General features: G+C 65.4%; 107 protein-coding genes and 2 pseudogenes (1 of these 109 cut by a window edge). 58 read left to right on the top strand and 51 right to left on the bottom strand.

The genetic code is table 11. The annotated features are described in order from the left end of the window. Together ACIBTM_RS35930 and ACIBTM_RS35925 are read left to right on the top strand one after the other, a co-directional pair. Window positions 1–2,272, top strand: the 3' portion of a protein-coding gene (locus ACIBTM_RS35930) for a BTAD domain-containing putative transcriptional regulator (RefSeq protein ID WP_395881596.1). 551 nt of this gene lie to the left of the window's left edge; only the last 2,272 of its 2,823 coding nucleotides appear in the window; its start codon lies beyond the left edge, outside the window; the stop codon is at window positions 2,270–2,272. A 479-nt stretch (window positions 2,273–2,751) separates the two neighbouring features. Further along, on the top strand, window positions 2,752–2,991 hold the full coding sequence (locus ACIBTM_RS35925) for a hypothetical protein (protein ID WP_395881595.1): 240 nt from the start codon (window positions 2,752–2,754) through the stop codon (window positions 2,989–2,991). Window positions 2,992–3,146: 155 nt separating this feature from the next. On the opposite strand, the gene ACIBTM_RS35920 is transcribed toward ACIBTM_RS35925, so the two are convergent. The 4 genes and pseudogenes from ACIBTM_RS35920 to ACIBTM_RS35905 form a co-directional block, all read right to left on the bottom strand. Beyond that, window positions 3,147–3,353 carry a hypothetical protein gene (locus ACIBTM_RS35920; RefSeq protein WP_395881594.1) on the bottom strand — a complete coding sequence of 69 codons (207 nt, stop codon included), beginning with the start codon at window positions 3,351–3,353 and terminating at the stop codon, window positions 3,147–3,149. Between the two features lie 280 nt (window positions 3,354–3,633). Then, window positions 3,634–4,662, bottom strand: coding sequence for a DUF4365 domain-containing protein (locus ACIBTM_RS35915; protein WP_395881593.1), 1,029 nt, complete (start codon window positions 4,660–4,662; stop codon window positions 3,634–3,636). A gap of 799 nt (window positions 4,663–5,461) precedes the next feature. After that, window positions 5,462–5,817 (bottom strand): annotated as a pseudogene (locus ACIBTM_RS35910) (Lsr2 family protein). Window positions 5,818–6,047: 230 nt separating this feature from the next. Continuing rightward, a complete protein-coding gene (locus ACIBTM_RS35905) occupies window positions 6,048–6,530 on the bottom strand; it encodes an NUDIX domain-containing protein (protein WP_395881592.1) in 483 nt (160 codons plus the stop codon). A gap of 297 nt (window positions 6,531–6,827) precedes the next feature. Between ACIBTM_RS35905 and ACIBTM_RS35900 the strand changes: the two genes are divergently transcribed. Further along, window positions 6,828–8,045, top strand: coding sequence for a UDP-N-acetylglucosamine--N-acetylmuramyl-(pentapeptide) pyrophosphoryl-undecaprenol N-acetylglucosamine transferase (locus tag ACIBTM_RS35900; protein ID WP_395881591.1), 1,218 nt, complete (start codon window positions 6,828–6,830; stop codon window positions 8,043–8,045). Between the two features lie 22 nt (window positions 8,046–8,067). On the opposite strand, the gene ACIBTM_RS35895 is transcribed toward ACIBTM_RS35900, so the two are convergent. From ACIBTM_RS35895 to ACIBTM_RS35875, 5 genes are all read right to left on the bottom strand, one after another. Beyond that, a complete protein-coding gene (locus ACIBTM_RS35895) occupies window positions 8,068–8,718 on the bottom strand; it encodes a formyltransferase family protein (RefSeq protein ID WP_395881590.1) in 651 nt (216 codons plus the stop codon). After that, window positions 8,715–9,914: a DegT/DnrJ/EryC1/StrS family aminotransferase gene (locus ACIBTM_RS35890; RefSeq protein WP_395881589.1), complete on the bottom strand. Its 1,200-nt coding sequence runs from the start codon at window positions 9,912–9,914 to the stop codon at window positions 8,715–8,717. Before ACIBTM_RS35890 ends, ACIBTM_RS35895 begins: the two co-directional genes overlap by 4 nt. Next, window positions 9,911–10,912 (bottom strand): dTDP-glucose 4,6-dehydratase, encoded by a 1,002-nt coding sequence (locus ACIBTM_RS35885; RefSeq protein WP_395881588.1) that lies wholly within the window; start codon window positions 10,910–10,912, stop codon window positions 9,911–9,913. Before ACIBTM_RS35885 ends, ACIBTM_RS35890 begins: the two co-directional genes overlap by 4 nt. Window positions 10,913–10,979: 67 nt before the next feature. Beyond that, entirely contained in the window at window positions 10,980–11,555 is a 576-nt protein-coding gene (locus ACIBTM_RS35880; RefSeq protein WP_395881587.1) for a dTDP-4-dehydrorhamnose 3,5-epimerase family protein, read from the bottom strand. 36 nt (window positions 11,556–11,591) lie between these two features. Then, the gene (locus ACIBTM_RS35875) at window positions 11,592–11,957 is read right to left on the bottom strand and encodes a hypothetical protein (protein ID WP_395881586.1); all 366 of its coding nucleotides are present in this window, start codon (window positions 11,955–11,957) and stop codon (window positions 11,592–11,594) included. A 109-nt stretch (window positions 11,958–12,066) separates the two neighbouring features. Between ACIBTM_RS35875 and ACIBTM_RS35870 the strand changes: the two genes are divergently transcribed. The 7 genes from ACIBTM_RS35870 to ACIBTM_RS35840 all read left to right on the top strand — a co-directional run bounded on the left by ACIBTM_RS35870 (window position 12,067) and on the right by ACIBTM_RS35840 (window position 20,368). Then, entirely contained in the window at window positions 12,067–13,590 is a 1,524-nt protein-coding gene (locus tag ACIBTM_RS35870) for a peptide deformylase (RefSeq protein WP_395881585.1), read from the top strand. Window positions 13,591–13,744: 154 nt separating this feature from the next. Beyond that, window positions 13,745–15,196 (top strand): hypothetical protein, encoded by a 1,452-nt coding sequence (locus ACIBTM_RS35865; RefSeq protein ID WP_395881584.1) that lies wholly within the window; start codon window positions 13,745–13,747, stop codon window positions 15,194–15,196. Window positions 15,197–15,455: 259 nt separating this feature from the next. Further along, the gene (locus tag ACIBTM_RS35860) at window positions 15,456–16,484 is read left to right on the top strand and encodes a hypothetical protein (RefSeq protein WP_395881583.1); all 1,029 of its coding nucleotides are present in this window, start codon (window positions 15,456–15,458) and stop codon (window positions 16,482–16,484) included. A gap of 8 nt (window positions 16,485–16,492) precedes the next feature. Further along, window positions 16,493–17,716 carry a hypothetical protein gene (locus ACIBTM_RS35855; protein ID WP_395881582.1) on the top strand — a complete coding sequence of 408 codons (1,224 nt, stop codon included), beginning with the start codon at window positions 16,493–16,495 and terminating at the stop codon, window positions 17,714–17,716. 391 nt (window positions 17,717–18,107) lie between these two features. Continuing rightward, window positions 18,108–18,584, top strand: a complete 477-nt coding sequence (locus ACIBTM_RS35850) for an orotidine 5'-phosphate decarboxylase / HUMPS family protein (RefSeq protein WP_395881612.1) — start codon at window positions 18,108–18,110, stop codon at window positions 18,582–18,584. Between the two features lie 278 nt (window positions 18,585–18,862). After that, entirely contained in the window at window positions 18,863–19,336 is a 474-nt protein-coding gene (locus ACIBTM_RS35845; RefSeq protein WP_395881581.1) for a GNAT family N-acetyltransferase, read from the top strand. 273 nt (window positions 19,337–19,609) lie between these two features. Then, window positions 19,610–20,368: a hypothetical protein gene (locus ACIBTM_RS35840; protein WP_395881580.1), complete on the top strand. Its 759-nt coding sequence runs from the start codon at window positions 19,610–19,612 to the stop codon at window positions 20,366–20,368. 311 nt (window positions 20,369–20,679) lie between these two features. On the opposite strand, the gene ACIBTM_RS35835 is transcribed toward ACIBTM_RS35840, so the two are convergent. Further along, window positions 20,680–23,619 (bottom strand): helix-turn-helix domain-containing protein, encoded by a 2,940-nt coding sequence (locus ACIBTM_RS35835; RefSeq protein WP_395881579.1) that lies wholly within the window; start codon window positions 23,617–23,619, stop codon window positions 20,680–20,682. Between the two features lie 150 nt (window positions 23,620–23,769). Between ACIBTM_RS35835 and ACIBTM_RS35830 the strand changes: the two genes are divergently transcribed. The 7 genes from ACIBTM_RS35830 (at window position 23,770) to ACIBTM_RS35800 (ending at window position 28,594) form a co-directional block, all read left to right on the top strand. Next, the gene (locus ACIBTM_RS35830; protein ID WP_395881578.1) at window positions 23,770–24,027 is read left to right on the top strand and encodes a hypothetical protein; all 258 of its coding nucleotides are present in this window, start codon (window positions 23,770–23,772) and stop codon (window positions 24,025–24,027) included. 171 nt (window positions 24,028–24,198) lie between these two features. Beyond that, the gene (locus tag ACIBTM_RS35825; protein ID WP_395881577.1) at window positions 24,199–24,597 is read left to right on the top strand and encodes an SAV_915 family protein; all 399 of its coding nucleotides are present in this window, start codon (window positions 24,199–24,201) and stop codon (window positions 24,595–24,597) included. Further along, window positions 24,594–24,899, top strand: a complete 306-nt coding sequence (locus ACIBTM_RS35820) for a hypothetical protein (RefSeq protein ID WP_395881576.1) — start codon at window positions 24,594–24,596, stop codon at window positions 24,897–24,899. Before ACIBTM_RS35825 ends, ACIBTM_RS35820 begins: the two co-directional genes overlap by 4 nt. Window positions 24,900–24,910: 11 nt before the next feature. Next, window positions 24,911–26,002, top strand: a complete 1,092-nt coding sequence (locus ACIBTM_RS35815) for a hypothetical protein (RefSeq protein WP_395881575.1) — start codon at window positions 24,911–24,913, stop codon at window positions 26,000–26,002. 284 nt (window positions 26,003–26,286) lie between these two features. After that, the gene (locus ACIBTM_RS35810; RefSeq protein WP_395881574.1) at window positions 26,287–26,916 is read left to right on the top strand and encodes an SAV_915 family protein; all 630 of its coding nucleotides are present in this window, start codon (window positions 26,287–26,289) and stop codon (window positions 26,914–26,916) included. A 20-nt stretch (window positions 26,917–26,936) separates the two neighbouring features. After that, complete coding sequence (locus ACIBTM_RS35805; RefSeq protein WP_395881573.1) at window positions 26,937–27,305, top strand: hypothetical protein; 369 nt, start codon at window positions 26,937–26,939, stop codon at window positions 27,303–27,305. Window positions 27,306–27,331: 26 nt separating this feature from the next. Continuing rightward, window positions 27,332–28,594 (top strand): hypothetical protein, encoded by a 1,263-nt coding sequence (locus ACIBTM_RS35800; protein ID WP_395881572.1) that lies wholly within the window; start codon window positions 27,332–27,334, stop codon window positions 28,592–28,594. Window positions 28,595–28,666: 72 nt separating this feature from the next. Here ACIBTM_RS35800 and ACIBTM_RS35795 read toward each other — a convergent pair whose 3' ends face one another. From ACIBTM_RS35795 to ACIBTM_RS35770, 6 genes are all read right to left on the bottom strand, one after another. Next, window positions 28,667–28,885, bottom strand: a complete 219-nt coding sequence (locus ACIBTM_RS35795) for a hypothetical protein (RefSeq protein ID WP_395881571.1) — start codon at window positions 28,883–28,885, stop codon at window positions 28,667–28,669. A gap of 234 nt (window positions 28,886–29,119) precedes the next feature. Continuing rightward, the gene (locus tag ACIBTM_RS35790; protein ID WP_395881570.1) at window positions 29,120–29,656 is read right to left on the bottom strand and encodes a suppressor of fused domain protein; all 537 of its coding nucleotides are present in this window, start codon (window positions 29,654–29,656) and stop codon (window positions 29,120–29,122) included. After that, window positions 29,653–30,060, bottom strand: a complete 408-nt coding sequence (locus tag ACIBTM_RS35785) for an ankyrin repeat domain-containing protein (RefSeq protein WP_395881569.1) — start codon at window positions 30,058–30,060, stop codon at window positions 29,653–29,655. The genes ACIBTM_RS35790 and ACIBTM_RS35785 overlap by 4 nt, the downstream gene beginning before the upstream one ends. A 49-nt stretch (window positions 30,061–30,109) precedes the next feature. Then, complete coding sequence (locus ACIBTM_RS35780; protein ID WP_395881611.1) at window positions 30,110–31,423, bottom strand: putative T7SS-secreted protein; 1,314 nt, start codon at window positions 31,421–31,423, stop codon at window positions 30,110–30,112. Then, on the bottom strand, window positions 31,423–31,743 hold the full coding sequence (locus ACIBTM_RS35775) for a hypothetical protein (RefSeq protein ID WP_395881568.1): 321 nt from the start codon (window positions 31,741–31,743) through the stop codon (window positions 31,423–31,425). Before ACIBTM_RS35775 ends, ACIBTM_RS35780 begins: the two co-directional genes overlap by 1 nt. 73 nt (window positions 31,744–31,816) lie before the next feature. Further along, window positions 31,817–32,167: an SseB family protein gene (locus tag ACIBTM_RS35770; RefSeq protein WP_395881567.1), complete on the bottom strand. Its 351-nt coding sequence runs from the start codon at window positions 32,165–32,167 to the stop codon at window positions 31,817–31,819. Window positions 32,168–32,495: 328 nt separating this feature from the next. Between ACIBTM_RS35770 and ACIBTM_RS35765 the strand changes: the two genes are divergently transcribed. The 4 genes from ACIBTM_RS35765 (at window position 32,496) to ACIBTM_RS35750 (ending at window position 35,112) form a co-directional block, all read left to right on the top strand. Further along, complete coding sequence (locus ACIBTM_RS35765) at window positions 32,496–33,206, top strand: GIY-YIG nuclease family protein (protein ID WP_395881566.1); 711 nt, start codon at window positions 32,496–32,498, stop codon at window positions 33,204–33,206. A 224-nt stretch (window positions 33,207–33,430) separates the two neighbouring features. Next, window positions 33,431–33,766 carry a hypothetical protein gene (locus tag ACIBTM_RS35760; RefSeq protein WP_395881565.1) on the top strand — a complete coding sequence of 112 codons (336 nt, stop codon included), beginning with the start codon at window positions 33,431–33,433 and terminating at the stop codon, window positions 33,764–33,766. Between the two features lie 64 nt (window positions 33,767–33,830). After that, a complete protein-coding gene (locus ACIBTM_RS35755) occupies window positions 33,831–34,319 on the top strand; it encodes an NUDIX hydrolase (protein ID WP_395881564.1) in 489 nt (162 codons plus the stop codon). A gap of 154 nt (window positions 34,320–34,473) precedes the next feature. After that, the gene (locus ACIBTM_RS35750) at window positions 34,474–35,112 is read left to right on the top strand and encodes an RICIN domain-containing protein (RefSeq protein ID WP_395881563.1); all 639 of its coding nucleotides are present in this window, start codon (window positions 34,474–34,476) and stop codon (window positions 35,110–35,112) included. Window positions 35,113–35,731: 619 nt separating this feature from the next. Here ACIBTM_RS35750 and ACIBTM_RS35745 read toward each other — a convergent pair. Both ACIBTM_RS35745 and ACIBTM_RS35740 read right to left on the bottom strand, forming a co-directional pair. Beyond that, window positions 35,732–36,565, bottom strand: a complete 834-nt coding sequence (locus ACIBTM_RS35745) for an alpha/beta fold hydrolase (protein ID WP_395881562.1) — start codon at window positions 36,563–36,565, stop codon at window positions 35,732–35,734. After that, window positions 36,562–40,908 carry a hypothetical protein gene (locus tag ACIBTM_RS35740; protein ID WP_395881561.1) on the bottom strand — a complete coding sequence of 1,449 codons (4,347 nt, stop codon included), beginning with the start codon at window positions 40,906–40,908 and terminating at the stop codon, window positions 36,562–36,564. The genes ACIBTM_RS35745 and ACIBTM_RS35740 overlap by 4 nt, the downstream gene beginning before the upstream one ends. 376 nt (window positions 40,909–41,284) lie before the next feature. Here ACIBTM_RS35740 and ACIBTM_RS35735 point away from each other — a divergent pair, with 376 nt between their 5' ends. After that, window positions 41,285–41,851: a hypothetical protein gene (locus tag ACIBTM_RS35735; RefSeq protein ID WP_395881560.1), complete on the top strand. Its 567-nt coding sequence runs from the start codon at window positions 41,285–41,287 to the stop codon at window positions 41,849–41,851. Here the strand turns inward: ACIBTM_RS35735 and ACIBTM_RS35730 are convergent. From ACIBTM_RS35730 to ACIBTM_RS35715, 4 genes are read right to left on the bottom strand one after another with little or no spacing between them, the layout of a single operon-like run. Further along, a complete protein-coding gene (locus tag ACIBTM_RS35730) occupies window positions 41,835–42,125 on the bottom strand; it encodes a hypothetical protein (RefSeq protein ID WP_395881559.1) in 291 nt (96 codons plus the stop codon). The genes ACIBTM_RS35735 and ACIBTM_RS35730 overlap by 17 nt on opposite strands. Window positions 42,126–42,151: 26 nt before the next feature. Continuing rightward, a complete protein-coding gene (locus tag ACIBTM_RS35725) occupies window positions 42,152–42,403 on the bottom strand; it encodes a hypothetical protein (RefSeq protein WP_395881558.1) in 252 nt (83 codons plus the stop codon). 13 nt (window positions 42,404–42,416) lie between these two features. Continuing rightward, entirely contained in the window at window positions 42,417–43,295 is an 879-nt protein-coding gene (locus tag ACIBTM_RS35720) for a phosphotransferase (RefSeq protein WP_395881557.1), read from the bottom strand. Further along, entirely contained in the window at window positions 43,288–44,550 is a 1,263-nt protein-coding gene (locus tag ACIBTM_RS35715; protein WP_395881556.1) for a hypothetical protein, read from the bottom strand. The genes ACIBTM_RS35720 and ACIBTM_RS35715 overlap by 8 nt, the downstream gene beginning before the upstream one ends. Before the next feature lie 955 nt (window positions 44,551–45,505). Between ACIBTM_RS35715 and ACIBTM_RS35710 the strand changes: the two genes are divergently transcribed. The 4 genes from ACIBTM_RS35710 to ACIBTM_RS35695 all read left to right on the top strand — a co-directional run bounded on the left by ACIBTM_RS35710 (window position 45,506) and on the right by ACIBTM_RS35695 (window position 47,744). Continuing rightward, window positions 45,506–45,706, top strand: coding sequence for a hypothetical protein (locus tag ACIBTM_RS35710; protein ID WP_395881555.1), 201 nt, complete (start codon window positions 45,506–45,508; stop codon window positions 45,704–45,706). 124 nt (window positions 45,707–45,830) lie between these two features. Continuing rightward, the gene (locus ACIBTM_RS35705) at window positions 45,831–46,334 is read left to right on the top strand and encodes a hypothetical protein (protein ID WP_395881554.1); all 504 of its coding nucleotides are present in this window, start codon (window positions 45,831–45,833) and stop codon (window positions 46,332–46,334) included. Window positions 46,335–46,732: 398 nt separating this feature from the next. Next, window positions 46,733–47,047: a hypothetical protein gene (locus ACIBTM_RS35700; RefSeq protein ID WP_395881553.1), complete on the top strand. Its 315-nt coding sequence runs from the start codon at window positions 46,733–46,735 to the stop codon at window positions 47,045–47,047. Between the two features lie 247 nt (window positions 47,048–47,294). Continuing rightward, the gene (locus ACIBTM_RS35695) at window positions 47,295–47,744 is read left to right on the top strand and encodes an SUKH-3 domain-containing protein (RefSeq protein WP_395881552.1); all 450 of its coding nucleotides are present in this window, start codon (window positions 47,295–47,297) and stop codon (window positions 47,742–47,744) included. Between the two features lie 157 nt (window positions 47,745–47,901). Here the strand turns inward: ACIBTM_RS35695 and ACIBTM_RS35690 are convergent, their stop codons facing one another. The 7 genes from ACIBTM_RS35690 to ACIBTM_RS35660 form a co-directional block, all read right to left on the bottom strand. After that, window positions 47,902–48,225 (bottom strand): helix-turn-helix domain-containing protein, encoded by a 324-nt coding sequence (locus ACIBTM_RS35690; protein WP_395881551.1) that lies wholly within the window; start codon window positions 48,223–48,225, stop codon window positions 47,902–47,904. A gap of 76 nt (window positions 48,226–48,301) precedes the next feature. Continuing rightward, window positions 48,302–49,036 carry a Scr1 family TA system antitoxin-like transcriptional regulator gene (locus tag ACIBTM_RS35685; protein ID WP_395881550.1) on the bottom strand — a complete coding sequence of 245 codons (735 nt, stop codon included), beginning with the start codon at window positions 49,034–49,036 and terminating at the stop codon, window positions 48,302–48,304. A gap of 74 nt (window positions 49,037–49,110) precedes the next feature. Further along, on the bottom strand, window positions 49,111–49,830 hold the full coding sequence (locus ACIBTM_RS35680; protein ID WP_395881549.1) for a hypothetical protein: 720 nt from the start codon (window positions 49,828–49,830) through the stop codon (window positions 49,111–49,113). A gap of 138 nt (window positions 49,831–49,968) precedes the next feature. After that, window positions 49,969–50,592 carry a DUF3558 domain-containing protein gene (locus tag ACIBTM_RS35675; RefSeq protein ID WP_395881548.1) on the bottom strand — a complete coding sequence of 208 codons (624 nt, stop codon included), beginning with the start codon at window positions 50,590–50,592 and terminating at the stop codon, window positions 49,969–49,971. Continuing rightward, window positions 50,589–51,500, bottom strand: a complete 912-nt coding sequence (locus ACIBTM_RS35670; protein WP_395881547.1) for a hypothetical protein — start codon at window positions 51,498–51,500, stop codon at window positions 50,589–50,591. The genes ACIBTM_RS35675 and ACIBTM_RS35670 overlap by 4 nt, the downstream gene beginning before the upstream one ends. Next, entirely contained in the window at window positions 51,497–51,877 is a 381-nt protein-coding gene (locus tag ACIBTM_RS35665; protein ID WP_395881546.1) for a hypothetical protein, read from the bottom strand. Before ACIBTM_RS35665 ends, ACIBTM_RS35670 begins: the two co-directional genes overlap by 4 nt. Window positions 51,878–51,913: 36 nt before the next feature. Next, on the bottom strand, window positions 51,914–52,984 hold the full coding sequence (locus tag ACIBTM_RS35660; RefSeq protein ID WP_395881545.1) for a hypothetical protein: 1,071 nt from the start codon (window positions 52,982–52,984) through the stop codon (window positions 51,914–51,916). Between the two features lie 855 nt (window positions 52,985–53,839). Here ACIBTM_RS35660 and ACIBTM_RS35655 point away from each other — a divergent pair. Beyond that, window positions 53,840–55,084 carry a helix-turn-helix domain-containing protein gene (locus ACIBTM_RS35655; RefSeq protein WP_395881544.1) on the top strand — a complete coding sequence of 415 codons (1,245 nt, stop codon included), beginning with the start codon at window positions 53,840–53,842 and terminating at the stop codon, window positions 55,082–55,084. Here ACIBTM_RS35655 and ACIBTM_RS35650 read toward each other — a convergent pair whose 3' ends face one another. Further along, complete coding sequence (locus ACIBTM_RS35650; protein ID WP_395881543.1) at window positions 55,085–55,726, bottom strand: HAD family hydrolase; 642 nt, start codon at window positions 55,724–55,726, stop codon at window positions 55,085–55,087. A gap of 269 nt (window positions 55,727–55,995) precedes the next feature. Here ACIBTM_RS35650 and ACIBTM_RS35645 point away from each other — a divergent pair, with 269 nt between their 5' ends. The 21 genes and pseudogenes from ACIBTM_RS35645 to ACIBTM_RS35545 all read left to right on the top strand — a co-directional run. Then, window positions 55,996–57,228: a helix-turn-helix transcriptional regulator gene (locus ACIBTM_RS35645; protein ID WP_395881542.1), complete on the top strand. Its 1,233-nt coding sequence runs from the start codon at window positions 55,996–55,998 to the stop codon at window positions 57,226–57,228. Between the two features lie 20 nt (window positions 57,229–57,248). Then, complete coding sequence (locus ACIBTM_RS35640) at window positions 57,249–58,139, top strand: phosphotransferase (protein ID WP_395881541.1); 891 nt, start codon at window positions 57,249–57,251, stop codon at window positions 58,137–58,139. 236 nt (window positions 58,140–58,375) lie between these two features. Further along, on the top strand, window positions 58,376–59,293 hold the full coding sequence (locus ACIBTM_RS35635) for an SAM-dependent methyltransferase (protein ID WP_395881540.1): 918 nt from the start codon (window positions 58,376–58,378) through the stop codon (window positions 59,291–59,293). An 89-nt stretch (window positions 59,294–59,382) separates the two neighbouring features. Further along, window positions 59,383–59,994, top strand: coding sequence for a hypothetical protein (locus ACIBTM_RS35630; RefSeq protein ID WP_395881539.1), 612 nt, complete (start codon window positions 59,383–59,385; stop codon window positions 59,992–59,994). 82 nt (window positions 59,995–60,076) lie between these two features. Beyond that, on the top strand, window positions 60,077–61,081 hold the full coding sequence (locus ACIBTM_RS35625; protein ID WP_395881538.1) for an ABC transporter substrate-binding protein: 1,005 nt from the start codon (window positions 60,077–60,079) through the stop codon (window positions 61,079–61,081). Window positions 61,082–61,167: 86 nt separating this feature from the next. After that, window positions 61,168–62,058, top strand: a complete 891-nt coding sequence (locus ACIBTM_RS35620) for an SAM-dependent methyltransferase (protein WP_395881537.1) — start codon at window positions 61,168–61,170, stop codon at window positions 62,056–62,058. Next, window positions 62,055–62,948, top strand: coding sequence for an SAM-dependent methyltransferase (locus tag ACIBTM_RS35615; RefSeq protein WP_395881536.1), 894 nt, complete (start codon window positions 62,055–62,057; stop codon window positions 62,946–62,948). The genes ACIBTM_RS35620 and ACIBTM_RS35615 overlap by 4 nt, the downstream gene beginning before the upstream one ends. Continuing rightward, window positions 62,945–63,331 carry a hypothetical protein gene (locus ACIBTM_RS35610; RefSeq protein WP_395881535.1) on the top strand — a complete coding sequence of 129 codons (387 nt, stop codon included), beginning with the start codon at window positions 62,945–62,947 and terminating at the stop codon, window positions 63,329–63,331. The genes ACIBTM_RS35615 and ACIBTM_RS35610 overlap by 4 nt, the downstream gene beginning before the upstream one ends. A 209-nt stretch (window positions 63,332–63,540) precedes the next feature. Next, window positions 63,541–64,611, top strand: a complete 1,071-nt coding sequence (locus ACIBTM_RS35605) for a S1 family peptidase (protein ID WP_395881534.1) — start codon at window positions 63,541–63,543, stop codon at window positions 64,609–64,611. 159 nt (window positions 64,612–64,770) lie between these two features. Beyond that, entirely contained in the window at window positions 64,771–65,052 is a 282-nt protein-coding gene (locus ACIBTM_RS35600; protein ID WP_395881533.1) for a hypothetical protein, read from the top strand. Continuing rightward, a complete protein-coding gene (locus ACIBTM_RS35595; RefSeq protein WP_395881532.1) occupies window positions 65,049–66,035 on the top strand; it encodes an SAM-dependent methyltransferase in 987 nt (328 codons plus the stop codon). The genes ACIBTM_RS35600 and ACIBTM_RS35595 overlap by 4 nt, the downstream gene beginning before the upstream one ends. Window positions 66,036–66,138: 103 nt before the next feature. After that, on the top strand, window positions 66,139–67,716 hold the full coding sequence (locus ACIBTM_RS35590; protein WP_395881531.1) for an SAM-dependent methyltransferase: 1,578 nt from the start codon (window positions 66,139–66,141) through the stop codon (window positions 67,714–67,716). Between the two features lie 69 nt (window positions 67,717–67,785). Beyond that, on the top strand, window positions 67,786–68,412 hold the full coding sequence (locus tag ACIBTM_RS35585) for a hypothetical protein (protein WP_395881530.1): 627 nt from the start codon (window positions 67,786–67,788) through the stop codon (window positions 68,410–68,412). A 155-nt stretch (window positions 68,413–68,567) separates the two neighbouring features. After that, on the top strand, window positions 68,568–69,137 hold the full coding sequence (locus tag ACIBTM_RS35580; protein ID WP_395881529.1) for a hypothetical protein: 570 nt from the start codon (window positions 68,568–68,570) through the stop codon (window positions 69,135–69,137). A 110-nt stretch (window positions 69,138–69,247) separates the two neighbouring features. Then, window positions 69,248–69,688 carry a hypothetical protein gene (locus ACIBTM_RS35575; protein ID WP_395881528.1) on the top strand — a complete coding sequence of 147 codons (441 nt, stop codon included), beginning with the start codon at window positions 69,248–69,250 and terminating at the stop codon, window positions 69,686–69,688. Between the two features lie 83 nt (window positions 69,689–69,771). Beyond that, window positions 69,772–70,620: a hypothetical protein gene (locus tag ACIBTM_RS35570; protein WP_395881527.1), complete on the top strand. Its 849-nt coding sequence runs from the start codon at window positions 69,772–69,774 to the stop codon at window positions 70,618–70,620. A 4-nt stretch (window positions 70,621–70,624) separates the two neighbouring features. Beyond that, entirely contained in the window at window positions 70,625–70,909 is a 285-nt protein-coding gene (locus ACIBTM_RS35565) for a hypothetical protein (protein ID WP_395881526.1), read from the top strand. Between the two features lie 2 nt (window positions 70,910–70,911). Next, window positions 70,912–71,892, top strand: coding sequence for an ABC transporter substrate-binding protein (locus tag ACIBTM_RS35560; RefSeq protein WP_395881525.1), 981 nt, complete (start codon window positions 70,912–70,914; stop codon window positions 71,890–71,892). Window positions 71,893–71,966: 74 nt separating this feature from the next. Beyond that, window positions 71,967–72,488 carry a hypothetical protein gene (locus ACIBTM_RS35555; protein WP_395881524.1) on the top strand — a complete coding sequence of 174 codons (522 nt, stop codon included), beginning with the start codon at window positions 71,967–71,969 and terminating at the stop codon, window positions 72,486–72,488. A gap of 302 nt (window positions 72,489–72,790) precedes the next feature. Beyond that, window positions 72,791–73,312 carry a hypothetical protein gene (locus ACIBTM_RS35550; RefSeq protein ID WP_395881523.1) on the top strand — a complete coding sequence of 174 codons (522 nt, stop codon included), beginning with the start codon at window positions 72,791–72,793 and terminating at the stop codon, window positions 73,310–73,312. Window positions 73,313–73,862: 550 nt separating this feature from the next. After that, window positions 73,863–74,353, top strand: a pseudogene (locus tag ACIBTM_RS35545) ((d)CMP kinase); the annotation flags it as partial. 65 nt (window positions 74,354–74,418) lie between these two features. On the opposite strand, the gene ACIBTM_RS35540 reads toward ACIBTM_RS35545, so the two are convergent. Further along, entirely contained in the window at window positions 74,419–77,355 is a 2,937-nt protein-coding gene (locus ACIBTM_RS35540) for a helix-turn-helix domain-containing protein (protein WP_395881522.1), read from the bottom strand. A gap of 247 nt (window positions 77,356–77,602) precedes the next feature. On the opposite strand from ACIBTM_RS35540, the gene ACIBTM_RS35535 reads away from it, so the two are divergent. The 3 genes from ACIBTM_RS35535 (at window position 77,603) to ACIBTM_RS35525 (ending at window position 82,862) form a co-directional block, all read left to right on the top strand. Beyond that, window positions 77,603–78,019: a hypothetical protein gene (locus tag ACIBTM_RS35535; protein ID WP_395881521.1), complete on the top strand. Its 417-nt coding sequence runs from the start codon at window positions 77,603–77,605 to the stop codon at window positions 78,017–78,019. Between the two features lie 302 nt (window positions 78,020–78,321). Continuing rightward, window positions 78,322–81,123 (top strand): hypothetical protein, encoded by a 2,802-nt coding sequence (locus ACIBTM_RS35530; protein WP_395881520.1) that lies wholly within the window; start codon window positions 78,322–78,324, stop codon window positions 81,121–81,123. A gap of 1,295 nt (window positions 81,124–82,418) precedes the next feature. Then, window positions 82,419–82,862 (top strand): hypothetical protein, encoded by a 444-nt coding sequence (locus tag ACIBTM_RS35525; RefSeq protein WP_395881519.1) that lies wholly within the window; start codon window positions 82,419–82,421, stop codon window positions 82,860–82,862. Between the two features lie 273 nt (window positions 82,863–83,135). On the opposite strand, the gene ACIBTM_RS35520 is transcribed toward ACIBTM_RS35525, so the two are convergent. Beyond that, the gene (locus ACIBTM_RS35520) at window positions 83,136–83,291 is read right to left on the bottom strand and encodes a hypothetical protein (RefSeq protein ID WP_395881518.1); all 156 of its coding nucleotides are present in this window, start codon (window positions 83,289–83,291) and stop codon (window positions 83,136–83,138) included. 869 nt (window positions 83,292–84,160) lie between these two features. Here ACIBTM_RS35520 and ACIBTM_RS35515 point away from each other — a divergent pair. Continuing rightward, a complete protein-coding gene (locus ACIBTM_RS35515; protein ID WP_395881517.1) occupies window positions 84,161–84,319 on the top strand; it encodes a hypothetical protein in 159 nt (52 codons plus the stop codon). A gap of 99 nt (window positions 84,320–84,418) precedes the next feature. After that, complete coding sequence (locus tag ACIBTM_RS35510; protein WP_395881516.1) at window positions 84,419–85,168, top strand: hypothetical protein; 750 nt, start codon at window positions 84,419–84,421, stop codon at window positions 85,166–85,168. On the opposite strand, the gene ACIBTM_RS35505 is transcribed toward ACIBTM_RS35510, so the two are convergent. The 3 genes from ACIBTM_RS35505 to ACIBTM_RS35495 all read right to left on the bottom strand — a co-directional run bounded on the left by ACIBTM_RS35505 (window position 85,073) and on the right by ACIBTM_RS35495 (window position 89,717). Then, window positions 85,073–87,316: an alpha-N-acetylglucosaminidase TIM-barrel domain-containing protein gene (locus tag ACIBTM_RS35505; protein ID WP_395881515.1), complete on the bottom strand. Its 2,244-nt coding sequence runs from the start codon at window positions 87,314–87,316 to the stop codon at window positions 85,073–85,075. The two genes, ACIBTM_RS35510 and ACIBTM_RS35505, sit on opposite strands and share 96 nt — an antisense overlap. Before the next feature lie 506 nt (window positions 87,317–87,822). Further along, window positions 87,823–89,052, bottom strand: coding sequence for a nucleotide sugar dehydrogenase (locus tag ACIBTM_RS35500; RefSeq protein ID WP_395881514.1), 1,230 nt, complete (start codon window positions 89,050–89,052; stop codon window positions 87,823–87,825). A 44-nt stretch (window positions 89,053–89,096) separates the two neighbouring features. Beyond that, the gene (locus ACIBTM_RS35495) at window positions 89,097–89,717 is read right to left on the bottom strand and encodes a PIG-L deacetylase family protein (RefSeq protein WP_395881513.1); all 621 of its coding nucleotides are present in this window, start codon (window positions 89,715–89,717) and stop codon (window positions 89,097–89,099) included. 373 nt (window positions 89,718–90,090) lie between these two features. Here ACIBTM_RS35495 and ACIBTM_RS35490 point away from each other — a divergent pair, with 373 nt between their 5' ends. Further along, window positions 90,091–90,606, top strand: a complete 516-nt coding sequence (locus ACIBTM_RS35490) for a hypothetical protein (RefSeq protein ID WP_395881512.1) — start codon at window positions 90,091–90,093, stop codon at window positions 90,604–90,606. Here ACIBTM_RS35490 and ACIBTM_RS35485 read toward each other — a convergent pair. The 12 genes from ACIBTM_RS35485 to ACIBTM_RS35430 all read right to left on the bottom strand — a co-directional run bounded on the left by ACIBTM_RS35485 (window position 90,603) and on the right by ACIBTM_RS35430 (window position 103,391). Then, window positions 90,603–91,286, bottom strand: a complete 684-nt coding sequence (locus ACIBTM_RS35485; protein ID WP_395881511.1) for an HD domain-containing protein — start codon at window positions 91,284–91,286, stop codon at window positions 90,603–90,605. The two genes, ACIBTM_RS35490 and ACIBTM_RS35485, sit on opposite strands and share 4 nt — an antisense overlap. After that, window positions 91,283–92,323, bottom strand: a complete 1,041-nt coding sequence (locus ACIBTM_RS35480; RefSeq protein WP_395881510.1) for a glycosyltransferase family 4 protein — start codon at window positions 92,321–92,323, stop codon at window positions 91,283–91,285. The genes ACIBTM_RS35485 and ACIBTM_RS35480 overlap by 4 nt, the downstream gene beginning before the upstream one ends. Next, window positions 92,320–93,423: a PfkB family carbohydrate kinase gene (locus ACIBTM_RS35475; RefSeq protein WP_395881509.1), complete on the bottom strand. Its 1,104-nt coding sequence runs from the start codon at window positions 93,421–93,423 to the stop codon at window positions 92,320–92,322. The genes ACIBTM_RS35480 and ACIBTM_RS35475 overlap by 4 nt, the downstream gene beginning before the upstream one ends. Beyond that, window positions 93,420–94,355 (bottom strand): phosphoglycerate dehydrogenase, encoded by a 936-nt coding sequence (locus tag ACIBTM_RS35470; protein ID WP_395881508.1) that lies wholly within the window; start codon window positions 94,353–94,355, stop codon window positions 93,420–93,422. Before ACIBTM_RS35470 ends, ACIBTM_RS35475 begins: the two co-directional genes overlap by 4 nt. Further along, window positions 94,352–95,302, bottom strand: a complete 951-nt coding sequence (locus ACIBTM_RS35465; protein WP_395881507.1) for an NAD-dependent epimerase/dehydratase family protein — start codon at window positions 95,300–95,302, stop codon at window positions 94,352–94,354. The genes ACIBTM_RS35470 and ACIBTM_RS35465 overlap by 4 nt, the downstream gene beginning before the upstream one ends. A gap of 60 nt (window positions 95,303–95,362) precedes the next feature. Next, entirely contained in the window at window positions 95,363–96,559 is a 1,197-nt protein-coding gene (locus tag ACIBTM_RS35460) for an NAD(P)-dependent oxidoreductase (protein WP_395881506.1), read from the bottom strand. Then, window positions 96,537–97,559, bottom strand: a complete 1,023-nt coding sequence (locus tag ACIBTM_RS35455) for an ATP-grasp domain-containing protein (RefSeq protein ID WP_395881610.1) — start codon at window positions 97,557–97,559, stop codon at window positions 96,537–96,539. The genes ACIBTM_RS35460 and ACIBTM_RS35455 overlap by 23 nt, the downstream gene beginning before the upstream one ends. Window positions 97,560–97,600: 41 nt before the next feature. Beyond that, window positions 97,601–98,257, bottom strand: coding sequence for a cytidylyltransferase domain-containing protein (locus tag ACIBTM_RS35450; RefSeq protein ID WP_395881505.1), 657 nt, complete (start codon window positions 98,255–98,257; stop codon window positions 97,601–97,603). Beyond that, complete coding sequence (locus ACIBTM_RS35445; RefSeq protein WP_395881504.1) at window positions 98,254–99,432, bottom strand: polysialyltransferase family glycosyltransferase; 1,179 nt, start codon at window positions 99,430–99,432, stop codon at window positions 98,254–98,256. The genes ACIBTM_RS35450 and ACIBTM_RS35445 overlap by 4 nt, the downstream gene beginning before the upstream one ends. Next, entirely contained in the window at window positions 99,429–101,321 is a 1,893-nt protein-coding gene (locus ACIBTM_RS35440) for a carbamoyltransferase (protein ID WP_395881503.1), read from the bottom strand. The genes ACIBTM_RS35445 and ACIBTM_RS35440 overlap by 4 nt, the downstream gene beginning before the upstream one ends. Window positions 101,322–101,623: 302 nt before the next feature. Next, the gene (locus ACIBTM_RS35435; protein WP_395881502.1) at window positions 101,624–102,568 is read right to left on the bottom strand and encodes an SGNH/GDSL hydrolase family protein; all 945 of its coding nucleotides are present in this window, start codon (window positions 102,566–102,568) and stop codon (window positions 101,624–101,626) included. Continuing rightward, window positions 102,561–103,391, bottom strand: coding sequence for a glycosyltransferase family 2 protein (locus tag ACIBTM_RS35430; RefSeq protein WP_395881501.1), 831 nt, complete (start codon window positions 103,389–103,391; stop codon window positions 102,561–102,563). Before ACIBTM_RS35430 ends, ACIBTM_RS35435 begins: the two co-directional genes overlap by 8 nt. Window positions 103,392–103,878: 487 nt before the next feature. Here ACIBTM_RS35430 and ACIBTM_RS35425 point away from each other — a divergent pair, with 487 nt between their 5' ends. From ACIBTM_RS35425 to ACIBTM_RS35415, 3 genes are all read left to right on the top strand, one after another. After that, window positions 103,879–104,874, top strand: a complete 996-nt coding sequence (locus ACIBTM_RS35425; RefSeq protein WP_395881500.1) for an ATP-binding cassette domain-containing protein — start codon at window positions 103,879–103,881, stop codon at window positions 104,872–104,874. Window positions 104,875–104,965: 91 nt separating this feature from the next. After that, entirely contained in the window at window positions 104,966–105,679 is a 714-nt protein-coding gene (locus tag ACIBTM_RS35420) for an ABC transporter permease (protein WP_395881499.1), read from the top strand. Then, a complete protein-coding gene (locus ACIBTM_RS35415) occupies window positions 105,672–106,514 on the top strand; it encodes an ABC transporter permease (protein ID WP_395881498.1) in 843 nt (280 codons plus the stop codon). The genes ACIBTM_RS35420 and ACIBTM_RS35415 overlap by 8 nt, the downstream gene beginning before the upstream one ends. 909 nt (window positions 106,515–107,423) lie before the next feature. Here ACIBTM_RS35415 and ACIBTM_RS35410 read toward each other — a convergent pair. Both ACIBTM_RS35410 and dnaE read right to left on the bottom strand, forming a co-directional pair. Next, window positions 107,424–107,768 (bottom strand): DUF6300 family protein, encoded by a 345-nt coding sequence (locus ACIBTM_RS35410; protein ID WP_395881609.1) that lies wholly within the window; start codon window positions 107,766–107,768, stop codon window positions 107,424–107,426. 8 nt (window positions 107,769–107,776) lie between these two features. Then, entirely contained in the window at window positions 107,777–111,304 is a 3,528-nt protein-coding gene (dnaE, locus tag ACIBTM_RS35405) for a DNA polymerase III subunit alpha (RefSeq protein ID WP_395881608.1), read from the bottom strand. 566 nt (window positions 111,305–111,870) lie between these two features. On the opposite strand from dnaE, the gene ACIBTM_RS35400 reads away from it, so the two are divergent. Then, window positions 111,871–112,803 carry a LysR family transcriptional regulator gene (locus ACIBTM_RS35400; RefSeq protein WP_395881497.1) on the top strand — a complete coding sequence of 311 codons (933 nt, stop codon included), beginning with the start codon at window positions 111,871–111,873 and terminating at the stop codon, window positions 112,801–112,803. Window positions 112,804–113,319: 516 nt separating this feature from the next. Here the strand turns inward: ACIBTM_RS35400 and ACIBTM_RS35395 are convergent. Then, a complete protein-coding gene (locus ACIBTM_RS35395) occupies window positions 113,320–113,937 on the bottom strand; it encodes a histone deacetylase (RefSeq protein ID WP_395881496.1) in 618 nt (205 codons plus the stop codon). 177 nt (window positions 113,938–114,114) lie between these two features. Further along, a complete protein-coding gene (locus ACIBTM_RS35390; RefSeq protein ID WP_395881495.1) occupies window positions 114,115–114,708 on the bottom strand; it encodes a hypothetical protein in 594 nt (197 codons plus the stop codon). Between the last annotated feature and the right edge of the window lie 635 nt (window positions 114,709–115,343).

Here is a 115,343-nt window from a genome sequence, read left to right as displayed (position 1 = left end):
GGTGACGTACCCGCTGCAGGAACCGCTGTGGGCGCTGCTCATGCGCGCGCTCTACCGCACTGGACGCCAGGTCGACGCGCTCGCCGCCTACGACCAGGCCAGGGACCGGCTTGCCGAGGACCTCGGGATCGACGCTGGCACCGAACTACGAACACTGCGCCAGCAGATCCTCACCAGCGACCCGGCCCTCCTCGACGAAGGTGGCCAGGACCGCGTGGAGATCACCGCGAGCGGGTCGCCGTCCCCGTCCATCGCGCCCGGTCGTCCGCTGTCGTCGTTTCTCGGCAGGGAAGCCGAGCTGCGGACACTGACGCTGCTGTTGGACGAGCGGCGCCTGGTGACCGTGGTCGGCCCGGCCGGGGTCGGCAAGACCCGACTCGTGGTCGAGTACCTCACCGGACGGGCCTCCTGGCTGGTCCGGCTCGCCGATGTCGGTCAGGAGGCGGTGGTGTCGCAGGCCGTCGCCGACGCCGTCGGGCTCATCGAGGTGGCGGGGGATCCGCGGCAGACGCTGGTTCGCGCGTTGGCAGCCCAGCATGGCCTGCTGGTGCTCGACAACTGCGAACATCTCACCGACGCTGTCGCCGAGCTCGTCGCGGCGCTGCTCACCGGGTGCCCTCAGCTGCGCATCCTCACCACCAGCCGGGAGCCGCTGAACATCGACGGCGAGACAACGCTGCCAGTAGCTCCGCTGCCCACGGAGACCGGCGTGGCGCTGCTGATCGACCGCGTGCGCACGATCCGTCCCAGCTGGACACCCACGCCCGGTGAACTGCGCCACGCGACGCGGGTGTGCGAGGCACTGGACGGCCTCCCCCTCGCGATCGAGCTCGCCGCTGCCCGCGCCAGAGTCCTGGGTCTCGACGAGATCGCCGAGGTGCTGGCAGATCGCTTCGCCGCGCTCGCGCCGGTGCCACGCGGATCGCTGACACCACACGCGACGCTGCACGAAGCCATCGCCTGGAGCATCGAGCCGCTCTCCACCGCCGACCGCGCGCTCCTGCTGCGGTTGTGGCCGTTCGAGGGCGGTTTCTCCCTGACCGCGGCCCAAGCCGTCGGCACATGCGACCCAGGGGCGGTGTTCACGTCGCTGTCGTCGCTGATCTCCCGCTCGGTGATCATGGCCGACACAACGACCACACCAACTCGCTATCGCATGCTGGAAACCATTCGCGCATACCTCCGGTCGACGGATCCGGAGCCAGCGGCGACCTGCGGCGCGCACGCCGCCTGGGTGCGCGCATTCGCCGCCGAATGCGTCGCGGAACTCGGCAGTAGGCACTCGGGTCGGGCTGTCGCCGCGCTGCAGCATGAGTGGCCGAACCTCCGTGCCGGCATAAACCATGACCTCGCGCACCAACCAGTCGCGGCGTTGCGCACAGCCGGGCTGCTCGACTGGTTCTGGGCACGCAGTGGCCACATCACAGAGAGTCGCAACTTGCTTGGCGCCGCCCTACGCGCCGCGACCGGCGCGTCCACAGTAGACCGCGCACGCGCGCTCACCGCGGTGGCCGGTCTCGCACAGCACGCCGGTCACGAGGCGCAAGGACGCCGGCACAGCGACGAAGCCTTCGCCGTGATCGGCGACCGGGTCGACGACGAGCACCAGACGCTGCGCGGCCGCGCTCTGTACTACCGGGCGTTGGCGAGGTTACACACCGGAGAGATCAACGAGGCACGAGCCGCCGCCGAGGAGGCGATCACCATCGGGCAGCAGGTGCCATCGGACTGGTTCCTACTCGGCGCCCGCATGACCCTCGGCGCCGCACTCGCCGCGCAGGGACACCTCCGCTCTGGCGAGGAGATCCTGGCAGAGGCCGTCCGACTGGCTCGGCAATCTGACATGTACTGGTTCGCTGGCTGGTCGGAACTCGAACTCGGCAGATCACTGCTACGGCACGCGACAACCGAGGATCAGGTCAGCAACGCCGCCGACACTGTGCAACGGGCCATAGCCTGTTTCCAACGTGAAGCCGCCGTCGACCGACTCGTCATCGCTATGCATGTCTGCGTGGACATACTGCTGCGCACCGGCCAACCGACCGACGCGGCCACCCTGCAAGCCGCGATCCTCAACCACGCAGACCAACTGGGCATGCGCCGAGACAGCGTCGTCCGGGCCGGCTCAGGCTCCCATGAGACCGAGCTGGCCAAGGCACTCACCCCGACCCAGCGCATGGCAGCGGAGGCTCACGGCGCGTCCCTGAGCTGGACAGACATGACAGAACTCGCCGCAGCAGCGTCACCAGACGACCACACCTGCGCTCCGTAAGTGGGTCAGCCCAGAGAAAATCATTCGATTTTCGTTGTGAACCAGGTGGTCGTCGAACCAGGGAGTCACCGCCGACGCCGCGCCCTCGCGTGACCGGCAGCACAACCGACGCATCCAACAGCCCCAAACCATGTACAGAAGTCCCATTTCGGCTGGAAAATCCACTCGCGGCGGGGATGAGATACCGGGATTTCCCGCGTCGGCAACGCCTGTGGCAGCGGCACCGGTGGCCGGAGCACGGCCATCACGTCACCGTCCCTTGAGCACGCATCCCGGACCTCCCACGCGCCAATCCGGTGCCCTGTTCCCAGCGGCTTCGCTTGTCCATTCACATTAACCCAGATGGCGCATTGACGCCGGATTTCGTAACCACACAGGGGTGAAACCACGGCTTCCATGCAAGGAACCACGTCAGCGTGTTACATGCGCGGGTTGGGATGCGACATACCCGGAACGACAAGCACGGGAGGTGTGGCTGGATGGGGCATGACCGTAGGGTGCAGCTGCGCTGGGCGATCAAGACGGTGACGAACGGCGACTTCGACGAACAGCCGGAGACGCTGTCCTATCCCGGTATCGCCCTGGTCCGACACCACGGCGACAACGTCGTCGGTGAGGTGTGGCTGCCCGTGGGAAACGACGAGCCCACCTTCGCCGACGACGAAGCCCTGATCATCGCGTTGCACGCGGCCTGGTCCTGGGCTAACGCAGCAGCTTGAGCGTGGCGATCTGGTGCAGGGCTCCCCCTGCTCAGGAGGCCGAACCGGGCCGGACGACGCCACATCACCGCTGAGGACACCGTTCGACCACGGTCCCCGGTCTATGTCGATGCAGGAGCTTCCGCCACGGTGGCTGGCTGACAGCCTGGTCTTCCTCAGTCGACGTTGTCCCACGGCCGCCGCCGGATGGGTGCGGGATCCACGTCGGTGCCGATTCTCTCGGCGTGACGCCGTTCATCGGCCCGGCCCCACCACCAGGGGTGTCCGCCGTAACGGTTCCGCGGGCAGGGCACGAGCTGACCGCTCAGGATCGTGCGCACGATCCTGTCGAGTGCGACGGGCCGGTCAACGTCGTTCCACATTCCTCGTTCAGCCCCGTTCGCGACGACGTCGAGGAAGCCTCGTACACGAGCTGTCCAACGCTCAAGCCCCATACCTGGCCCAGTGCGCTGGCAGCTCGGCGGTGAAGCGCGAGATCGCGGCCCAGCGCTCGACCGGGTCGGCGATCCTGCCAGCCGGACGTCGTGCACGTAGTCCAAGGCGACCTGCACGGGGTCGCCATCCTCCGTCAGTGCCGCGATGCCCGCGCCGAGGTCATCGATCCGATAAGCCGCGTGCAGGCGTTCACGTCGCCATTTTCCTTCAGGACTTGGTGATCAATTGAGGATCCCCATGGGTGGCGAAGTCGTGAACGCACAGGAATGCCGTGCCCAGGGCGTTCAGACTCAGCTCGAGTCGCCAGTAGGCAATTTCTCCGTCGTCGGTGTAGGGCCTCAGGCCGGGCGCCATCACCCGGCCCTGCTGCCATTCGCTGAAGCTCTCGCCGGCGTACCGGTCGCCTTCGTTGTCGTAGCGGACGCACTCATGTTCGTAAAGGTCGTAGTCCGCGTTGTCGTAGGTGTACTCGTGCAAGGAGACATCAGCCCAGGCAAAGAGCCGGGGCACCACTTCGTCGTAGCCTCGCCTGCCGAGGAGGACTTCCCAGTCCGCCAGCCACATGGGGTCGTCGCCGTCGTCGACGATGGAACTGAGGGTGATCGAACCACGTCCCGACGACTTGTGCATCCACTCGTCGATGCTCACAAGCAGTCGTTGTCCGGATTTCAGCAACTGCATCCACGGCTGGGCGAGCTGCAGTTCACGCACACGCAGTACGTACGGGTCGCCGTCGGCAAGTACCCGCAGCTGATGCCGAGCCGTGGAGTCCAGAAGGTTGTCCTCCGGGACCCGCAGCTTCCAACCGCCTCGCGTGCTCTTCTGCAAGGTGTCGCTCGTGACGATCTGCCAGTGGATCCGTTCGGTCTCGGGATTCACCAGCACGACCACGACGGGGAGGACGTGGTTGGTCCAGTACTTCACATGCACGTCGCTGGGCCGGAACCACCATCCGTTCCCGTCAGCAACAGGCTGATCGAAGAAGCTCACACCCGACTTGATCTGCACCGCGAGAAGTCTCGGGATGACTTCGCTGTTCTCGACGATCTCGACGTGAGCATCGATGCCGACGTCGTTCACCGGCTGCTCACGGAACATCCAGCCGAGGCCCTTACTCACCGCCAGGGCGACGAGGTCGACACCGATGCGTTCCGTCGCGGCTGATTGCGGTCGCTGCATTCGTTCCACCTCACGCTGAACTGCGGGAGCCCATCGTAGAGCGACGATCCCGGCCAAGGCCGGGCAGGCGTCAACGGCCGCTCGCGGCGGCTTCGAATTCCAGCAACGAATCAGTGCCGCCGTTGCGCGCCGCCCATCGTCGCCTGCTACTGGCCCGTCCCTGCCACCCGTGCCTACATCGCGGCAGATCGATACGGCAAGGCCTCGGGCCAAGCGTCCTCGCGCTTGAGGAGATACGGGACTCACACGGCGGCCCTTGATGCCGAGCGAGCCATCTCCGCGATCCGACCTACAGCCCCGACATTGACCTCAGCGACCCAAGTACGCTGACCGCGCTGTGTGCCGCTGCGACAGTCCACTAATGGTCGTAGTGGCCTTACTGCAAGCCGTAACCCCGCAGCCACAGGTCCCTGGCCCATCTCTCGGCAGCCACGCGTTGACTTTCTCGCTTCGCTTCCCAACCGACGACCAGTGGAGCCATGCCGACACACGCTCGATGGCACTCGATCAACCAGCGCTCGAGCTCCAGGGCTTCCTCGTGACTCGACGTGGAGATCCACTGCACGCTCGCTTGGTGGACCTTGAGCATGTGGACGACCGTCACTTCCCAGGACGAGTCCGGGTCATAGCCCGAGATCCACCGCTGATAGTCGCCCAGCCGCCTGGACCGCCAAAGGCTAGTGCTGGCGAGCGGCGTCGGCTTCGCGGGCCACTTGGATGGCTTCCCGCTCGTCACGAGCGCCGCTGCCCTGCGAGTTGCCGCCCTGCGTCACAGCCATCGAGGATAGGCGGCGGGCGGTCATCACCGGTAACGTCGGAGGGGCATCCATCAATGCGCCCCTCCGACGCTCCACGGCTAGTTCTTCTTGTGGTATGCCTCGACGACCTCGGACGGGATCCGTCCACGATCGGACACGTCGTACCCGTTCTTGCGGGCCCAGGCGCGAATGGCCTGGTTCTGCTCACGGTCGGCTGCCGTCGGCGCCTTGGATACCGGCGACAGCGCAGCCGTGCTTACAACAGCCCGACGCTTGCGCCCCCGGCCCGGCGAGCGTGTTCGACGTACTGTGCCAGCGCGTCACGAAGTTCTTCCGCGTTCTCCGCAGACAGATCAATCTGGTACGACACGCCGTCGAGACCGAACTCGACGGTCTCCTCCGCTTCCGTGCCATCAATGTCGTCGACGATACTTACCAAAACTTGCTGAGCCACGCCACGTCCCTCCAGAACGAGATATCGATCCACAGAATAGTACGCGCGAACCGCAACCGTCTATCACACGCCTCGTGAAATGTGGCGGTGACAAAAACGAACTCCTCACACGGAATTCTCCCGCATGCGAGCGACGCCCGCAGAAATTGAGCTGGGTATCGGCACGCGCACACCAATCACGACCTGCTTATTCCTGCCCCGTCTGCGGCGATACCCCGGCGTCGGGAGGCTCAGTTGATGTCGCGTTCCGCGTGCCGCTGCAGGATCGCGAGGATCTCCATTCCCTGGATCCGCGAGTCTTCCGAAACGCCGTCTGCGTGCGCGAGATCCTCCGCGGTGAACCACTGCACTTCGGACTCGGCGTCGTCGGAGTAGTCGCCGTCAGGTTCGGCGACGAACACGTGGTCACGATGGACGTGGGGCGCACCGGTGTGGTTGTCGGGCCCGGCTGGGACGTCGGCGATCCACCACGGGACCCCGATCAGGCGTTGAGGAAACCGGCTCGGCAAGGGCAGCGGCAGGAGCCTGCACCGCACGCCTGCCTCTTCGAGGACCTCGCGTACCGCCGTCTCAGCGATCGTCTCCCCCGGTTCCTGATGGCCACCGGCCGGCAACGTGATCTCCAGGCGGTGGTGCCAGGCAAGCCCGATCAGCCACCGCATCTCCTTGCGCTGCACCAGAAACGTCGACGCTGTCTGCTCGATGATCGTCACGAACCGCGTTTCCCCTCTCCCCGGATCGTCCACACCAGCCTGTCACACCCTTGCCAACAACAGGCATGCATGAGCCAGCGACACCCGCACCGATGACCCGCACCCGCAGCGGCGCCTCACCCTCCAACCCCCGCGGTTGGGTCCATAATGGACGCTATGCGGCGCAGCTGCCCCGCATAGCGTGACTGGCACCCACCTGCCATCCGCACTTGTGGGAGGATCTGGTTCGGAAGCTGGCGTTCACGCCGGGTCACGGTCGAGCCTTCCCCACAGAGTGAGAAACAGCGGGTTTTGACGATGAACAAGCACAAGGCCGCGCAGCTCGGCGCCCAACACCGCCAGCAGCCCGACCAGCGGCCGTTCCGGTTGCTGGTCACGGGCGGCGGGACGGGCGGGCATACCTATCCGGCGTTGACGGCCATTCGTACGCTGCAGGCCCGGCTGGCGGATCAAGGCAGGACCGTGGACGTGCTATGGGTCGGCAACGCGGCCGGGTTGGAAGCTCGCGTCACCACCGATCAGGGAATTCCGTTCCAGGCCGTCGCCACCGGAAAAATCCGTCGTGCCCGCAACCCGTTGAAGATGCTGTCCCGGGCCAATATCACCGATATGGCCCGGGTCCCGCTCGGCGTGGCGCAGGCGCGGTCGGCCGTGGCGCGGTTCCAGCCTGATGTCGTGCTGGCGACCGGCGGGTACGTCGCCGTGCCGGTGGGGGTGGCGGCCCGGGTGTGTGGCCGTCCACTGGTCATCCACGAGCAGACGTTGCGGCTGGGCCTCGCGAACCGGGTGCTGGCCCGGTTCGCGGCCCGGGTGGCGGTGTCATCGGAATCGACCCTGCCGCTCCTGTCGCCCGCCACGCGGAAGCGCGCTGTCGCGACGGGGAATCCGGTGCGCGCGGAGGTGCTCGCGGGTGACGCTGATCGGGCGGTGAAGGCGCTGGGTGTGCGGGGTTTCGATCGGGCGCTGCCCACGGTGTATGTCACCGGCGGCGCGCAGGGCGCCACGCAGATCAACGAGCTGGTCTCGGCGATCCTGCCGTGGCTGCTGGAGCGGGCCAACGTCGTGCACCAGTGTGGAACGGCCGCCCTGCAGACGCAGCAGGAGCGCGCGGCCGGGTTGCCTGCGGATCTCGCTGCCCGGTATCTGCCGGTCGGGTTCGTCGGTTCGGAGTTGCCTGATGTGTTCGCGCTGGCCGATGTGGTGGTGTCGCGCAGCGGGGCGGGGACCATCGCCGAGGTGACCGCGCTGGGGACGGCGGCGGTGTTCATTCCGCTGGCGTCCTCGGCGGGTGGCGAGCAGGCCCACAACGCGCGGCATCTCGCCGAGCAGGGTGCCGCGGCCGCGCTGCTCGGCGCCGAGGTCACCGCGGCGGATCTGCGGGACGCGGTGGCGCCGCTGCTGGCCGATCCGCAGCGGCGCCACGCGATGGCTGATCGGGCACGCGCACTGGGGCGGCCGGACGCCGCTGACCGGCTCGTCGACGTTGTGCTGGAGGCCGCGGGCGAGTGTCGGTGATCGTGGTGGCTGGACGTGGTTCTCAATGGCGTGAGCGTGTTGTGGTCCGGGTCCAGCCGTCGCGGTCGCCGAGCAGGTGGCTGTCTCGCCGGTAGTGCGTGGTCGCCCTGGTCTCGTCTTGGGGTGTGGGGGTGATGGCGTCGAGTCGGGGCAGGGTGTCGGTGATGAGGCGGCGCCCGTGGTCCATGGCGCGGGACCAGACGTCGGCGACCTCGTCGACGTCCGGCCAGATGGAGAACAGCGTTTCGGCGAGGATGGGGCCGGAGTCGATGCCGGAGTCGATGACGTGGATCGTGATGCCGGCGAGGGTGTCGCGGTTGTGCAGTGCCCAGTTGACTGGACGGGCGCCGCGGTAGGCGGGTAGGCGTCCGGGGTGGCAGTTGAGGATGTGCGGGGTTTCCTCGATCAGGCTGCGGCCGATGATTTTGTCGTAGAGCACGCTGAACACGAGATCACAGCGGCCGGGTTCGAGGTCGCGCCAGTCTCCGGAGCGCAGCACGCGTGTGTGCGGCCAGTTCTGTTCGACGGCTCCGGAGAGGCTGATATCCCAGTCAGGCTCGGGCATGTTGGGGATGACCGTGTCCAGGACGGTGCCGGGCAGCGCGCTGATGACCTCGCAGGCGTGCACGGCGAGGCTTCCTTTCCCGAGCACGGCGGCGCGGCGCAGAGTCACCGTGGCGCCTCCAGCTGATCCGGAACCTGCGCGGGTGCGGTCGCCTCGGCGTCGATCGTGCTGGTGGCGAGGCGGAGTGTTCTGCGCAGGGCCGCCGCGACGGTGTGCACGTCGTTCGCGGTCATGGCGGGATGGAACGGCAGGCTGAGGATCTGCCGCCACAGCGACTCCGACCGTGGAAGCGGGCTGGCCCACCGGTGGAACGCGGGCTGGAGATGGTTGAGCGGGTAGTGCACGCCGACGGCGATCCCGGCGGCGCGCAGCCGCGTGTGAACCTCGTCCCGCAGCGGCGCGGGAACGAGGACCGTGCAGGTGAACGGCACGGTGTTGGTGACGTCGAGGTCGACCACGGTGACGTTCTCGATCTCGCACAGCGCGGTCTCGTAGGTGGTCCAAAGGATCTTGCGGCGGGTTTCCATCTCGGGGAAGCGGGCGAGCTGGACCCGGCCGATCGCGGCGTGCAGCGTCGAGAGATGGTAGCGGAACCCGGTGTCCTCCACGGTGTAGGACACCGCGGCGCCCCGTTCCGCGCGGGTCTGGGGGATGCCCAGCGCCCGAGCCCGGCGCAAGGCCGCGGCCTCCCCTGCGGTCCGGGGGACGACGGCCCCGCCGTCACCGCAGGTGAGTGCTTTGATCGCGTCGAAACTGAAGCAGGTCAGGTCCCCGGTGGCGCCGACACGCAGCGGACCGAGGCGCGAGCCGAAGGCGTGTGCGGCGTCCTCGACGATCGCGATGTCCTGAGCGGCGAGATGCTCGCGCACGCTGGTGAGGTCGACCGCGCGGCCGCCGTAGAGGACCGGCATGACCGCGCGGGTGTCCGGAGTGAGGGCGGCGCAGAGGTGGTCGGCGGAGGTGCACAAGGTGGCCGGGTCGACATCGACGAATCGGGGCCGGGCGCCGCAGGCGAGGATGGCCTGCACACTGGCGCAGAAGGTCAGCGACGGCACGACCACCTCATCCCCCGGCCTGACCCCGGCGGCCAGGAGCGCCAGGTGCAGCGCGGCGGTGCCGGTCGCGACCGCCACCACGTCCGGCACGTCGAGGTAGGCGGCCAGCTCGCGTTCGAAGGCCTCGGTTTCCGCGCCGTGCCCGTACTGGCCGCTCTCGAGCGCGCGGGCGACGGCGGTGATCTCGTCGCCGTAGAGGAAGGGCCGGGCGTTCGCCTGGGGGCCGCCCGGTGCCGTCACGACGGTCATCCGCCGACCGCCGCCAGCTCCGCGGCGGCCGGCTTTCCCGGGGCGTCGGCCGCGGGCCAGCGATCGACGTTGCCGCGATACCAGTGGACGGTCTCGGCCAGACCGGACACCAGGTCACGCTGGGGCCGGAAGCCGAGTTCGGCGATCTTGCTCCAGTCCATCGCGTAGCGGATGTCGTTGGCGGTGCGATCCGCCACGGTGGTGACCGCCTCCCAGCCGGCGCCGACGATCCGCAGCAGGTGCCCGGTGAGTTCCAGGGTGGTGAGGTCGGTTCCGCCGGCGATGTTGTAGATCTCGCCGGGGACACCGCGGCGCAGGACCAGCTCGATCGCCCGGCAGTGGTCCTCGACGTGGAGCCAGTTCCGCTGGTGCTGCCCGTGACCGTGCACGGTGACGGGCTCGCCGGTGAGGAGCTTGCGCAGGAACAGCGGGATCAGTTTCTCCGGGTACTGGCGGGGGCCGTAGTTGTTGGAGCTGCGGGTGATGCAGACCGGTACGCCGAAGCTGACGAAGTACGACATGGCCATCAGGTCGCTGGCCGCCTTGCTGGCCGCATACGGGACCGTGGGTCGCAAGGGGGCGTCTTCACCGGCTGCGCCGGTCGGCATCGGCCCGTAGACCTCGTCGGTGGACACGTGCACGAACTTCTGGATACCGCAGCGCATCGCTGCGTCCAGCAGTGTCTGAGTGCCCATCACGTTCGTGCCGACGCTGTTGCCGACATCGCGCAAGGAACGGTCCACATGGGACTCTGCGGCGAGGTGCACGACCGCGGAGTGGCCGGGCAGGAGATCGCCGACCAGGCCGGCGTCGCGGATGTCGCCTTCGACGAACCGCAGTTTCGGGGAGTCCATGGCGGCGGCGAGATTCCGCCGGTCGCCGGCATAGGTGAGACTGTCCAGAACGGTCACCTGGTCGATCTGGTCTGTCTGGATGAGACGGTCGACCAGGTGAGAGCCGATGAATCCGGCGCCGCCCGTCACGAGCACTCTGTGCATGATCAGTCCAATCTGTCTCGACGTCGTCGATGGAGTAATCGTTGGTGCTGAACTGAATTCCGGTTCGTCACTGCGTGTATGCGGGGAGAATCCCGGCCCGTTCGGCGTCGGCCAGCCGGGGCGCGCTGCGATCCTTGGCCGACTGGTTCACGGGGACCTCAGGTGGCCAGGTGATACCGAGGTCCGGGTCGAGCGCCTGGACACGGACCTCGCTGGCTGGATCGTGCGGCTGGGACAGCAGGTACATCACCGTCGAGTTCTCGGCGAGGGACAGGAACGCGTGACCGAGACCCTCTGCCAGGTACAGCGAGACGTCGTGGTCGTCGTCCAGCTGCTCCCTGTGCCAGTGCCCGAACGTCGGGGAACCGACGCGCACGTCGACCACGAGGTCCAGCACCGCTCCTCGAGCGCAGGTGACGTACTTTGCCTGTCCGGGTGTCCCGGTGACGACGCTGATCCCGCGCAGCACTCCCCTGCTCGACACCGACATGCTGGCCTGCCGAGGCTGCCACGTACCGCCGGTGGCGGCGTTCACGACGTCGGCCCGGTAGCACTCCCGGAAACTCCCCCGTCCATCCTCATGGCGCGGATTTTCGATCTTCCATGCGCCGGGGATCGGCAGCGACGTGACGTGGGTTCCCATGCCGGGCGGGCCTCCTTCGATCAGAGCTCGTTCGAGTCACGCGGCGGCGATGACGCCTAGGCCCGATGTCAGGCGGTCACGCTCTGAAAAAGGCAGTCCCGATAGGTCCAGCGTCCCGTGCATCGCGACGATCTCGTTGTCCACCAGCACCTCGTGCGGCTGGTCACGCAACCACCGCGTGCACGCGTCGCAGACCTCGAAACGATTACCGAGATCGCGGAAACTCACCGAACCGATCAGCTCAGCCAGGTGCGCGAGCCGGTACCCGAACACCAGGTTGCACACCGGGTGGACCTGGAAGTAGCCCTCCTGCGCCAGATCGATCGCGAGGTAGGCGTGACGCCGGCCGTCTCCGGCGTAAAGGCGGAACACCACCCACTCGCGCTTCCCGCTGCCCGTCATCCCATCCCCGTTCCGTCGTGTCACTACGGGAAGGACACCGCGGAGATCGGGTGTGCCTCTAGGCTGAGCGACGACTCACGGTGCGTTCACGCACACTCACGGTCCCCAGATGGCGGAGGCGACGATGACGACGGGCACGACCAGCGGCAGCACCCCGGATGCCGAGATGAACGTCTTCGCCGTCGAACTCGAACGCTGGCGCGATGTCCGCGGGTTCTCCCGCACCGCCCTGGCCAAGGCCATGGGCTACGACCGCTCCTACGTTTCCAAGGTGCTCTCCGGCTCCGAACGGCCCTCCGAAGCATTCGCCGGACACGCCGAGGCCGCACTCCGTGCCGGCGGCGCCCTGCACGCCGCCTTCCGCGACTACGAGGCCCATCGCCCCGCACGGACGCGCCCTCCTCTCCCGCCCGCGACGGAGACCCCGGCCGGAACCGGGAGCCTGGTGGTCGACCACGACGACGCCACCCTCCGCTACGACGACGGCGTCTACCGGCTCACCCAGCACCGCCACCTGGTCAACCACGGCACCGAGCCGATCACCCGCTACCTGATCCGCATCTCCGTCGACCGCTTCCCCGGTGACCCCGAACGGTCCAACCAGCTCTACTCCGAGAACCCCTTGACCTGGGACGAGATCGACCTGCACGCCTGGCACGGCCGCGGCCGCGCGAACCCGATGGCTTGGACCGCCCACCACGACCGTGACGCGTTCAAGGAAGTGTGGCTGCTCTTCGCCGGGCAGCACGGGCACTTCCCCCTGTATCCCGGCGAATCCTGCTGGATCGAATACGAGTACACCGTCAGCGAAGAACACTGGGGCAACTGGTTCCAACGCGCCGTCCGGCTACCCACCCGCACCCTGTCGGTCTGCCTGGACTTCCCCGCCGACCTCGCTGCCTCGGTCTGGGGCCTGCGCACTTCCATGACCGCGCAGGCCATGCCTTTCGCCACCGCGATCGGCCGCGACGACACCGGCGACCGGCACGTCTTCTCCTGGTCCTGCGAAGACCCGCCACTGCACGCCCGCTACCGCCTCGAATGGGACTTCCGCGGCCACGCCACACAGACCGACGGCCCACCGCCGAAACCGAGCGAAGTCATGGCATCCCTCGGCATCGTGCAAGACACCGACCCAGCACTCCGCCGCATCGCCCGCCGCTTCGACCTCCCGGCCGAAGCCGAGGACGCCCGCCGCGTCGTGACCGCACTGAACTCCGCCTGCGAACGCGTCGCCCAAGCCCACACCTTCGGCAAAGGCATGGGCATCGCAGCACCACAGATCGGCATCGACCGCGCCGCCGCCATCGTCCGCACACCCGACGGTGAGGCGATCACCCTGTTCAACCCCACCATCATCGAAGCAGGCGGAGACATCGACGACCAGTACGAAGGCTGTCTGTCCTTCTTCGACGTCCGCGGGCAGGTCCCACGTGCGCACATCGTCCACGTCGAACACACCACCATCGACGGCCAGACGAAAATCACCATGTTCGAGCGCGGCGTCGCCCGCCTCGTCGCCCACGAGATCGACCACCTGCACGGCACCCTCTACACCGACCACATGCGGGCCGGAGTCAATCCCATTCCTGTCGAGCAATACCGCGGCACCGGCACCACGTGGAAATACTGACGACCACATCGCCGACCAGAAGTAAGAAAGGCCTCGGCCTCACCGGACCCACGCTCACGAACATGCCAACCACCACCCAAGGTCGACAGGTTCCCGGGACCACCAATGACGTAACGTCACCGCCGACGCGATTACCGGGATACCCAAACCGATCGTGCTGGACTGGGCCGACCGGAACGCCGACGACTATGTCCCCGGCCGCCGAATCCGTGGCGAAGCCATGACCCTCGTGTCAGGAACCGCGATCAGCGACGACGGACTGCTGCGCACCGAACCACAGCTACCCGACCAGCGGTGGTCCGACCTGCACAGCGCACTGACAGCCCTGTCCTGGCACGCCGTACCTGATCACGACATCCTCGCAAGCCTCACCGCACGTCCACGATCACCTCGGCGCCGAGCTGGACTCAACGATCTTCTACACATTCTTCTGGACCACCGCACATACCGACCGGCAACTGGGCGAACCTCACCGGCCGTCACTGACGAAGCGGGTACCTCGGAAGGCGAGCACTGGGGCAACCTATCCGGCCGCATCTGCGTGAATCTCACAGGTCGGGGAAGAATGGGGAGATTCATGAGTATTCGGGCAACACTGCGAGCGGGTGTCCTGGCCACGGTCGCGGTCATGACCACAACGCTCGGGATGGTCTCGGCGGAGGCAGTACCGGGTTGGCAGGCGACGATACTGCCATTGCCTGCAGGGCACCCGGGGGCAACGGGTTTCGTGTTCGGCACCGACGGGAAGGGCGGCTACGCGGGAGAACTCGCCATCGACGATCACATCCAGTTGGTCACCTGGCGGGATGGAAAGGTGTCGGTACGCGGCGTTCCGTCCGGCTACCAGGACGCGCACGTCATCGACCAGAACGGCGCTGGGACCGTGCTCCTGGAGGCTAATGGAGCCGTCGGATCACGCACCTTTGTGCTGGACGAACGAGGTTTTCACGAGGTCCCAGTGCCCGCCGGGTACACGAAAACGTGGGCCGTGGCACTCAACGATCGCGGCGACATCCTCGGCACGGCTTCGACGGAGAAGCCGGACGACCACGTGACCGTGGTGTGGCCGGCGCTAGGCGTCGGTCCAATCGTGATCCCGACCGACAAAGACTCCCGCCCTGCGGATCTTGATACCGACGGGACCGTGCTGTTCAACTCATCCGGACGGCCCTACACCTGGAGGAACGGGACGGTGGAGAACCTGGCCGTCCCGGCCGGGTACACCGTCGCTTCGGTCCGTTCGATCAAGAACGGGACCGTTGTCGGCAGCGCCGACGCAGAGGGAGTCAACGGTTCGACGGGCTTTCGCTGGACATCCGCCACCTCTCCTGAACGACTGACCGATTCCAGTGTCGGGTCGCTAATCAACGGATCGGGACTGATCTCCGGGGCATTGACCTCCGAGCCGGGAGTGTCCTATGGCCACCCCGCGGTCTGGCAAGGCCCCGGCTCGGTAGCCAAACTCCCGCTGCCCGACGGTTTCGGGGTGGGAGCGGCCTACGCCATCGGCGACGATGGCGCGATCGGCGGGATCGCGGCGAACGGGCCGCTCGACGAAGGCGGCGCGCCCGTCGTGTGGCACCGGACCGAGATCGGCCACGGCTGACCTGATGACGGAAACCGCCGTGGGGAGATAGAGGCACCCCACGGCGGTTTAGCGGACGAGACCTGGTTTCGCTGTTGCCCCACAATCGGCGTACGGCATTGGAGTGAACCCGCTCGGCCAGACCAACCTGCCGCCCCTACGACGGCGTGCTGGTCAAGGAGCCGGGACGAGCCCGGCTCGGTCTCTCTGAAGGGAACTCGATGTCTTTCAGACAATTCGTGGTGCGTGGCCGTATGGCCGGTACGTGCTGGAGCCTGACATGATCAGGCGTTCACGGTGGTCGAGAACGCTCGCGGTCACGATCGCGATGATCGCCGTCGTGCTGCCCGTGACAGCGACCTCCGTCACCGCCACGCCATCCGGGCCCTGGACCTCCGAGATAAGCCCGTACGCGGCCGGAGACCGGGTACAGCGCTCGGGCACTCTGTCCCATGACCTGACCGGGGACGGGATCCCGGATCTGCTGGCGCGCCAACCGGATCTGAACAACGGGTCGATGTGGGTCTATCCGTCCACCGGCAAGCTGCAGGGCCTGTCGACCTTAGGCGCCAGGGCACTGGTCAGCACTGGCTGGAACATCTACAACTGGGTCGGAACCGCCGAGATCACCGGCGACATCGACGAGTACGAGACCGTCCCGGAATCACCGGCCGACGTGCTCGTACGGCGGACGTCCGACGGCGCACTCCTCGTCTACCCGCACAGCGGGAAGCTCAACGGCACCAGCACCCTCGCCGCGTCGCCGATCGTGGTGGGCCGCTCAGGCTGGAACAGTATGTACTCGATCAGGCTCGCGGACGTGACCACCGACGGCTTCGACGACATCGTCGCCATCGACAACCAAGACAACATGTGGGTCTACCCGCACAGCGGCACCTTCGACGGCCTCAACACCTTCAAAGCCCGCGTCCAAGTCCGCAAAGGACGCCCGCTCTGGGACCTCAACACCAACTGGAGCCGCGAAAACCCAGACATGATCGCCGCCTCCATCGCCACCGGAGCGCTCATAGCCTGCAAACACACCAACACGTTCAACGGCTTGAACACCTTCGCCACCGACGCCGCGAACTGCCCCGAACTGGCGCCCGCCGGCACCTTCGCGGGAAACACGACGACGTGGATCTCCCTCATCGACGCCAACGGTGACGGCCGCGACGACGTCCTCAAACGCACCACCGACGGCGCGCTGATGCTGTATCCCTTCCAAGGCTGGACTGCCAACCCCGCCCTCGGAACCCCTGTTCAAATCGGCCGCTCAGGCTGGAACAGCATGGACCTGATCACGTGAGGACAGTAATGAGAAACCGTTCGGTGAGACTGGCCGGCGTACTCGCCGTCGCCACCGCCCTGCTCGTCTCCCCCCAGACAGTGTCCGCCGACACCGGCACGATAGCCCCAGCGCAAGCGACCACTGCGTCCTACACCACGGAGTCTCGGATCGCCGACGCCGAACTGCCGACCGATCCGGTCACCTTCGACGAGTGCGACCGTCAGCACACCAGTGACGCCGCGTACTGGTTCAAGAACCGGTACAACATCTGCCGCAGCTACACCACCACGATCATCCACCGCGAACTACAGGAAGGAGTCATCGTCCCGGTTGGCACGAGCACCTACGGCTACACCTTCATCGGCGTCGCCACGGACAAAGCCAGCCAGATCGTCTTCCATATGCGGGTCAAGTACCTGCGCAGCACGGGCCGGATCAAGCCCGAAGACCGAATGGCGTTCGCGATGCACTGCCTCAACAACGACCCGGCGCGCACCAGCACATGCGACTACACCCAGGCCCCGATCGACAAGACCGTCGCACAATGGATGGCCCCCGGAGGCGACGAACCCTTCAGCTGGACTGTCACGACAGCGACCACAGCTGTCCCGGCCGACAAGTACCATGACGAGTACAGAGGTTCATTTACCTTCACCGTCGCCCAAATCTTGATCGGCACCGGCGGCGTACCGAATACGTCATATCCGATACCCACCGAGGCCTTCAGGTGCGACTCGGCGAGCTACGCCAGCCGCGGCAGCCGCTGCGTCTTCACCTCGGTGATACCGACGATGGTATTCGACCTCAACGACCCGGAGTACAAAGAGTCTTCTCTGTTCATCAAGGCCGCCCAGGAGCTCCAACCCGACATCCTCAACATCAACCCACAGCTCCGAGGCAAGAAGGTGCCTGGCCGTTTCAACGAGAGCAGGCTCAGCTACCTATACTCCGGATACGACGTGGACAACTCAAAGAAAGGTTCACGAGCGAAAATCCGACGCGTCTGCAAAGCAAGCGTGACAACGGGCCCATACACCAAAGATGCGAACGGCAACCCTCGACAATGCGACGAATACCCCTTCGCCAGCACATACCAAAATGCGGCGAAAGTCGCCGAGAACAGTAACTGGAGTTTTGCAGCCAAACCAATCGCGAAGGACGCCAACGAGAAAGGCGGCGGCATGATATCGAGCTGGTACGGCCGGGAACACATGCTCGACGGTGACGAGTTCTTCGTCGTCGTACGCTGAGACCCGCGCAGTGAAACACGAGCAGGGCCTGATCACGCCTAACTGAGCTCCACAACGACTAACCACCTTCACCTTCTCCACCTTGAGCGCACCGACAGGCGGTCTGCGTGGTCGAGTTCAACCTCGGGCGGCATCATTCAAGGTGGGACGCCGCCACCCATCGAGGATCGGAGCGCCAGAACCTGGGTTCGCGCACAGACCCGAAATCCGACCCACCCCGAAAAACGGGTCGTCATCCCAACCAGCCCGCACAAGAAGCGGCAGCCATGAGCGTGGTGCGCCGAGGACGGCCGCCCCCGGCGCACCACACACTGCTTGCCGTGAAGTCCGAGCTTGGCGTCGCGCATCGCGACATCAAGCCCAAGCAGACCCCCGACGCTCGTCTTGAGCACTGCTCAGCGATCACTGGCTGGTTCGCCGCGAGGCGAAACACCTCACCGCCGAGGACGCCGGGGCAGGAGCGGACCCGCGCGTTGCCCACGAACGTTACCGTCGACTCCGCAGCTCGCAAGCCGTCCAGGTCGCCCTCGACATGCACGACATCACCGACGCCGTCCGAGTCGCCCAGGCCGCGGCCGACGCCGGAGCCGACCTCATCGAGATCGGCGACCCGCTCATCGAAGCTGCCGGACTCCGCGCGATCGAACAGGTCAAGACCGCAGTCAATGACACACCCGTCGTCGCCGAGATGATGTCCGCCGACTGGGGCCGAGACCAAGTCGTCCTCGCCGCACAGGCCGGCGCCGATATTGTCCAGCTCATCGGCCCAGCGACCGCAGCCAGCGTCCGCGCGGCCGTCGACGCAGGCCGCCGGCTCGCGTTCCCATCCTCCTTGACACCCCTGCCCACCGCAGCCACCGATGGGTGAGCGAGATGGAGAACGCTGGAATCGACGGCCTCACCACCAACATCCAACATCGACAACGGCAGCGGCAGCGGCACACCGCTCGACGCAGCACGTGAACTGCGCGCCTGGACCAAACTGCCCGTCGCCGTCAGCGGCGGCTTCAGCACCGCCGACTCGCCGGTGTTCGCCAGCCCGGACTGGGACATCCTCATCGTCGGCCGCAGCGTCGTCGACGCACTCGACCCCACGACCGCGGCCAGAAACCTCATCGACCCGATCCGCCACACCGAAAGGCACCGATGAACATCACCCCACTGACCCAGAACGACATTCCCGACGTCATCTCCCTCATGCAGCTCGGCGCCCCCTACATCAGCCCGCGAACACCATCCGACTACTGGCTCTACGCCACCCTCTTCTCCTCCACCTGCCCCCTGGCCTGGGCCGGAGAACAACTCGCCGGCGCGATCATGGCCTTCCGCAGCCAAGACAACCCCGACGACCTCTACCTCCAAGACGTCATCACCCACCCCGACCACCGACGCGCCGGCGTCACCACCACACTGCTGAACCACGTCCGCGACCGTGGCCGCGTCCTCGGAGCACGCCGCCTCTACCTCACTTCCGAACCCGACAACACCGCCGCGCACGCCACCTGGACCCGACGCGGTTTCACCAATATCCGCGGAGACCACACCATCAACGGCGTATCACTGATCTCCAACTACAAAGGCCCAGGCAAACACCGCGCCGTCTACGAACAAGTGATCTGAGCGACCGGGGGACCACAGGCTCGATTCATCATTCCTCGCACTCCTATCGCTCAGAACCACGTCCTGCGCACCACGCGGGCGGCCGGAGGCGACGCAGTGGCCACCACGGCCGGGAACGTGCACACACGCGGTCGACGATGGCCACAACCACGACGGCTTCAGCTGGACCGCGGTCACCAAGCCGATCTACCTCAAGCTCCAGAAGAACACCGACCAGCACGCGTCGAGCAGCCTCACCGATGCAGCCGACGCAGAAGCGGAGCAACCCAACCGATGGACGACGCAGACGTCGACGCGGCCGTCGACGAACGCCGCCGGTGGCTGACCACCCAGCTTGAGACCGCCGCCGACAGATTCCACCTCACCCCCTTCGGGGACATCGTCAACACCTACGACATGCGCTCGGCCGGAAGCCCGGCCCGCACCACCGACCTTGATTCTGTGTGGTTACGGGTAGTACTGGAGGACCCCGACTACCAGCCCCGCTGCCGGTGGGATAGCAACGTCACCGCCAACGCGATCACCGAGGTGCCCAAACCGGTCGTGCTGGACTGGGCCGACTGGAACGCCGGTGACTACGCTCCCGGCCGCCGGGTCCGCGGCGAAGTCATGACTCTCGTGTCAGGAACCGCGATCAGCGACGACGGCTTGCTGCGTACCGACCCCCAGCTACCCGACCAGTGGTGGTCCGATCTGGACACCGCACTGACAGCCCTGTCCCGGCATCCCCTACCAGACCACGACGAACACGATGCTGTCGCAAGCCTCATCGGACACGTCCGCGATCACCTCGGCGCCGAGCTGGACCCGGCGATCTTCGACACAATCGTGTGGACCACCGCACATGGCGACCTGCATTGGGCGAACCTCACCGGGCCACAACTGTCCATCGCGGACGACTGGCGCTCGAACCAGCCACGACAGAGAGGCCGCGCCCGAGGTGGCTTGGAACGGCCTATTGAGTCACCGCGAGAACTGCGACAGCGTCGACTACCACCGCACCCTGCCGTGCACTGTAAACCCCCTCCCTAACAACGAATAGCGCTACCGGTCCAGGTCTACTCGTACGTGACTGGCCTTTAGCTCGAACACGCTGCTCACATCCGCCAGGTAGAGAAGAAGCTCTCCGAGCTTCTCGGCGAGCACGCCTGGCGGGAGCCCTGGCTCGGCGTCCCCGCCTACGTCGACGCGGTCTGGAACTTACCCCACAGCAGGTATCAGGCGATTCGATACGAACTTGAGCTCGCCCGATACCAGTCCGGACAGAGTATGACTTTCGGGGCAGCACCGCCCCCGGCTTCCAGGCCTCGCCGGTCGACCATCTCGCCTGGCGTGACATAGTCTTACTTGCACGGAGGTCGATAGTCGACCCCGGGAAAATATTCACTCCATTCGCTCTCGGTAATAATTTTCACCGAGCGACTGCAGGCATCCTTCGCAGCCAATACGGGGTCCAGTCGCCATCGCCAGTAGAAGGATTCCCCGGTCGACTCCATCGTGCCGATACCAACAATAACCTGGTCCCCTTGCGCAAATTTCACACTATCATACCTGGCGCGCATTTTCGGAGCGTCAAGTAACCGCCGCGGGTTCTTCACGTCGGAAATCTCCCAAGCCTGCATGGTTGCCATTCCGGCAGACGCCAGCTTAGTCCCCGTCGAACCTAGTGCCGTAGTCGTGAATTCACTCGCAGCAGACGGTATCGATCCCGTCAGCTTTGGGTTCATGAAATCTTTCATGTCCCACAAAAGAATATCTTTGCCGATCCTGGCATCCGCCACGCCAGCGAGAATAGCGCCATCGTTTGATATAATCGGCTGGAACATTTGCCTCCCGACGACACCGAAGGTTCGACTCGGCCCAATTATCCCCGCCGCGAGCGGGTAGACTCTATTCTCAGTACCGTCGTCTTTCGGGCGCGCCTCGCAGCTATTTCCGACAATATATCTCTCATTGAAGTCGAAGGTGAATCCGCAGCCATTCAGTGTCGCTTTGTCATCGATCATAGGCTTGCCCGGGCGCTCAATATTCCATAGGTGGGCGATCAGTGACGGGCTAACGCTGATCGGAGGCGCATCGACTCCTTCCGGCACATCATTCGACACCGCGCCTGCAACGATCAGTTTTTTGCCCCCTGGACTTATCGTGCCGCCAGCAGCCAGCCCTGGCAATGAAGCTGTCAAGCGCGGATTGTTCAGGTCTGACGTATCCCAAAGACGCATCTGCCCGCCGCCGTCTACCGTGACCATAAGACGACCGTTAGCGCTGATTTCGGCACCCATGTAGGCGCCATAAAGCTTTCCGCGCAACGTGATTCTGTCGTTCTCCACAGACCAGATAGATGCTTCCCCTGAGCGATTTATCCTAAGTATAAGGTCGCCGTTCGGAGACAGTAATACCCGGCCGGCTTCCTTTCCCAAAGGACTCCGCGTTGCTTCAGCTGCCGCAGCGATCAGGCCATCTTGCGCTTCTTGCGACGGGTGCATCTGGAACGCGGCTAGGCTGATCTGAGCTGCGAGCGAAGGGTTGCCTGCCCTGATTTCCGCCGCTGCCCTCGTTGCACCCAAAGCCAGCGCGATATTGCGCTGTTGCGTTGCCGTTCTCCGGGAGTCGACGGCGTAGATCGTGGCGGCGACACTGAGGACGAGGAGCGTGGCGAGCAACGCGATGAGTTGCTGCTGACGCCGCGATCGTCGACGCGCCACCTGCTTCTCGTGCTCGCTGGCGGCGACGGATGCGTCGAGAAATTCTCGTTCCCGCATCGAAAGTCCGATGCTGCGAACGGTCTGGTTCGACACCATGGCAAGGCGCGCGCCTCTGAGGAGGCTTCCGGATTCCTTATTGTGCGCGGTCCATGTCGCGGCGGCGTCGGAGAGCATGCGGTGCAGGCGCTGACCGTCGCGGTCTTCTTGCAGCCAATCGGCGAGCCGAGGCCAGGCTTTGATGAGTGCTTCGTGGGTGATTTCCACGGTGTCCTGGGACAGCATGATGAGTCGTGCGGACACGAGTGCCGCGAGGACGCTGCGGGTGTCCTGGTTGTCGTCCAGTTCGTCGAGGTTGATGCGGCGTTTGGTGTCGTCGGTGCCTTCTCCTACGGCGGTGAGTCGGCGGAACAGCTGGGCGGCGACGGCCTGCTGCGAGTCGGTGAAGTCTGTGAATACGCTTTCGGCGGTGTTCGCGAGTGCTCCGGCGATGCCGCCGGCGTTGTGGAAGCCGGCGAGGGTCAGTGTGTGTCCCTTGCGGTGGCGCCAAGTTTCGAGCAGGGCATGGGAGAGCAGAGGCAGTACACCTGCTTGGCCTTGGGCTTGGGCTATTAGGGTCGCGAGCAGGGCTGTCTCGATGGTGCAGTTGGCGTTCACGGCTGGTTTGGTGATGGCGTGCCGTAGCTCGTCGACGGTCATCGGTCCGACGGTGACCAGGGTGTCCTGTAGAGCGGCCGCGAGCTGGGGGTTCTGGGCGCAGTGGTTATAGAAGTCGGCCCGCACCCCCAGCACCACCCGCAGAGGGCCGTCACCCTGTGCGGCGTCGGCCAGCAGAGTGACGAACAGGCCGCGCTCGTCCTGGTTATCACAAAGCGTGAATACTTCCTCGAACTGGTCAATAACGAGCACAATCTCGCGCGCGCCCGGACGGTCCCGCAGAATCCTGTCGCTGACGGACCGCAACGCCTCCGGGCCGCCGGATCCCAGTTCGCTTGCCACGGCCCCGGCGTCTATGTCGAGATGATCACTCAAGTGGACGGCGAGTTCCTCGAGCGGGCGGGCACCGGGATGGAACGCGACGACCAGTCCCGTGTTGGCGTTGACAAGACGTGGGACGAGGCCTGCGCGCAGCACCGATGACTTGCCTGATCCGGAGGGGCCGAACACCGCGAGGAAGCGCTGCCGGGTGATCCGGTGGTCCAGATCGGCGATGAGCCGTTCCCTGCCGAAGAACCGTGCCGCGTCCGCTTCGCTGTAGGCGGCAAGCCCGACATAGGGGGCCTCCGCATCGTCGTCGCGCGCAGGCCGCTGAGTGGTCAGCTCGGCGGCGACGGCATGCCAGCGCTTCTCCCACTGATCGGCGTCACCGCCGCACGCCCGGACGTAGGCGAGGGTGACCGCGAGACTGGGCAACTGACGTCCGCCGGCGGCATCGGACAACGTGGTCGACGAGAAATGTGCCTGCCTTGCCAGGTCTCGGTAGGTCAGGCTGCCTGCGCGTCGCCGCAGAGCCCTCAGGTCGGATGCGAATTCCGACAAGACGGATCCGTCGTCGTCAAGCGGCCGCTCAGCGCGCGGCATTCGCCCCACCTCCCCTTTGTTTCGTGGCGTCTCATTGTCCGGAAGTTGATGTCCGGTGTCCACGCGTGGGCGCCGGACAACCCCGCCTCGATACACCTGTGAGCAGCGATCAACACCGTTTGGCGATGCCCAGAAAGACGAGGTGGATTCGTGTCCGCAGAAACCCATCGAGACGCCTGTCACCAGTGCTGCGGTCCCTCGACGTCCGCAACCTGTGTCACCGCCCGCTCCCAGGGTGTGCTGATGTCCGTGCTGCGGGAGCCGGAACTGGCACGCCGCGCCACGAGCTGGCTGATGCTCGTCGCGATGGCAGCGGTGTCCCTGGCGATCGCCGTCGCGGCCGCGGTCACGCCACGGACGGCGGACCCCACCCCCGCACCGGTCACTATGACCGCCAGCCGCCCGTAGCACCAGTGGCCATGCGGTTCACGGCTATCCGGTCTACGACACCGCCAGGTACCCGTGCGCGAGGCGAAGAATCTGTCTCTGGCCCTGGCCCTGGCCATGCAGCAGGCGCTGGCCGCCCCGCCGATCTTCACTCGCACGACCCTCTGCGAGTTGACGTTGAAGGAGTAAGTGATGAGCGACGTCTCCTGGTTCCACGCCTATGGAGCCGAGCCGGCTGGAAGCGGACCGGTCACCACGTTCGAACCAGACTGGCGGCCCGCGCAGCCGCCTCCGACGGGCCCGGAGGCAGTTCCTGTCGGTGCGCCGCCGCTGCTCTGGGTGCCGTGCGTTCGGCCGGTGGTCGACGGGGACGTCGCGGTAGAGACCCGGGTGATGCGGGATGGGCGGATCGCGTTGCTGGCCTACACGGCGCTTGACCGTCTGGCCGCGTACTGCGGCGCGACCCAGCCTTGCGTCGCGGTCATCACCGCGCTGCTGGACGAGCTCGACCGCATCACCCCGTTCGACGTCCTGCTACTCGACGTACCGGTCCCCTATCACGCTCGCGCCGGTCTTGGAGGGGTGCGTTGACGCGACAAGGGGCTCTCAAGATTCCGTTCGATGACCTCGACACTGCAGCGGAGCGGCTGCGTGGCAGCGGTGGCATCGTGCAGGGCCTCCACGCCGAGGTTCCCGCGATGCCGGACGTCGGGGAGTTCAGTGGCGCCGCGAGTTCGGTCCTGGTTCACCTGCTCTCCGCCACCGCGCAGCTCGCGATCGGGATCGGCGCCGCCAGCGACGCCCTTGGCGCGGCCGTCGCTGCCTACCGCGAGGGCGACGGTGCCGCCCGCGACCTCGTGCTGCAGCTACGGACGAACGTGACCACATCGTGAAGGAGGACCAGATGCCGGTCAACACTGTGATCAACGGGAACCCCGACAACCTCCACGCCACCGCGGTCTGGATACGTGGTCGGCTCACCGCAGCGATCAACAACACCACTGTCACCGTGCTCCGCTCCCGGGAGATCTCCGGGAGCAGCTGGGTCGGCCCGGCAGCCGCCGCTTTCGCCACACGAATGGACCACATCCGCAAGGGCAACGACGTACTGGCCGGCGACACCACGAGAGCTGCGGACACCTTCGACCAGTTCGCCGAAGCACTTCGTACCGCACAGACCAGGATGAGACGCGTCGTCGAGACAGCGATCGGCGCCGGGCTGCACGTCGCCGGGAGAGTGATCTTCGAGCCGCTTCCCGCGCCGAACTGCTATGCCGACCCGGCGGTTCAGACCGCAGCCAACGCACACCAGGAGCGGCTGCTCGCCGCCTACGCCTCTGCCTGCGAAGACGCTCTCACCGTGGTCGCCAGCCTCGCCGCCGTCGGGGCCGCGATCTCCGCAGTGTGGTGCGGGATCGTCGAGAAGCGGTACATGCTCGCGCGGGATTTCGTCGGCCTGAGCGCCGAGAAGTTCACTACGGTACAGAGCAGCAAGCTACAGGCGATCGCTCAAGCCTTCGAGATGGATCCCGCCACCTCCCAGTGGCGCGGTCAAGCCGATATCGCCGGCCAACTGCCTACCGACATGGCAAGAGTGAAAGGCGACGCCAACCTGTGGAAGACATTCGACAGAGTCGCTGCCGCCAGCTCGATCGCCTACGACATGGCACATGGCGTGCCATTCGCCAAGTCCGCCTCGACCAATGTCGCCGACTCCACCGCCAGCTGTGCAGCCGGCAAGGTGCTCGGCCGAGGTCACGCCGAGCGCAGTGTCGGAATCGAGGCCGTGGCTGTGCTCGACGCAGGCGGTGATGTAATCGTCAGTGCCGAGGCCGGAGCTCTCGCCGATGCCACATGGGACCAGATTCCGAAGCCGCTACGCGACAAGATCGAGCAGGGCGCGAAGGACCTCTTCATGGCCGGCAACAAGGCCGTGGATTCCTGCTGGAACAGCATGGAAAACACCGCGGACAGGGTGTGGCGACTTCTCTTCTAGCCGTGGGGAGGCGCCCACTCCGGCATTGCACCAAGTCACGATTCCGGCGCCAACCTTCGCGCTGCCAGCGCCGACAGCGAACCGACCGACTCACTGTTATGGACAACGATTCATGTTTGACAAACACGTGCACTACGAGCACATGCGCTCGTACTGTATGTCGCATCACGGTGCTTGTGGATGTTCGCAGCGACACCACATCTCCAGCCGAGGAGGGGATCAAAACGGGAAACGTTGAGCCGCAGCCTACGGAAGGTTTGCGGCCCTTTGGTAGGAGTGTGCTGATGGCAACCGACGACCTCGTCGAGTACAAGGTTGACCGATTCGCCGTCCTTACTGGCCCCGAGGGTGCGTTGGAGCTCTACCGCTCGGACCGTGGCGAGCTGATTCTGTGGGCGTACTCGAGCCAGGGGAAACTGGTTGTGTCGTGCGGTGATGGGCAACCCTACGTGCGAGCCTCAGCCGAGGATCTGGGCAAGTTCGCGCGAAACCTGAATGAAACGCTGCTTGTCGCGCTGGACGCATGGCACCCGGACGGTGCAAGGTATCCAGCCCCAGATGTCAGCGAGCTGGATCCGCTGGGATATGTGGGGGTGCCAGACGAAACTATCTCGGCGGGCGTGGTCTGGGTCCCTACACGCCCGGTGAGACAGGGCGACCAGCTCGTAGCAGCTGAGCTGCATTGTCGTGAGCCTGGCCGTCCCCTATTGCTGGCGTACTCGTCGCTGGAAGCGCTGGTGAACGGGTGCGGTCCTTACCAAGCTGCGGCGGCTATCCATGTGGACCGGCTTGACGACGTGGCTTCCCAAGCCGGCGCATGTGGCGTTGCCCTGAATGTAAGTCTTACTGAGGATTCTCGTCACACGGCACCGGTCCGGGACTGGAGCCGACACACACTCTTTGACGTCGATTAACCAGATCGGGGAGCACAAAATTGAACGGTTTTCACTCCGACGCGGGCGCGCTCAAAAAGGTGAGTCGAGAGCTGCGTTCAGGTGTGAGCTCGCTGGACACTCTTGCGGGCAACATGCCGGATGCCGTCGACGCGGGTTTCTCATCTCAAGCAGTCGGATCCGCCTTAGCGCGAGTCATCCAAGGCTGCACCGCGCTGGCCCAGATCGGTGAGGACATCGCCGCCAACGTCGATACCGCTGACGGCTCGTACGCGGACATCGAGAACACCAACGCGGGAGCGATTCGCTACCAGGAGCGCAGGCACGAGCCCGGTCCAGATCAGCGTCAGCAGTCACAATCGACCCCCTTCGAGGAGTCGCCGTTGCATATCCCGCGCACGCCCCGCTGAGCGGAGCTACAGATCCGGAGGCGTCGATGCCCACGTCAGATCTCAACACCAATGTCAACGGCTCCGTGGTGATGTGCCGTGATGCGGCCGCACAACTCAAGGCCAACGGCGACCACGCTGCAAAGGCCATGGACCACTACGTCAACAGCAGGAACCAGGCCGACAGGGCATGGGGAGGCCCAGCGCACGACGCGTTCAGCGACGCAGTGACCGACGCGATGGATCCGCTGCTCGACTTGGCTTACACTGCCATGCTCTACGCCCGCGCGCTCGACGAGTTCGCTAACGCGCTGGAGGGTGTGAACAACACGATGGACATCGTTCTTGCCAAGGCGACGGCCGGAGGGCTGCTTGTCGAGGGGCCGATCGTCTACCGGCCAGACAACCCTGGGACCCCACCAGAGCTCATCGTCATGCAGCTGTCGCCACCAGAGGCAAAGGAGGCCTTCAAGGCATTGCCCTTCGCAATCACGGCCTACAAGCAGCTGGTGGTCGAGTACAACCGCAAGGTCGACGTTTTCAACGACTGCCTGGCCATCTTCACCGACGCACGGCACAGGGAAAAGGAAGCACATCAACTGCTGCTGAGTGTGTTCAAACCCACCAAGAACGCCAACTTCGACGCGTGGAAGATCGGCAAGACCACGGTGTCGGCGGTCCTCGGACGTATCGGCGCCGCAGAGAACATGCGCCACGACGCGACCATCAGGGCCGAGCGACTACTCGACAACGCCATCGGCTATCAACAGCTTGCCGACGGCCAGCTTCCGTCAATCGAACGCTCACGAAATCTAATCAAGGCCTCGATGGCGAATAGAGGATCGCAGCGGGAACTCGCCAAAATTGACTCGCTGAGCAAACTGCTCGACAACATCCCGGAACAGGTTCGCGCGAGCGCAGCGGCCTACCCGGGCCGCGGGAACCCTCACATCGCAGTTCCACTGACAGACGCCACGTTCGGCGGGAAAGCCACAAGCGTCATCTTGAAGAGGCTGCCCTACATCGGCGCTGGTCTTACTGTGGGTACCGAACTATTTCACGCGGCGACCGGCGAACAGACCTGGGGCAAAGCCGTTGCCAAGTCAGCAGGGATCATCACGGGCGGCGCAGCCGGAGCACAAGCAGGTGCTGTGATCGGCGGGGTCGTCGCAGGAATGCCCGGTGCGATCATCGGCGGAGGTATCGGTGGAATCGTCGGTGGCTTCGCCGGCGGGGCCGTCGTCGACTACTACGTTCCCGACGAGAAGCCAGCACCTACCACCATGACGAAAATCCAGTACGGCTCGTAGCACCTGGGATCGTGGCTACGGTCGGCGGCGTCAGGAGAAGTGCGTTGGCGTTGAACGACGCACGGTTTCGCGTCAGTCGCGTTCCCTATCTGTGGAGATGTCTTCAAAGGTGTGGGTGATCGTCTGCGCGTGGGCAGCGAGCAAACAGATGAGCGGGTCAGCATGGCCCCAGAGAGCCTCGATCTCGACCATCCCGCCAGGGCGGTCGGCGGATTCGGCGGATTGGAGTTTCTGCGCACGCACGCTTGCTGCTCCGGCGGTGTCGAAAGCGCGAGCGGCGTCGGTGACCAAGCCCTCCGATACCCGGGCCAGCTCGACGGGACGTCCCGAGGAACCGACGCGTCCAGTCCCGTCACTTTGGCCGGACATGTGCTGCGCCGTCTGGATGCGCGGTGCCGTTCATGTGGTGTTCCCGCCTCGTAGACCGACGTGGACGAGGCAGGCATCGGTATCGGGTTGCCGTTCGAATTCGCTGGCGCAGGGAAGCCCCTCGGTGCGCTGCTCGACACCGGGATGGTCGCGAATTCAGGTGGCTGAGGTTCGCGTGACGTCGAGCAGGGGCGGACTAGTGCTCTCGAGGTAGTCCAGGAGCGCGGTGACGCCGTCGGTGGTGGTGGTGGTGCTTCGTGCGACTTCGTCGCTGGTGAGCGGGATCAGGGTCATCAGCTCGACCAGGACTTTCCGATCGGCGCCGAAGATCACGTCGAAGTCGTCGAGGTAGGGGTGGCCGCCGACAAGGACGCCGGTGATGTCGGTGTCGGCGAGCAGCGGTCGGTCGTTGCGGATCACCTGGTTGTTGACGACGCCGCGGTGGTTTTCCTGGACGATCTTCAGGGTCGTTTCCACCAGGTAGAGTGCCGCGCCGTCCTGGCCGTGCTCGACGGAGCAGACCAGTTCTTGCGGGTACACCGCGGTGATGGGCTGGCTGGACAGGCCGTGGGTGGCGAAGGAGACGTACTCGGGGCGTTCGTGCCGCCAGATCTCGACGCCGTCGACGTCGATCTCCCGCGTGCCGTGGCCGAGGTAGCGGGTGAGGTGGTCGTCGAGGGCCTGCTCGGTCATGGTTGCAGCAGCTCCGTGAGGTCGGCGGGGAATCCGTGCTGGCCCTTGGTGATCTCGGCCGGGGTGTGGCCGTTGGTCTCGGTCGCGGTCTTGTCCGCGCCGTGGTCGAGCAGGAGTTTGATCATGGCGCCGTCGGGTGCTTTGCGCCAGCGGATGACCGCGAGGTGCAGTGGTGTCGCGCCCGGTGCGTAGACAGCCTGGACGTCCGCGCCGGCGTCGAGCAGTGCGCGGGCGGCGTCGACCTTGCCCTCTTGGACCGCGAAGTGCAGGGGCGTGTAGTTGCTGCGGCTCTCGGTGATGTTCACGTCGACGCCGTCGGCCAGGCGGCGCTGGATCGCGGCGAGGTCGCCTTTGTGCGCTGCGTAATGGAGTTCGTCGCGTCCTTCGCGGTCCGGGTTGGTCATCACACCTCGTTTCCGTTGCACCGTATGCTACCTGGCTGTTTTACGCGGTTTACGGTGGTAGTTCGTATTTGTGGCTGTGGTTGGCAGCGGGTGTTTCGAGGCGGTAGCGGTCGGGATCGTTCTGGTCTTCGATGACTTTTTCGCGGGTGTAGCCGTTCGCTTCGGCTTCGGCTTTGTAGCGCCACCATTCCGAGCCCGGCTGGTGCCCGAATTCGTATTTCCCCGGCTCGGGCACGGCCATGCCGGCGGGGTCGGGTTTGCCGGTGTCGGGGTCGATCTTGACGAGGCTGCCGTCGGGGTTGTGGGCGGCGGGGATCCGTTCGCGGGAGCCCTGGCACACGAAGTCGCCGGTGCCGTCGGGTTGCCGTTCGGCGTCCCGGTAGATCGCTCGTTTGGTGTCCTGGCGGAGTTTGACCCGGTTCCGGGTCGGTTCGTAGACCGGTCGTGGCCCTGGTGTGGCCGGGCCGCTGGTGCCGTCGTGACCGGCGGGATCGGGCTTGTCACTGTCGTGGTGGCGGCCGAGGCCGTCCTTGATGAGTTTCCCGGCGCCGAAGGTGGCGGCGGCGATGACCATGTCGCCGGTGATCTTCCCGAGTGCACGGTCCCCGCGGCCGGCGGCCCAGTCGTCCCAGGCGATCATCGACTTGAGGGTGTCGACGGGGTGGGTGAGGTTGTGGGCCATCGCGGCGACCGTGCCGCCCGGGTCGCTGACCGCGCCCCACAGTCCCTCGAGTACGCCCTGGGCGCTGTCGAGCATGCCGCCGTAGAAGTTCGCGTCGGCCTGTTTCCGGGAGTCCTGGGGCGCCAGCGCGGCCTCGGCCTTCAGCGCCTCGGCGCACCGGTTCCCTTCACCCAGGAGTTGCTGGCGGGCGCGGGACAGGATGTCGCGGGCGGCTTGGCGTTTCGCCTCACCGGGGTCGGTGAAGGGCGGCGGCTGCACGACGGTCGGGTCGCCGCGCTCGATGTTCGCCCGGTTCTGCTCGTCGGCCTGGGCGCAGGCGTCGCCGTGGGCGGCGATCGCGCGCTGGGTGTCGGCCTCGCCTTGTTTCCACTGGGCGATCGCCTCCGCGGCCTGGGCTTGGGCCCAGGCCAGGCAGTTGGCGAGGTCGGTCAGCGCGAGCGCGGCGTTGTCCAGCGAGTCCCCGGCATTGCCCCAGCGCGGCACTTCGGTCTGGTGATCGTCATGGAACTGGTTCGACGCCGGCCCCTGCCACGCCCCGGTGTCGATCCGTTTCAGCGCATCACCCACCTCGAGCGCGTCCCGCGCTCGCTCGTGCAGCACCCGGGCGTTCTCGAACACCGCGTCCGGGTCCCCCGGCACCAGCGCTGTCGGATCGTCGGTCTGCCCCAGCTCGGCGACCATCACCGGCCGCTCCCGACCCGGGACGGTGGGCTGACCGAGCCGAGGCCGGGATCGGTTTTCAGGGCGGCGAGGTTGGTGTGCTCGACCTCGCGGTACGCCTTCGCCGCCGTGCCCAGCAGACCCCCGAGATCGCGGGCGCGATCCGCCAGCGCGTCCAGCCCGACACTCCACCGCCCGCAGAACTCCGCCAACGCGGCATGAACCCCGTCATGCCCATACAGCCGCGGTTCACCACACAAGCCGCGCAGCTCGAACCCCTCCTGGTCGCTCACGACCTCGCCCATGCCTTTCGACGCGCTTTCCAGCACCTCGAGCTCCACATGAAAACCCGGACCATCCACCCCTCGCGATCCCTCCCCTGTCGTTCACCGGCCCGCACGAGCCGGACGCTCGCTAATCCCGTGATGTCGCAGCCCCCACGCGGGCTACGAAATCCGCCGGAGCAACCCTCGACAACACCGGAAAACGGTGATCGTCATCCGGGTCCACCATCACCGCGACCCCTTCCGGCACTAATTCCATAAAATCCGCGCCTGTCGCCGACAAATAGTCACATTCACCGGCGTGCATGGCGAGCCGATCGAGTGACGAGAACACGACTGTCCACCGCCCTCTGTCGCCTAATTCGGTTACCAGCAACGCAGTTCGACGCGGCCGCCGAGCGAACACCGTCGCGATTGAGAACACGTCCATGAACTCAGAAGGACCTCGCTGACCAGCGTTGATCTCGCGCGCGACGGTCACGAGACGCGACTCAGCCCTCCCCCGGTCACCATGCACGCACGAGACCGTACTAGGCGTGACCCTCCTTGATCAATCCACCCCCGCCGCGCCTAACCTTGCCCCGCCGGGCCATAAACCGGCTCCAAAGGTCGCCTGCCGCGTCCGCGTGGCGGCGATACGCACCGGTGGCCGCATTTCGTTCGAGGGCCTTCCTTCTGAGGCCAGCCAAGCAGGCCAAGCTGCCCTTGGCCTGCACCCGCAGACGAAACTCTGGAACTCGGGTTCCCCAGCCTCAGCTGACATCCAGCCCGCCAGGGTTATTGTCAGACCTGTACGTTAAAAACGGTGCATGACGATGGTGATTGACCAGAGAGACCCGCGCGACAGCCAGCTTCCCGCGACGGTTCTGCCATGGCTGCTACTGTCCGAGGTGTCGTCGCATGCCGTGCGGTTGTACTGCCTCTATAAGCTTTCTGTCTACAACCGCGTTGAGCGCGCGACTGGTTTGCCGCAATCCCCGAGCGAGTTTGCGGCCGTCCTTCGGCTTGACGATATTGAGCAGTACCATGCCATTCATCAGGAACTGATCGCCATCGGAGCCGTTACAGAGAAACCTCGGATCGACGACGCCGGCCTCACGCACACAACCTTCCTGCTGAACGACCTCAGCCCGGCCCACATGGCCAAAGAAGACGAACGTCGCACGCAGTTTGCCGAGCGGTACACGGCCGACCGTGCTGCGGCGAACGAACCCGAGGAGATCTGCTCGCAGCCCACTGGTTTCGTCTACGTCATCGGGCAAGCCGGATCAAACGTTGTCAAGATCGGTTACTCGATCGCCGTGACGTCCAGACTGAAGAACCTTCAAACCAGCAATCCTCACCCTCTGGAAGTACGCTGGGACACGCCTGGAGACCGACGCCTGGAGGACGCCCTGCACCTGCGATTCGCAAAGTACAGAACTACAGGTGAATGGTTCGACTTCGGTCACGTGGACCCAGTGAAGGTAGTGCCAGCCGCGGTCGCCGAGATCCAGCGCCGCACCGCCGGAAACGCGTGACCGCGACCGACACCGAATCGCGGTCACCGATCAACCACTCGCCCGCTCCCGCGCAGCCACGGAGACCACGCCCTCGGCACAATTGCCGGGATTAGTTCCTGACCGTCGGTCTGAAAGCTGTCGAAACACCCGCCGGGCAGGGCACACCACGACACGGACATACCATCGACATCAACGACGCACCCGGTGCTGCGATGAAACGATTCCACGTAGGTGAATGATCAATGAACACACAATCCGAGAAGTACCAAGAGAACCTCGACTACTTCACCGACTACGCACGCGACGACTGGGTTCCCCTGCACAACGTGTTCGTGTCCGCGAGCAACATCCTCGGCGCCGGCGCCAGCCTGCACCAGATCACCCAGACCGCCGAGACCATGCTCGACGCGCTCTTCGCGCGGAACGTGCGCGTCGGCGACCTCACCGCCCACGAGCCCGGATTCCAAACCTGGCCCGGAACACCCCGCGAGTGGCTGGAACGAATTCGTGAAGACGTCACCAAACGCGGCGACATTCCCGATCCCGGCGAGCTCGGCTGGCTCCATACCCCCGCCTAGGCGGACCTGGACGCCAGCTGTGCGGTCATGGATCGACCGACCTTCAGTCGCAAGGAGTTGCGCCATGTCTGCCGCGACCGGACCCCGCGTGGGTGCCAGAGTCTTGCTGCTCGATGCCCAGAACCGCCTTCTGCTCATTCACGCCTGCGATCCCGACGATCCCGGGCACCGATGGTGGGAACTGCCTGGTGGCGGCGTCGAGTCCGGCGAAACGTTACAACAGACAGCGTGCCGGGAGGTGACCGAAGAGTCCGGCATCATTCTGTCCACAGTGGACCGTCTGTTATGGACCCGCGAGAGCCGCTTCACCTACCGTGGCCGCGACCATCACCGTCTCGATCACGTCTTCCTCGCCAGGATCAGCGACGTCCAGCCCACGATGGCGCTCACCCCGACCGCGAACGAACGCGCAAGCGTCCTCGCCCGCCGATGGTGGACCGCCGCCGAGCTCGACGCCGCGGCCGACAAGCTCCTTCCCGCCGGTCTTCCCACACTCGTGGCGAGCTTGCTCGCAGGCCGCTTCCCGGACGAGCCGATGCAGGTGACCGACTGACAGTGGCAGTGGTGGCGCAGGCCGGGCAACGTGCAGGGCAGTGGTCGCGGAAGCGGAACGATGCCGGCATATGCGCTGCCAAGCAGAAGCTCGTCACAGTTCACTCGGATGGCCTCTGGTCGGTCAGCGACGAACTGGCCAGCATCGTGACCGGATGACATCGTTCGATTTCGGGGGGCCGATCGACATGCCACACACATCCTTGCGCGCTGTCCTGGTCGCGACGGTTTCGGCGCTGTCGCTGTTATCGGTGGCGGAGCCCGGGCACGCGGCGGCACCACAGGCTGGCGCGGCAGCGGGTTGGCAGACCATTACTGCGCCGCAGGACCTTGACGCTCGCCGAGCCGGCCCGTGGCGGTACCGCAACTCGTACACCGACCGTTGTCTGGCAGTGCACGGCCCGAGTGACATCAACGGCGGACCGGCCTACCAGTACGACTGCAACAACAACTACGCGGACCAGTTCTGGAATGTGGTGCGCTACTCGGGTGAGGGCCCGGATGCCCGCTACTGGATCCGCAACGCGAACACGGGTCGTTGTCTCGCCGTGCAGGGCACCAACAACGTCAACGGCGCGGCCGCCTACCAATACGACTGCACCGCCTATGAAGACCAGGCCTGGATCATCGAGGACAGGGGCCGCGACGCCGAAGGTCACTTCCTGGAGCGCTTCCGCAACTCCTACACGGACCGGTGCCTCGCGGTATCCGGGGCCAACAACGTCAACGGTGCGCGTGCGTTCCAGTACGACTGCCTCGACCAGGCCGAAGACCAGCTCTGGTTCCACGACTAGCGTTGAACATGCTCAACGCAATACGGGTGCTCCAGGACCAGCTCAAGATAATGGTACGGGGTGACGGAACCGACGCCGGCCAGCACGGCGCACCTGCCGCTGCGGTCTCGGTCACGATACTGTTCCTTACCGACCTGCGACTATGAGCGCGCTCGGTTCAGATGCCGAGATTTCTGCCGACACGATCTAGCTCCTCCTCGAGGTTCTCCGGTCAGGAGGAACGCTCCGGCCGACGCAGCTCGTCGATGATGCGAAGGTATCGACTGGCTGCGTCACTTCGGGCGAGGGCGGGACTCGGAGACTGGCCGACGAACCATGTGGGGCCTCGCGGTCGTCGTCGAAGGTGAAAATCGGGAAGGGAACCTGCATTCCGTCGATCACTCCGTTGACGAACGCTGCGGCCCGTTGGATCGCGACTGACCTGGACACAAAACCCGCGGCCGCTGCCAAGGCCCGCCCGGACAGACCTACCGTGGGCGTCCCGATCGGGTGCCGACTGACGCTCGCTGGTCTTATGTGCGCGTCAGGTTGCGGGTTGCCCACTCTGAATCAGCCCCAGCTTCATGAGCACCGTCACGGTGTTGGGGCGCGGCCGGTTCAGCTTCGTGAATGACGAGGGTCAGGCTTCCTCCGCCCTTGAGGCGATCGCGGCCGTGGTCGCCGGGCTGGCGAGATAGTTCGTCACCTTATGGAAGTCGAACAGGCCGATCTGATCGGTCAGGTCGGCCGCAATACCGGTGAACCGCGCGGGCAGGCCACGTGGGATCGCGACGATGTCGCCGGGATCAGCGATGTTGACCCACCTCCGCACACAAGGCGGTCGGCGCCCTTTCCCCTTGTCCGGCACCGGATCCAGTCTATCGAAGATCACGTCTGGGAGACCGAGCGGCGAACCGAGCGTGATAAGCAGCTCCACGTCGAGATCCGGCATCCGCCACAGTGCCTCGTAAGCGAGGACCGACCCGAGCGAGTGCCCGACCACCACAATGGGCCGAGCCTCGGCGAGCAGCCCGGTGACCCGGGTCCGTGCGGCGTCCCGGCGTTCTGGTTCCTCGAAGTAGGTGGACACCTCCCGGCAGAACCGGCTCACGAAGATCCGTACCATCCGGGAGTCGAGACCGAACGTGCGGGCGATCCAGCTCGCGGCGGCGCGGGCCGGGGCGGTGAGGCGGCCCTGCGCGACCTCGGCCGGCGCGCCGAGCCAGCCTGCCCAAGCCAGGAGCAGCTCTTTCTCGGGCTCGGTCAGCGTCTCCGGGTCGTCCATCGCGCCCTGCGCCACGCCTCGGGCGAGACGATCCGCGTAGTAGGCCACACGAAGATCGAGTCCGACGTGCTCTCCCAACTGCCTCCGCAGCGCCGCGAGCCACCGTCCACTCACGACGGTCGTGGCTTGCTCGGCTGTGAGACCCGGTTCGTGGTTGCCGATACCGTGCACGCCAACGATCCGGGTCACTCTGCCTCCCCGTAGTCCAGCACCACCACATCGCTGCCGCAGCCGACCACGAGCCGGCCGTCGGCTGTACCCGCAACCGCACCGACCCGGTCGGGCATCGGGATCTCGTCAAGCACGCGGTGTTCCCGAAGGTCATATCGCGCGACAAACCCACTCAGATCCGTCGAAGGGCGATTCTGCGGTGTCCCACCAAGGATCAATGTCTCCCCGACGGTGGCGGCGGTCACGCATTTCCAGCTGTCCGGCCAACGTGTAGGCAACTCTTCATGGGTGACGACATCGAAAAGACGTACGCCGAAGTTCTCAGGCATCCTGGAAGACCAACGGGTTATTGCTGCCAACACCGCTCGCCCTTCGACGTTCGTCAGGGCAAGCCGGATCCGGTCGCCGTACTCCCTGCCAGGCATCGGTACCACCACAGGGGGTATAGCCGGGTGGCTGAGATCCCAGACGTAGACTTTCACCTCATCAGCGATCGCCACAAGGGAGCCGCAGCACACCGCCGTAGTCGCATTGCTAATTCTAGCGGTGTGGGTGTGGCAGCCAACAATGGCATCGCGCTCCAGGTCGAGGACGAGCCAGTCCTCTTCGTTTTCTCGTTGGCTGGTTACCATAGCGAGTGGTCGGCCGCCGACTACACTTGTGGCGAGAAAGTCCGTCATTCCCCGCACTCTCAAGGCCCTGATCACGTGCCCCGTGGCGAGGTGTCTGATCCTGTCTCGTTCAACCAGCACAGGCCTGTGCCCCATCAGCGTTGGCGCTGACCCGTACACCCAAGCCTCGGCCGAACTAATCAGCGCCCCGTACGGTGCGCCGCCCTCGAGGCACCACGTTCGCGTTGTCAGGTTGTCCTCAGTAACTACAAGCGGCGGCGATGTCTCGCCGAGGATGGTGATCCGCCGAATGGGCCGGCCATGAGCATCAGGCCGCCGCCGCTTGCCCAGGTGCTCTGCCAGATCCCAGCTGCGAATTCTCAGGCGGTCCGCGGCAACCAGACAGACACGGCCCTTGTCCACCACAGTGGTCAGGGCGGTGGGGCAGCCCCCTGCGAGCAAGCGCGGTCCGATTCTTGTGCGTCGGACGAGATCCCAGAGCTCAATTCCTTCCGCCGCCAGGCTGATCGCCGCAACTACACGCTTACCTAGCCTGACGCAGTGGATCGCATAGGCTTCTCCTGGGCAGGGAACCGGGTCACCGAGGCTTTCGCCTGTCTCCACATCGAGTACCACCAGCACATCCTCGCCGACGACGACCACCACGGCCCGATCGTCGATCTCGGTGACAGCAAACGTAAACCCGTCCCTCCCAGATCTGGCCGGCCACGATGTCAGCTCGATCAACGCACGACCCGTCTTCGGGTCACAGATCCACATCGACGGAATTCCTGAGGAATCCTTTACGCCAGTCGCAATCAGCACGTCGCCACCACCGCGAGTAGCGCACAGCACCTCTCGCGCATTCACATCCAATCGTGGCGCTGACAGTGCGCCGGTGGCGAGGTCAATAATCTGAAGCTGGTTCGTCTCTGTACTCGCCCGGACCGCGACTGTCCGGCCAGCCCATTGGGCGCAGCTCAACCGGCGGTTCCGGAAAAGCACCTCCGGATCTCCCCATTGCCCCAGCAGCCGAAGGGTGCGCAAATCCCGCAGCTCCACTGCATCGGTGTCGCCGGCTCTGACCACGACCTGCCTACCCGCCACCATTGTGCAAACGACCCGTCCTGGGTAGGTCCAGATCTCCGCCATGGCAAGCTGCTTCTGCTCACGCAGGTCCCAGAGCCGGATCGTGAAGTCCATGCTCACGGTCACGACCACTGGGCGATCGTCCAGGGTCGTACAGTCGAGATCCACAATCGGGCCGATTTCTCCAAACCCACCGAGCGTCGTGACCAGGGCTGGTTCGGTCTGGCCGCCGGTGGCCCAGCGCGGCACCCAGTCCAGCCAGGGAAGTCCGGCGGGACGGGCTAGTCGACTAGCCAAGTCGTCGTGCTGGTGCATGAGGGCGTCGATGGCGAGTAACTTGCGACGTTCAGCCGCGCTCATGTGCCGGTGTCGGTCGCTGGATGTTTGGTAGATCGCGCCGACCCGTGGTCTCGCATGGGATTGCGCTCGCGCGAGATCGGGGCCCAGCCATTCCGGCACGGCGTGGACGAGGAACTCGGCGTCGTCGAGCAGTTCGTCTAGGCAGCCTGCGTCGATCGCGTGTTGGCTGGCGTGCCGGCGCAGGTAGGACTCGGCCAGATGCCACCGTCTGCTTGAACCGTCTGATGTGGACGGTGGTGGAAGGAGTCGGTCCAGCAGCGCTCTGTGATCGGCCATGGTGCGGAGGTGATCGGCGAGTGCCTGGTGAAACAGCCGGTAGAGCGTGGTGCCGTCGTCGTCGGCCATGGTGCGCAGGTAGTACCGGCAGCGACGTAAGGTCTCGCGGACCTCGGCCTGGCCCGGCTCCGCGCCGTCAAGGAACGCAGCGACAGCGCGGGTCACGACGCTGAGCGGCATCCCCCCGCCTCGGGCACAGGAGAGCGTGATCATCAACGCCCGGCCGAGCGGTCCGACGCGCGCCGGTGCCAGTTCGGCCTCAAAAAGGTCGGGCAGCGTCAATGGCAAGTTCTCCGCCAGCCAGGCGGTGATCGCGCCTGCTTCGCGCGGCAGGCCCGACTTGAGCGCGTAGTGGGTGATCATTCCCGCGCGCAGGAAACCACCCCACGGCCCGGCCTCGGTGGTGACCAGCCGTTCGGCGACCGTGTCCGCGAACAGCTCCCGCAACGCCCCGAAGGTGACATCACCGAACTCCGGCGACAGTTCCAGCAGTTCGGTCAGGTAGGCGGCCAGCTCACCACGCATCCGCTCGGTTGTCACGCGGTCGAGGTCGATCACGAGCCCGCCGCGGTCGGCCGTCGCGCGCAGGTCGGCCAGTTCGGGCCAGGGGCGGGTGCCCACGAGCATCCGGCAGCGTTCGGCCAGGGGCAGCACAAGCTCGTGCAGCACGCTCTCGGGGTCGATCGCCTCGTCCAAGGCATCCAGCACGATCACCGGCCGCTCCCCCGGCCGACCAGCGAGCTTGGGCAGCAACGTGTCCGGCGTCAATTCGCCGAGCCCGAGCTGACGCCCGATCGAGGCCGCGATCTCGCGCACATCGCACTGGCGAGCGTGCACGGCGACCAGATCGTCGTTCGCGGACGGCCGGTGCGCGACATGCCGCCACAGATCCATCGTGGACTGCCGCAGCGCGGGATGGGCCGCGCAGACAAGCACGCCCAGCAGAGCCGACTTGCCCGCCCCAGGCCCGCCCGTGACCACGGCCAGCTTGCCGCTTCCCTGGTCGAGCCAGTCCGAGAGCGTCGCCAATTCCTCGGCGCGACCGGTGAAACAGCCGACCTTGATCCTGCCCCTCAGCGGCCCGAGCCCCGAGGCGCGATCTCGGAAGTGGTCGGCATCCAGCCGCACATCCGCGAACGGCTCGACACGATCATCCACAGTGGACAGTGCATGCCGGACAGGATCATCCTGGAAACTAGGATTCGGAAAAAAGGGCAGCTCCGGGTACTCGCCGCTGACCAGCGTGGCCTGCACCCGCTGTCCGAACCCGCCCGCGCCGAGGCGCTTCACCTCGTCGTCGATCCGTGTGATGACCGTGCCCAACGGCACGTACTTGAAGCTGGGATGCACGTCCAGCTCACCACGCCGGATCGCGCCCAGCACCTGCACCACGGCCTGGCTGAAGAACCCGTTGTAAGCAGGCGCATTATGTTCGCTGGCCGCGATCACCCATGCGCGGGCGGCCTCAGACCGGACATCGACTCGCCATCCATACCGTGTTGCCTCACCCGAGTTACACAGGTCGAGCAGAAACAGCGTCAGCGGCCTTTTCTCCGGGAAGTCCTCGATCCTCGACAGCCACTCCTCGACCTTGAGATCGTCGCATTCGCCGTCGGCGCCGACCGCGTGCAGACCCGAGGCCAGCACGTCACCGTGGCTGAGCAGGTGCACCACCAGCACGTCGTGCGGCCCAGCCGACTTGATCAACGACCGCAGCGTCTCGCCCAGCTCAGCCGCCCCGAGACCCTCCATGTCCACCGGAAAGCAGCTATAGCCGTGCTCGGCCAACTCGGTACGCAAGGCCGAAGATCGCTCGCCGGCGAAGGGCAGCGGCGGATAGCGATCCAAATCGGGCTCGAGCCCGGGGTCAGTCGGGCGTCCGAACGACTCGATGCCAATACTGAGCGCCTGCCGCCGCCCGGTCCCACTCACTCGCCCCCCGATCCCCGCTCGCACCTGACCACGGTAGCGAATGCGGGCCGCTTTCGTGACCTGCCGCGCACCAAGTATCAGGGCGATCCTCATCGGGCACCTGGACCGGCGGGCCAGGAGCGTCTGAAACGGGCTTCAGTGCGGATGACGCTCGCCGCAGTCGCGTAATGGCCCTTGCACGATGTCGGCGAGTTCGCGCTTGACCGGATCGAGGCACTCTCGACGAGAGCCGAGCAGCATCAGAAGGCTTGACACCTTGCCCCGCGCTCATGGACTTGGACGGGTCACGCTCTAGCAGGCGAATCAGGCACTATGTCGCTAGCACTCGGCGACGTGCCCGTCTCCTCCAAGGGTCGCGTGGCGACGATGTGTTTTCCCCCGAACGAAAAGGGCTGGAACGGCGCGCGCGGCAGCGCATACGTTCCCATCGGAACTGATCACTCGACCGATCGAGGGGAAAGGATCAGCAATGTCGAACAAGACATCAAGCAGGCGCTGGGCAAAGCTGACAGCAGCAATGGTGATGGCAGTTCCTCTGGGCGTTCTTGGCACCGCATCACCAGCGGCCGCCGAGACCACCTTCTCGGCGGTGCCGGACGACGACAGTAAGAAACCCGGCGACGTCGATGGCTGCGATCGCACCGACACGGCCGGAATCTACGCCGACAGCGGCTCGCGCACCTACAAGGGGCGTCGTCTCACCCTCTACACCGAAACAATCCTTGACTACTGGGCTCAGGCCACGATCGCAGGAAAGGTAGCCAGGAATGACAAGGTGTACGTGCAGCGGAGCTTGTACGCCTTCAACATGCACTCCAAGCCCAGGTATCCGTCAGACGACTATGTGCGGGCTATGGGCGGCGTCAAGACCTGCCGGCACATCGCGAACAGCTCGGATGCGAGCCGTGACTATGCACGTACCGGCTCGGTAGCGCTTCAAACGGGTGAGGACAACCGAAGCTATGCAGTACGGGCATGCGTGAAGCCCACGGGCGGGAAGTTCAAGTGCACCCGCTGGTTCATCGACCACTACTGATCCACGTAAAGCTGGTGGCCAGTGAGGGAAGCTGTATCCCTGGCCGGCCGTTACGCAAGGCTTGAGCGCGCCGGCGTTGGAGTGCGACCAGCAGTCCCCGGTGAGTGTCGTCGAATCCCGTGCCGGTCGCGAGGCGCTGCTTGTACAGGTGGCTTTCGGGGATGTCGAGGTGGCCGAGCCGGGGGTCGGTGATGGTGCGGCCGGGTGCGACGAGGAGGTTGTCGCCGAGCATGAGCACGTCGACGTGCTCGTCGCGGCGGCGCAGGATGGCCACCGTGCTGGATGGAGATACTCCCGCGGTCAGGTCCAGTTGGGTGGTGGTCGCGGTGATCGCATCGGCGAGGCATCAGCCAGGTCGATGCTCATGTCGTGGTCGAGGTGGTCGTGTAGGTGCCGGCCAAGGCTGTCGGCGTAGGTGGAGGGGCTCACCGGGATAGGTGCGTAGGCACTGGCGCCATCGAGAACGATGACCGCGCTGCGGGTGGTGAAAATCCTGTCGTCGCTGGTGTCGGCGACTGGACGCTGGGCTGAACTGACGGTGAGCCCCGGCATCGGGTTCGCCGGTCTAGGCGGCGCGCCAGGAGGAGTTGTCTCGTCGGCGCAGGGACGCGATCCGGGTGTCGAGTTCGTTGACGGCGTCGGTGTCGCCGTGCTGGGCGCGGCGGATGAAGGAGCCGAGTGTGTGCAGGTCGCGCAAGCCGGTCAGTGTGGCCATGCCGGGCCAGTCGCGGGGGTCGTAGCCGTAGGCGGTGGTGAAGGCGTCGAGTTCGGCGGTGCTGCGCCCGAACCGGATCCCGCCTTGCAGGGTGGGCGCGAGGTCGAGTTCGCGGGGGCCGAAGGCGGGTTCGTCCCAGTCGCCGAGTAGTGCGGTGTGTCCGTCCCAGAGGGTGTTGCCGGGGTAGGCGTCGCCGTGCAGCATCCCGACGCCGAGCGGAAACTCGAGGTCGGCGTATTCGGTGAGCAGGCGGTGGCGTTCGGCGACCAGCCAGGCTTTGTCGTCGTCGGACAAGGTGTCCGAGGAGGTCACGAGGTCCGCGAAGTGCCGCAGTGGCGCGGCCGTGGGCAGGTCGATGGGCGGTGCGGGCAAGGCGTGCAGCAGCCGGAGCAGCGTTCCGAGGTGCCGGGCGCTGGGCAGGCCTCGCTGGGTTTGGTCGTAGTGCTTCCAGAAGGTGACGACAAAGGCGCCGGCGGCGATCGGCTGGCTGACCTCGGCTGGTTCGGTGCACGGGAAGTCGTGGGCGCGGAGCCAGCGGGTGAGGTGGATAGCGCGCTCCGCGCTGGCCCAGGCGGTGTGCGGGGCGATCTTGGCGATCAGGCCCTGGCCAGGGCCGGGGATGCGGTAGACGGTGGTGGCGTGCCGCCGCAGCAGGACCGCGTCACCGGGGTCAAGGCCCGCTTCGCGGCACGCGTGGGCCAGGGCGGCGGTGTCCGGGTGATCAGGCACTAGCCGATGGTAGTGCTCGGGGCGCCTGCCGGGCCGCGGTCAGGTAGCCGGTGAGGCGGTCGGTGAGCTCGGCGGCGTCGCCGTGACGACGCCCGGCGAGGGCGTGTGCGTCCGCGCGCAGGCCTCCGATGGCGGTGTCGATCTGCCGGATCCGGAGCTGCGGGTCCAGGGTGAGGACGGGCTCTGCGGCGGCGAGAGCGCCTGCGACGTCGCCTTGGCCGAGCCGGGCGCGGGTCACGTCCAGTCGGGCGAGTGCTTCGTCGTCGTAGGAGCGGTCTTCCAGGGGGCCGGTTTCGTAGCCGTTGATCGCGGTCGAAGAGTGGTGTTCGGCCCGCTCGTAGTCGCCGAGCAGCGTCAGGGCCCCTCCTTGGTAGTAGGTCAGCTTCGTCGCCGGGAAGCTGAGTAGCCCGCCGAAGTGGACGACGTCGTCGCGGGCGGCGGGTGCCGGGTCGAGGTCGCCGAGGCGGGCGAGTGCGTCGCGTGCGGCCGGGGTGTCTCCGGCTCGTGCGGCTGACCTGGCGGCGATCGCCAGCAGCCGCTGGTGCGATTGCGCGCTGACGGGGTACTGGAGGCCTTCGCGGGCTCGTGTGGCGGCTTCCCCGGGGCGGGAGGACCACTCGAGCATGAGTGCCGCGGAGCCCAGCGTCCAGGCCCGCAGCGCGTCACTGTCCGCGACGTTCGCGAAGGTGCTCGCCGACCGCAGCTGCTGCAGGGCCGCTTTCTGGTCGCCCGCGTTCTGGCTGGCGTGCGCGAGCAGCAGGCATAGCACTCCGGACAGGAGGGTCGCTTCGTGTGCGCTGCGCGGGCGGTGCGCGGTCTGGGTGATGGCCGCCAGGGTCTTCTGCGCGTCGCGGAGGTCGTCGACCACGGTGGACAGTGGCGTGTGGACGTAGGCGACGGCGATCCTGCACAGCTCGTCGCGCAGGTAGCTCAGCTGTTCGTCGCTGGAGGCCAGCTGGGCGGCCTCGTCGGCCATCGTCATCGACAGCGTCGCGCCGTCCCGGATCTGACCGCCCAGATCGAGCCGCTCAGGGGCGCCGACCGGCTCGCCGGGTCCGGCGGCCACGGTGGCCCAGAACCGGTTCTTCGCCTCGCCGGTGGCCTGGTTCAGGGCCACGGTCAGCAGCTCTTGCGCTTCCCTGCCCGGTGTGACCGAGGATCCGGGGGCGCTCCAGTGGTTGACGGTGCTGGGGCTCAGTCCGAGATGCTCGGCAAACGTAGCCAGGTTCAGGTTCAGCGCCGTTTTGAGAGCCATCGCCGATTGCGCCGTCCACCGGAAATTCATTGTCCACGCCCTCCCTATCCCGCTCCACTGTGCCGCCCGGAACCGTGAACTGCAATAGGGCTGCAACGCGCATTGCAGTGCGCTGCAAGTGGCTGCAACGCCACGGGGTTCCGCGGCAGGCGCGAGCGAGGCACGCTCACAGCACGGCCGGGACACCAGGAACGCACTGGTTATCTGGCCGGCACCAACGGATTCCGGTCAATTTCCGGCCGTGGATCCGGGAAGAGACGACTACGCGAGGAACAGCGTGACCTCCGACAGCCCTAACACCTGCCTCATGGTGGCCATTATTCACCAGGACGACGTCCTGCAATGCACCCTGACACCGCCATTCCAGGAAACGGAATGGCAATTGCCCTCGGTTCCCCACGTACCGGAAAGTTCGCTCGAACACGCCGCCACGTGGCTTCTGTCGGATTGGGGTTTCCCCCGAACCCCGGTACACCGGCTCGGAGCCACCAGCCAGACAGCGCAGGGAATGGTGCAGGCCGGGACGCTGGTGATGGCCAGGGTCACCACACGCACGGATCTGCGCATGCGGGCCCCGGAGGTCCGAGGAGTGCGATGGCGTCATCTGCGCGACAGTTCCCCCGGCTCGCGAAGTGCCGCCGACCGCGTCCTGGAAACCCTCCCCCTCGCAGCTGAGGAGACACCGGCCGCACCAGCCACCGCGCAACCCTCCCTCTGCGCACCGCCGGAGAGCACGGGGTGAGACCCGGCTCGCCCGCGGCAGTACGACAACCCTCTCGAACTCGAATGTCACCACGACCAGGTGCTCCGCGCCGTGCGCGCCGTGACCAGCTCGCTGCCAGGCGGCCCCCGACGCCGGCAGCGCAGGCGGCCGCCACCGTCCGGCGCCTCCCGCCCCGGCGCGGAGCACCCACCCCCAATGCCACGCTCACCGCCCTTCGAGGAGCTGATCCCCGTGACACACCAGACCACTGCCCCACCCACCAGCACCGTGCTCGTCGTCGAGCATGGTGTGTCCTTCGCCGTCGGAGGCCACTGCTGCGACACCTGGGCCTGGGAGCACGCCGGTTACCAATGCGACCACGGCTTCATCATGTGGCCGTCACAGATCGTCGAGGCCCGCCGTGCCGCCTCCGGCCAGGACGCCCCCCGATGAACACGACACGGCGCTCCCAGGCCGCGCGGCTCGCGCACCCGGCCGCGGACCATCCGGCTCACGGCGCCGTGCCCGTCCTGGCCGTCCCGCCCCGTCTCCTGCCCGGCCGCTAGGCCACCGCACCGTGCACCCGGATCCCGTCCGCTGCGGCGACTGCGCCCGCGACCACCACACCTGGGGACCGGCCGACACCGAGCCGGAGCGCGACGTCACCGCCTGGACCGTACGCCTGACCCGACGACACTGCGTCTGCCGCTGTGATTGCGGGAAAAGCGAAACCACCGTCGTCGCCCGCTCCCGCCGCGCTGACCCGCCCACCGCCTACCTGCCGTTGGCCGGATCTCTAGACCTCGCACGAGAGCGCGCGGTGATGCTGGCACCCACGGTGCCACGGCACAGACTGCCCGCCGTCGCCGTGCTCGCCGCCGATCTGCTCCCCTACCGCCCGCTGCCCTTGCGGCTGGCACGGCCCGTGGTCCCGTTCGCCGCCGCACGACCGGTACACCGGCCCCTGTCTGGCCCTGACCTCGCCGTCGTCGAACGCGTGCTCGCGAAGCTTCGCCAGCTGCCCACGAAAGGCCCCAAACACGTGCCCCCGACCAATCCAAACCCCGGCCCGCCCTCGTGAGCCCGGTCGGAGCGGTTCCGGCACTACCGTGGATCGGCACGCTCGTCACGGCCGTCATCGACGGGCACACCATCACCGGCAAAGTCATGCCCTACCAGCACTCCCGGCTCTCCCAGACGACCTTTCCCGTCGCCTTCGGGGCACGATGGCGCACCATGACCGCTGCCACGGTCACCGAGCTTCCCCACCAGCCACCAGGCCGCCGGGAACCTGACCGGATCGGAGAATGCGCCCCCACCGCCGCGACGAGATTCGGCCCTCTGGTCCTCATAGCGGCCGACCCGGACACCTGCGAGCCGGTCATTCCCGCGCAACGCTCCACCACCGTGGACACGCAACCGGTGATGCCGTTGCGTTCGCGGTCGGCGACAACATCGTCTTCCACATAAGGAGAAGCCGTGACATACGTCCTCGCGCAGACGTTCACCGACGAGGTGATGACGCGTCTCGACAGCTACGACCGTGCCGCGCACCACGCCGATACCGCACCCCTGCAACAACTGGCGCAGGCAGTGCTGCTGCTGACCGGCGCGCTGCGGGCCTTGCTGGATCAGCACCAGATCGACACCAACGGCGACTGCGAAGCATGTCCCCGCCCGCAGTGGCGGCGCCGGACCCGGTGTGAACTCCCGCTCAAGCTCAATGTCCTGCTCACCGACCTGAGCAACATCGCTGAAGCCACCGGCCGACACGCCCTGCGCCCCACCCGCTGAACCGGACGCAACTAGACAGGCGGAGTACCTCGACGGCCATTCAGGACGCCTCGATTTCCTCCCTGCCCGTGCCCAACGGCGCACCGTCGGACAAGAGCCTGAACGAGCGCACGGTGGCCGTTGACGTTCTGCTCCTAATACGGTCGTCGGCGGTGGCCTCGACGGTGAGAGACCTACCTCGCCGAAGAAAGTCCGCCTACGGGATAGGGTGAACGTTCAGATCGGGGTGTGATGTGGGGGCGGGCGAATGACCAGATTCTCGGCGGAGGTCGAACACGTGCTCCGGTCTTCTGGCTGGGAACCAGGGAGGCATGTTGATACCACTGTCTGGCGGCGCACACTGGAAGCTGACGGACTGGTGCACATGCACGAGGCCGCTGAACGATTCCTCGCTGAGTTCGGCGGCTTGCGGGTGAACCTCAGTGGCGGCGGCGTCTCGCGAGCCCGAGAGCCCTTCGAGTTCAACCCTGGCGACGTCGAGTCGGAGACGGACAGGTTCGCCGACTGGGGCACCCATCTCGGCATGAACCTCTTCCCGATCGGCGAATTCGATCGCGGTCGCTACTTCCTCGGAATCTCGGAGCACGCTGAGATCGTCCTCGTGGAAACCTGGGTAGCGAGCTTCGGAACCGGTGATACAGGACTGGAAAACCTGATTCTCGGTGTCGCACCCAAAGTCATCTCGGAAACCTCATGACCGTGCAGCGATATCGCGTCCTGCCGTCGGTGGGTGGATACGCACTCCTGCGCGGGTTTTGCCGTCGTGGCGTTTCGGGCCGGTGCCGCATCCGTGTGTCGCCCGACTGTTGTTAGGTTCCGGAAACCCCCGCGGTATCCAGAATGACGCCGTCGTCTCACCAGTATCGCTGGCCGCCGCTGGATGGTCTCCCGGTTGAACGGAGCACGACGCCTTCGGCGAGCAGCACCCGCCGCGCCTGGGAGTAGCTCATATTGTGCTGCTCAGCCAACGTGCGGATCGATCGACCGCGGAAGTAGTCGTTGACCATGCCGTCAGGAGTCGGTGGCAACATGCGCCTGGGTGGCCGCAGCTTGACTCCCGCCTGCAGCAGCTCCGCGCGCACAAGCCGGTAGCTGAAGGGGTACTCGGCTGCCAGGCTTTCAATGGTTCTTCCCTCGCGGTACTTTCGCGCCAGCTCACGGACTGTCGCCGGATCCACGGCACGGCTGGGGCGGGAGGAGACCGCTGGCCGGCCCGATCCCGGTACGCGCTCGTCACTGCTGTGAGCGCCCACGTCACCGAGACCGTTTCGTGCCGCCGCTGCCTATGGCGCCGGTCGAATGGTCACCATCCGTTGGGGCGCGGGCGGCCAGTTCCTCACAGCGTCGGATCGCGTCGCGGATCCGCTCCCGGCTGCCGTCGCGGTCGAGACTGGCGTCGCTCAGCTCGGCGAACCGCCGCGTGTAGTAGCCGGCTCCGCGGACATCAGGGATCTCGTCGCGGACGATGTGGATCCGGCTGGGAGTCGGCGCGTCCGCGAACACCGTCTCCCGCCCGTCGGCGTCGGTCACGATCGTGAACGCGGGCCCCGGCGTGCCGCCTAGGACTGGCCCGAATGCGGGGTCCGGCGTCAGCGCCAGCCGCGCTCCGAAGTGCAGGAACCGCACGGTGCAGGCCCGCTCGTCGATGCGGTCTGCCAGCCAGCGCAGTTGAGCGGTCGCGACACGAGGTTCGCCTCGCCCGTACTCCAGCGCCGTCAGCGCGCTCTCGTTGACCACAAAGGACGCCTCGGCCGGAGGATCACGGCGCAGCACGGCCAAGCGCCGCGGTTGCAGGACTGCACCCGCGATCGCGGGCAACGGCGTGAACGCTGTCCGCATCGACCGCATCTGCTCGGCGTAGGCGCCGTCCATCAGCAGGTCGGGGAACTCCAGCCCGCCGTAGGAGCGGATCGACACCGCGGTTTCTTCAGCCCGGCATAACGCGACAGCGTCGGCACGAATGCGGTCGAGTGTGTTCGTCGTGGTCACGTCTTCTCCGTTCTCCGGCGGATTCTGGCGCTCACCGGTTCGCCTCGCCGGTGGGCGCACACGAGGAGGTAGGGTCACGGCACCTGCACGATTTGACGAGCGTCGGCAGCGAGGACCAGCACGGTCCAGGCCGATCGCTCGACCCCCGTCATTTCTTGCCATCGGGTGCCGAATGCCCGCGGATCGTCGCGCCAGGACGCCGCAGGATCCAGCGCACGGACCCGGCGGCGGACCAGGATGTCACCGGGCTCGAGGCAGCGGAAGTCGCCGCTGAGGTCTGCGACCGCAGCCCCGGCGATCACCGATCCGAGCCGCGGCACATGCCCGAGGATCGTGGCGAACGTGTCGCACGGAACGGTCCGCCACCGGAACTCCAGCTCGCGGGCGACCCACGCCGCAGTGCGCAGGCGATCACGAACATGGCCGAGCCCGGACACCTCGAACACCTCCGCCGACAACTCCAGAATCACTTGAGGTGAGGGAAAAAGACTCGCCCGGCCCAGTGGCGTGGCATAGCTCGTCCCGAATCCCGCCGCGGTGTCCCGATAGACCGCGCGGGCGCGCTCGGCCGGCATGGTGCACCGCAGGATCGCGCCGACCAGCGCGTCCCACAGATCACCGGACCGAACCCGAGCCACCGGCCCCGCCTCCAGCAGAACCTCACGCAGACCCGGGCCAGAGTCGGCGAGTATGGCCGGATCGACGACGTCGACCCGCGGGTCAGTATCGGGTGGCCCGTCGACGAGTTCGAGGTCGATCTGATGGCCGCCGCCCCGCGACGGGGTAGCCGTCACCAGCCACACCGCGTCCGCCGAGCACAGCTGCCGCCGCAGCCGCCCCTGGCCATCCAGCCGCCATCCGGGATGGTCGCATCACCGACGGCCGCCGGCCAGCCCGGTCGCGCCCGGTGGCTTCAGGTGCCATCGGCGCTGTCACCGTCCCACCTGCTTCCGCAAGGAGGTGACGACCAGCTCGGCGGCCTTCCCGGTCGCCGCGCACACGTCACGGGTGTCGCCCACGCGGCCGATCAGCGAGACCCCAACCGCCGCATCGTCGGCCAGGCCGACCGTCACCGTGCAGTACCACTGCGCATCCTGGGTCGTGGCCACCGCCGGGAAGCCGCCCACCGTCAGCTCCCGCCACACCCCGCCTTCCTCCGCGCTCCGCGACGGATAGACCGCGCTCAGGCCCTGCCTGTAGGTCGTCGCGTAGACCACCCGCACGGTCCGCGCGGTCACCGGGTCCTCCCACTGACACGTCGGCCCGGCCGGTTCGGTCCGGTCGGGACTACCGATGGCCTCGATCCGCAGAACCTGCGTGACCTGGGGCGGGGTGAGGGCGGTCGCGCACGGATGCCCGGCCAGCACCGCGGACGGCAGCGGGTCACGCACGGCCGGTGCCCCCGCGTACGGCGGCACCTGGCTCAGCGGCCCGATCGTCCGAGTTGTCGTCGGCGACGGCGGCGGGCTCACCGGAGCAGGGCCGCATCCGGCCACGACCGTCGCGAACAGCAGCATCACGCTCAGCCCGCCCGCCGACCTGGCCAGCCTGGTCATGCTGCCGCCTCCACGATGACGTCACCGCTGACCATCAAATGGTCATTCGGTGTCGCACCCTTACCGAGGAGCGGATGGCCATGGACCACGTACGAGCCGGGGTCGAACCGGGCCGGTGACCGCTTCGAAAGCACGATGCGATCGATCCGCAGCGCGGTCCCCGGCTCGGTCGTCGTCGGGGTGAAGTCGCCTGCGACCTGGCCCGCGTCCCACCACCCATGCTCCAGGAACCGGTCCAACCCGGTGTTCGTACCCCAGGTTCCGTCCGCGCGGCGGATGCCCTTTTGACTGCGCATCCACGGACGGCCCACCCGGTCGCAACGCGCACTCCAGTCCTCGTACACCGTCTCCCCCTCAGCCGAGCTGGTCGTGTTGAAGTCACCAGCGTAGAGCGCGTTCTCCGACGCGACCTGACCGTCCTGATCCGCCTGCTCGGTCAAACCGCTCGGGCCGCGGGATCCGTTCCAGTGCACGCATTTCAACCGGAACGGGTGACCGTTGATGGTGGCGGTGAGGGTGTTGGCCAGCTGGGTCCGCCTGCCGCCGAGCCGATACCAGGTGTCCGGCTGGACGGTACGGGGATCGACGAACAATCCGGGGACGTTGACCGAGCCCGGGACCTCGGAAATCCAGGCACGGTAGGGGACTTCGCCGAACTTACGGCCATCGGGCCCCGGGGTCGTCCACAGCGAGCCGAGCAGCTTGAGGACCTCCTCGAGCGGATCCGGATCGTGGGGCGTGCCGGTGTAATGGGTGCACTCGGACAAATACAGCGCGTGCGGCGCTTCCTTCAGCGAACACAAGGTCGCCGCCAGCTTGTCGTGATCGTGAAACCTCGTCCGACGGTTGAACCCGGCGCGTTTCACGTTCGCTGTCGCGGTCCGTAGCCGTAACTCGGTGCCCGTCATGCCGTCTCTCCCCTCGTCGACCGCGTTCTCAACGCGGCCGTCAATCGTTCTTTCCGTGCCTCACGCGCGTTCCGGGCCAACCACGACCGCACGCGTGCCTCCGGCACACCGACCAGGACCGCGATATCGACCACAGGAACGCCGTGCGCCCGCCACTCCAAGACCGTCCACAAGCGATACGGCGACCGCTCATAACGCGGTATCCACCGCACGAACGCGCGGCTGCCCTCCCCAGGCCCGAACCAGTCGGCGTCCGGGATACCGTCGCCGTCCGCCTCGATGACAAGCTCACCGATCGTCGGCCACCACGCGGACCGGCGACTCACGCTGCTGCGCCGCCACGGCATCCGCGCCGCGATCGCGTCGAGGCCCGGCATCACGCCACTCCCCCGACAGGTCCGTACACACGGCCGCTATCCACCGGCACGCCCCAGGGAGCCGCTGACGATCTCGGCCGGGGCATACCGGACCAGCACCGGCAGATGATCCGACGCCTTCTTCGCCAGCGGGCTTGCGATCACCTCGCACGACACCAGCCCGGACACGACGTCAGGAGTGACGATCACGCTGTCGAACCGACGCGGCCCGCACGCCTGATCGCCGGACCAATGCCCCACGGTCGCCGCCCACGGCACCTTGAGCGCCGCGGCCGCGTCCACCAGGCCGCCATCACACAGCACCCGTCCCGCCGTCCGGTCCGCCTCCCAGCCCCGCGTCCCGTCGGCGTTGATCCACGTCCGGCACTGGACGACGAACTCGTGATCCCAGTCGACCGTGTGACACGGTTCGCCGTGCCGCACGTGGAATGGGTCGTGGTCGTACTCCGGCCACAGCCCGCCTGAGGCATGCGGAAGCCAGCCCGGCAGATCCGCCGCGACTCCGTTCCGGTCCAGCCCGACCAGCGTCGCCCGCCGGTGAGGCGGCCGGTACACCCGCTTCACCACCACCTCGCACTCGTCAGCGCGCTGACGCAGCCCATGCGGCCGCGCATGGAACGACCCGTGCGCCACCGGCTCCCGTACCCCGACGTCCAGGTCGAGCTGCAGATACGCATGCCACAACGCCTGACCTGCCACCACGGCGAACCCACCGGCCGGGCTCAGCTCGTCCGACCACAACAACCCCACGTGATACCGCTGATTGCCCACCCCGACGGCCGGCCGGTTCCGCTGATACTCACACCGCAAACCGGTCGCCTCAGCCAACGTCCGCAGCCGCCACCCCGCGCGCCCTGCCTTACTCCGCCGACCGGCCCCCGGCCACCAGCGACGACACCACCGTGTGCCGCCGCCCCCGACCGCCCGGTCGCCGGCGATCAACTCCTGCACCGCGACCACCAGCGCATCACCCACCTCGGCCGCCTCCGCCCGCTGCTGCCGGATCACCTTGTGGACAAGCTCAGCCCTCACAAGGTCCTCGCCGTAGGTGAACATGTTGTAGCTCATGAACCGGACCTGACCGGACCGCACAACACCTCCGCGCACACTGAATCCCCTCTACAAGCGCGAACGCCCGCCATCACACGGCGGACAAGCACCGTGATGTCTTCGTTCCCCGCACCGGGCTCGACCAGGCTTCCGCTGTGCGACAGCACGTCGCCCCAAACACTGATCACCTCTGTAACCGGCGCCCGCGCCACCACGTCCGCCAAGCGTCTGGCCGCGGCGCGGTGGGAGCGGGCCAGCTTGAACCTCTCTGGATCTCGCTGAAAGTCCAGCAGCTGACGACTTCCTTGCACCGAGGACCACCAGATTCGCGGCTCCGGAGGCGTTGAGTCAGCAGTAGGGATTACAGGTATCCAAGTGGTGGCAGCGTCCGTGACCATGTCAAGACACATTGGACAGTTGACGACAGACGCAGTCACAACGTACGAAGCCGCAGCTTGACTCCCCCGGTACACGCGTTCGGCGCGGTCCGAAGCACGTAAACACAACGGAACCAGGATCCGAAGGTCTAGCTGGGTCCCGAGATCGAGAACGTGCACGACTCCAGATGTCAGAGACCTTAATCGCTTGCTCGTGCGATGGACTTCACCACGGAATCCATGCTCGGCTGGCGGTGCTCGTAAACGCGGAAATGGGTAAGACCCATCATCACCAAGCAAGGCCGACGTCCAACATCCCATCAACTTGTGGCGTCACACCGCTCCGCCAGCACGGCTGTGTCCAATACCTCGTGACCATGGAATCCTTTTCACGTGCGTCGTCTGCTTCCGCTAGATCCTTCGCCTCTCGTTCCGCCGGCACCAGGCAATCCGACCGGGCATCTACCGGCAATCGACCGGCAATTGGTAGCCTCGACCTGCACCGATGCAGACTGCGGACGAGGGGAGGCCAGCAGTGGCAGAGCGACGAGACGACCTGATCGCCGCACGCGTAGCGGCTGGTCACACCCAAGAAAGCCTCGCCGAGGCCATCGACGTCTACCCCAAGTCCATACGCAACTGGGAACACGGCAACTCCACACCCACCCGCGACAACCAGCTACGCCTGGCCCCCGCCCTCAACCGCACACACCAAGAACTCCGCCTCATGCTCGGCCTCACACCACCAGCCATACCTGTCCACAGTTGGCAAATAGGGGCGCCGGAGAGCTCCGCCGCAGAGGGTGTCGTTCACGCGCAGATCCCGTATTTGCGGCGTGCACTTGATACCCGCGACGTGCCACCAGATGGCCAAACACGAACTCTGAACGAGCTCCGATCGATCGTTCAGTCCGTCGTCGAGCGGCGCTTGCAATCCGACTATGCGACCCTGTCCGCCGAGCTACCCGAGGTTCTTCACGAACTACATCGAGCAATCCTCATAGCACCGGGCAGCACCAAGCGCCAGTACGCCCGCCTGCTCGCATTCACCTATCGAGCGACGGATGCGATTGCCGACAAGTTCGGCTATTACGATCTGTCGGCGCGGATCATTCAGTCTCTCAGAGAATTCTCACTCCAGTCAGAGGACAGCCTTCTTGTCGGGACAAGTTCGTACGTCCGAGGCGAAATCTTCTTCGCATCTGAAGACCTCCAGGCAGGAAGGCGCATTCTTGAGGCCGCAGCGAATGACATCCGCTTTGGAGAGTCAGAAACGGCAGCCGCCACCTACGGCACACTGCACATGCGTGCCGCAGTCATGGCCGCACGCGCGGGGAACGCACTCCAGGCGCGTGACCACATCGAGGAAGCGCAGCAGGTCGCCCGGCTAGTAAATGAAGGCATTCACCTCGGTACTGCGTTTGGCGCGGCCTCCGTGCGTATCCATCGGCTGTCGCTTGCCGTCGAGATCGGCGACGCCGGTGAGGCTCTTCGTCTCGCGGGAGGCTGGCGTCCTCCCTTCGCTATGCCAGCGGAGCGTCGCTCACACTTCTACATCGACCTAGGGCGTGCCTCCCACCTCGCCGACCAGCCTGAGCGGGCGCTGAGCGCTTTCCAGAAAGCCTGGAAGATCGCTCCTGAACACGTTCGTGAGCATCCACAAGTCTTCGAGATCGTCGAGTACCTCAAGCCCGAAGCTCGCGGCGAACTGCGGGACGCCGTCAGTGATTTCGCGGCCAACCTGGTGAAACCGCAGGGCCAGAGTTCCTTCGGGCTGTAGTCAAGACGCAAGCAAATCGGGAAGTTCGGCGAGCGAGTCGATCACCCAGTCTGCGCTCTTGCGCACGATCGGGTCGTCTGCCCACAGATAGCCCAACGGGCCGCGCCGGATCAACACAGATCGCAACCCAGCCGCACGGGCAGGCACTACGTCATTGTCCCGATGATCACCGACGTAGAGGATCTCGTGAGGATTCCCGGGGGCGATCTCCTTGACCTTCTGAAAGAACCCGGGGTCCGGTTTGGCGACGTCCCATTCGCCGGAAGTGGCGATCGCGTCCACTGGCAATCCGAGCTGCCGGAGAAGCTTGGCCGACACAACTGTCTGGTTCCCCGCAATCCCGAGCCAATAGCCCGCTTCCTGCAGCGCCTCCAGTGTGGAACGCACGTCGGGATACAGGTCTGATTCCTCGATCCGCTCGCCGACCCCAGCGTCCTCCCGCAACTGGCGCTCGACGGCCAGATCAAATCCCGGGCGAATGAGCTGGAACGCCTCAGAGTTATTGCGACCGGCAGCCGTGACCGCACCTACAAGGCCAGACAGGGTATTCAACGGAACGCCGAGCCAATCAGCCCATGCGCCCCACTCCCGGTCATCCTTGAGTAAAGTCTCACCCACGTCGAAAACGACTGAACGGATCACTCTTCTCCTACACGTCGTCCACCCACGGCCAGTTCAACGCCACAAGCTTGCCATGACCTCGTCCTCCCACAACAACGATGGCCGCCTTGACCAGGCGATCGTTCGGCGTGCACCTGTCGACCCCACATGACGAAAGACTGACGACCTCGGCGACTCTGCAACACTTCGATCCCAGACGCGCACGCTGACCGGGCATCTACCGGCAATCGACCGGCAATTGGTAGCCTCGACCTGCACCGATGCAGACTGCGGACGAGGGGAGGCCAGCAGTGGCAGAGCGACGAGACGACCTGATCGCCGCACGCGTAGCGGCTGGTCACACCCAAGAAAGCCTCGCCGAGGCCATCGACGTCTACCCCAAGTCCATACGCAACTGGGAACACGGCAACTCCACACCCACCCGCGACAACCAGCTACGCCTGGCCCCCGCCCTCAACCGCACACACCAAGAACTCCGCCTCATGCTCGGCCTCACACCACCAGCCCAGGTCGCGCCGCCTGAAGCTCCTGAGTTTGAGGCACTCGCGATGTTCCCGACGTTAGACGCGCCACCTGCTGAGTTTCTGGCTCGGACGACGGTGGCCACTCCGGTCCCGAAGCGGATCGGACACGTGGATGTCGAGCAGGTTCAGGCGATCACCTGGGCCATTGCGATGTCGGAAAACAAGTTCGGCGGCGGGCCGGCGTGCGAGGCCGCCGCGGCCCAGTTGCGGTGGACGCAGCGTCTGCTATATGCCAGTGGAACGAATGAAGTTCGCCACGACATGTACGAGGCGGTAGCGAATCTGAGCGCTGTCGTCGCCCACACGGCGTTTGACATCGCGGATTACACAGCGGCGGACCGCTTCTTCCAGTTCGGCTTGTGGGCGGCGACCGAAGGCAAGGCGTGGCCTTTGCGGGCGAACATTCTGAGCGAGATCGCGCGCAAGCAGATCTACCTGGGCGAGTACGAGGATGCTCTGACCTCGATTGAGTACGCTCAGGTTCGATCAGACCGGCTTGCGAAAACTGGCCAGGCGATGCTCTGGGCGGTGCGCGCCAGGTTGCTCGCTTTGAATGGCCGAGGCGAGGAAACCGCGGCCGATGTCGACCGCGCTGATGAGTGTTTCGCCGCACGGACTCCCGCCGAGGATCCTCCCTGGTTGTGCTATTACGACGAGGCGGAACATCTTGGCTCGACCGGTAAGGCCATGCTGATCCAAGCACGGCGGACAAACCGTCCAGAGATCGCAGCTGGGCGACTGCAGTCGGCTATTCGTCTGCACGGCGACGCCTATCCACGCTCGCGGACCTTCTCTCGTATTCGGTTAGCCACACTCCTGATGACTTCAGGAGACCCCGTCGAAGCCGCAGCGATCGGAACTACAGCCGTCGAGGAGGCGAAGCAAATCAGTTCAAGGCGGATCTTCGAAGAACTGGCTCAGCTGGCGAGCGTCGCGACCAAACATGCCGCCCACGAGGAGGTCGCCACACTGCGCAGCGCCATCGCATCTCTCGCGTAGCACATCCCTGGGACTATGGCGTGGTGACATCTACCCCGGAATCCGCCCTCCGCGCCCTGAGCCACGCGGCCGAGGCCGTTGGCCTGGACGCCAAGCGTGCTTCGCTGATCCGAGACGGCAATAACGTCATGTACGCGCTGCCCGGTGGCATCGTTGCTCGGATCGGCTCACCCGGCGGTAGTCGTTCCGCCGAGCGAGAGGTCGCCGTGTCGCGATGGCTGAACGCTGAGGGTGTTTCCGCCACCCGGACAATCGAGACACTTCCGCAGGGCCTGTGCGTCGATGACCGTCCGGTCACGTGGTGGAAGCTGCTTCCCTCGCATCGTCCGGCTACCCCGGCGGAGCTCGGCGGACTCCTTCGGCGACTACACCAGCTCGCCCCGCCGCAACACCTGAAGCTGCCCAGCCACGACCCTTTTGCCGACATCGGCTGCCGCGTTCGCGACGCGATCTGGCTCGACTCCGACGACCGCATCTGGCTCACGGACCACGAAGAGTCCCTCCGGCAGTCGTACGCCGCGCTGCCGAGCCCAACTGGCCACGATGTCATCCACGGTGACGCGTGGCAGGGCAACGTCGCCGTGCTCGACGATGGCCACGCTGTCCTGCTCGACCTCGAAGCCGTCAGCCTCGGCCGCCACGCTTGGGATCTGGTCCAGATCGCCGTCGACTACACCGACTTCGACCGGCTGACCAAGGACGCGTATGACGGCTTCGTGAACGCATACGGCGGCTTCGACCTGACCCACACAAGCGAGTTTCGCCTCCTCGCCGATATTCAAGAACTACGGTGGCTAGCCTTCTCGCTCAGTAAGGCGTCCTCAGACGCACGGGTCGCTCAGGAATGCCAGCATCGTCTCGCCTGCCTACGAGGCCAGCTTCCACGTCCCTGGACCTGGACCGCAATCTGACCTGCCTCTGGTCTTGGCCGCCCATATTTCGGGAACCCGCAGCGTGCCATCGGGCCCCCTATTCTCACCCAATCAGACTAGAGTGCATGTAACTGACCGTTATTTGCGCAGGTGACAGGCGCGGGTTGCCGATCTATTGCCGGTTGATTGCCGGTGAGATTACCCATTAGATTGCCTGGTCTACACGCCACGCCGTCATCAAGATCACCCCATCACATTTCGAGGGGTTGATGCACGTGGGTTCCAGTGTCGCCACATCGCGGGTGTTGCCGTCAGAGCAGCTGGCGCGTCCAGAGCGGCACAGCCGTGTGCGGGTGATCGACGCGCTGGTTGGCGGCAAGGACAACTACGACGCTGACCGTGAGGTCGCCGGCAAGATCGCCCGCGTGCTGCCGGGCGGGTTCGATGGCGGCAAGCGTGTGTTCACCGAGGATTTCTTGTTCCGGGCGCGGGTATGCCGGATGTTGCTCAACCGCACACAAGTGCGGACTTTCGTGCTGCTCGGTGTTGATCAGCGTGAGACGGCCGCAGCTCCGCTGCACGAACTCATCCATCGGGACGACCCTGATGCGGTCGTGGTCTACGTGGAGCCGGAACCGGACAACGCAAGCCACGCCCGGAACGACTTCGACTCGACGATCAAGGAGCGCGGGCCGTCGATTCGTGTCGTCCACGACGACATCTTTGACCCTGCCTTACTCACCCGCTTGTTCCAGGACCCCAGCATCCCGCTGGAGCGCTCTGAACCGGTCGCGTTGCTGCATTGCGCCACCCTGCCTTTCCTCCCGCTAGGTAGTAACACGACCGCTGCGGACGTCACCGCGGGCCAGATCGACACGCTCGCCGAGGGTTCGTTCTTCGCCGCGAGCCACCTGTGTATCCCTGACGACGTCCCCGCGAGCGCCGCGATCGTGAAGGCCGCGAGCGTTCTCGCAGAGCACAGCTTCGGCACCCGGCATTTTCGCTCGAAAGCGGAGATCACCGCGTTCTTCGCGGGACTGCCGATTGTCGTTCCCGGCCCACTGACAACTCAGTCGACGCTCGTTCCGTGTTCGAAGTGGTACACGGCCGGCCCGCTTCTGGAGCGCTTCGCCGTCGACGAACTCAACGTGGGAGCCCTCGCGCACAAAGGAAGACCCTGGCCGTACGCCTAGCCACCCACATTCCTGAGAAGGCCGCCCGGACCGGCCGTCTCGTCCTAGGGGAGGACATATTGCCTGAACCACTACATTCCACGACACCGGTGGACGACGAGAGTCCGACGTTCCTTCCGGCGCTGGTGCTGTCCGCGACCGAGGAAGAACACCGCGATCACGTGGTCCCTCGTCAGTCCCATCGAGACAGATCAGCGGTAGCGGTCGGTCTTGTGGCCGAGCTCGTCCTTGCCGGCGCTGTGAGCGTCCGCGGCGGACGCGTCGATGTTCTCGACCCTACGGCCATCGAGTACCTGGCCGCGCCGTGCGGCCGCGCGATACTCGCGACCCTGTCACGAAATCTCGATGTCGAGGACATGCTCGCTGAAATCGAGGGGCCCGCCTACACGGTCGCGTGGACAGCGGTGCAGCGGGGACGCGCCGCACGCAAAGGTCTGTTCCGCGGCTGGGTCCTGACGGATCCGAAGTTCACCTTCTTGTGGCGTCGCGTGCTCACCCTCGCTCACCAGAACTGTGTCCCGGAGGACGGCAGGGCCGCCGCGCTCTGGACGATTCTGGCCGAGGCGGGCCTGCATCGCGACCAGCTGGACAAGCCGGGGTTGCAACCGCACAGCGCCTGCCCGGACTCGTTGAGCGGCCTTCTCCTGCGCGGCGACGTGCCCCGCTGCCGGACTTCGTCCCGACGGCGCCTGCACCGCTGACACGGCGCCGCAGTCGTCATCCCTGTTCCCCGCCTGGTCGTGTCCGGCCCGGCGTTCCTTCGTCGATCCCGGAGAACTCCCGATGAGATCTTCCCTCTCGCGTCACAGGCTCGTCCGCACCGGCATTCACGTGGCAGCCGGTGCCGCTCTTCTCGCCGTCACGGCCGGTTGCGGGCTCCTCGGCGGCGACGAGCCGCCTCCTGGCCCGGGTATTCCGGTCAAGGTCGCCGCGATGACGCTGGCGGACGTGGCACCGCTGCACATCGCGATCGACCACGGGCTTTTCGTCCAGCGAGGTATCGCGGTCACGCTGGTCCCGGCCTCAAGCGGCCAGGACGCGCTCACGAAACTCCAGAGCGGCGACGCCGATATCGCCTACGCGGGCGACATCGCCTACGTCAACGCCGTTAACGGCGGTCTCCCGCTGAAGATCGTCGCCGAGGCCGCTGTCGCCGGCGAGAAGACCATGAGAGTCCTCGCCCGCCCGGAGGGACCGGTGCAGACAGTCCCGGACCTGGCTGGGAAGAAGCTCGGCCGCAACGCCGAAGGCGGCGTGAGTGACACGCTGACCAAGTCGCTGATGGCCGACCACGGTGCCGACCCGAATTCGGCGACCTGGGCAAACCTGGAATTCGGGCGCATGGCAGCCGCGGTGACGGCTGGCGATATCGAGGCGGCGTTGTTCCCCGAGCCATTCGCAATAGCTGCGGAGAAACAACAGGGTCTACGCCCGATCGCGGATCCGGCGACCGGTTCGGCGAAAAACTTCCCGATCGGGCTGTACGGCGCCTTAGACAAGTTCGCCGCCGCCAATCCGGGGGCGATCGCCGGTTTCCAGCGAGCTATGCGCGACGCGGCGGCAGCGGCGATGGCGAGCCGGAAGCTGGTTGAGGAGACCGTGGTCAAGCGCCTGAAAGGGATCGACGCCGACACCGCCGCCCTAATGGCCCTGCCGGTGTACCGGAGCGACCCGATCATGACCGAGCTGCAACGTGTCCCGGACCTGATGCGCCGCTACGGCGCGAAGTTCCACTGGCCCATCCAGATGTCCGAACTGATCATCCCTCCCCCACCACCCGGCACGTAGCCACGCCCTTCTACGCCAAGCCATCCAGCGCGTACGTACGTACGTCACTAACGCCGGAATCCTGCGAGACGAAAGCCCCCGCACCAATGCCTGACCACTCCAGCCACGCCGCCACCCCGGCGGCGCCCGTCTGCGGCCGCCCCACGCCGATCGTGTCGCTGGCTGAGGCACGGGTGGCGCTAGCCGGGGTCCGTGGGCACGCCGAGTCCGACGCCGTGGCGTCCATTCTCCGCAGCTGCCGACCCGGGTTGGAGGCGACGATCGCGGCCGAATACCGCGTCCGGAACCAGGTGATCGTCAGCGCCCTCCGTGCGGGCATTCGCCAGTTCGTCGCCCTCAGCCCCGATCTCCCGCCGCTGCGGCTGGCTCACGAGCTTCTGCAGGCAGGCACGGGGTGCCGCGTGCTCTACCTGCTCGACGACAACGAACGGGCGGTCCGGACCCGGCTCGTCACGACCCACAGCCTCACCCGCGACGTCACGTGGTTGTCCTCCACACCCGGGATCGAGCAATGCCTGCGCATGGGACACGGCATCGGTGCGATCAACCTGAACAGGCCACTCTGCGTGGTGGGTTCGACGGCCCTGCAGCACAGCCGCGACCCGCTCGCACTGCTCGCCGGCTTGTGGAACATCCTGCCTTCCGGTAGCTGGGTCGCGGTCAACCAGGTACTTCCACTCGCCTCGGACACGCCGACAGAAACGGGTCATCCGCCGGCCTGCGCTGTATTCCTGCGTCACACACGGACACCACTGATCCTGCGCACCGCACCCGAACTCGACGCCCTGTTCATGTCCCCCTATCCGTGGGACCTCACGGCAGCTGTGCCCTCTCAGATCCGCGACACCCAGGACCGCAGATCGTCACTGTCCACACTGGACTCGTCCTCGACGTTGATCACGCGAGTAGCGGTCCGTCCGCCTCGCACCCGGCCTCACGGACTCGTTCCGGCATACAGGAGCACACCGACCTCATGACCACATCGCCTGACCCGTACTTCCTGACCCCGCATGGGACCGTCCCCGACCTGGACGCTGAAACCGACAACCCGACCATCGGCCGGATCAATGGCTTCTTCCTCGACGAGGCCTTCAGCGTCCGATCCGATGGAGTGTTCGCCGCGGACCGGGACCTGGCAAAGCGGATCGACGCCGACGTGCCCGGCTACCGCTGGTGGGTGCTGGCGCAGCAGCGCTTCCTCTACGACGTCATCGCGTTCGCCGCCGAGGAGCGAGGGATCAGCCAGTTTGTGGTCCTGCGCGCCCCGCTGCCCCTCGGCCCGGAGAAGAAGACTCCGCACACCCACGCCAAGGCATACCTCCGCGCGCCCAGCACGGTGCTGATGGCTCGCGAAGAGATGCTGTTCGGCCATCAGCACACGGCCCTGGCCATGCTGGAGGAGGAACGAGCCGCCGCGGTCACGGCCGCGGTCCACGAAGTCCACCGGCCGCTGCACCTGCTCCATGAGCGTGGCGGCTGGTCGCTGGACCTCACGACACCGGTGGGCCTCACGATGGTCGCCGATCCGGCGCACTGGCCTGGTGACGTCACCGCCCTGATCCGCGCCTACCACGAGGAGCTCCCTCCCGGCAGCGTGATCGGGGTGAACACCCTCGGCACCGCGCCCCCGGGGAGTGCGGCCACCGCCGCGCTCGATGACCTGGCCAGGCACCTGGCGTTGACACCCGAGCCACAGCTGACCCCGCGACCCCAGGCTGAGGTCGAAAGCTGGTTCGCCGGCACCGGCTGGACGCTCGAACCCCCCGGAGTCGCGCCGGTGTCGCACTGGTGCGGCCCGCAACCTGCCGACATCACGGGTCCCGAACTTCCGGCGTGGGGCGTGATCGCGACGAGGGACGCATCGTGACGACATCGACCGTGACCGTTCAAGACGCCGCGCACTCCCAGCCCGCGCACGCCGCGTGGATCGCGGATCTCGTCGACCACGCCGCAATCGACCTCCCGCGCCGGCTGACCGAGGTCGCCGACGCTGGCGCCTTGGACCGTGAGGACGCCGGAGAGTGGCTCTCCAGCCTGCTCGGCCGCCGGATCGAGCACCGCACTTCGCTATCGGAGCATCTGTTCGTCGACGTGACCACCCACCGAGCGGTCCGGCTCGTCCTCATCAGGCGTGATACCGGCGTATCGATGTTCTACATGGCGCAATCCCCCGGCACCGGCACCGAGACGGACTTCTACCGGCAGCTCGTCGACGCCGCCCGGTCCGACGCGGCCGCCGGCGACAGCTGAGTCCACCGCCCGGAACGACAGGCCACCGCGTGCGGAGCCTCGTGTCGTCCGGAAAGGACTGTCCACTGTGGCTGCGCGAGGTGCGGCGAGCACCGCGCCGTGTGGCCGACGTCGCCGCACACCGCCACCGCGGACATCCGGCGGCCCACAGTCGCGCTCCCCGCACGCCCGCGGAGAGCGTCAGGAAGCACTATCAGAGAAGGGAAACAGTGACAGCAACAAGTTCGAGAGCCCGCCGCCGTGGCGGGTTGCGCGTCGCCGTGGCCGCCCTGGCGGCGTTGTTCGCCACCGGCTTCGGCGCTGCGCCGGTCGCTGCCGCCGACGGCGGGAACCACGGTGCGGCCACGGCCGTACCCGCCAGCACCACCAACCCGGCCGCCCCCGACACCGGAGGCGACGATGTGTCGCCGATGATCGTCGGCGGCGAACGGGCCCCGCAGGCCTACGCCGGTGCCGGGTCGATCCAGTCGAAAAAGAACGGCGTCCCGGACTGGCACTCCTGTGGCGGCGCGCTGATCGCCCCTCGGTTCGTCGTCACCGCCTCGCACTGTCTGACCAAACAACCGCCCGCACCACAGCGCGCGGACAAGGCAGGCGAGCTGGCATGGCAGGCATTCCAGCAGGCACCGCCCCCGCAGCGGGCCGGAGTGGGGACACAGGCGGAACCGCACGATCCGTCGCAGTACACGCTGCGGATCGGGTCGACCAACCGGTTCCACGGTGGCGTCGTCACCCGGGTCCGGTCCATTTCCACTCCGACTGGGTGGGAGTGGGGCATGCCGGACCAGGACGGCTACATCTGGGACATCGCGCTGATCGAGCTCGATCGTGCGATTCCGTCCTGGCTGGTCAAGCCGGCGAAGCTGGCCTTGCCGCGTGCGGGGCAACCGGCCCGGGAGATCGGGTGGGGTGTACGTGAGGCGGATCCGGCCCAGTGGGGTGCTCCGGCACCGGCGTGGTTGCACCAGCTCGACGTCCCGATCGCCCTGGACGGTGACTGCGCCCAGGCGGGCATCGGTCGTGGCGAGATCTGCTTGGGTACCGCCCCCGGGGGAGGCACCGCGTGTGCCGGGGACTCCGGGAGCGGCGCCCTGCAGCGGCACGGGCGCGACTGGGTCCTGATCGGGCTCGCGTCGCGGTCGCATACGCAGGCCTGCGTCAGCTCCACGATCTACACCAAGGTCGCGGAGCCGCGCTTCCTGTGGTGGATGATCCGCACCATGCACCAGCGTGACCCGCACACGCAGGTCACGCAGACGGATCTGACGCTCGCGGGCTGATAGTGGCGCGGGTCGGTGACCGTCCGGTTCGGACGGTCACCGACCCGTCGTCCACGCCTACGTCATCGAGAACCTGCGCATGGTCGCGAACTCGCGCATCCACCACCAGCGTTCGACTGCCCCTGGCTTCACCCTCACAGTGACATCAAAGGATTTTTCGTGTTCACCCTTGTCCGGCAGGCCGTTTCACGCGGTGACACCGTCTGCCCCGACCATGCCCGTCTCAGGTCTCACACCAGTCGGCAGGCCGTCGCCAAGCTCCACGCCGGCGTCGACCAAGCCGTCGGCGAAGCCGATCCGTCCGGCCGGGCGGCCGACGTCACCGACACCAGCGGACCGATGGCAGAGCGCGGATCGGCCGGTCACTGGTCCGCTGTCGCTGTGATGCCCGGTCACCGCGCCGCAGGGGCGATCGCCGTGACGGCGGGCGATGCCGCGTGAACCTCGAAACCGCCCCGTTTGTGGAAGGCCGCGGGCCCTACTGGCCGGACGCCTGCACGACCTCGGACCAGGCCTGCCCGACGGCCTACTCCGGCGAGGACCGGGTCCGGATGCAGCGCCGGTGGCCGGGGATCCCGGTGGTGTGCCGGTGTCATCCCCACCCGGCCGGGGTCAAGGCCGCGCTCCTGCACCCGGGGACACCGTTGGCGAACGAGTGCGACCGCCGGCTCGCGGACGAACTCACCCGGATCGCCCCCCACTCCCGGCAGGCTGTCATCGACAGCGACGCGTTCACCGCCCGCGTCATCCGCCACGCACTGGCTGAGGGCATCACCCAGTTCCTCGACCTCGGCTCCGGGCACATCACCACCAGCGCCGCACACGCCGCGGTCGCCGCGCACCCCGCGGCCACGATCGTGCACGTCGACCACGATCCACACGTCGACGACCACAACCTGGCTTATCTCACCGAAAACCCCATCCTGGCGACACGGCCGCGGACCCTCATCCACGGCAACGCGTTCGCCATCGGCACCCTACTGACGTCCCTCTACCGCACCGGCACGCTGGATCCCTCGCGACCGGTCTGCGTGCTGCTGATCGACATCCTCTACTACCTCGAAGCCGCGAACGACGCCCGCTCAGTGATCCGGCGCCTGGTGAAGCGTCTCCCACCCCGCAGCTGGATCGCGGTCACCCATCTCACCAACCGGGCCTTGCCCACAGTGGACAGTCCAGTCTGCCAGGCCGCGCTGCGCCGCGACACCGATCGCTGGTGCCAGGCAATGGCACGGTGCGTCCCACCGCACCCGCAAGCCAGCAGCCGCAACGAGTTCGCCCGCCGGATCGCCGACCTGGAACTCCTCCCGCCCATGATCACCACCACCAGCAGCTGGCCCGAGCCCGACACCACCCTTCGCGCGCTGGCGCCCTACACCCTCGCCGCCGTCGGACGTGTCCCCGAACCCACCACCGCCGCATGAACCCACCACGCGTCCGGCCCTGCCGCCACACCGGCAAGCCCCCGCGCCACGCCGGTCTCCTCACCGCGCAGCACTCGATCCTCGCGACGGCGGGAGGCCGGTCATGATCCCGGCTACAGGGCCACGGCGAAACGCGCAGGTGCCGTACTGGGGCGATACGTGCCCGCGCCCGCTCGGGTGCTGCAAAGGCCTTCACACTCCCGGTCACCGCGCCTACTACCAGAAGTACTGGGGCTACGTTCCGGCGCGGTGCGGACAACGCCCGCACCCCGCCAGGGTCGACGACGCGCTCCGCAACGGCACGCTCGCCTCCCCGAAAGACCGGCAGCTGGCCCGCGAGCTGATGCACATCTCCCCTGCCGCGGCCGTTGCGATCAAGGAACGCGACAGCTTCACCACACGCGTGGTCGAAGACGCGCTCGCCGAGGGAATCACCCAGTTCCTGGACCTGGGTCGCGGATTCATCAGCCACAGCGCCAGCTACGCGGCGCTGGCCGGTGCGCGAGGCGCGGGCGGCACACCGAGCCTGGTCCTGGTGGACAACGACGCCAACGTCCACGACCACAACCGTGGGTGTCTCGGCCAAGCCACCCACCTCGAACGCCCCTTCGCGACCGCAGTGCGCGGGAACGCCTTCGCGGTCGACACCATGCTCAACGACCTCCGCGACACACAACTCGTCGACCTCGACCGGCCGGTCTGCGTCCTGCTGGTCGACCTCCTGCACTACCTCGAACGCCGCCGCTCGCCGCTGACTGTCATCCGGCGGCTCACGACACGCCTGCCGCACGGTAGCTGGATCGCGATCACGCACCTGACCAACCAGCCCCTGCTGCCGGATATCCCACCACCTGCGCGCGCCGCGCTGCGAGACGACACAGCCCGCTGGTGCCGTGCCCACGAACGATGCGTTCCCCCGCACCCCCGATCGTGCAGCCCGTCCACGTTCGCCGACTGGATGGCCGACCTCGAACTGCTCCCGCCCGGGGGCATCACCAGCCAGGCCTGCTGGCCCGAACCGGACACCACCCACGGCCCACACCCGCACTTCACCCTCGCCGCGGTCGGCCGGGTCCCCAGCGCGAGCCCCCGGCGACCCCGCTCACCACGCACAGCGCGCCGCGCCGCCGCGCGGGACATGCTGGCCGGCGTCATCGCCGACAGCGACGTGCCCTTCGAGGAGTTCGCGGTCTCCGCCGACCAGTCCCCAGCCCAGCTCCGTCGTGTGCTGAACGGCCACGGGCGCATCAGCCCGGACCTCGCCTACGCCGCCGCCCGGCGCTACGGGATCGACCCGCACGCCCTGCTGACCCTGCAGGACCACGCCGAGCTGGCCACCATCACCGCCCGACGAGAGCACACCGCCACCACCAGCGACTCACCACCGGTGGCAGGCCAGCACACACTCGACGTCGATGACTCGGACTCGGCGGTCGACGTGCTCCACGCTCTCATCGCCGCCACCGGGTTAAGCCGCCATGCGTTCGCCGAAACGCTCGGATACGACCGCAGCACCCTCACCAAGACTCTCTCCGGCCGCCATTACGTCACCGCCTCACTAGCCCTCGGCCTCGCCCACCGCTACGGCATCGACGCCGCCGACCTCCTCGCCCGCCAGGCACGCCATCAGATCGCCGTGGCCGCCGAACGCGCCCAGCCAACGGAAGCGCCACCCAGCTGACACCCGCCACACCCACGCCGCCCAGTCCTCACCCATCTCCGCCTTTGGCGGCACACAAGAGAGAACACAGTGAACGACCCTGGCCCGCACATCCCCAACCCGGACACCACCGACGACACGCAGCCAGATGCGACGCGTGCTGACGAAAAACCCCGCCGCCGGACCAGCCGCACCGCAGTCCGCGTGTTCCTCGCCGTGTGCTGGGGAGTCGCCCTCGCCACACCCGCCGGGCTGGCGACCTGGAGCGGCAAGTACTACCTGCCGATGCCCTGGTGGCCGGTCGTTGTCCTGGCGGCAGGTCTCGCCGGGATCGCGTCGGGATGGGCGCTCGGGGGCATGTCGCTGTTCCGTCACCCGTGGCTGTTCTCGAGTACGTGCGTGGTCCTGGTGTTCACCGCTGCCTCGCTGGCCGTAGCAAGTCAGCCCGCGGACATCGGATTCGCTCCCGACACCTGGGCCGGGGTGCGGGACTACCGCCGCGGCTGCCTGGCCGGCACCGAGTACACCGACCGGGCCGCGCAGCTCAGCATCACCACCGACACCGTCATTCTTGTCGGCTCGCAGGGCGGGGTGTTGCGGTTCACCAGAACCGACGACGGCTGGCCGTCCTCGGCCCGCGCCGAGATCTTTGGTCGCGGCGTGGTACCGAGCGACCGAGCCACCCGTCTCGCTCTGGCCGCCGCCGGCTGCGACTGACCCGGCGGCACTCAACGACACAAGTGCTGCCCTGTGCCTAATTGCCCACCGGCCCCATCACCGGCATTCGCAGGTGGAGCACAACGACAAGACGGACCCCGGGCCACGCCTGCGCAGTTCCTCCACCCTTCCCCGTTACGAGACAGACGAAAGCCATGACCTTCCTCAACACAGTATGTGCCCGGCTCCACGCCGTCATCGACCGGAGCCTCACCTCCAGCCACGCGATGTTGCCGCCGCCGGACGACGGCACCGTGGACCCGCTGCTCGCCTACTTCCAGTGGCGCGGCTGGACGATCGTGGACCGCGACACCGACACCGACGCGGTGCTGAGCTATCCCGAGAGCTTCCACGGCGCGCTCGACACCGGTGATCGCCGCTCCGTCGCGCTGGACGACAACCTGCAAGAACTCGAAGTCAAACTGGTTCGTCGCGGTGAACACTGGTTCGCTCAGTTCTCCTCGTGCGGGGCGCTGATCGGCTGCGACCGGCATCGCAGCGTCCCCCTCACGATGGGTGTCCACGCCTTCCCGTTCACCGCAGTACTCGGTGGCCTGGAACGTCAGGCGCGTCGCCGCCGACCACGCGCGATCGCGCACTGCCTGCTCTTCGGCGCGTGCAGCAGGCTCCACACACCCAGCCAGCCCTGCCCGGTTCCCCTGATCATGCCCGGAGAACCCGCGACGCTGCACGTCCTGCCAGACCACGGCGAGGGCGCGGAGTAGATGAGCCTCGAACTGGACACGACCTGCTTCCCCGTCGACTACGGAGGCGCGGACCAGCGGTTACGGCTTCTGGCCCCATCCCGATGACAACCAGCTACCAAGGAAAGCCCGTGCCCGACACTCCAGCCCACCAACTGTTGCGCGACATCCGGGAGCAAGCCGAACTCACCAAGAAGGATTTCTCACTCTCCCTCACATATTCCACCGCACACGTCGGCAAAGTTCTCGCAGGCGAGATGTCGATCAGCCCCGAGCTCGCCTACCACGTGCAGGAGGAATACGGGGTTCCGGCGATGAAGTTGCTGATGCTTCAAGCTCGCGCACAGCTGGAGCACATCGCCTCGGACAAACCGAAGGACCGCAGCAATCCCAACACCGCCAACCGAGTCAACCTCGACGAGGACGCCGTCGAGAAAGCCTCACGCGACGGCATCTCCATCGCGACTATCGCCGCGGCACTCTCGGTGTCACACGGCACGATCTGGCGCATCCTCCACCGGCGACAAGTACCCATGCGTGCCCATTCTCGGAAACACGCACCCAATCCGTGACCACCACGGCGTCGAGCCACGCACGCTCTCTGACTACCGCGCTCGACGAAGACCGCACGGCCGTCGACGAAGGGACAGAATTGATGCCTACCGACCGGGATCCGATCGACCATCCCACCGGCAAGTCTCCCGAGGACACCTCGTCCTGCGGCAGACAGGGCGTTACGGCCGTGACCGACACGGAATCTCTGCAGCTGGACCGCATGTTCGTCAACTTCGATCACGGTGGCGCGTCGACCGACCAGTCCGTCGACTACCGCATGGAAGGCCTGGTAGAGCTGGTGGGCGCCGACGGCCGGTGGCCCGATCTCGGAATCATCGCCGAAACCAACTTCTGGCGGTTCTTCGGCAGCCGCGGCCAGTGCGCGGCTGAAGTCGCGCTCAACACCGCCGCCAGGGACCGCAGCTACGTCGTGAAGATCGGGTCCCTGCCCCGCGAGCGGGGCGAGATCGGACCCGCGCTCCTCTACGACGCCGCCACCGTTCACGTCCACGAATGGCACGGCGACCCGAGCGCCCCCGGGTTCCTCGAACGTAACCGCAACCTCGCGGTCGCCGCACCGCGAGACCTCCCAGAGCACAAGATGGACCTGTTCGGCACCCACGACCACCCCTTCGACTGCCGGGCGCTGGACTACCTGTGCGGACGGTGGATCACCGACCGGCGTGTCGGTGGTGTCGGCTTCAGCCACGTCGGCGAACTCGACGGCGTCTACACACCCACGAACTTCCCTGCACCCAACGCCGCCCGCCCACCCAGATCGACGGCGCCGTGCTCAACGCCCAAGCCGCGGCGATGCTCGTACCCGGCAGCGGGCAGGTCCACGAACCGGCCGAACCCGCCACGCTGCCGCCGGGCCGCGTGTGGCGGAGAAACGATCACAAGCGGTTCTCCTTCACCCTCCAGTTCACCGCCGACGGCGACAGGCTGATCAGGTGACGTTGACCGGCGTGATCGTCAGGGCCGTCATGGTACTTCTGGCCGTCCTCGTCGTCGCCGTACTCGCCGTCGGCGGGGTTCTCCTCTGGTACATCGCCGACGCCGAGCGCCGCTCCACCCGCGAGTTCACCCGGATCTACAGCCCGCTGCCGCCGCTGAAATCCGGACAGTCGGACACCGACCCGGACGGACCCGCCGGTCACCCGATCACGCCGATCTACCTGGCCACTACCCCTACATCGAACCCTGTCGCTGACTCCCGACCCCGGAAGGACCGCTGATCATGGTCACTGTCGCTCGCCGGTTCACCGCTGTCCTGCACGTCGTTCTGGTCATCGGGACGACGCTGCTTGCCACTGCAGGCTGCGCGCCGGCGTTCTCGCCCGAGCACCCGCTGGCCATCCGTGTCATCGTCGGTCCGGACCTCGACACGCTGCCCTTGCGGCATGGGATCGAGCGCGGCTATTTCGCCGCCGAAGGCCTCACCGTCACCACGATCCCGGAGCCCGACCCCTACACCGGGTTGCACACGCTCGTCGACGGCGGCGCCGACATCGCCTTCGGCGGCGGGACCGTCGTGGTCGAGGCCGCCTACCGCGGCCTCGACGTGAAAATCCTCGCCGAAGCCGGGTGGCTCGGCGACCGGGCCGCGGCGATCGTCGTCCGCGGCGACGGCACGATCCCCGATCTGGCCGCCCTCGCCGGCCACACCATCGGCGCACCGTCCCCCGGCTCCCAGGACCGCATCCTCGCCCACGCGCGTCTGGACAACGACTCCGGCGCAGTCCCCAGCGACCACGTCCAGTGGGTGCCCATGGACCCGCCGGACCACACGGCGTCCCGGCTCGCACACAAGGATGCCGACGCCGTGGTCTTGCGGGAACCGTGGCTCACCGACGCCATCCACGCACACGGTTTCACCGCGCTCGCCTACCTCAGCGACACCAGCCTCCTCCACCCGACCTCGACCTACGTCGCCACCACCGCCTGGGCCGAGCAGCATCCCGGCGCCGTCACGGCTTACCAGCGGGCCCTGCACCAGGCCGCCCGAGACCTCCGGACTGACCGGGCCGCCCTCAACGCCCTCGCCGTGCGCCACCTTCGCATCACCCCGGACACCGCCGCCCGCCTGGGCATCCCCCTCTACCCGACCCACGGGCCCTCGGTCTCGCAGCTGCAGCGCATCCCGAACCTCATGCACCGCTACGGGATCCTCGCCGAGCCGTACCGCATAGCAGCCCTGGTCGTGTCCCCTGACCCGTGAGGCAGAAACCTGTTCCCGGTCTGCGCTTCGACCGACATAACTGTTGTCCATTCAGGACTCTCGGAAGGGAAGAGATGGTGGAGCCGCCTCACGACGTCGAAATCCAGTTGCTGGAGGAGGGGATTCGCGAAGCCGTGCGCACCGGGGCCGACTTCGTCGTGGTCCGGGGTCCCGCGGAGATCACGATTCCGCTCGTGGACGACTGGGCTACCGAGAACAGAGACCTGTGGGATACCCACCTCCGCGTCGACCTGTACACCTATGCCTACCGGCGAACGGTGGTGGCCATCTGGACAGTCGCGGCGAACCTGCTCTCCGCGGTGAGCGACTGGCGGTACCGTCCACGAACGACGCGGATGCGCGCCGCCTGGTACCGCAGGATTGTGCAGCAGCGGACGGTTCTGCTGCGCCTGCACAACGCGCACGGCGCACCGGCGGTGCGCTGGTTCAGCGGCGGAGCCCCAGGAAGCCTCGTGATCGTCACAGCCCGCACACGACTCTGGATGGCGAACGAAAAGGTGATCTGGGTCGACCTCAGACCTGGGTACCTCAGTGAAGGACCGTCACCGCCGTGGCCAACCACGCTCGACACATGAGCAGCAATCAAGAGACCGCTCAACCGGATCGTCAGGTCGGCGCCGGTCCTCCAGGCACAACACGCCGCCTGCATTCCTCGGTCCCGGCGGGCTTCTCACGGGTAGGTCCGCGTCGTCGAGAGCGGCGCAGAACACACGGTCACCCGGATCGTCGAGCCGGACCAGCCGATCGAGCCGCACCGCTCGAAACAGACCACGACAACCCGCCCTGCCGTTCGCCGCCGATGGCGTCCACAACCCCCGAGAACCGACGTGACCACTCGACGCCGCACCGAACACGATCCCGACGGAGGCACGACCCGATGACCGAAACGGAGCTGATCGAGTTCCTCCAGCAGTGCATGATCGACGGCTCCGACCTGCCAACCGAACCATGCGTGAACGTGCCGCCGCGCTACCAGACCGCGGACGACCGCCCCGACGACAAGCCGTGCCGCCTCTGCCCGGAGCCCGCCCGAACAGCACACCGCATCGACACCCCGACCGGCGAACGATGGCTCAACCTATGCCCGGCACATTCGACGGCGGTCTCTCATCTCACCCGACACGCAACCGTTCAACCTGCGGAAAGTCACCACCCGCCACCAGCCGGAGAGTCAACCCGGGTTGACACGCTCGAAAGCGTCTGCACCGTCTGCTCACAGCCGATGAACCGGCCCGTCGCGGTCTTCACCGCCGACTGGCCCGCCGGCCGTGACGAGCAACGCCCCTGCTCGCCGCGCTGCGCCACAGCTCTCCTCGCACGATGGGCCCGCCACATCGACGACGCTGGCCCGCGGCAAGACCGCTCACCCACGGCACCACCAGAACCTGACGACCGGTAGAGCCAACCGGCCAACCGTCGTCATGCACCACGGCGTCGGCGAGGCCATGCGGCCCGGGCCGCACACCCAACACCCGGTCCACGAGCACCGCACGCGACGGCTCCCCCACTCTCCGGGGAGACCAACCAGGTGCGGGCAGCACGTACCCATCACCACGCCGCCCGGCATCGGCGCCCGCCGAGTCCGGCACACCGAGAAGGAGAAACATGCAGCACACCACACTGTTGGCGGATTCGGATATCAGAACATCCGGAATCGGGCGGTGAACGTCGTGATGTCACGACGTCGATGTGGGCCGCTTCGCGAGTTCGGCCGCGTAGCTAGCGTTGCTGGTGTTGGCGATCTACAGCCTGCACTACCTCGAAAGCGGCAAGATCTACCGAACCATCGCAGCCGAAGCACTACACCGAAAACTCCGCGCCGACGCCACCCACGCGATCGACGCCCTCTGCGAAGAACTGCTCGCTCGCCAACAGCTGCCCTGCCAACATCCCGACCCCGGACCGATCCGCACCAGACGCACTAACGATGAGCCTCGGTCACGGGCCTTGTCTCCGAACTGGCCAGGATCCCGGTCGTGTGCCAGCATGCCACCGACCTCATCCGAAAGTGGGCCGCCGAGCACTCTCCCTGTATCATCGAAGGACGTGACATCGGCACGGCCGTGTTCCCGCCGCACCCGTCAAGTTCTACCTGGCCGCGACACCCGAATGCCGCGCGGACCGTCGTGTACGGCAAGAACCTGGGCTGCCCCACGCGCGACGGTCCTGCACGACATCATCCGCCGCGATTTCGCGGACGCAGCGCGCGATCGCACCGCTGGCGCCCGCCGACGACGCCATCAAGATCGACACCACCAACCGTACCGTCGAGCAAGTCGTCCACCGCATGGCGCACGTCTACCGCGGCCGACGCGACCTGGACGCGTCGATCGCCAGGCTCCGGCATAACTCCCCGGCGCGACCGTCCACTAACGACAGAGAAAGACGAAAAGCGGAGCACCGGCCCGAGACGCCGACAACAATAGGCATCCTCTATTGACAGCCAGCAAGGCAGCGACTCGAACTACGCTTCTCGTCGCAATAGAGCAGCGATGGCACCATTGCTCACTCACACGGTGAACGATAGGCGACTCCCGGGAAGTAGCTTACCCATTCACTCTCGGCTATTTTTGCATACACCTTGCCACAGACAGCCATTGCCGCACGCTCAGGGTCGAGTACCCACCGCCATACAATGGAAACATCAGGATCAGGGCCAGTGCCCACAAGCGTTTTCCCGTCGGATTCAAATCCAAGCGATGCGATAACACCAGTCTTTCCAGGAACAACAATGTTGTGCAGGACCACCTCCGGGTTCCGGGTATTTCGAATGGTCACACGTCTATCAGCGCCTGCGATAGCAATGAGGTTCACACTCGGGGCGATCGCGGCCGTATCTATCCTTAGCGCACCAGGGCCAGCAGATGCGGCTTCACGCGGTTTGTACAAGTTTCGCATGTCCCAGATGGTGAGGCCGTGATCTTCCTTGGTTACACCAATATCCCCGTTGACCAGAAGGCCACTCCCAAAAAGGATAGTTCTTGCGACACCGAGAGCTCCCGCTTGCCGCGGCTTTTCGGGTTGGCCGACGTCCCACACTTGTACCGTTTTTGTCGAGCCTGAATAATTGTCGGTGCCACACTCAATTACAGCACCTCGTGTTCCCGCGAAGCGGGCGTCCATCACTCTGCCCGGCTCCCTAGCGAGCTGGTCAGCGCAGAATATTGTGCTCACATGCCGGGGTTGACGAGGATCGCTAAGATCCCACAGTTTGACCGAGTCACCTGACATGACAGGCAAGCTGGGACGCGACATTTGATCAATCGTAATGAGAAGGCGGCCGTCGGAACTTAAGTCTCCAACCTCGACCGGCGTCGGAAGCGTAGACATTTCTTCAGGCTGGGCAGGACGTCTAGTATTCCAGATCCGGACTACACTGCTATGCCGCGGTCCCTCGCCGGTCATCGCGATGTGACCATCGGCGCTGATACTTGCATACGGGCCGCCTCGAAGTGTTCCCTGCATCGTCAAAGCTTGGTTGGCGAACCGCCATATCTGCGTGCCTTTCGTGTGAGCTGACCAGTGGAGGACGGTCCGTCCATCACTCGTCACGCTCGCGCGTGTCGGAGTGGCGTTGTCCTCGGGCACCAGCGCGTCACTGTCGGCGGCTGCGGCGATGAGTCCATCAAGTGTGGGCGGGGACGGGGCCATGCGATACGCGGCCAGACTCAACTGCGCGGCAAGTTCGGGATTCGTCCGGGATAGTTCGCCGATGCTAGCCAGCGCCTTCAGCACGATTGTCGTTACACGTTCGCGATTGGCTTGCCGCTGGGCATGTGTGGCGTATGCGGCGATGGAAACCGCCAGCAGCAGCACCGCAGCGAGTACTGCGAGAAGTTGGCGTTGCCGGCGGACTACTCGCCGTTTCGCGTGACGCTCCGAGGTGTCAGCAGCAATGCTCGCGTTAAGGAATTCTCGTTCTTTGGCACTGGGGTGACCACCGTGGTCAACCCAGTCACCCACGACGGCGAGGCGGGTACCGCGGAGCAGCACACTGGGATCGCGGTTGTGCCGGCGCCACGCAGCGGCGGCGTCGGTGAGTTCGCGATGAATTCGCTGGCCGTCGCGATCCTCCGCCATCCAGGCGGCCAGGCGCGGCCAGGCTTTGATCAGCGCTTCGTGAGCAAGTTCGAGACTGCCCTCGCTGCGCGTCAGCAACCGGGCTTGTGTGAACTGATGCACGACCTCCGCGAGGACAGGGTTGTCGTCCAGTTCTTCCGTGCCGATCTTGCGTTTGGTGTCCTCGGTTCCTTCGCCTAGTGCGATCAACCGCAGGAACAGGTCGCGGGCGAGGGCTTGCTGGTGATCATCGAGCGCAGCGAAGGCGGCTTCAGCAGTCTTCGCCAGGGCGCCGTCGAATTCTCCGGAGGCCTGGAACCCGGCCAGGGTGAGTGTGTTGCCTTTGCGACGTCGCCAGGTTTCCAGCAGGGCGTGGGACAGCAGCGGCAGTACACCGGTCCGGCCGTGAGTCTGTGTAACGAGGGTGGTCAGCAGAGCGCTCTCCACAGCGCAGCGGGCTTGCTGGGCCGGCTGGGTGATGACCAGGCGCAGCTCGTCGCTGGTCATGGGGCCGACGGTGACTTGGGCATCTTGAAGTGCTTCGGTGAGATCGGTACGCAGCGCGCACTGTGGGTAGAAGTCGGCACGCACGCCGATCACGACGCGACAGCGGCTGCTCGCGGCCGATGTGGCGGTCAGCAGCATCGTGATGAAGTCGGACCGTTCGCGCTCGTCCTGGCATACCGTGAACAGCTCTTCGAACTGGTCGACGACGATCACGACCTCCGCATTGGGTGGCTCCGCCACGAGCGCTTGGCGAACCAGCCTGTGCAGGCCGCGCTGCTCGCTCGTCAGCTCGCCGCGCACAACACTCGGCCAGCTGCCAGTCGCCGCCGCAAGCTGAATCGCGCACTCCTCCAGCGGATGGCCCCCGGGGGTGAAGACGATGACCTTGGAAGCCAACCGTGGCACCAGGCCAGCCCGGAGGAGGGACGATTTCCCGGATCCCGACGGGCCGAATACAGCGACGAAGCGCTGGACCGTGATTCGGCGGAGCAGGTCTTCGGTGAGCCGCTCCCGTCCGAAGAAACGGCCTGCGTCGCCACCGCCGTAGGGACGCAAACCCACATACGGCGCCGCCTCGTCATCCTCTGTCGGCAGCCCGGTCGTCGACGCCGCCAGCTCCGCAGCAACCGAACGCCATCGCCGGTCCCACTTCTCGACGTCGCCACCGCATGCGCGCACATACGCCAGTGTGACCTCGAGACTCGGCAACCGGCGCCCACCCGCCGCGTCCGACAACGTCGTTGACGAGTAATGCACCCGTCTCGCTAACTCGCGGTACGCCGGGCCACCAGCCGTCTTCCGCAGCTTCCGCAGGTCAGCGGCGAATTCAGCAAGGGCTGAACCATCCGGTTCCAGTGGCCGCTCCGCACGCGGCATATTCCGTCACCCCCTCCCCAGGGTCGGTGACCGATTGTCCGGTCCTTGATGTCCGGCGTCCAGTCCCCGGCACCGGCCAACGATTCCCGCCTAGAACGGTCCCCAGCACCTCGGCATTCGTGGGGGATGGCGAGATGCCCAGCACCAACCGGGACTGGCCAACACCGGTCCTGCACCGCAATCAAGAAATGAGGGACACCTGATGACATCCGCCATTACGAGCTCGACACGAGCTCGAAGCAAGCTTGTGCTCAAGCTGGTCACAGCAGGCGCTGCGCTCGCACTCGCCGCCCCGGCCCACGCGGCGGCATCAACCGCCGAACCCACACCGAACACGGCCTCGATCAGCGAAGCATCGTCACCGGCCGCCGAGTCGCCGGTGACGATCGCGGCCCAGTACGAATGCGGGCTGCTCACCTGCAGCTACGTGTTCACCAAGGGGGTCACCAACACGATCGCCTCCGCCGACCCCAGGGAGGTCGGCGAACTGTGCGCTCGGATTCCCAGCCCCGGGAACGTCGCCTGCGCCGCAGGTGTTGTCATCGTCATCGGGACAGCGAAAGTGGCCAGGAGCCGCGGCCAATGCCTGAAAGTCAACTGGACCCGGCACGTCATCCCACCCCCGTGGTGGACCTCCGTCGACGGCAGCTCCCGCTGCCGCTGACCTAACCAGGCCAGCTCCCGGCGCTGCATCGCCTCGATGCGGTTCCGGGAGCTGGACGCCGGACACCTAGGTCCGGACAATCGGTCACCGACCTTGGGGAGGAATGGTGGGAGATGCCGCGTGCTGAACGACCACTGGAGCTGGACGGGTCACCGCTCTCAGAATTCGCCGCCGACCTGAGGAAACTACGGGCGAAGGCAGGGAGTCCGCCGTATCGGGAGCTGGCCCAACGGGCACACTACTCGTCCACGACGTTGTCGGATGCCGCCGGCGGACGCCGTTTGCCGAGTCTCGATGTGACGATGGCCTATGTAGCGGCGTGTCGTGGAAGTGCTGAGGAATGGGAGCGGCGTTGGCACGCGGTCGCTGCCGACCTTTACGAGCAACACGACGAGCCATCCTGTGTCGGGGACATGAATGTGCCGTATGTGGGGCTGGCAGCCTACGGTCCGGACGACACAGACCGCTTCTTCGGGCGCGAGCGTCTTGTGGACGACCTCGCGGCCCGCGTCCATCGGCAACGGTTCCTCGCCGTATTCGGTCCGTCCGGGGTGGGGAAGTCGTCGATTCTCCGCGCCGGCCTCATCCCGAAGCTCAAGGCTGGTGGAGCCGGGCCGCTGATACTTCTCACCCCTGGTCCTCACCCACTGAGTGAGCTCTCGGTCCACCTTGCGCGCCATCTCGGCACGACCGCCTCGGTTGTCCGCGCCGAGTTGGCCACGAACCCGCTGGAGATCACAACGCTTTCCCAGCAAATCCTGATCGACAAGGATGCCGGTGCGGCTGTGATCGTTGTCGTCGACCAGTTCGAGGAAGTCTTCACGTTGTGCCATGACCTCGACGAGCGGAGCCAGTTCATCGACATTCTGCTCAGTGCGGCGAAGGACGACAGCCGATGTCGGACCATCATCGGAGTGCGTGCCGACTTCTACAGTCACTGTGCCGAGGTTTCGGATCTCGCTGTCGCACTTCAAGATGCCCAGGTCACAGTGGGGCCGATGACCGCCGAGGAAATGCGGCGAGCGATTTCCCGCCCCGCGGTCCGCGCCGGCTGTACGGTCGAAACCAGCCTGGTCACGACGCTTGTTGGGCACGCACACGGGCAGGCCGGCGTGCTGCCCCTGGTCTCCCATGCCCTCCTGGAAACCTGGCGGCGCCGCAAAGGCAATACCCTCACCCTCGCTGGCTTCCAGGCCGCCGGCGGACTCGCCAACGCCTTAGCGCGGACTGCCGAAGCCGTCTTCTCCGGCATGTCCGCACCTCAGCAGAGCGTTGCTCACCAACTCTTCCGGCGGCTCACCGCGCTCGGTGACCACACCGAGGACACAAAACGCCGCATTACTCGAGCTGAATTGGATGACGACCCGGACACCACGAGCGTCGTCGACATATTCGCTGGCGCCCGGCTGTTAGTGCTCGACAAGGACACGATCGAGATCACCCACGAGGCACTCATCAACGCCTGGCCACGCCTGCGAGACTGGCTCGACGCCGACCGCGATGGCCAGCGCATCCATCGCGAACTGGCCGACGCCACTGCCAGGTGGGAAACCCACAGGCGCGATCCCGGAACGTTGTTGCGCGGTGTCCGGCTCACCGTCATTCAGGACTGGGTCAACAGCGGTGCCACGCTCACCCAGAAAGAGGGGACATTTCTCCGCGCTAGCATCACGGTCCAGGAACAGGAGCAACGGGCGACACATCTACGGATCCGCCGCCAACGCAGGCTCATCGTGCTACTACTCGTTCTCGTTATAGCGCTCATCGCAAGTACCGTCGTTGCAGTCATCGCGCAGCGATCCGCTAAGGAACAGCGAGCGGAGGCTCTCGCAGCCAAGTCTTTGGCGACAAATCAGCGAAACACAGTCGTAGCCCTGAACGCAGCAAAATCCGCGGTTGCCATGATTTCCAGCGACAGGCCAATTGAGTCTTCTTCCAGATTCGCAGGCGAGCTCGCCTTGGCAGCGCATGCGCTGGCACCATCGGATGAGACTCGAAACTCGGTCCTGTCAGCTACGGTCGGCCGCGTAAGCCTTCGCCCAGCGAACGGAGAGCAAGCACTCCCCTTTGTCTCCGACAATGGCCGAATCAGCGGAACCTACTCGCGTATAAGTGACACTACCCAATTATGGTTCTCCGGAACCTGGCCACCCAAGTGGGCCGCCACACTCCGTGGCGGCCACGAACCTCCCGCGCTCACAATGGACGGCTCTGTCGCAGTGACCGTGGACTCTGTTGCGACTGTCCGAATCTGGAATGTTGCCGACCTGAATCGGCCTACACAGCTCTATCAGCTTCCAAAAAGGGGACGACAACCCGTGATCTGGAACGGAGGCCGACTTCTGGTGACCCAGGAAGTCCTGTCGACGAGTCCACCTGGCACTGGCGAGTGGATTACATCTGAGCGCCGACTCGTCTGGGAACTGACCTCCTCGGGACAGGTCCGCGAACGTAGCAAGTTCTCCTCCCTGCCGACTCCCTTGCCGACAACACCGGCTTCCTCCCCGCTGCTAGTCACCGCAAGTCGCGGCAACGATGGGGTGACCAGCATGCAAACCTGGGATCTCAGCGACCCCGCTCACCCCAGAACGATCACCGCTCCCAACCTTCCCGGAAAAGCAAAAGTTAACGATACTCAGTTCTTTCCGGATAGCGATACCATCTTTCTCGCATCCGACGACGGAGCCATATACACCATTAACGTAAACATTTCCCAAACGCCACAAATGCTAAGCGGCTTCACGCTAACCAATGGCGCCACTCCAAGTGCCGTCGCCATCTCCAATGACGGACGGGTCGCGGCAGTTGCAGGGCGAGATGGACGAATCCTGACTTTGACAGCCATTAATCGTATGGTCGGCACCATTACAGGCGAGTTGATGGAAGTGCCTCGCGGTCTCGCGAACTTAGCCTTCTCCCCTGGGGAGAACGTGTTGCTGGCGAGCGACAGTCCAGGCGACGGGAGCGGCCCTTACCTGCTTAGGTGGGATCTGGACGTGGCTCGCGCGAGGTCCCGCGTATGCACCCCTGGCGTGCAGGCCTTATTGCCGCCTCATTGGGATCATTACTTCCCTGGCGTAGGGTACCAATCGCCCTGCGATTAGGTAACAGGTTCTCGTCTCGCGTCCGCGGTTGAACCATGGCAAACACGAGACCCACCGATCCAGGGAGATCTCGTATGAGGTCTCGTTCTTCGCCGAGTCGGCAATGCCGTTGGTGGGCCATCGCCGATCTCTCCGGCCAACAGACGATGATCCGTCTGCTGGCCGACGTGGTGCCGGACGTCCAAACAGTGCTCAGCGAGGTTGCGAGACGAGCCACACCTCGGCTCACCGACCGGCCCTTCGGGGCGACGTTTCGCCCAAGGGTGCGTCGCCTACTTCCGCCTACTTTGCCTGCCTGACGCTCACCAAGGTTCGCGCATTTCAGCTGGTGACGGGAGCGCTTGTCCAGACTGGACAGCCGGAGAAGCAGGTTCGGCGCCTTGGGGAATCGGTGACCTACCCATCTGGCTGAGAAGCGAGGTGGTCAGCAACGCCGCGGCCGCGTCGCCGCCCGGAGCCTTCCCGATCGGCGACGTACCGAACACGTCAGCCGGGAGACACCGTGTACGACATCGTGGAGGCACTGCGCGAGATCATCACCGCGCTGGGCGCCGCCACCGCGACGATCATCGCCGCCGCGCGCGGCAGGTCGAAGCGCAAGGACGTCGATGACGACCTGTAGCCCAGGTGTCTGAACCGCGTGCGCTGGGGCGTCCCACTCCCAACGTCACGTACCCAGCACATTCCGCCGGTATCTCCGGCCGTCACCGGCACCGCCCGTCAGAGCTGCCGGAGCGCGCATTCTGGTCAGTAGCAGCTGATCGTCGTGGCCAGCTGGCCACGAGAGATGCAGATCCCTGCCGAACCGGTTACCACCGGTCCACGGCGAACCGACAAAACGATATCTACAGACTGTGCTTTGACCATCACGCAAACGGTTCATTGTCTGACATCGACAATCACACAGCATCCCTTGAACAGCAAGGACGCCGGCTCGTCCAGCAGTGCGAACCGAGCACAACGCCGACCACGTCGCGGGCACTCCCACGACCATTCAGGTCGCGGGAGCAGGGCTACTGCCACGCGCCCATGACCAAGAAGTGACGCGGAGCGTAGCGGTCACACAGCTCGCAAACGAGTTAGGCAGCGGGAATCCCGTGCTCGGAGCATCGACAGGGGCGCCGCGCGGCCGCGAAGTGCGCTGCGGCCAGTAGGGTTGCCTGGCGTTGAGGCCCTGACAAACCGCCTCGGAACGTGAGCAGCGGATGTTTTCGCTGTGCCGCAAAGGGGTGGCCGGGACGCCCCGATTGCTCCCATTCTCCTGTGTGCTTAGACGACACAGGAGGGGCACCACCATGAAGAAGAACCGCATATTCGCCGGCCTGGCGGTCGTGGCTTTCGCCACCGCCGCCTTCTCCGCTCCGGCCCTCGTCACCACGACAGCCCAGGCCGCGGAGACCAAAGCGTCTTGCCGCGGCAGCGCGGACGGCGACTGGTCGATCCCCAATGGCAGCGGCAACTCGGCCGGCACGGTCGAGTGGTACGACTACAACGAACACACCGGAGACGACCAGGACGACTTCCGGCTCACCGACCGCGCTCTCGACGGAAAATCCGTCTCTCTCCGGGTGAAGAACCACGCCACTGGGAAGGAGTACTACGAGCACGTCTACACCGGCGGCGCGACGGTGTGCATGGGCGTGGGAAACGTTCCCAACGGCGACTACGTCTATTGGTCTGCGTGCAGCTGGGACAACGGTGCGATCGTCGAGTGCCGAAGCGGCACGGTCACTGAATAACAGGCAAAGCGGCGGAGACATCGACGGTGCCGCCCTGCAGCGCATCGCGACGCTGGAGGACCACCTTGACCGTGCGCGCGCGGACCGGGGCCGTGATCGCGAACTCGCTGGCGGCCGGGACGCAGGGGGCTATCTGGTCAATCTCGCGCAGCAGGGCCCGCGCGCAATCGGGACCTCCTTATCGAGTCGATGCCGGCCCCCGTGTCCACATCGGCTCGGCATTGATCGTCGTGCCGGGCCGCGGGGTCACCGCGCGGCCCGGCACGGACGACGTCACTGGTCTTCGTCGTCGTGGTCGTCGTTGCGGTCGGCGGCGGCCTGTGCCCGCTCATCGAACCCGCTGGTCGCGGTCGGCGACGACGGGTCGCGATCCGCGGCCGCGGAGATCCGGCCGGCGGACTCCTGGTCCATCGGGGTTTCCTTGCCCATCACGATTCACCTCCTCCCACGGATCCGGGCGCGCGAGGACACGGCTACGAGCCGCGCGGTGCGCGCGGGGCAAGACACAGCGAGAGACGGAGAACAGCATCGGGAGCCGCCCGCCGGACGCGGGACCGTCCTCCCACACCAGTGCCCGCCTGATCAGGGCACGGCGTGCGCCACCCACGGAACGGCCGCGGGTACGCTCACACACCCGGCTCCGCGTGCCGGGGGCGCTAAGCATCCATCGTCATAAGCCCGGATCGAGGACTCCCGCTCCGTCACCAGCGGGCCTGTCCTTCCCGCACGGACAATCACTGCCGGCGATCGGGCTTTGTCCCCACCGGCACCGTGCTCGGCCGCCAACTCGCGGCCACACCCCGATCCTCCGCCTCACGCCGAAGCCAGTCCAGCACCAGACCGGCTGAGCTGCCGGCCACAGCAGATCGGCACGACCACGGGCCGGGCACCGAACAGGTAGGCACGTTGCTCTTCGATGCGGGCCAGGGTGCGGCAGCCGACGGATCAGGTAGGCCAGCAGTGGCCAGGCGACGTCGTGGTCGTGTGGACAGTGATCATGTCGGTCTCGGTCTGGGCGACGACATCCCGCCAGACGCGCTGTCATAGGAGCCGGGCCGGTCGCCGCCGTGGAAGTACTGGGAGCGGGGCGGCCGGATCGCCGAGCCAAGCTGTCCGCAGGCGGTGCTCGTGCCCTCGGCGACCGCGGCTCCCCAGAAGCGCTCGCTCATTATGTGACCGATGAGTCTGATGTGACCGATGAGTCGTAGCCACGCTTCAACGGCGCTGCGAAGGCTGGGATGGGTCCAACGTCGCTACTGTCGTTCCTGCCTGCACGACGGCAAATGGGAGTGTTGAACATGCGCGACGAGCGCGAGCTCGCGACGGTGATCAGTTGGAATGTCGCTGAGTACATCCGGCCGGGCACAGCCGCCGACCGGGCCCCGCTGGTCGAGCAGGTCCTGCGGGAGCAGCGCCCGGCCGTGGCGCTGCTCCTGGAAATCTACGCACCCGACTAGGCCGCGCTGGCCGCCCGCGTCCGCAGGCTCACCCACAAGACCGGCCTGGAATGCGAGTACGTCGCCGGCAAGGTCGCTGCGGCCTACGGCGGCCACGACATGCACGCGGCGATCCTGTGGGAACCCGCACGCGTCACACCGAAGGCAGACAGCTTCCGCTTCTACGGCAAGGGCGAGCTGTGGCACGCGCTGGTCATCGGCACCGTGACGATCGACGGTGTCCCGATCTCGCTGGCCAGCTACCAAGCACCGTCACTGCGGAAGCTCACACGCCTCGACGAGGTCGAGCGGCTCATGCTCGGCGCGATCTCCGGCTACACCGGCAAGACGCTCCTCTTCTGCGGCGATTTCAACAGCCTCTCCAACGCCCGCAACACCGACGGCTCCTACTACGACCCCGATCCCTACGCCGGGAAAGAACCGGATCCCCAGCAGCTGTTCCAGGTCCTCTGGGACGAGGACGAGACCACCGGCGAGATCAGCAATGTCCGCGCCGACCGCCGTCCCGCCGCAGCACTCTCCTTCGGAGGGCCGCTGCACGATGCCACCGCGACACTCGGGCGAAGAGTGGCAATTCACCATTGGATGGTGGTTCCCGGACAGTCCACACGGGTACCGCCGCATCGACCTGGCCTGGGCGAGCACCGTGGCGATGCCGGCCCGGTGGGGCGCCGGGCGGTCCTTCGTACTTCCCGTTCAGCGCCAGGCTCGGAAGGCCACGGGCCTTCCGGCTTGGCCGGCGCAGGGCAGCGGTCACCAGGTTCGCATGACTTCCGCGACTTCAGCGGCCGCCTTAGTCGGGTCTCCGATCGGGATTCCGGTAGTGCGCGGCGGGTTGTCAAACCATGACTTACCCTCAGCGAACCAGTCGAACTTCGGAATCGGTTCGTTATCAGTAACGTTGCGCCGTACAGAGTCTAGATATCGCCGCCAGCGCGGGATGTAGTAGGTCGAGAGCAATCCATGCCAATCGCGATTCGCGTAGTCACTAACGTGTCCAGCACCAGGACGGTCGCCCCATTCGGTCACCAGCCGGGCCGCGTCACTGCGCATCAGCGCCTTCTCCTCAGCCGTAGACCCCCACCGCTCGGCCTGAGCGAGCCACGGCTCAAGCAGGAACTCGCTTCGCGTCCCAAGAACTTTATCCAGCAATTGAGCAGATCGGAAAAACTGCACATAAAGCACATCGAATGATTCCAGGTCTTTCAACCTGTACGCTTTGCTCATCTTCGGAATCAGCGTACGAGCATGGTTGACAACTACCTGACGAGCCACGTCGACCACATCATACCGATATGTGTCCGTATTCTTGATCCAACTGGGTGCTTGCAAAAAGTGACTCAACGCCATTCCGACCTTCTCGTTGCTGTATGGAAGGTAATTCGGAGCGCCCGCGGACGCGCGCTCCGCGTCCAGCGACGGTGCTGCGTTGAACAGCGAGTCCGGCCCGCCCGGCCAGCCAGACCAGCTGCCGTACGCGGAATGGGCAAGGTATAGCCAAGCTCTGAGAACCGCAGGGTCTGAGGCGCCGTAGCGACTCTCAACGTAGGCCGGTAGCCACTCATCGAAGGGACCGGGGGTCGACTCCCAGGTCAGGTGAGACATCAGGGAGTGGACCAGGGCGTGGTTCTGGATGCCCTCCATCATCATCGCGAGGCCGGAGAGGTTTCCGCGCTTGGGTGATGCCGCAGTGGCCGGCACCCGATGGAGCAGGTCTTCCCCGTCGCCGTAGAGCCCAGGGCGTCCGCCGAAATTCGCGAGAATCCCCAGAGTCCAGGGTGCACCCGCAAAGGGGTTACCTCGCCATTGGACATCCTTCCACTTCGCATCACGTTCGGCCCGCAGGTCAAGCACGAGAACCTTCGCCCGGTCGATCGCTTCGAGTACCTCCTTGCGGGGATTGTCGCCCCAGCCCTGGATCACCCAGCGGTAGTGTTCGCCGAACGATTTTCGCAGCGAGGATTCGACTCCCCGAGCAGCAGCGTGGAGCGACACAGAGCTCTGCTGGCCTCCTTCGTGGAGAAGGTCCAGGGCTTGGTTGGCGTGGGTGCCGAATCGGCGTTGCTGTGAGCGGTAGTAGACGGAGGCGACCCGGGAGTACAGGTCCGTATCCGTGGCCAGCCAGTCCGGTCGCGGGTAGCTTCCCCACATCCCTTGCTTGATCACGGTGGCTCCGGGGTTCCGTCTGGAAAAGTCGGGCGGCACCATCCCCGCATACCCCGGCAGCACTGGATCGATGCCAAGTTCCACCATGCGTGCGATGATCTTCTGGCCGAGCGAGACTCGCTTGTCCAACTGCTGCCACGTTGGCGGTTCGCCGACGGCGTAGAGGTTCGCCATCTGCTGCCACGGCTGGACGGAGAACGCACTGATCCATTTCCGAGCCTCGTCGCCGGAGTAGCCGAACTGCGTGAAGGTGTCGATCCATAGTTGCTCGGTGCCCGTGGTAACCAACGCGAGGTTCACGCCGTACGCGGCGATCAGGTCAAGCTCACGCTCCCACTCGCTCCATGTCCAGTACGGGGTCGTGTATCCGTTGACACAGAAATTGTAGATGTAGCGATAGGAGTGCGGAGATACCTTGCGTATCCGGCCAAAGTAGCGGGGAGCGTTCTGCGGTATCTGGTCCCCCACGCGGGAGAGATGACCTTTCGCGATGACGCGGAGGTAGTGGTGAAATCCGCTCACGATCGCGGCCGGGGTCGTTCCGGAAATCTTCACTCGATCATCAACGGTGTCGATGGTGAAGGTGTCGCGCCCGTCTGCCAACGGGATTAATTCAATCACGATGTGTCTCGAGAGCGGCTCCGCCAGCCGCGCGATGGCCGCGCGAGCCGCCCGGGTCCCCGCACCGTCGATCATCTGGATTGGCCGGTCACCGACGCGGGCCCCGACCGCGCCGGCCGAGCCGCCTGCGGCGAACAGCGCCGCGGTCCCGGTCATCGCCCGGCGAAGAGCTGTACGCCGCGAACTGCTGCATTCCCACCACGACGCCATTGTTCCCCTCCTGCGGTTCGCTGGCATTACCAACGCCAGAACTGCGCTTGCCCACTGCAGACCATCGGGTTCGACAAGGGATTACTCAAGCCCCAGACAGGCCCGTGCGGTGAGTCCGTCACTACCGCAAACATCGGTTGCAAAATCACCTTCTTTCATACCCTTCGGCCTCATGGCAATGTGGCGGGTCACGATAAGTGCCTCCGCTGCGCCGCACTGTCCCTATGCCAGGCAGGGTGAGAGCACCCAACAGCAGCTACCCCGTTGTCCGCGACACGGGCTCATCGGCGACGAAGGACCAGTCCTCAATCAACGTGCGGTCCTTCCTCGTTCAGCCACGCCCTCCATCGAGCCGAGGCGAGTCGTCGCGGTCCCGCGCGCTCGCCACCGTCATTTGGCAGGTTCGTGACGCCAGGAGCGCACGATCCACCCGACTGCCGCCGAAGTTCCGGCGCTGCCGGGCGACCGCTATTCCGCGCGTCGCGGGGCTCGCAACCACCGCGGCTTCAGAGGCGTTCTGCCTCCTTCAGGACGCCACGGGTGTCCAGCAGGTACACCGCGCCTTCTTCGAGCGCGGACAGGTCGTACTGCTTGTGGTTCTGCAGCAGCACCGTGACGTCCGCCGCCTTGGCAGCCGAGACCGGGTCGTTGACGGCGTCAGCGCCGGGCAGCACGAGTTCGGACACATGTGGGTCGTGGTACTGCACGCGGATACCGCGGTCCGACAGCAACTCCGCGATCGGTACTGCCGGTGAGCCGCGGCCGTCAGCCACATTGGGCTTGTAGGACAGGCCCAGCAGGAGCACCGTGGCGTCGCGAGGTTCTGTCCGCGCACGCCGCAGCGCCTGCAGGACCCGCCTGGTCACGTAGCCGGGCATTCCTTCGTTGACCCGAGCAGCCAATTCGACGAGCTCGAAATCCACGCCCAACGCTTCTCGAACATAGTGCGCCAGATATAGAGGGTCCACGGGGATACAATGGCCGCCGACGCCAGGCCCAGGGTAGAACGCCTCGAACCCGAACGGTTTGGTCCCGGCCAGGTCGATCGAGTTCCACACGTCGATACCCAATTCGTGACAGTGAACCGCCATCTCGTTCACGAGAGCGATGTTCACCATACGGTAGGTATTTTCGAGAAGTTTGGACATCTCCGCTTCTTTAGTGCCACTCGCCTCGATGACCGCGGTGACAAACTTCCCATAGAACCTGCGCGCGCGTTCCGTGCACGCGGCCGTGTATCCACCAACGACTTTGGGCGTGTTCACCAAGTTGTGGGACGCCCTGCCAGGGTCGACCCGTTCAGGGCTGAACGCCAAGGCGAAATCTTGACCTGCGATCAAGCCTGACTCTTTCTCCAAGATCTTGCACAGCACACCGTCGGTAGTTCCCGGGTAGGTCGTCGATTCGAGAACGACGAGGCTGTCTCGCTGAAGTCGCGAGCCGATCGATGCCGCCGCGCGGGTCAGCATCGTGAGGTCCGGGGTTCGTGCGACTGTCAGCGGCGTCGGCACACAGATCACGATCACCTCAGCGGCGGAGAGCACCTCGGGATCGGTGGTGGCCCGGAAGCCCTGAGCATGCATCTCTTGCAGGTCTGCCGCGTCGATGACGCCGGCGCGGGTTCGCATCGCCGTCAGATTGGCGACGACCTGAGGCGACTCGTCCAGGCCGACAACCTCATATCCCGCGGCCACCGCTTGGCGTGCAAGCTGGATACCGACATAGCCAAGGCCCACGACGACACACCGGGATCCCGGCGCACGAGCACCCCCTCGACTCGTCATCGTGTGACCACCTGGCGCACGACCTCGAACGCCTCCGCCGAGGCTAGCTTGCTCTGAAGGCCACGTGTCGAGGCCATCGCGCGCAGAACATCCGGGGATCGGTGTCCCCGGACCTGCGACGCGTGCAGGGAATTCAGGACCAGCTTGCGGTCCAGATCCAGGTCAAGGTACATCTGTGGTTTGAACGGGTAGGTACTGTCCAGGAAGTTGTCGGGCTCCTCGTAGAGGTAGATCTCGGGGACGAAGAAGATCGTGTCGTGCCGGCGAGTGGCGGCCTGGACAGCCCTCCAGACAGTACGATGGTCCTGATTGTAAGACGGGATCGGACTGAATAGGCGCTGTGGTCGAATGCTCAGCACCGCGGATTCGATGAATCCGATAATTCCACTCAGGTCTCGGTGGTAACTGTTGACCTGGAACTCGCCGACATCCCAACTGAACCCTTGCGCCTCGGCCACGGCCGCGATCTCTTTGGTTCTTTCCTCCGCAGAAACTACGTGAAAGTCGTCGACTCCGATATAGAGGACGTGTGTGTCTTCGCCGAGAACGGAGGCGCAGCCCAGCACCTCGTCGTCCGCGTGCGGGCTCACAACTAGCGTCGTCGCTTTTTTACTCATCTCAAACCCTCGCTTGTCATGCTACGATACTGCGGCGCAGTAAAAGATATGACTACCTCGGGCAGAATTGGAGATACTATTGTCCGCCGGATACGCATTTAGTTCTGCAGCTGTACCGGGACGCAATGAGGATTACTACGCCATAGGACCTAATTTTGCTGTTGTTCTCGACGGCGCGCCGCCGCCTGATCAGGTGGCGTCGTGCCCGTATGACACGTGCCGGTTCGTCACCGCCCTGGGCAGCGCTCTCGTCCGGTTGATCGACCATGGGAACACGCTCATCAGTTGTCTGCGTGAGGCGATCGACGAAGTCAGGCGTCTGCACTCCCGCAGCTGCCCCGACAGGCACCCAAGCCCGGCCAGCACGGTGGTCATGACCCGGACATCCCCCATCGGGAGCCTGGAGTACCTCGTGCTCGGCGACTCGTTCCTCATCCTCGATCCAGGTGAGAACGAAACCGTTGTCACCGATGACCGTATCCGCGGGGAGGCGCTGGCGACGTACTCCGAAGTACGCGCTGCCGTCGGCGGATCCGCCGCGCATCAGGAGGCGGTGCGTCGTCACCGTGCCGCGCTGCAGGCTCGCCGGAACGTCTCCGGTGGCTACTGGGTGGCGTCCGACCTGCCGGAGGCCGCCGACCACGCCCTGACCGGCACTGTCGCTATCCCCGAGTCCGATGTGGTGTTGCTGGCGACAGACGGGATGGCACGGTTGACCTTCTTCGATCTCGCAGGATGGTCCGACATCGCCGCTGACATGCAGCGCGGTGACCTGTCTGGCATGATCGCCCGACTGCGGGAGACGGAGACCGGGGACGCAGCCGGAGAGCGCTGGCCGCGGGCGAAATGCCACGACGACGCGACCGCCGTGCTGGTCAGGTCTGCTTAGCACCCGAGATCCCACTCCAACAGAAATCGTTCGACGAACTCCTCCATGTAACGGTGTCGTTCGTGGGCGATCTCACGGCCGGCCTGTGTGGTCATGCGGTCGCGCAGCAGGAGAAGCTTCTCCCGGAAATGGTTGATGGTGCTGGACTTGAGCGTCAGGTAATCCTCTGCGCTGCGATGGGCGATCGGTGTCGCGTCGGGATCGTGGATGAGTTCCCCGTGCGCACCGCCGAAGGTGAAGGCTCGGGCGATGCCGATCGCTCCCATCGCGTCGAGCCGGTCCGCGTCCCGCACGATGTCCAGCTCGATGGAGCCTTTCCTGTCCGGTACCCGGGCGCCACGGAACGACATCGAGTGGATGATGTCCGATACGGGTTCCCCGTAGTGCTTGAGCAGCGGTTCGGCGTCAAGAATCTCCTGCGCACGGCGTGGGCCTGCCCACTCGTCTCCCCCGTTCAGTTTCCAGTCCGCGATGTCGTGCAGCAGAGCCGCCACGGACACCAGCGTGTCGTCGCACTGTTCGGTCTCACCGATGCGCTCAGCGAGCCTCCGAACCCGCAGGACGTGCCACCAGTCGTGGCCAGTGCCTTCGCCGGACATTTCTTTCCTGACCACCAGCTCGATCCGCTCGACCGCCGCTGCCCGTTCCTCGGTTTGCGGGTCGTCCGTCTGACCGGTCATGCCGCCACCCTTTCGATGTGTTGGTGCCAAATGTTCAGGTCGTTCGCCCGTTCGAGTTCCGCAGAACGGGCCAGCGCCTTCTGCGACGCCGCGTGCCAGCGGGCGGGAGTGGTCAACTGTGTGATCGCGCGAATCCAACCATCGACATCGGACGTGTCCACGAACGTGCCGGCTTCCCCCAGCGATTCCATCAGCCCTGGTGTCGTTGACGCGATGACCGGAATTCCCGAGACGATCGCCTCGGTACCCACTCGTCCCCACGCTTCATATGCTGAGGGGACAAGCAGGATGCGCGTGCGGGCATACACCTCGTCGCGCATCTTCGCGGAGGAAACGTGTTCCAGCACCTCGACATTGGGTAAGTCCCTGACGTCCTGGTCGCCGTACACGCCGCGGACGGCCAGGAACTGGATTTCAGGAAGCTGTTCGGCGATCTTCCAGAAGAGCTGGCCGCCCTTGCCCATCGGCAGTCCACCTGGGACCGAGTAGTCGATCCGATCCCGGCAGAGATTGACGATGGAGACACGATCTCCAGGCTCGGTACGATATCGGGCCGGGTCGACCAGCGGACGTACCACGATCGTGGAGTTGCTGGGTGAAACATCGTCTCCGGTCACTGCGTGGAATGACCGCAGTACCTCGTTCGAGCAGCAGACCGTCAGCGCCGGCGCGGTCACCAGCCAGTCGCGGGTCAGCATGCAATTGAGGTGGAGCAACTGGACGACTGGAATACCGCACTGTGCGGCATGGAACCCTGTCGCCGGCGCGCTTTCCAGGTGAGTGATGAGCAGGTCGCTGTCCTTGACACAATCCGGGAGAGCGTCGGCCAGCGGCCCGCAGGAGACGACCTTGATGCCGTCAAGCTGGTATTCCGTGCCTGTCTGCCTAGTCAGCGCTACGGTCACGGTGTGCCCACGCTTGGACAGATGCTGCAGGAGGTGATGCAGCATCACCTCCGACCCGCTGTTGAAAACGGGTGGATACGCGTGGACCACCACGCCGATCCTCAGAGCCCGCACTGACAATCCCTTCGTCATCGATCGATCCGCGGAGCTGCCCGGCTGATCAACGCCTCGACCTCGTCCAGTGACGAGCTCGAAGTGTCACCGGGGGTGGTCATCGTCAACGCCGCATGCGCGACCGCATACTCCACGGCCTTGCTCGCCGTGTGTCCGGACAGCAGGGAGAAGATTAGGCCCGAGGCGAAGCTGTCTCCTGCACCAACACGGTCAAAGATGTCCAAGTCGTGGTGGATCGGGCCGAGGGACGCTCCCTCATCCCGTGACCAATACACCCCCGACCAGTCGTTGTGGCTTGCGCTCGACACGCTCCTCGCGCTCACTGCGACGCCGCGCAGATTGGGGAAGCGGTTGCCGACTTGCGCGGCCAGCTCCGCGTAGGACCCCATCGTCTCCGTCGTCAGACCAGCGTCGAGAGGTGGGCTCTCGATGCCCAGGCACAGCGCGAACTCCTCCTCGTTGCCGGTCACAACGTCGGCTAGCTCGACCAGTTGACTGGTCACTGCTTGGGCGCCCTCCGGGCCGCCTCGGGCCGTCCAGAGCGAGGGACGGTAGTTCAGGTCATAGGACACGGTCGTTCCGGCCCGACGTGCCGCCGTCATCGCCGCTCTCGCGGTCTCGGCAGTGTTGTCCGACAGCGCCGCGAAGACTCCACCGGAGTGGAACCACCGGACCCGGCACGTCCTGAACAGCTCTGTCCAGTCGACATCGGAGGGGGCGATCATACTGGCGGCGGTGTGGCTGCGATCGACTGTGGCCTGGGCCCGTCGCACTCCGAAGCCTCGGCTTGCGAAGGTCAGCCCGTTCCGCACCCCTTTCTCAGGGTCGGCTCCATTTCGCCAGACGACGCCACCGGTGTCGACTCCACCTCGCATCATCAAGTCTTCGATCAGCAGGCCGACGTCATTGCGGACCAGAGCTGTCACGATGGCGGCACGGAGGCCGAAGCATTTGGCGAGAGCACGAGCCACGTTGTATTCCCCGCCGCCTTCCCACACCGCGAAGTTGTGGGCGGTGCGGACACGACCATGGCCGGGGTCCAGCCGGAGCAGCACCTCCCCGAGCGCGACGATGTCGTAGTCTCCCCGAAGCCCTGCCGGGGCCCAACGAGAGGTCACGGTGTACCGCCCAGCGTTGCCCAGGCATCGACCACGTTCTGCGCGGCCTCGACCTCCATCGCAGTGCGCGACGACTGCTCGTAGGAGCCCATATGGGGGGTCAGGACCACGTTGTCCAGCTTGGACAGCGGACCGTCGTAGGGTTCGGCCACGTGCACGTCGAGGCCGGCACCAGCCACCCTGCCTGTGGTTAGCGCGTCGAACAGGCCATCGTGATCGACGAGGTGCCCACGTGCAGTGTTGATGATGATCGCACCCGGTTTGGCCATCTCGAAGTCCTGGCGGCCGAGGACGGGTTGCGTCGTGGTTGCCGCGGCGTGGACCGTGATGACGTCGCAGGTGCGCAGCAGCTCCGCCTTGCTGGCCATCGCGGCATTGGAGGAGGCCAGGAACGCCGGTTCCGGAGGGACTGGGTCGTAGATCTTCACCGCCACGCCGAAACCGGACAGCAGCTGGATGACAGCCTTGCCCACATTGCCGCAGCCGATCAAGCCGACAGCGGCGCCCACCAGTCCACGCCCCATGAGTTTAGTCCAGTCGCCGTCCCGCATTTTCCGGTCGGCTTCGCATACGCGCCGTGCCACGGCCAGCATCAGCGAGACAGTGAGCTCCGCCGCGGAACGGTAGACCCCGCCGGCAGCAGTAACGACCTTGATGCCCAGGCTCTGGGCCGCGTCAAGATCGACGTTGTCGACCCCGACACCGCACCGCGAGATCAGCCGCAGCTCGTCGCACTCTTCGAGCATCGCCCGATCGAGCTGTTCGGTGCCGGCGATCAAGGCCCGTGCGCCCCGCAGCAAGACTCGGAGCTCATGACCGTCCGGCTTCCGCCCGAGGGTGTTCCGCCGGACCTGCAAGCCGCTGCCCGTCAGTACTCGTTCGCCCTGCGTACCGAAACTCGAGGTCGAGATCGCGATGAGATCGCTGCTCATCCGGCCTCCTCGCGCGCGGCGGTGTAGGAGGCGTGCACATCGTCGAGCAGATCACCGAGTGACCGCTTGGCCTGCCAGCCGAGGCGGTCGCCGATCTTGCGGACGTCGGGGACTTTGTCGAAACTTTCGGCGTAGCTCGCTCCGAACAGATCACGCGGATCAACCAGTTCGATCGGCGAGGAGCTGCCGCACAGTGCGCGGACCTGCTCGGCGAGGTCCAGAATACTCACCTTGTTGCCGGGGTTGCCAGAGTTGAAGATCTCGCCCGACTGGTCTGTCAACGTCGCTGCCAGGATGCTGCCTACGGTGTCCTCGACGTGCGTGAACGTACGAATCTGACTGCCGTCGCCGAAGACAGTGAGCGGTTGGCCAGTCAAGGCGGCCTCGAAGAACCGGGGAATCACGAACCCGCCCCGGCTTGACTGGCGAGGCCCCGCGATGTTGAACGGCCGGATAACGTTCGCGTGCAGGCCGGCTCGAGCGCTGTGGTTCAACAGCGTGATTTCCGCCAGACTCTTGGCTGCGGCGTACTCGAGCCGCACAGTGTAGGGCGTGTAGATCAGCGCGGGCTCGCTTTCGGGATAGCATCCCGCCTTCCCGTAGATCTCCGACGACGACACGAACAACATCCGGGTTTTCCCTGGCACCGCCAGCCGCATCACGTTCGTCAGCCCGTTGATCGTCCGTTCGGCGATCTGCCCGGCGTACGGCAGGATCCCAGCAGGCCCCGCGAGGTCAGCCAGATGGAAGATATAGTCGAACTGTCGCCCCTCACCGTCGTAGTCGGCGGCGTCCACGACGACCACTCGGGCCGGTAGTGTGTCCTCGCTCACCACAGGGCAGATCTTGCTGTCCACCACTGTCGTGTCGATGCCTCTGCTGACGAGTTCCTCGACCAGATGCGAGCCGAGAAACCCCAGTCCACCCGTGACCAATGCCGACGGCATAGCTCCTCCTTCTCCCATTCGATTTCCCGGTTGGCCAAATGTGCAGCTGGGCGGTGAACATCAAGTCCACAGCAGCCGTCCGTCCTCGGCCGAGCAGTTCATATCGATCCATGCCTCTGCGATCTTCTGCCGCAAGGTCTCGTCCATCTCATGAATCCCAGGCCCGAAACCGCCACTCAGTACCCCGTCGATCGCGCAGACGATCTCGGCTTGCACGAGGCTCAACGCCGGGCCGATCGAGACCTGATCCGAGAAGTTGACAGGGCGACCGTCGTTGAGCATCAGCCACTGGCGAGACCTCATCACATGCTCGGTCACCCGAGGGGTGACAGCGCGGGAGCGGGAAGCGGCTGCTCGCAGTCCCTCGGCGAACTCAACCTGTTTCGACGAGCAGCTGGCGAGCACGACTCCATCACGCAGCAGATCGAGATCCGACACATCCAGGGACTGCTGTCCGGTCGCACCGAACACGATCTCGGCCGACCTGAGCGCCGCCGACCGGGTGGGAATGGCGAAACCCTCATTGAGTGCCACCGCACGCCGCACCGGGTCGACGTCATACACCATCACATGACACCGCCGGCCAGCCAGGCTGCGGGCCAGGCCTTGGCCTACCCTGCCATAGCCCAGCACCAGAACATGCCGACCGCGGACGAACTCCCCGATAGCCCGCAACATCGCTTCCGTGGAGTGCAGACACGACTCCCCCACCAGGACATCCTCAGCCTCTTTGAGGCTGCTCCTGGCCACCGAGACCACCGGGCAGGGCAGCACCGGCGTCGCGGATTGATAGCGCCGATGCCCGGCCGCCGTATCCTCGATCACACCCCGGAATCGATGTCCCAGTTGCCGCGCGAGCTCCGGTACGACTCCGGCGAAGTAGCCACCGATCTCAGTGATCGCGAGGTCTCCGGTCGCAGGCACATAAGGGCTGACCAGCTGACCAAGCTTCACCGGGCTGAGCAGATCGTCCAGCGTGGGTGTCAGGACGGTTACCCCGTCGTCCCGCAGTTCCCGCAACATGGCGTGATCGCACGAATAGGGAACAGCGATCACGCAAGCAACGCTGGCCACCCGCTGGATCGCCGCCAGATACTCCCGGCTGTCCGGTAGCAGGTGAGTGAGAACGATGACGCTGCGAGCTGTCACGTCTCTGGTCGGGACCAGGTATTCGAAGAGAGATCGGCGCCGGTGCGCCATCCTCACGACAGTCGCCTGGGGCCGAACGGTGGTGTCAGTCATGTGCAGCATCTCCATACCAGACAACCTCCTGGGCATAGCGGGCGAAGGTTGCACCCCACGGCGCTGGCCCCAGGTTGAAGTCCCGGCCAGTCAGTTCGTGTAGCAGAGCGTCCGGCACGTTGACACCAATGCTGCTGAAGACGCTCGAGGTGGTGGACAACCTCGGATTGATCTCGTACACGGTGAGGGCACCGTCGCTGTCTTCGACCAGTTGCACGTTCGCTATCGGCGCGAGGCCGATGATGGAGTCCAGCTTCCTCATGACGGCGTCGATTCGCGGGTGCTCGACCAGCTGTCCGCTCCAGGTGACGCCAGGGCTGAATCGCCGGCGGCGGATCGGCAGCACGACGAGCTGGTCTTGGATCGTCACGCAGGCGACGGTGTAATGGGAGCCCGCGATGAACGGCATCAGGACGAACTGCGCGAGACGATCCTGATTCAAGGTCTCGAACTCATCCACGGACACCACCCTGATGAACTCGCTCTCCCAATCCGCAAGAGGTGTGGGGCTGTCTTCCAGGAGCCAGGCGTCCCGCCCACCGCTCGACGATCGAGGCTTCGCGATCAACGGCATCCGGAGCCTCGGATGCTCGATTTCCACAGCGCGACGGATCTCCCCAGGCTTCGTCACTACCACCGCGGCGCCCTCAGATAGTCCGTGCTCGTGCAGCATGCGCAGGCCAGCGGCCTTATCGAGACACAGGGGGGCGCTGACACGGTTGAGCGCCGCCAGCATGAACCCCAAACCGTCGCTGAGCTCGTGGAGCGCGCCGATCTCCTGGTCCGCCAATGGAAAGACGACCACCGGCTGGTGCTCATCCACGACTCGCGCGACGGCTTCGCGATAGCCGCCGACGTCTGCCCGGGGAATCTGGACGAAGCTATCGACGAGCCCCCGGCCTGCTGCGAACTCGTCGGCATCCGTACCAACGATCCGGACGTCGAAGGTGCGAGACCTCCGCAGCCCGTCGATCACGGCGTTGATCGCTCCGCGAGCGCCACATCCCGCGATCATCACCGTGATCGGTATCGGTGCGGGTCCTGTGCCGGGCGGGTTCACGGCGCGGCCCGCTGCTCGTAGTACTCCGCCAGCTCGAAATCAAGATCGGTATCGATATCGAGTGCTTCGATTTGATCGACCAGGAGCGGGTAGGGCTTCTCCCCGATCCGGCACTGTCCGGCCCGCAGCGCCTCCGCGGTGATGCCGTACAAGGCGGTTGTCTCCTGCACTATGGGTCGCGCGTCTTGGGACCTCGGGAGCTCCTTCGGGTCATAGTTCACCGGTTTGCCGTCAAACCAGAACCAGGTGTAGATCTCGATTGCGGTGAAGACCGAGTCGTAGTTGCCACCTGTGGCCAGGACGTCTATGGCAGCGTCGATGGTCTCCGGGCGGAGGAACGGTGCGGTGACGAACAGTTGAAAGTAGAGATCAGCGTCGACGATGGCGGCGTGGTGGACTATCAGGTCGTTCCCATTGGCCTCGTCCGTCGCAAGCCACGGTTCCCTCGGGATGACATCGAAACCATATCCTCTGGCGAGTTCGACGACATTCGGATCGTCGGTATCGACGAAAACCGCGTCAAGTTTCGTTCTGGAACACTTGGAGAACAACCGTTCCGCCAGGGGTTGCCCACCGAGAGGCCTGGTGTTCTTACCAGGCGATCGTGTGCTGTTCCGTTTGACGGGAATGATGGCGGCAGTCTTGTTCCTCACTGTAGCTGCTCCCATTGTCGGTAGTTCGGCACGCCGTCCATGATGCGCAGGAACTGCTGTTCGATCCGGGCTAACAGCGTTGACGCCTGGTGGTTCGCTCGTTGCACGAGATGCGTGATGACCGACGAGGTGCTGATGCCGGCGAGCAAGGCGGAATAGAGGACTGATCCAGACCAGGTACCACAGGCTAATTGCGGCCGGTGCCGTGCCAACAGGAGTTCGATCGGCACGTGGTCGCCATCCTCGACGACGTCGGCTTTGCTGATGTCGACGATCCTCTGGATCTTCGCCTTCGTGTCGCGAGGGTGCGGCTTCACGACGACCCGATGCCCCATCCTGACCATGGCACGGATCGCCTCAACCGCGGTGTCGATCTCCGGCTCCTCATCCACCAGGCCGTCTTCGTGGTCCGGTCGCGAGATGTATACAGCCGTCCACCGCGAACGGTCAGATCGCTGACCGACCGAACTGGCCGGGAGTTGGGTCAACGCTCGGTGAAGCACGACGCTGGCCATGGAACGCGGTAGCTCACTTACCTGTCCATTGTGGAGGGAACTCGGCACCTTGTCCGGCAGGAGCACGTGCGATTGATCGAAGCGGAGGGCTGGATACACAGCCGGCTGGAGCGCCAACAAATCCAGGTCGGGCTCGAGACCGCGATACCGGGCCAGGCTCTGGGCGGCTCTGTCCCGAGTGTACGGCGAGTCGATCTCGGCTTTCAATGTGGCAGGAAGGTAAGCGCTGATTCCGTCTTCGACGAAATGAGTCTGCGCATCGCACGCTCGTGCCCATGTCCACAGGTGACGATCGATCGCACCGCACGTCGGGTTGGTGATGAAAACCTCCGTGGGCTTTCCCACAGAGCTCAGGCGACGATCGAGTTCTCGTTGTGCCTCCGCGGCCACCGAGAACGCTGAGGCCGAGGATAGGACGTTGGCGACATCGTAGGGTGCCGCCAGATCACCCGCGGGGATAACGCTCGTCCAGACACCTTGTAGGAGCATCGCGTCGATAAACGAAAACCCCCTGATGTGGTTCGGGTTGTCCGGACGCGAGAGGGGATGGTAGATGACGAGATGGTTCTCGACATCCTGATCGCCGCAAGCAAGCACGATCGCCTGATGTACCAGGACGTGGAATCCCGTCGAGGCGCAGAACACTCGCCGTATGGTCATACCTGCACCTCCTGGCTGAACGACGCGATGACCGCAGACACCGTCGTCGGAGTATCGGGTTTCCACACGACCGTGGTGCCGAGGCACAGGACGTCCATGCCGGTGGCGGCGAAGCAGTCGAGTGCGTCCTCCGGTGTACAGACGATCGGCTCGGAGCTGCGGTTGAACGACGTATTGACCAGCAACGGCAGTCCTGTCAGGCGTTTGAATTCCTGCAGCAGATCGTGAAGCAGAAGATCGTCTCGCGGGCCGACGGTCTGGATGCGAACGCTGGCATCGACGTGTGTGCAGGCGGCGACGGTCGTTGTCGGCGGCGGCGGGATCGTCAAGCGACGTGACGGGACCTGCCGTGAGTCCAGTCGATGTTTCATCAGCGCGGCGCCGACGAGCAGCATGTACGGCGACTCCACCGTCTCGGCTGACGGGTCCTCGTCATCGTCCTGTCGACGGAGGCGGAACCAATCGGCCAGGTCCTCCTGGAGGATCATGGCGGAGAACGGCCGGAACGACTCACGGCCCTTCACTCTTCGGTTGAGTGTGGACTGCATCCTCTCCGTAGCGGGGTTGGCGAGGATGGAGCGTCCGCCCAACGCGCGCGGTCCGAACTCCATCCGGCCTTGGAACCAGCCCACAACACCGCCACCGGCAAGTACGGCGGCCGCCAGCCCGATCGTGGCTGCTCGTGACGCCGTCGTCGACGGCAGGCCCGATGCCGCCACCGCACGCTCGATGCGGGAGGAGTCGAAGGCCGGTCCCAGCCGTGAACCGGACATCTGGTCAGTGCCGTATGTCCGTGCCGGAGTGATCTCTCGCCGATGGCACACTTCCAGCGCCGCTCCGATCGCACCGCCTGCGTCGCCCGCGGCCGGCTGGATCCACAGCCCGTCGAACATACCGCTTCGCAGGAGCTTGCCGTTGGCGACACAGTTCAAGGCAACTCCGCCTGCCATCACCAGGTGAGAGCTCTGTGTGCGCCGTTGCGCTTCAGCCGCCAGCGCGAAGATCGCGTCCTCGGTGACCTCCTGGAGCGACGCGGCGATGTCCGCGTGCGCCTGGGTGAGCGGGTCGGTCTTAGTCCGTGGCCCTATCCCGAGAACCCTGGTCATCTCCGCCGGGTTATACATCTGGCGGCGAACGGCGTAGGTGAGGATATCGGTGTTGATGACGACTACCCCGTCGTCGGATACCTCGATCAGCTCGTCACGGATCACAGAGGCAAGGCGCGGTTCTCCGTACGGTGCCAGTCCCATCACCTTGTATTCGCCCTCGTTGACCTCGAACCCCAGGAAGTGGGTGAACGCGGAGTACAGCAGCCCGAGCGAATGCGGATAGCGTTGTTCCGCGATGGCCTCGATACGGCGTCGGCCGCTGTCTTCGGTCACACCGCTGCTGATCGACGTGGTAGCGAACTCGCCAACGCCGTCGATTGTCAAGATGGCCGCGTTCCTGTACGGCGAGGGATAGAACGCCGATGCGGCGTGCGACCGGTGGTGCGTGACATACGCCAGCTCGCCGTCCCAGGCCCGGCCGAGACGAGGCCGGAGAACTTCGCCTAGTTGCCACCGCAAAGTGGTCTCTGGCAGCAGCGTGTGGCGGGTGCGCCGCAGAGCTTCCGAGGTCAGGTCCGTCGCAGACGGATAGTGCCGCCGCCCGTTCTCCAGGACCCTGGCCAGTTTGAGTAGGGGCTTTTCATAGAAGGCGACGACGTCGACATCGCCAGGTTGCACTCCGGCTTCCCTCAGGACCGCTCGGATCGCGCCGCGGGGAAAGCGGGAGTCGTTCTTCACCCGGCTGAAGCGCTCCTCCTGCGCCGCCGCCACGACTGTTCCGGAGGACGCCACCGCAGCAGCTGCATCGTGGTAGCCAGCCGACACTCCGAGTACCAGCATCAGAACGGCCTCCGCAGGTCTTGGGTTCCCGACGGCGTCTGCCAACCGCTGTCCGGCTGAGTACGGCCCCGACGCTGGCCCCTAACACCGACCAGCAGGCAGATCCGGAGTACGACTCGGTAAATAGCCCCGAAAATCACGCTGGTCCTTTCAGTACGGATAGTGGTCGCGAGGAACCTGCCCGCGGTCCTGCTCGGCCTGCGCGGTCTGACCCGCCCGTGAGAGCACCATGTCGATGAGCCATGTCAGGCGCGCGAGGGCCCAGATGGTGGGTGCTGTCGCCCCACCTCGTCGTCGGATTCTCACAGGCACCAGTACTCCCGCAGGCGCCCGGCGAGGTAGCCGGTGCCTTGGTCGGTCAGGTGGCACACATCGGTGAAGAATGTCTGATCCGATGGAGCATGGTCGAACCATGGGTTCGAATCGACACACGCGATCTCATTGTCGGCCGCGGCCGAACGTAGGGCGCCGGCCACCGCCTGGTATCTCGGGGTGCCCGAGACCCACTCGGCACTCTGAATGTGACGGCGCTCTTCAGAGAGGGCTGACCGTTCCGCGCGAGAGAGCTGTTTGCGGGTCCACCCGGCAACTGGTTGGATCACCACGGTCAGGTCGAGCCCAAACGCACGTCTCAATCGGCCCCAGGTTCGCAGATTGCCCGCCGCTCGCTTCAACAGCAGTTCAAGGCGATCGGAAGCGATCTCCTCGTCCAGAGGTCGCTCGAGATCTGTGTGGCGCGCCGACCGTGCCTGGCTGAGAAACCCGCCGCCGAAGACGTCGAATACCTCCGCGACCGGGTGGGCGGCGAGGATGCATTCGTTGACGCCGGTCAGCAAGATCACCCTGCGCACCTTGGGCAGGCTGGATTCCAGTGCCAGGAACGCCGCTAGCTCCTGTTGGCTGGTAGCGCCACGTATCCCCAGGTTGACGCACGGCACGCCAGGATCAGCGAGTTGTGCGGCCAAGGTCGCGGTGTCGGAGGAGACCCCGATCCCGAAGGCGACGCTGCCGCCGAGCAGAACATCGCATGTGTCGTATTGCGTTGCGATGGTGGCCAGATCCAGGCGGACGCCGCCTCTGTCATATTGCATCCTGAACCCCACGTGGTCGGTGTTGACCTCCGTGGAGCGAAAGTTCGGCTGCTGAATCGACGACAGAAACGGACGTTCAACCAGTTTCAGGGTCGCGTAGCCGGTCGATTGGGCCGTGACCGATGACTTCGTGGTGGCGCCTCGCAGCCTACGCATCCGCAGCCTGACGCCACGGGGGCTCGGCATCGGCGCGACCGAGTGGATGCCGCCCGAACTCTGGGAAGGTGAACCCCAGCGGTTCGAGACTGGCCGCGCTGTGCTTGGCCTTGAAAATCTCGTAATCCTTGCGTACCACCGCGTCCAGCCGAGGGCTTCGAGGCAGGTCGAACGCGAAGTCCCGCTCGGGAAGCCCGTGAGAGAGAGTCGAACTGGAGTAATGCCGCACCACTGCGTTCTTCACCCGTGTGTAGCGGACGCCCGCGGCAGCAAGCCGGATCTCGTAGTCTTTCTCGCCGTACCACATCTTGAAGTCCGCGTCGAACGGCCCGATCTCATCAACCAGAGCCTTGTCTAGCGCGAAGCATGCGGCCTCGATCCGGCCGTAGGTGTCTTCCAGGACGAGGTCTGACATCGCATCAGCTTCGGCGGTGACGTGGTACAGCTCGTTGCACGGTGACTGCTGTTCGATCAGGTGGGGGTAGACGAACTTCGCGTCGGTCGTAGCGAGCGCCTGGTGCAGCCACCGCCACCAATCTCGCGTGCAGAACGCCAGGTCGTTGTTGCAGACCAGCACGTGTTGCGTCTCCGCCGCCTCGATCCCCTTGTTCCATGCCGCATAGAGGCCCGCGCCCCCCGTCTCAAGGAATCGATAGTGCTTCCTCAGATGCCGGGTCTCGTCAGTCGAACCATCGTCAACAATGACGATTTCGTAGTCAGACGAGTCGAGAGTTGCGGTTATGGACTCAATCATCCATCTCGTGCACGAATACAGATTAAATGTAGTGATAACGATAGTTACAGGTGGCGACAAAAGTGACATGGAAGATACCAGCGCTCCCTCGGAGGCGGAAAAGTGCGTGTCGCAATGACCCCTTTGCTTAGGCTAGCGAAGCACAAGTGGCGCAGCAAGGGTCCAATCATCCTATGGCTGTTCTAAACTCGGTCGGGCTAACGCCGCCGTGCGAGTCAGAGACGCCATGCCACACATCGTAGGAAGTCGCTACCGCATCTGGGGCAATATCTCACTCGATCGTCGGCGAAAACCGATGACAGGCTGTGTTCAACGCGACTTGAAGGCTGCGCGATGCCACAGTTGCAGCGAAAATTCACTGCCGACGACCGCCGGTACAGGCATCGAACGCGATATGGTGCATCCATTGGCCGGGAAGGTTTCACACAGCCCCCTCGCTCCCGGCTTCGCCCATCCGGCGACAGATCCCGTGCGGCGAGCTTCTGCTCGACGATCCCCCGTCCCGCGAATACACGCTGGACCACCACGGACAACGCATCATGGAGGCACGCCTCAGATGACGCTTATCGAAGCAACCAACCTCACAAAGCAGTTCTCGCGCCCCGATGTGCCCCCCGGGCGGTTCGCGGGGATCCGCGCACTGGTCACACGCAGCCGTGCGGTGACAACCGCTGTCGACAACCTGAGTTTGCGGATTGCGCCGGGCGAGATCGTCGGCTTCCTCGGCCCCAACGGCGCCGGCAAATCGACCACAATCAAGATGCTTACCGGAATCCTTACGCCCACCTCGGGCAGCGTTGTCGTAGCAGGCCACACTCCTTGGCGGCACCGGAGGCTCAACGCGCAGAACATCGGCGTTGTGTTCGGGCAACGAACTCAGCTGTGGTACGACCTTCCACTGATGGATTCCTTTGAAATAGTAAGAGATCTGTACGATATCGACCACGGGATCTATCGACGGCGACTGGCGAAGTTCAGCGAGTTGCTCGAACTCGACGACTTCATCAGCACTCCCGTCAGGTCACTGTCACTCGGGCAGCGGATGCGTGGTGATCTTGTTGCAGCTATGCTTCACGATCCGAGGATTCTATTTCTGGACGAGCCCACTGTGGGCCTTGATGTCGTCGCCAAAGGCAGAATACGAGACTTCATTGCCGACGCGAACATCAGGGAGGGGACGACGGTAATTCTGACGACTCACGATATGGAGGATGTCGAGAAGCTGTGTCGGCGCGCCGTCATTATCGACCACGGGAGACTGCTGTACGAAGGTGGATTGAACGAGCTGAAGACACGCTACGCGGTCCACCGCGAAGTGGTAGTGCACTGCGGCGAGTTCGACGGCCGTACCCTTTCCACGCCGTTCGCTGAGATCGTGTCAGCGGACAGAGGCCAGGTCGTGCTCCGCTTCGACCCGCGCGAAGTGGACGCGCCGACTGTCGTCCACGACCTCACCGCACGGTACCCGATTACCGATCTCGCTGTTCGCGAGGTGCGATTGGAGGACATCATCCGCCGTCTATACACCAGCCGGGACTATGTGGTCAGCTAGGGCTGTATCGGACTACCTGAGTCCCCTGAAGGGACCGTTTCGGGGCGGTCTGAGGTCAGTCCTAGCCTATCGATCCGACCTTCTTTTCGGGGTGTCAGGGCTGACCGTTCAGATCGTCCTGACGACGACAGTATGGCGCGTCCTGTACGCAGGTAAAGACCAGGTTGCCGGCGTCAGCGGCGCGGTGGCGGCCTCGTACGCCATCCTCGCCGCGTGCCTGCAACCGGTTGTGATGCCGTGGCAGTTCTCATCGCTTCCGCTTCGGATCATGCGCGGTCAGATCGGTGTCGACATGATCCGGCCGCGATCGCTGGTGAGCCAATGCCTGGCCCAAGCGTCCGGAACAATGGTGGGGCGCCTGCCCATCGGTTTCGTCGGACTGCTCGTGGGACTCGCCGTGCATGGTCTTGAACCTCCCGCCAGCCTCGACAGGATCCCCCTCTGGCTCATATCCATGTGCCTTGGCGTCGCCAACGTTTTGATCATCAATCTGCTGGTGTCAATGGCGGCCTTCTGGACGTTGGAGATAGCAGGCCCTCTCATCGTCTACCGCTTCGGGTCAGCGTTCCTATCTGGAGCGGTGATCCCGCCCTGGTTCATGCCAGGCTGGCTCGAAAGCATCGTCGCCTGGCTTCCGTTCCAGGCGCAGGTTTACGCTCCGCTGTCACTCTGGTTCGGAACAGTGCAGGGCACACAAGTGCTGGCAACCCTAGGCACACAGGCCATGTGGATCGGGGTCCTGGGGATGCTGTTGTATCTGGTCTGGCGGCGAGCTCTACGAAAGGTCGTGGTTCTCGGTGGATGAGGTGCCCTGCGGTCCTAGCCGCTTGAGCGTGCTACGGCACGAACTGCGTGCGACGGCGGTGTTGATCCGGGCATCCTGGCGGGCGGCCATGGCCTACCGCGTGAGCTTCTGGTCGGCTCTGACCGGCGGGGTCGGGTTCCAGGGAACCCAACTGCTGTTCCTGGGCGTGCTCCTGGCCAGTTTCAACAACGTGGGCGGTTGGCCGCTGAACGACATTGTCTTCGTGTTCTCTTTGAGACTCGCCGCGCATGCGGGGTACGTCACCCTTTTCGGCTCTCTCTACTCCATCGACCGGGCGATCCAGCAAGGCGATGTGGACCGCTACCTACTGAGACCCACCAGCGTCTTCACCCAAGTCATCACCAGATACGCCCCGATCATGGCGCTCGGTGACGCGGTCCTCGGGTTCGGCTCCTTGATCGCCTTCGCCCCAGGTTCTTCAGTGACGTGGACAGGCGCACAGGTTACCTACCTATGTGCCTGCCTAATCGGCGGCGCACTGGTCGAGGCGGGAATACAGACGTTCCTTGCCGGACTGTCGTTCCGCTTGACAACAACGGAATCCTTGAGATCCCTCGTAGACGACACCTTCACCAGGTTCGGCGGCTACCCACTCACCATCTTCAGCAGAGAGGGGTTGATCACGCTGACCTTCGTCGTCCCCATGGCGTTTATCGCCTACCTACCCGCAACTTACTTGTTGGAGCGCACGGGCGAACTTCCTTTCCCGTCATGGCTAGCAGTCGCATCACCCTGCGCAGGACCGATCGTGTTCGCGATCGGGTTGACCTTCTTCAACCGCATGGCAAAGGGCTACAACAGCCCGGGAAGCTAACCCAAAAGACAAGACCACCATGGCGACACCGCCGGCAGCCAGCCACCGATCCCGCCCCGGTTATCGCTCGTCAACAGCCTCTCTCACTGCGAAACTTACAGCTCCTACCGCCGCGCGGGCACTACCCAGAGCCTCCATCAGGGTTCCGCGGTTATCGGCCATCTGAGCTGTACGCTGTTGCTCATACGACGAGAGCAGCAGTTCGGCCGCGTCCAGAGCGGATGCAGCCGCCCAGAGCACCGGATCGGCCCGATCGCTCGGATCCCTGAGAACCTCGGCGAGCTCAACAACGCGACGACGCAGTTCGTCTATCTCCGAATCCCGAACCATCACGCTCCCCATTGCGTCTCACCGCTGCATTTCTTCGGACTGCGTCTCCGCACCGGAACGTTCCGATTCTGGCGGTCCGGGTGCCACCTGCAAACAACTCCGCATATCCACGATGGCCACATGCACCAACATCTGACATCGTCATCGCCGAGATGCCGGCAAACCGACTCGCCAAACGTCGCCCCCATGTTCAATATACCGCCGTCCGCCCCATACTGGAACGTTGCAGGCCATGAATGTAGCGTCGCGACACAAGGTTTCTACAGCCACGGCCTACCGCGCTCGACGGCTCGCCACTGAGGGATGTCACCCTAGGGGCTCAGAATCCGGCCGGAGAAGTCAGGCGTACACGTCGACCCACGGCGGGTGCCATCGCTGCAGTCAGCGCGCCCATGCTCCATTGGTGAAGTTCTTCACCAATGGAGATCGTCAAGCCTGCACGTCCTCGATCGCTGCGACTACCGATAAGGCATAGTTCCAGCACCGCGCAATCGCCGAAGACACAGCCGCGCCACTCATCCAGACTCCGACCAGTCGACGAATTTTAGGAAAGCGACATTACCTCTCGATGACGGCACTTCACATCTCGCCCGACTCCCAGTCTCGAATCTCCTGGTCCATGTCGGAGTCCGTGTATCGGGGCGGATTTGCCACAAGGTAGTCCAGCCATTCCCTTAACACTGGGCCCGCAGCGTCCACGGCCTCTCGATCGATCCGTTCATAGACGGAGAAGTATGCCAACACGCCTTGCGCTGACACTTCGTTCCGATCGCAGTGAGAACAGAGCTCCACCGTTCGCCGACCACTGACCTGACCTGATCCCATCCTCATGACAGTCGGGACTCGAACAACCAGGAGCGCCGCTCGGCCGCAACGATGACAGATCAGCGAATCCGCATCGTCGAGAACTATTTCGATGTCCATCACACGATCTAAACTGCAACCGAGATTCCCCGGATGCCCTTCAACTCACCCGCGAGACCAGCACCCGTCTTAACCGGAAAATCGTCCAGAGCAAACGTGGTCTCGGTCCCACGGTCGCTGCACAAAACCAGTCGAACAGGGGTCTCACCCTTGTGGGCTAGGAGCGTTCCGCGCAATTCGGCGACCACGTCGCGATCAATTTTAGGCGCATCGATGCGGATAACAAACGGCTCCTCCCCTACTCCAGGGTTGTGCTCGGCATCACTAATATCGAGCACGAGCAAGCCGCCGCCGAAGATGGACATCTTGTCTTCACGGAAGTTGACCCGACCCTTGATCGCTACCGCCGTGTCAGGAATCAGTTCCTCGTAGAAAACGGAATACGACTTGGGGAAGAACAGGACCTCGACAGAGGCATCCAGGTCCTCGACCACAACGATGGCCCATGGGTCACCTTTTTTGTTCACGCGGCGGTCCACCGATGAAATCATGCCCGCGACGACGACCTCACCCTCCTTCGGCGGGTCGTCGAGCAGCGCAGCAATCGGTTTCGGAGCCTGCTTCCGCAGCAGCCGCTCGGCACCATCCAAGGGATGCGCAGAAACGTACAAACCGAGCATTTCGCGTTCAAACCCGAGAAGCTGCTTGCGCGGATACTCTTCGTCGTCGAATTTCAGATGAGCGAGAGGAGACGAAGACACCGCGGATTCCGTATCGTCCGCCCCGCCCGAGCCGAACAGATCGAACTGTCCCATTGCTTCTTGCCGCTTCAACGGCACAACTGCTTCGACGGCCTCTTCGTGCACCCTGAACATCGACAGACGGGTGGCGCCCAGCCCGTCAAAGCCACCTGCTTTGATCAAGGACTCCAGTACGCGTTTATTGCACGCTACGAGTTCTGATTTATCGAGGAAATCAGTGAACGAAGTGTACAGGCCCTTACTTTGCCGAGTCTTGACGACCGAATCGACGACGTTCGCGCCGACGTTACGGACCGCACCAAGTCCGAACCGGATGTCTGTGCCGACCGCCCGGAAGCGAAGATTGGACTCGTTGACCGACGGGGGAAGCACCTTGATACCCATGCGGCGACATTCGGCAAGGTAGATCGCCGACTTGTCCTTGTTCGTGGCGTTCGAGGTGAGCTGAGCGGCCATGAACTCGGCCGGGTAGTTCGCCTTCAGGTAAGCGGTCCAGTAGGACACAAGCCCATACCCAGCAGTGTGCGACTTGTTGAACGCGTAGCCGGCGAACGGCAACATGACGTCCCAGAGGGTCTGGCACGCCTCCGCGGAGAAGCCTTTGCCGAGCATCCCAGCTTGGAATTGCTCGAACTCCTTCTCAATGATCTCCTTCTTCTTTTTACCCATTGCTCGACGCAGCAAGTCTGCGCCGCCAAGGCTGTAGCCGGCGAGCTGCTGCGCGATCGCCATGACCTGCTCTTGGTACACCAGCAGGTGGTAGGTCTCCCCGAGGATGGGCTCGAGTGCGTCCTTCAGCTCGGGGTGGATGGGTTTGATCTTCTGACGGCCATTTGAGCGTTCGGCGTAGTCGATGTGCGCGTTCGCAGCCATGGGACCCGGCCTGTACAGCGCCAGGACCGCCGCGATGTCACCGAAGTGCGTGGGCGCCATGGCCCGCAGCAGATTGCGCATCGCCGTGCCATCCAGCTGGAACACGCCGAGCGTGTCGCCACGCGACAAGAGATCGTAGGTCTTCTTGTCGTCCAAGCCGAGGGTGGCGAGGTCAATGTCGACGCCGTAGTTTTCCTTCACCGCGCGAACGGTGTCCTCGATGATGGTCAGGGTCGACAGCCCCAGGAAGTCCATCTTGAGGAGCCCCATGTCTTCACATGAGGGGTAGTCGAACCCGGTGATGGTCGAACCATCGTCCCTACGCCATAGCGGGATAACGTCGAGGAGCGGTTCTGATGACAAGATGACGGCACACGCATGGACGCCGGCGTTTCGGATCAAGCCTTCCAGTCCACGCGCGGTGTCCATGATTTTCTTGACTTCAGGGTCAGTCTCCGTCAGGGTCCTGACCTCGGACGCTTCACCGTACCGCTCATGTTTCGAATCAAAAATTCCCGACAGCGGAATATCTTGCGCCGCGATGGGCGGCGGCAGGGCCTTGGCGATCTTGTCGGCGATGGAGAAGCCGGGTTGACCAAAGTGAACGCGTGCAGAGTCCTTGATAGCAGCCTTGGTCTTGATGGTACCGAACGTGATGACCTGCGCGACGTTTTCCGCGCCCCACTTATCAATCGTATACTGGAGAACTTCTCCCCGCCGACGGTCATCGAAGTCGAGGTCGATATCGGGAGGGCTGACGCGTTCAGGGTTCAGGAACCGCTCGAACAGGAGACTGTGCTCGATCGGGTCAAGATCAGTAATATGCAAGATGTAGGCGACAAGCGATCCTGTTGCCGAACCACGGCCAGGCCCAACGCGGATCTTCTGGTTCTTAGCCCAGCGAACAAGGTCGCCTACGACGAGGAAGTAGGCGGAGAACCCCATTTTCTCCATGATGCCGAGTTCGCGATCGATTCGGTCGCGATATTCTTGCGTTACTGTCTCGAACCGGGTTGGAAGAAACTTTTCAACCTCGTCGCGCAGGAGGTCCGCTTCGGTCTTACCTTCAGGTACCGGAAACCTCGGCATTCGATCCTTGAAGTTGAATACGTCTTCATAGGATTCGACCATTGATGCGATCAGCAGGGTGTTATCTGCCGCTCCGGGAACTTCTTGATCCCAGTATTCACGCATCTCCGCCGCGGACTTCAGGTAATACCCGTCGCCATCGAACTTGAAGCGAGTCGGGTCGCTGAGGGTCTTTCCCGCCTGGACACACAGCAATGCGGAATGCGCTTCGGCCTGGTCCTGGGTCACATAGTGGGAGTCGTTGGTCGCAACTGGCTTAAGATCGAGAAGACGGCCGATCTCGAGCAGCCCCTCACGGACCGAGCGCTCGATAGGAAGACCATGGTCCATCAGTTCCAGGAAGAAGTGGTCGGCGCCGAAGATGTCCTTGTAGTCGGAGGCGGCTTGGATCGCCGCCTCACGCTGGCCGAGGCGCAGGCGGGTCTGCACCTCTCCTGACGGGCAGCCCGTGGTGGCGATGATGCCGTGGTGGTTCTCGGCCAGCAGGTCACGGTCCATCCGCGGCTTCCGGTAGTAGCCTTCGAACGACGCCAGCGAGGACATCTTCTGAAGGTTTCGGAGGCCCTCGGAATTCTGCGCCCACATGGTCATGTGCGTGTACGACCCGGCGCCGGAGACGTCGCCACCCTCACCGAACTCATCCGAGCCGCGCTGCCCCTGCTGCCCCCAGAACACCGGCTTCTTATGGAACCTGCTCTCAGGAGCAAGGTAGGCCTCAATGCCGATGATGGGTTTCACCGGGCTCTTCTGCGCTACCCGGTAGAACTCCGCCGCCGCGGACATCGTGCCATGGTCGGACATGGCGATCGCGGGCATCTCAAGGCGCTCAGCCTCCGCGAACAAGGGCTTCACCTTGGCAGCGCCGTCCAGCATCGAGTACTCAGTGTGCACATGCAGGTGGACGAATGAGTCTGACACGACTTGCTGCTCCCGTGGTTGTAGCTCCGACCGGCTGGGCTCCTACACTAGCCAAGCTCCTCGCCGATCCGACGGCACCACGCGGCACCTTGATCCATGTGGCATCCCGCGAGCGCGTGGCGACGCTCCTACCTGCATCGAAACCATCAGAGGGCGGGCCTTCGGACCGCACCTCTCGACGCGTCATCACCAATCGGTTCTGCTCTGTATCACTCGTCACATCGGGGCCCCGAACGCTGCATCGACGACGCTGAATCGATCCTTCGCCGCAGCGAGCGACGCTAGAGGCGCTGGTTCATCACGAGCGTTTCACTCGCAAGTGGTGGCGCCTCTCAACAGCCAGGTGCTGTAGGACGACGCCACCCGCCGAGGCCGCCCCCTCCCAGCCAGGCCAGGCGCCGAGCCGTGGCCGCCACACAACGTCCTGACGTGGCGCATCGACGTCATGCCTCAACGATCGCTAGCTGAAGCCCGCTCGCCCACCTGCAGAACAACCCATGGTTGTGGATATCGTGCACTGAGTGGACCTTGATGCAGCCATAACGTTCATTGCGGTCGCCGAGGCCGGCCAGTTCCAAGTTGCCGCGGACGACCTAGGTATCACGCAACAGGCCGCCTCGAAGCGGGTCGCGAGCCTCGAACGCCAACTTGGCGTTCAACTGTTCTTGCGGAGCTCCCGAGGCGCCCGCCTGTCTGTCGACGGCCTCGTCCTGCTGCCTCACGCCCGAGAGTTCGTCCGCGCAGCTCAGCGAGCTGTAGCGGCAGTGGCGTCAGACCGCACCGCCCTGCGCATCGATGTTGCCAGCCGCAGAACGGCTCCGTCCCACCTCCTCGACGCCTTCCAACAGAAGCACCCCCATATTGAGCTCGACGTCGTCACCTTGACCACAAGCCACCCCGATGCGGCCCTGGCAGCGGTGCGTAGCGGCTCGCTGGATGCCACGTTCAGAACACTGCGCAACTCAGCTGGCTCTGTTCCGCATGGCTTACGCGTGAGGCGTGCCATCAACGACCGCCTCCAGTTGCTGGTCGGCCCACAGCACCCACTGGCCAAAGCCAAAGTCATACAGCCGACGGAGCTCGGTAGCTACCCCATCTGGGTGCACTGCCCAGCAGACCCAGAGCAGGAGGGTTACTACGCTGACCTGGCGGCAGCCTTCGACCTGACCATCGACACGATCGAGCCCAGCTACCCCTTGTCGGCGCTTCTCTCCGAACTCGCGGACTCCACTGAACTGGCTACGTTCGTCCTCGAAGGCTCGCGGTGCCTGCGGCCTCAACGCTTAGGCCTCTGTCAGATACCTATCGTCGACCCGACCCCCCTCTATCCTGTCTCGATCATCTGGCGAGCTGACAAACCACACACCACGTTGCCCAGCCTCCTAACTTTTCTCCAGAGCTCACACGCGCCAACGGCGCGCGGCGACCGCTGGCTCCCCGGATGGGCAAACTGACAGTCGCCATCAGCCCCGTCACCGCTCAACTGCCGTCAGGTCGATCACCATTCCGGGCTCAGGCCAGACGGATGACGCAGAAGTCGTTGAGGGAGGACGCTTCAGGATCAATGTTCCGGTCGGCGGTGGCGGATGAGATGGCGGTGATCAGGGTGCTGATGCCGTCTCTTCATACAGTCCATAGCACTTCAGCGTGTCGATCGGACAATGGGGCAGCCGCCAGCAAGCCCTATCAGCAGTACTCCGAGCGCCATCTCGGCGGGTTCACCGCCTCGCCTTCGCCCAACGCCGCTTGAGTTCTTCATCCCCCCGGGACCGTGTCTCCGCAGAGCCCTCCGTGAGCGCTCCGCTCCCACAGCCATCGAATGAGGCACTGGCCAGGTCTCGCCTGGTTTCGCACGCACCCGTCCACGTGGGCGCAGCGCCCGTGCCGGCCGCCGAGACCGATTGGCGATGCATCACGTGTGGTCGTTCTCTGCGCAAGGTCCGTGACGGAGCTACCGGCGCGCCCGGCGCTCAGCCCGGCAGGGTGGTCGGCGTAGCCGCCGGGGTGTCGTGCTGGCCGAGCGCAGTGAGAAGGGCCTGCGGGGTCCAGGTACCGTGCGCGCCGGAGAGCTCGGTGAAGTATTCGACTGCTCGGGCCACGGTCCAGCCGTGGGCGTCGCACAGTCCGGTGGCGAGCATCCGCAGGTATGCCGCGGACGGCGCGACAGGGGCGACCTCGTCGGCGGCCCACGGGGCGGTGAAGGTCAGCACGGGATACCCGTCGAGACTGCCGACGCGCAGCAGGGTCTCGTAGCGGCCGGGGCCGAGGGCCGCCACACCGTTCGCCAGGACCGACGCGAGATCGAGGTCGTCACCGGGCTCCCGGTACATCTCCTGAGCCACGACGTCGGCGAACTGCCCCGAGGTGATCAGGTAGGCGCGTGCGAACGCCGCCCCGGGCAGCCCTGGATCGTAGAACGCGCGGCCACCACCCCACACTGGCGACATGGTCGCGAAATAGATCCCGCCGGGCAGTTCACAGCCGCGTGAGTCCACCGGCGGCCGCGGATCGCGGCACCCCGGATAGAGCCGGGTGCCGCCGTCCGGAACTCCGCCGGCGAGATAGCAGCCGAACCGGGCGGCGTTCATGTTCGAGCCATAGCTGGCATACCAGACCAAGTCAGACGACCTCGTGCCCAATCCGCCCGGATTTTCCACGTTGGCATCCCCCCTCCCCCGTCATCTGCTCGTCACACCACCATGCCCGCGGCGGCTCCGACTCGCGCATCGCCGAGCGGAAGACCCCAGCCGGAAGACGAGGCCCGGTCAGTCATCCTCGCTGCGGTGCAGCCGCGCGGCGAGGAGCGGCACAAGGTCGACGTCGGTGCCCGGCCCGAACCGCTCGGCCTCCTCGACCGACACCGGTGTCGCGCCGTGCCGCACTCGCGGGCAGACCGGGCAGGCGCCTTCCAGCCCGGCCTGCCAGGGGCGCCCACACGAGTGGCACAGGCCCAATCCGAGCAGCGCAGCCTGTGTTCTGGGGGTGATAGTGGGGATGCGGTGCTGCCAGCGGATACGGGCGGCTTCGATCGCGTGGCGCTGCCCGGCCATGCGCGCGGCATGCTTCCAGGTCGGATCGTCGGTATGCCTGGCCAGCTCGTCATACAACCGGGAGGCGAGGGCGTAGGCCTCGGCCCGGCGGCAAGGGTCGGTCGAGCGGAAGTCCTTCTCAGCCATGCCCAGGCCACGCTCGAGCTCTTCCCGCGACAGACCCGGCCGGAACCCGCCGACGTGCCCTGCGCTGTCCGCATCGTTCTCGCGCCACGGGCCGCCGCGCTGATTGCGGACGTGACTGTAGGAATCGTCACCGCCACGGGCCTTCACGCGATCGCGGCGCTTGCTGCCGGCGTTCTTGGTCATGATCGCCTCTCCACGGCCGGAGCCCACGCCATCCGACCGGAACGATCGACCGCTGTCCGAAGGATGCCGAACTGCACGTGAGTCCCCAACCTCGCCCCTGAGCGGGTATCGACCCTTGTCCTCGTCGACGTCCGCGCCCTTGCGTGGGAAGGGGACATCTCGGAAGCCGGCAGCGACGTGCGGCAGCCTTCCCGACCGTACCGCACCCTCATGACCGGCCCCGGACGTTCATGCCGAGTCGCGTGTACGGGCCCGGGCGAGTCAAAGCTTGGCACTCCCGAGTCGCGGCCGACAACGCCAATCTCGATGCCGGGGAACGACGCCGGCAGCACGGCGCCGTCCTCCGCCGACTCGGCGGAAACAGCATCGCTCAGCGGCAGTGCGGGGCGAACTCATCGACCAGCGCAGAGCCCGGTCGTCCACGATCTGACTGTCACCAGAGCGACACATAATTTGCCCACCGGAGGCGTCCGCCGCCCGGCTCACACCATCGAACAGGAACACCGAGATGTTTCGTCGTTCCCCGAATGTCGGACCGGCGTGATAGACGGTGGGCATGAACGTTGCTCTGGGCATGGCACACGCAGAGGGCCGTTGTGACCTCCGCAGCGAGCGGAACGGCCTCGGCGCGCTGC

This window comes from Amycolatopsis sp. NPDC049868, assembly GCF_044461365.1.
Taxonomy (GTDB): Bacteria; Actinomycetota; Actinomycetes; order Mycobacteriales; family Pseudonocardiaceae; genus Amycolatopsis.
Note: the sequence above shows the minus strand (reverse complement) of the source record. Positions and strands in the feature narration are given on the sequence as shown.

Excerpts from the sequence above, each read along its gene's own strand:
- ACIBTM_RS35925 (WP_395881595.1), top strand. The coding sequence starts at position 2,752 with ATGGGGCATGACCGTAGGGTGCAGCTGCGCTGGGCGATCAAGACGGTG.
- ACIBTM_RS35920 (WP_395881594.1), bottom strand. The coding sequence starts at position 3,353 with ATGTGGAACGACGTTGACCGGCCCGTCGCACTCGACAGGATCGTGCGC.
- ACIBTM_RS35900 (WP_395881591.1), top strand. The coding sequence starts at position 6,828 with ATGAACAAGCACAAGGCCGCGCAGCTCGGCGCCCAACACCGCCAGCAG.
- ACIBTM_RS35890 (WP_395881589.1), bottom strand. The coding sequence starts at position 9,914 with ATGACCGTCGTGACGGCACCGGGCGGCCCCCAGGCGAACGCCCGGCCC.
- ACIBTM_RS35885 (WP_395881588.1), bottom strand. The coding sequence starts at position 10,912 with ATGCACAGAGTGCTCGTGACGGGCGGCGCCGGATTCATCGGCTCTCAC.
- ACIBTM_RS35880 (WP_395881587.1), bottom strand. The coding sequence starts at position 11,555 with ATGGGAACCCACGTCACGTCGCTGCCGATCCCCGGCGCATGGAAGATC.
- ACIBTM_RS35875 (WP_395881586.1), bottom strand. The coding sequence starts at position 11,957 with ATGACGGGCAGCGGGAAGCGCGAGTGGGTGGTGTTCCGCCTTTACGCC.
- ACIBTM_RS35870 (WP_395881585.1), top strand. The coding sequence starts at position 12,067 with ATGGCGGAGGCGACGATGACGACGGGCACGACCAGCGGCAGCACCCCG.
- ACIBTM_RS35860 (WP_395881583.1), top strand. The coding sequence starts at position 15,456 with ATGATCAGGCGTTCACGGTGGTCGAGAACGCTCGCGGTCACGATCGCG.
- ACIBTM_RS35855 (WP_395881582.1), top strand. The coding sequence starts at position 16,493 with ATGAGAAACCGTTCGGTGAGACTGGCCGGCGTACTCGCCGTCGCCACC.
- ACIBTM_RS35845 (WP_395881581.1), top strand. The coding sequence starts at position 18,863 with ATGAACATCACCCCACTGACCCAGAACGACATTCCCGACGTCATCTCC.
- ACIBTM_RS35840 (WP_395881580.1), top strand. The coding sequence starts at position 19,610 with ATGGACGACGCAGACGTCGACGCGGCCGTCGACGAACGCCGCCGGTGG.
- ACIBTM_RS35835 (WP_395881579.1), bottom strand. The coding sequence starts at position 23,619 with ATGCCGCGCGCTGAGCGGCCGCTTGACGACGACGGATCCGTCTTGTCG.
- ACIBTM_RS35825 (WP_395881577.1), top strand. The coding sequence starts at position 24,199 with ATGAGCGACGTCTCCTGGTTCCACGCCTATGGAGCCGAGCCGGCTGGA.
- ACIBTM_RS35815 (WP_395881575.1), top strand. The coding sequence starts at position 24,911 with ATGCCGGTCAACACTGTGATCAACGGGAACCCCGACAACCTCCACGCC.
- ACIBTM_RS35810 (WP_395881574.1), top strand. The coding sequence starts at position 26,287 with ATGGCAACCGACGACCTCGTCGAGTACAAGGTTGACCGATTCGCCGTC.
- ACIBTM_RS35800 (WP_395881572.1), top strand. The coding sequence starts at position 27,332 with ATGCCCACGTCAGATCTCAACACCAATGTCAACGGCTCCGTGGTGATG.
- ACIBTM_RS35790 (WP_395881570.1), bottom strand. The coding sequence starts at position 29,656 with ATGACCGAGCAGGCCCTCGACGACCACCTCACCCGCTACCTCGGCCAC.
- ACIBTM_RS35785 (WP_395881569.1), bottom strand. The coding sequence starts at position 30,060 with ATGACCAACCCGGACCGCGAAGGACGCGACGAACTCCATTACGCAGCG.
- ACIBTM_RS35780 (WP_395881611.1), bottom strand. The coding sequence starts at position 31,423 with ATGGTCGCCGAGCTGGGGCAGACCGACGATCCGACAGCGCTGGTGCCG.
- ACIBTM_RS35765 (WP_395881566.1), top strand. The coding sequence starts at position 32,496 with ATGACGATGGTGATTGACCAGAGAGACCCGCGCGACAGCCAGCTTCCC.
- ACIBTM_RS35760 (WP_395881565.1), top strand. The coding sequence starts at position 33,431 with ATGAACACACAATCCGAGAAGTACCAAGAGAACCTCGACTACTTCACC.
- ACIBTM_RS35755 (WP_395881564.1), top strand. The coding sequence starts at position 33,831 with ATGTCTGCCGCGACCGGACCCCGCGTGGGTGCCAGAGTCTTGCTGCTC.
- ACIBTM_RS35750 (WP_395881563.1), top strand. The coding sequence starts at position 34,474 with ATGACATCGTTCGATTTCGGGGGGCCGATCGACATGCCACACACATCC.
- ACIBTM_RS35740 (WP_395881561.1), bottom strand. The coding sequence starts at position 40,908 with ATGAGGATCGCCCTGATACTTGGTGCGCGGCAGGTCACGAAAGCGGCC.
- ACIBTM_RS35735 (WP_395881560.1), top strand. The coding sequence starts at position 41,285 with ATGTCGAACAAGACATCAAGCAGGCGCTGGGCAAAGCTGACAGCAGCA.
- ACIBTM_RS35725 (WP_395881558.1), bottom strand. The coding sequence starts at position 42,403 with ATGCCGGGGCTCACCGTCAGTTCAGCCCAGCGTCCAGTCGCCGACACC.
- ACIBTM_RS35715 (WP_395881556.1), bottom strand. The coding sequence starts at position 44,550 with ATGGCTCTCAAAACGGCGCTGAACCTGAACCTGGCTACGTTTGCCGAG.
- ACIBTM_RS35695 (WP_395881552.1), top strand. The coding sequence starts at position 47,295 with ATGACCAGATTCTCGGCGGAGGTCGAACACGTGCTCCGGTCTTCTGGC.
- ACIBTM_RS35675 (WP_395881548.1), bottom strand. The coding sequence starts at position 50,592 with ATGACCAGGCTGGCCAGGTCGGCGGGCGGGCTGAGCGTGATGCTGCTG.
- ACIBTM_RS35670 (WP_395881547.1), bottom strand. The coding sequence starts at position 51,500 with ATGACGGGCACCGAGTTACGGCTACGGACCGCGACAGCGAACGTGAAA.
- ACIBTM_RS35665 (WP_395881546.1), bottom strand. The coding sequence starts at position 51,877 with ATGCCGGGCCTCGACGCGATCGCGGCGCGGATGCCGTGGCGGCGCAGC.
- ACIBTM_RS35625 (WP_395881538.1), top strand. The coding sequence starts at position 60,077 with ATGAGATCTTCCCTCTCGCGTCACAGGCTCGTCCGCACCGGCATTCAC.
- ACIBTM_RS35620 (WP_395881537.1), top strand. The coding sequence starts at position 61,168 with ATGCCTGACCACTCCAGCCACGCCGCCACCCCGGCGGCGCCCGTCTGC.
- ACIBTM_RS35615 (WP_395881536.1), top strand. The coding sequence starts at position 62,055 with ATGACCACATCGCCTGACCCGTACTTCCTGACCCCGCATGGGACCGTC.
- ACIBTM_RS35590 (WP_395881531.1), top strand. The coding sequence starts at position 66,139 with ATGATCCCGGCTACAGGGCCACGGCGAAACGCGCAGGTGCCGTACTGG.
- ACIBTM_RS35580 (WP_395881529.1), top strand. The coding sequence starts at position 68,568 with ATGACCTTCCTCAACACAGTATGTGCCCGGCTCCACGCCGTCATCGAC.
- ACIBTM_RS35570 (WP_395881527.1), top strand. The coding sequence starts at position 69,772 with ATGCCTACCGACCGGGATCCGATCGACCATCCCACCGGCAAGTCTCCC.
- ACIBTM_RS35560 (WP_395881525.1), top strand. The coding sequence starts at position 70,912 with ATGGTCACTGTCGCTCGCCGGTTCACCGCTGTCCTGCACGTCGTTCTG.
- ACIBTM_RS35555 (WP_395881524.1), top strand. The coding sequence starts at position 71,967 with ATGGTGGAGCCGCCTCACGACGTCGAAATCCAGTTGCTGGAGGAGGGG.
- ACIBTM_RS35550 (WP_395881523.1), top strand. The coding sequence starts at position 72,791 with ATGACCGAAACGGAGCTGATCGAGTTCCTCCAGCAGTGCATGATCGAC.
- ACIBTM_RS35540 (WP_395881522.1), bottom strand. The coding sequence starts at position 77,355 with ATGCCGCGTGCGGAGCGGCCACTGGAACCGGATGGTTCAGCCCTTGCT.
- ACIBTM_RS35530 (WP_395881520.1), top strand. The coding sequence starts at position 78,322 with ATGGCCTATGTAGCGGCGTGTCGTGGAAGTGCTGAGGAATGGGAGCGG.
- ACIBTM_RS35525 (WP_395881519.1), top strand. The coding sequence starts at position 82,419 with ATGAAGAAGAACCGCATATTCGCCGGCCTGGCGGTCGTGGCTTTCGCC.
- ACIBTM_RS35520 (WP_395881518.1), bottom strand. The coding sequence starts at position 83,291 with ATGGGCAAGGAAACCCCGATGGACCAGGAGTCCGCCGGCCGGATCTCC.
- ACIBTM_RS35515 (WP_395881517.1), top strand. The coding sequence starts at position 84,161 with ATGCGCGACGAGCGCGAGCTCGCGACGGTGATCAGTTGGAATGTCGCT.
- ACIBTM_RS35510 (WP_395881516.1), top strand. The coding sequence starts at position 84,419 with ATGCACGCGGCGATCCTGTGGGAACCCGCACGCGTCACACCGAAGGCA.
- ACIBTM_RS35505 (WP_395881515.1), bottom strand. The coding sequence starts at position 87,316 with ATGGCGTCGTGGTGGGAATGCAGCAGTTCGCGGCGTACAGCTCTTCGC.
- ACIBTM_RS35495 (WP_395881513.1), bottom strand. The coding sequence starts at position 89,717 with ATGAGTAAAAAAGCGACGACGCTAGTTGTGAGCCCGCACGCGGACGAC.
- ACIBTM_RS35490 (WP_395881512.1), top strand. The coding sequence starts at position 90,091 with ATGACCCGGACATCCCCCATCGGGAGCCTGGAGTACCTCGTGCTCGGC.
- ACIBTM_RS35485 (WP_395881511.1), bottom strand. The coding sequence starts at position 91,286 with ATGACCGGTCAGACGGACGACCCGCAAACCGAGGAACGGGCAGCGGCG.
- ACIBTM_RS35480 (WP_395881510.1), bottom strand. The coding sequence starts at position 92,323 with ATGACGAAGGGATTGTCAGTGCGGGCTCTGAGGATCGGCGTGGTGGTC.
- ACIBTM_RS35470 (WP_395881508.1), bottom strand. The coding sequence starts at position 94,355 with ATGAGCAGCGATCTCATCGCGATCTCGACCTCGAGTTTCGGTACGCAG.
- ACIBTM_RS35465 (WP_395881507.1), bottom strand. The coding sequence starts at position 95,302 with ATGCCGTCGGCATTGGTCACGGGTGGACTGGGGTTTCTCGGCTCGCAT.
- ACIBTM_RS35460 (WP_395881506.1), bottom strand. The coding sequence starts at position 96,559 with ATGGAGATGCTGCACATGACTGACACCACCGTTCGGCCCCAGGCGACT.
- ACIBTM_RS35455 (WP_395881610.1), bottom strand. The coding sequence starts at position 97,559 with ATGATCGCGGGATGTGGCGCTCGCGGAGCGATCAACGCCGTGATCGAC.
- ACIBTM_RS35445 (WP_395881504.1), bottom strand. The coding sequence starts at position 99,432 with ATGACCATACGGCGAGTGTTCTGCGCCTCGACGGGATTCCACGTCCTG.
- ACIBTM_RS35440 (WP_395881503.1), bottom strand. The coding sequence starts at position 101,321 with ATGCTGGTACTCGGAGTGTCGGCTGGCTACCACGATGCAGCTGCTGCG.
- ACIBTM_RS35435 (WP_395881502.1), bottom strand. The coding sequence starts at position 102,568 with ATGCGTAGGCTGCGAGGCGCCACCACGAAGTCATCGGTCACGGCCCAA.
- ACIBTM_RS35430 (WP_395881501.1), bottom strand. The coding sequence starts at position 103,391 with ATGTCACTTTTGTCGCCACCTGTAACTATCGTTATCACTACATTTAAT.
- ACIBTM_RS35425 (WP_395881500.1), top strand. The coding sequence starts at position 103,879 with ATGACGCTTATCGAAGCAACCAACCTCACAAAGCAGTTCTCGCGCCCC.
- ACIBTM_RS35410 (WP_395881609.1), bottom strand. The coding sequence starts at position 107,768 with ATGGACATCGAAATAGTTCTCGACGATGCGGATTCGCTGATCTGTCAT.
- dnaE (WP_395881608.1), bottom strand. The coding sequence starts at position 111,304 with ATGCTGGACGGCGCTGCCAAGGTGAAGCCCTTGTTCGCGGAGGCTGAG.
- ACIBTM_RS35395 (WP_395881496.1), bottom strand. The coding sequence starts at position 113,937 with ATGAACGCCGCCCGGTTCGGCTGCTATCTCGCCGGCGGAGTTCCGGAC.
- ACIBTM_RS35390 (WP_395881495.1), bottom strand. The coding sequence starts at position 114,708 with ATGACCAAGAACGCCGGCAGCAAGCGCCGCGATCGCGTGAAGGCCCGT.